A 115,343-nucleotide genomic window follows, 5' to 3' on the forward strand; every position below is an offset into this window, starting at 1 on the left:
TTCTTGAAACGCCAAGTAACACAACATCAGCCTCTAAGAAGCCGCGGGGATCTTTTCCGTCGTCATATTTAACCGCAAACTCCATGGCCTTAATTCGTTTGAAATAATTTTCGTTCAAGTGATGAAGTGCACCACGTTCGCCAGTAGGCTCTAAATGAGCGCGTCGTCCAATTTCGCTCACAACCGGATTCAACAAGTCCATCGTAAAGACGTCTTCGTTGTCACAAAATTCTTTAGCAATTTTAGATAATTTTGGATCAATCAATGTATAGATGATCATGCCGTTTTCGGCCTTAGCATCGTTTAAAGCTTTCATCAATAATTCTTCCGTGTGTACAAAGGTCCGGCGGAAGAGACAGAATTCTACGGTAGGATACTGCGCCATTGAAGCTTGTGCTAGTTTCGATGCAGTTTCTCCCGCAGAATCGGAGATGATGAAAATAGTGACTAACTCGTTTTGTTTTTCGCTATCCATAAAGAAAATCTCCCTTGCAATCAGTAATAATTTATTATACCATACACTTTATTCGGAATCATTACACTTTGAAATGAGGGATAACATGACACAAACGACGTTATTAGAAAAAGCTCTGACGAAGGTCAAAGAAAATGGCTTCAAGTATACTAAAAAACGTGAAACTCTCTTAGACTACCTGATCAAATCCAACCGCTATGTTTCCGCCCGTGAGGTTTACAATCATATGAATGGTCAATTTCCAGGATTGAGCTATGATACTGTGTATCGCAACCTAAGAGAATTTTGTGAGATTGGATTGATTGAAGATACCGAATTGCAGGGAGAGATGAAATTCCGCTTTAGCTGCAGTGAAAATTTTGAACACCATCACCATTTTATTTGTACAGTTTGCGGAGAAACGAAGGAGATTCATATGTGTCCCATGAACTTCTTTAAAGAACAGCTAGATGGCTGCGAAATCGAAGGTCATCGCTTTGAGCTCTTTGGACGCTGTGCAAAATGTCAAAAAGTTAATGGATAAATTAAGAATTTAAATTCTTCAGTACCTTGACTCAAAATAGCCCATTGGATATAATGACTTATGGACGGTCTTGTTTATTGAAAGCATATTTCAATAACAAAAACGGTTACATTTCAAGCCCGGAGGGAGGGAATTTATATGTCAAAAACAGTGGTTCGTAAAAATGAATCTCTTGACGATGCTCTTCGTCGCTTCAAACGTTCCGTTTCAAAAGCAGGGACTCTGCAAGAATCTCGCAAACGTGAATTTTATGAAAAGCCAAGCGTGAAACGTAAGAAAAAATCAGAAGCAGCTAGAAAACGTAAGAAATTCTAGTCTGTCAACGGAGTGATTCTATTGTCACTACTTACTACCTTGAATGAAGACATGAAGCAAGCGATGCGAGTAAAAGATAAAGAGACTTTGCAAGTGATCCGGATGCTTAAAGCTTCGATTCAAAATGAACAGATTAAAAAAGGTCAGGACTTAAATGACGAAGAAGAATTGACTGTCTTATCTCGCGAGATGAAACAGCGTCGAGATTCTCTAACGGAGTTTGAAAAAGCTGATCGCACCGATTTGGCTGATAAGGTCAAAAAGGAAATCGTAATTGTTGAAAAATATTTGCCGGCTCAACTTTCTGAAGATGAGATCCGTGCGATTGTTACAGAAGCAATTGCAACAACAGGAGCGACTTCACCAAAGGAATTTGGGAAAGTAATGGGTGCAGTGATGCCGAAAGTCAAAGGCAAAGCCGATGGCAATCAAGTCAACGCAATCGTCAAGGAGCTTCTGAATAAATAAGCAATAATGAAAGCCGAGAGATTTTTCTCTCGGCTTTTTTTGCGAGTTCAACTTTTCGCAGTTTGTTAAAGTACGAGATGAATGATATGGTCTCGGCTAATTAATATTACGTGAGGTTTAGTTGAATCGTATGCGTGGCAAAAATAAACTTCCATTAACTGAGCTAGCTGTCAGTCACGCTTTTCGCAGTTTATAAAAATAGGGCCGGAGCTGTAGTTACAAATTTACAGAAGTATATTGATCAAGCTGTTTAGCGTGATGATATGCGTACGAAAATAAGCTCATTTTTCCCGGTTTTTGGAAAAATGACTTCATAGATAGACAGTTAGCTATGAGTTATGCTTTAGTCCGAGCTGCTGTTAAAAATTGTGAGATTAAATAATAAGATAGGCAAAGTAGTATTGTATGCACAAGATAATCTTTAAAATAGACTCGTGATTTCATCTTAATCAAACTCAGGTATAGCTAATATTTAAGCGAAAGCTTAGACAATTTTTCTTTTATTTAGAGTGTGGTATTATAAGAAGGAATGATTTATGAAGGGATGAGCGCTTGTTGAATAGCAACGATTTTGAGTCGTTAGAAATAAAGCTTGATGGAAAAGATGACATCAGTATGCTTTTAGGTACCCACGATAAACATGTTAAATTTTTAGAAGAAAATACAGAGACGACCATCAATACTCGCGGCGAAATGATTCAGATCATTGGACCAAAGGAAGAGGCAAAATTAGTAGGAGATATCATTCGCACCTTGCAGATTTTGATCGATCGCGGGATTAAAGTCGCGACACCAGATGTCATGACCGCATTGCGTTTAGGACGTGAGAATCATCTGGATGAGTTCGTTATGATGTACGAAGAGGAATTATTGAAGGACCGTAATGGGAAACCCATTCGTCCTAAAAATATTGGACAGAGCCGTTATATAGCAGCAATACGTAAATCGGATGTTGTTTTTGGTGTGGGACCAGCAGGGACTGGTAAAACTTATTTAGCAATCGTTATGGCAATTGCTGCACTGAAAAAAGGGGAAGTACAACGAATTATTTTGACCCGCCCGGCAGTAGAAGCCGGCGAAAGTCTAGGATTTTTGCCAGGTGATTTGAAGGAAAAGGTTGACCCTTACTTACGTCCGATGTATGATGCCTTGCATCAAATTTTTGGTATGGAACATACGAACCGCTTATTGGAACGCGGAGTGATTGAGATCGCCCCGCTTGCTTATATGCGTGGTCGGACGTTAGATGATGCCTTTGTCATTTTAGATGAAGCTCAGAACACGACGATTTCGCAAATGAAGATGTTTTTAACGCGCCTTGGGTTTAATTCTAAAATGATCGTCAATGGCGACACTTCTCAGGTAGATCTGCCGAAAGGGCAGGTCAGCGGTTTGATTCATGCCGAAAGAACCTTGAAGGGAATCAAAAAAATCCGCTTTGTGAACTTTGAAGCTGGTGATGTTGTAAGGCATCCTGTAGTTGCAGAAATTATCGAAGCTTATGAACAAGAGAACCTACGACACCAAGAAAAGTAGTCAGGAGGGAATTGGATGTTAAATCGACCCATCAATAACTTGCTGAAAAAGTTAGGTTCAAATTTTATACCAATCATTTTAGGCGCTTTTTCGACTATATTAGTATTAACGATGCTTACGAGCGTCATTCAAAAAAGTGTAGATTATAAAGAAGGTCAAGTGGCTACAGAAAGTATTCGAGCTAATAAAACCATTGAAAATAAAGCCGAAACGGACCAAAAGCGTCAATTGGCCGCTGAAGCAGTCACGCCAGAATATACATATCAAGCTGACTTGGCGCAAACACAGCATGATCGTATCAATCAATTAATCTCATTGATTCAAAAGGCGAATACTGAATTAGATAAAAATTATCAGACGAAGGTTTCACAAGCTAAAGATGGAGAAAAAGTTCCCCAACCGACAGTGGATGAGCGTGTAGCAGCGGTAAAAAAGAATTTTGAAGGTTTAGATCAGGATACAGTCACTTTCTATCAACAGCTGCCAGAAGAATTTTATCAAGCCGTTGTCCAACTAAGTGCTGCTGATTTGACGAAAGTTGGAACAGAAAGTCTGAAACTGTTAGATGAACAAATGACAAAACGCATTCGTCAAAGCGATCTTGCTGAATACAAACAGCAGGCCATTGATAAGATCCAAAGTTTAGGATTGTCAGAAGAATCTAATCAAGCAATGCGTTACTTATTAGAAGCAGGGATTGTTATCAATGATTCCTTAAATCAAAAGCGGACGGATGAATTGAAAGAGCAAGCCAGTGATTCAGTTCAACCTGTAATGATTTATCAAGGTGAAGTCATTGTTCGTGAAGGCAGTCAAATTGATGCAAATGCGATTAATAAGTTGAAACTATTAGGCTTGACTAGCTCCAGTACATCTATTTTCCCATTGATTGCAATGGTTTTATCCGCAATATTACAAGGTGTTTTGTTATGGTTTTATAGCCGTCAGTTTGAAGTTGAGTTTCAACGTGTCCGCTTCATTTTATTCTATAGCGCGACGATGACGATTGGCGTTTTTATCATGAAGATACTGCAATCTTTTCAAGGAGGCACTTCGAATAATCTAGCGTTGTTCTTCCCAGCAGCCTTCATTCCACTGATTCTGACGGTCTTTGTTAATCGACGAGCAGGGGCTTTGTCCGCAGTTTTTCAGACCGTTTTTGCACTGTTTATTTACTACAATGCCATCGGTACGAATATGCTGCCCGTCATTTTAATGACGTACCTTTTCTCAGGTACATTGGCTGTTATGGTAAAACAAAGACGCTTATCTGATCAAGTGAAGCAAGCAATGCTTTGGATCGTGGCCTTTCCAGTTGCCTGGTCGATCATTTTAAGTATCTATCAAGGAATGTCCTTTACTGATTCGCAAACCTGGGGACTGCTGCTAGGTGCTTTTGCCGCCAGCATTTTATCCTTTATTATGGGAATGGGACTTCAACCGTATATCGAAATCTTAGTGACAGATAGCGGTGTAATTACCTTAAATGAATTAAGTAATCCGAACCATCCGTTGCTAAAAGAACTGCTGGAGAAGGCTCCCGGAACCTATCATCACTCAATGATGGTGGCTAATCTGAGTGCTAATGCTGTGGCAGAAATCGGCGGTCGTTCGTTGTTGACGCGAGTAGCCTGCTACTATCACGATATTGGTAAAATTCGTCATGCAAATTTCTTTGTAGAAAATTTACCGACTGGGGCAGAGAATCCGCATAACTTCCTGCTGCCGGAAGATAGCAAACAAATTATTTTCGGTCATGTGATTGAAGGGGCGAAAATTCTGAAGGAATATAAGATGCCGCAAATGGTGATTGATATTTGTAATCAGCATCATGGAACAACCTTGATGAAATTCTTCTATTTTAAAGCCAAGGAGCGCAACCCTGAAGTAACAGAAGCAGACTTCCGTTATCCAGGACCTAGGCCACAGACTCGCGAAGCTGGGGTTGTAAACATCGCGGATAGCTGTGAGGCGGCGGTCAGAGCGATGGATCATCCTTCGATTGATAAGATTACGGAGTTTGTGCATAATCTGATTGAGGAACGAATCAATGATGGTCAGCTAGACGATTCCGGATTGACGTTGAAAGAGATTCGTATCGTTGAAAAATCATTGATTAGCGGTTTAAGCTCAACCTTCCATTCACGCATCAAATATCCGAGAATGCAATCAGAGGCGGAGAAAATGAAAGAAGAGCAAGAGAAAAAAGGGGAAGAGTAATGGATATTACGTTTATTGACGAAACAGAGCAGGTCTCTGAAGAAAAAATTCAAGAAATCGATGGCGTATTACAGTTTGCGGCTGACTATTTGAAGCTGCCGAAGGATACGGAAATGTCTGTTACTTTTATGGATAATGCAGCGATCCAAGTCATCAATCGTGATTATCGCGGCAAGGACGCACCGACTGACGTCATCAGCTTTGCGCTGGAAGAAGAAGGTGAAGATGAGATTCCGATCATCATGGACGAGGAAGATCCGATGCCGCGGAATTTAGGCGACATCATGATTTCTACGGAACGTGCCACAGAACAGGCAGAGGAGTATGGGCATAGCTTTGATCGCGAACTGGGATTTCTAGCTGTACATGGTTTTTTGCATATCAATGGGTACGACCATATGACTCCTGAGGACGAAAAAGAGATGTTTGGTCTGCAGAAAGAGATATTAGATGCCTATGGACTTAAAAGATAAAACAGAGAAAAACAAACATTTTATCACCTCGTTAGAATTTGCGATTCAAGGGATCAAGACAGTCTTTCAAGAGGAACGCAATATGCGTGCTCACGTGGTTTTTGGCCTGATGGCGATTCTGGTAGCATTTTTATTAGGAGTCTCTGTGCTAGAATGGCTTTGGATTTTTTTAGCCGTCTTTCTCGTTTGGATTGTGGAGATTATCAACACGGTTTTTGAGAATGTGGTAGACATGGTAACCGATTGCCATTTTCATCCAATCGGCAAGAAAATCAAAGATATGGCTGCCGGAGCTGTTTTAGTGACGTCAGTGTTTGCCATAATCGTTGGTGTGATTATCTTTTTACCAAAAATTATTGAGCTTTTTCTTTCGGGAAATTGAGTATTTAAGGTTCAGAAAGGAACTTTTACATGTCAGAACATAAATCAGGGTTTGTGGCGATTGTTGGTCGACCAAATGTTGGTAAATCAACATTACTAAATCGCATCGTAGGTCAAAAAATCGCGATTATGAGCGATAAGGCACAAACCACTAGAAATAAAATTCAAGGTGTTTATACAACACCGGAAGCACAAATAGTTTTTATCGATACGCCAGGTATTCATAAACCGAAGCATCGCTTAGGCGATTACATGGTAGAGATGGCCTATAGCGCTTTGCGTGAAGTGGATGCCATCATTTTCATGGTTAGTGCAGATCAAAAACGTGGACGCGGTGATGACTTCATTTTGGAACGATTAAGCAAACAGGAAGTGCCTGTTTACTTGGTCATCAATAAAATTGATACGATCCATCCAGACGAGTTATTGACGATCATTGATGACTATCGGACAATCATGGAGTTTAAAGAAATCATCCCTATTTCGGCGACAGAAGGCAACAATGTCGAGCATTTGCTAGATGTTTTAGTCGATCAAATGGATGAAGGTCCACAATATTTCCCAGACGATCAAATTACCGATCACCCAGAATATTTTATCGTTTCTGAACTGATTCGTGAAAAAGTATTGAGCTTAACGCGTGATGAAGTTCCGCATTCAGTGGCTGTCGTGACGGAATCAATGAAACGGGATGAGAATGACAAGGTTCATATCCAAGCGACGATCATTGTCGAACGGACAAGCCAAAAGGGTATCATTATCGGAAAAGGCGGGAAGATGCTGAAAAATATCGGTACACAAGCCCGCAAGGATATTGAGACGCTTTTAGCTGACAAGGTATACTTAGAGCTTTGGGTTAAAGTCCAAAAGGATTGGCGCGATAAACAAACTTATCTCCAAGACTACGGTTACCGTAAAGACGACTATTAATAAACAAAGCTTCACGATTTCTTCGTGGAGCTTTTGTTAGCTCTGCTTTTCGCAGGATGTTTAGATAGACTTTTGTTAAACTGAGTTAGATGTTATCGAAGAGAGGTGCGTATGGATGGCGCAGGTTGGTGAAACCAAAGGCATCATTTTATTTAGTCGGGATTATAAAGAAAAAGACAAGCTAATCAAGATCTTCACGGAATCGGCTGGGAAGGTCATGTTTTTTGCAAAGGGAATTCATCGTGCGAACAACCCCTTGCAAACAGCGGTTCAGCCTTTTACTGAAGCGGTATTTATCGGGAATTTGAAAACGGATGGCCTTTCTTTCTTAAATAGTGCCAAAGATATCCATCCTATGCGAAAGCTTCAAGAGGATATTTTTTTGAATGCTTATGGTTCCTATATCTTAGGTTTAACGGATGCAGCGATTGAAGATCATGTGTATGATCCGGCTTTGTACGGGTTCACTCGAGAAGCATTGCAGCGAATGGATGAAGGTGCAGATGGTGAGACGATCATGAATATTTTTGAAGTTCAAATCATGCAGCGCTTCGGAGTTTCGCTTAATTGGCAGGCTTGTGGAGTGTGCGGAAAGAAAACCGGCGCCTTCGATTTCTCCTCGAAGTACAATGGGATTCTTTGCCAAGATCACTGGCATTTAGATCAGCATCGTTATCATGCTGACCCACGAGCAATCTATTTTATCCGCTTGTTTAACAGTGTAACCTATGAAAATATCAATACGATCAATCTAAAGCCGGAGACAAAAAAAGCGATCCGCCAAACACTGGATCAATTATACGAAGAATATATTGGCCTGCATTTGAAGAGTAAAAAGTTTATTGATCAAATGGGCGAATGGCAAGATGTATTAATACCTAAAGACGCAGAATAAGCTGTAGAACCTATTCAGGACTACGGCTTATTTTTTTGTCTTTAACTGTTTACAGAAGAACAGCCAAATCAGACTGCCGGTGAAGGACAAGAAAAGATAAAGAAAAATCATCTGTCCATTTGGTTGGTTCTGATAAATGATTACCGAAGCAAATGTACCGATGAACAGAAAGTAAACGAAATAAAAGAAAGTCCGGATTTTATCAGATAAAGAGGTTCTGGTTTCAATGAAGTAGGAAGCGATTAAGAATAAGGTAACAGTGAGTATGTTAAATAAGGGTTTAATAGACCAGCCATTTGTATACAGCTCATGTGACCAATCGGATAACAGTCCACCTACGAGCAAAACGAGAAATACGAAATACAAATTCGTTTTTCTTGATTTTCGGGTATTACTCATCATTAGAAATCTCCAGATCATTTTTATGCTCACCTAGTTTTCCCACATTTTTCATTCCTTTAGTTTTCTAACTTTCTCGTTAAGAAAAGTATATCAGAAAAGTTTGCTGAAAAAATCAAATCTTTTATTTCTTACTCTGCAAAATGTTCGCTCATTCACAGATTACCATTGCTAATTTATGGCAAAACGATTAATATTGTTAGAAAACACTAAGGATATATCAGATAAACTAAGAATACGTGTCGAGCTGGTATGCGAGATGAAAATCAACTTCATTTTTTATGAACTTGAAAAAATGATTACATAAATTGACTTAGGATGCCAGTTCAGCTTTTCGCAGAGTGTGGCATCTGGTCTGAATACAACAAAGTAGGGCAAAATAAAGCTCGAACTGTTTAGCTGAATGGTATACGGTAGGAAAATCAAACTTAATTTTCTGCAAAGAAAATTAAATACATAAAAATGACTTAGGAGTGATAAGTGTGGAAGAATTATGGGAAGTATTAAGACCCGAAGAGCAAATCGAATTGAAATTAAGAAAGTTATATACTCAGCATCATTTTCAACCTTATCACTTAAACAACTTTGAAGAATATGGTGACTATCAGCAAAATTACAATTTTTTGCGAAATTCCTCCATCATTACTTTTACTGGAAACGACGGTCGGACAATGGCATTGAAGCCGGATGTGACGTTGTCAATTGCTAAAAATACACCAGATGGCGAAGCACGAAAGGTCTATTATGTAGAAGATGTCTATCGCCATGATCGTCAGGCAGGCGAGTACCAGAAAATTTATCAGATCGGTCTAGAAATCATTGATGAAATTACTTGGGATGATCAGCTGGAAATGTTAAAGCTTGCTTGGGAAAGTTTGGCACAAGTTGGTGAAGGAACACTAGATCTTTCACATATGGGAATCATCAATGGGATTTGTGATCGTTTTTCAATTGAGGATCGCCAAAAGGTCTTGGATTGCCTGCGAGATAAAAGTTCTCATGGCATGGATGAATTGACAACCAAAGCAGGATTATCAAAAGAAGAAGCGGACAACTTAGCCAAATTGGTTCGTTTATCAGGAGATTTTGAAACAAAATATCAGCGTGCCAAAGTTTTGTTGGCGTCTTATCCTGAAGCGCAGGCTGGATTAGAAGAATTGAAACAATTATACAAAGCATTGCAGAAAGAAGACTTATCAGAGAAAATTCGTCTGCGATTAGATTTTTCGATCATGAATGATGCGGATTATTATAGTGGATTGTTGTTCCAAGGCTTCATTAAAGAAGCGCGGGAAACAATTTTATATGGCGGACGTTACGACCGTTTAATGAGTCGTCAAGGAAAGCGTCAAGGTGCGATTGGCTTTGGATTAAAGCTGAATCATGTCGGGCAAAAACTACCATCGGATAATCAAAGTTCAGAGTACTTGAATGTAGCTCTGCCTAAGGGGCGAATGGGAGATGCGGTGTATGATCTGTTCACCAAGGCCGGAGTGGCAGCTGAAGGTGTCTTTGAAGACAATCGCAAACTGATTTTTTGTGATGAGGTTAATAAATTACGTTTCTTTTTAGTGAAGCCTAGTGACGTAGCAATCTATGTGGAGCACGGAGCAGCGGACATCGGCGTGGTAGGAAAAGATATTCTATTAGAAAACAAAGCAGACGTTATTGAATTTTTGGATTTACATATGGGTGTCTGCCGATTAGCGGTTGCTGCGCATAATGATTTCGAAGAAGATTTTTCACGTCCGTTACGTGTATCAACAAAATATCCGACCATCACTCGTGAGTATTATGAAGGGATTGGGCGGTCTGTAGAATTGATTCATTTACACGGTTCGATCGAATTAGCTCCATTATTAGGGTTATCCGACGTGATTGTCGATATTGTCGAAACAGGCACGACCTTAAAAGAAAATGATTTGAAGGTGATTCAAGACATTGCGCCATCTTCTGCTCGGTTGATCATTAACAACGCGACATGGCGCTTTAAGCAAGAACGAATCCAAAAAGTGATCGAGAAGGTGAGGAAGCAACTATGAGAGTGTATTCAACTCAAACGGATCAATTAGCCGATATCTTAGCACGAAAGTATTCTGAGACTGCGGATGTATCTGAGGTGGTCAAAAAAATTATAGAACGCGTACAACAAGATGGAGATCAAGCCCTTTATCAATTAATCAAAGAAATCGATCATGTCACTTTGGATACATTAGCAGTCAGTGAAAGCGAGATCGAAGCAGCCTTAAAGGGAGTATCGCCAGAATTATTAAAGGTGATGGAGCAGGCGAAAGAAAATATTCTATCCTTCCATCAAAAACAAGTACGACAAGGATTTGTTTCAACAGAACCAAATGGTGTTGTGATGGGGCAGCGGATCATTCCTTTAGCACGTGTCGGAGTCTATGTACCTGGTGGAACGGCGGCTTATCCCAGTACCGTCTTGATGGATGTCCTACCGGCTAAGATCGCTGGTGTGAAGAAAATTGTCACGATGACCCCAACAGATAGTGAAGGAAATGTTCCAGCAGCTATCTTAGCGGCTGCTTCTATTGCTGGAGTAGATGAAATTTACAAAGTAGGTGGAGCACATGGTGTAGCGGCACTTGCGTATGGCACAGAGACGATTCCGAAGGTAGATAAGATTGTGGGACCGGGAAATATTTATGTTGCCACGGCCAAGCGCATGGTTTATGGCGAAGTTGATATTGATATGATCGCCGGACCGAGTGACGTGTTGATCGTTGCTGATCATAGCGCAAATCCTCGCTGGATTGCAGCCGATCTTTTAGCGCAGGCGGAGCATGATACACTAGCACAAGCAATTCTGGTAACGACAGAAGAGACACTGATTGAAAAAGTTCAATCAGAATTAGAGCAGCAATTAGCGGTATTGCCGCGTAAAGAAATCGCTGGAGCAGCTATCGAGAATACAGGGAAAATTATTTTAGTAAAAGATTTGGAAGAAGCGATCTCTATCGCTAACCAAATCGCGCCGGAGCATTTGGAACTATCTGTATCAGAGCCGTTTGCTTTGTTAGGAAGGGTTGAAAATGCCGGAAGCGTCTTTTTAGGTCATCACACTCCAGAGGTTTTAGGGGATTACTTTGCGGGACCGAACCATACCTTACCGACAGAAGGAACAGCTCGGTTTTATTCGCCATTATCGGTGGATGATTTTATAAAGAAGAGCAGCTACCTGTATTATACCGAAGAGGCTATGAAAGAAGCAGCCTCTGCAGTTGAACTATTCGCGGAGACTGAAGATTTAATCGGCCATGCGCGATCCATGAAAGTGCGAAGAGGTGAATAGGCATGACATTTTTAAATCAAAAATATCAGGATCTTACTCCATATACACCAGGAGAACAAGTAAACGAGGGAGAATTCATTAAATTAAACACAAATGAAAGTCCTTATCCGCCGGCCCCCAGCGTGGAATCAGCAGTTGCTGAGGTGTCACAAAGCTTAAACCGTTACTCAAATATTACCGTCGAAGCTGTAGCAAAACCGTTAGCACAGCATTTAGGTGTGAAGCAGGAGCAGCTTTTCCTTGGTAATGGTAGTGATGAGGTGCTCTCGTATATTTTTCAAGGCTTCACTGAAGAAGGCATCGCTTTTCCAGATGTGACCTATGGTTTTTATCAGGTATATAGCGCTCTTTATAAAGTTGATTCAACCGTTGTTCCGTTGAATAATGATTTCACGCTAGAGCTCAAGGAATACGATGCGTTGGCCGGCACAGTGATTTTTGCCAATCCCAATGCGCCAACAGGCATCTATTTGTCACAAGCAGAAATCTGCGCCTTTTTAGAGCGTCATCCAGATCGCTTAGTTGTTGTGGATGAGGCGTATATTGATTTTAGCGGAGCTTCAATGGTGACTTTGATTGAAAAATATCAGAATTTATTTGTGGTAGGAACCTTCTCAAAATCCCGTCAATTGGCGGGAGCACGTTTAGGCTTTGGCGTTGGGAATACGGATTTGATAGCAGATATGAATCGCTTACGTTTCAGTTTAAATCCTTACAATATCAATAGCTTAACTCAAGCAGCTGGCGGCGCAGTTTTACAGGAGCAGGAATACGTAGATCAAAAAATTCAAGAAACAATTCAGGTTCGAGAATGGAGCAAGCAGGCGCTGACAAAGCTTGGCTTTGAACAAACAGATAGTCAGGGAAACTTCTTGTTTGCAAAACATCCGCAAATTACTGGAGAAAAATTATTCGAGGCTTTGCGAGAAAAGAAAATTTTAGTGCGCTGGTTTAATCAGCCGCGTACAAAGGATTATTTAAGGATCACTGTGGGAACCCAGGAGCAAATGGAGCAGCTAGTTAAAGTATTATCAACAATACTAGAAGAGGTGAAAGCATGAGAAAAGCAGAAGTGACACGTAATACATCTGAAACAAAGATTCAACTGGCTCTGACGGTTGATGGTACAGGACAACAAACGATCAAAACAGGTGTGGGCTTTTTAGATCATATGTTGGAATTATTTGTTCGCCATGGACGCTTTGATCTGGAACTGGTATGTGATGGTGATATTGAGGTTGATGCTCACCACACGACTGAGGATGTGGCGATCGCGATAGGTCGAGCTTTTTCTGAAAGTCTTGGCGAACGTCGAGGCATCAAACGTTATGGCAGTATGCTATTACCGATGGATGAAGCTTTAGTGATGTCAGCGATTGATATCAGCGGACGTGGGATGGCTGTGGTCGAGCTGGATATTCCCAGCGAAAAAATCGGTTCGCAATTTGATACTGAGTTAGTTGAGGAATTCTTTATCGCTTTTGCCCGAGAACTAGGTGCGACGATTCATCTGCACCAAATTGCTGGTAAGAATAGCCACCACATCGTGGAAGCCTGTTTCAAAGGTTTTGGAAGAGCGTTAGGTGATGCGGTAGCAATCAATCAATTAGCACCAGATGAGATTCCATCAACAAAAGGAACGATCAATTAAGGGGGAAGCCTATGCTAGCAATTATTGATTATGGTGTCGGCAATCTCTTTAGTTTGTCGCGCTCATTGGAGTATTTGGGAGTAGAATGTCAGATTACACGTTCATTAAATGAATTGAAAGCGGCTGATCGAATCATTTTACCGGGGGTTGGAGCATTTGGCGATGCACGAAAAAAACTAGAAGAATTGTCTTTAGTTGAGCCGATTCAGGAGCTGGCAGCTTCTGGCAAGCCATTTCTTGGGATTTGCTTAGGGATGCAGCTCTTATTTGATAAAAGTGAAGAGTTTGGAGAGCATCCTGGTTTAGGCTTGATTCCTGGGCGAATTGTCTCAATGCGTGAAGCATTTGATCAAATGGATATCGATCTAAAAGTTCCACAGATTGGTTGGAACAAGCTAGATATACGAAATACAGAGTGTCCGTTGGTTAAATCATTGGGTGCTAATGATTTTGTCTATTATGTTCATAGCTACTTTGCAACGGATTGTCAAGAGCATCTGATCGCCGACAGCGAATACGGACTCTCTATCCCAGGGATCGTACAAAATAAAAATGTCTTCGGTACCCAATTCCACCCAGAAAAAAGTGGAGGAGTCGGCTTGAATATTCTAAAGGCATTTACGGAGGTACCGGTATGAAAATTTTCCCAGCAATTGATCTTTTGGATGAGAAAGTTGTGCGCTTATATCAAGGTGATTATCAGCAAAAAGAGGTATTTGGCGATGATCCAGTGGCTTTTGCTCAATCTTTTGAAAAAGCGGGTGCTAAGTATCTGCATCTTGTTGATTTGGACGGCGCTAAGGCCGGAAAGCTGCACTATTTTGGAATCGCTAAAAAAATCGTTGAAAACACAAATTTATTTGTAGAAGTTGGTGGAGGAATCCGTGACGAGGAAACTATTGAGCATTGTTTGTCCGCAGGTGTCAACCGAGTGATTCTTGGTACGATCGCGCAAAAGGACCCCGATTTCACTCAAGAGATGCTGAAAAAGTACGGAAGTAAAATCGCGATCGGTGTCGATGCGAAAGATGAAAAGGTCGCAGTCGAAGGCTGGCTGGAAAAAACGGAGACAGATGCGTTTGAATTTTGTCAGCAACTTGTTGAATGGGGCGCTGAAACGATTATCTTTACTGAAATCTCTCGTGATGGTACTGGTGAGGGAATCAATCTGCCATTATATGAAAAGCTCAATCAGTTGAATATCGAAATTGTGGCTTCTGGCGGTGTCGCATCACTAAAGGATATTGAAGGCTTGAAGCAGTTGGGAATTTCCAGTGCGATTGTCGGAAAATCACTATACAATGGTAGCTTAAAGCTAGAGGATGTTTTAGCAGTCGGTGAGGAGGATGACCAATGATCGCAAAGAGAATCGTACCATGTTTAGATGTTCGAGATGGGCGTGTGGTTAAAGGTGTGAATTTTGCTGGTTTGCAAGATGTCAATGATCCCGTGACTTTAGCTCGTTTTTACAATGAACAAGGAGCAGATGAGCTGGTTTTTTATGATATTACAGCTTCAGCAGAGGAACGCGGCTTGTTCACTGATATTTTAAAAGGTGTCGCTTCAGAAGTTTTTATCCCTCTAACTGTTGGCGGTGGAATTAATGAGGTATCTGACTTTGAACGGGTCTTGAATTGCGGCGCGGATAAGGTCAGCGTTAATTCAGGCGCGATTCGACGTCCGCAGCTGATTGAAGAAGGTGCAAAACGCTACGGCAGTCAGTGCGTCGTCTTATCTGTGGATATTCGACGCGTTGGCGATCAATGGCATATTTTTGCTAAGGGCGGTCGAGAAGATACGGGATTAGAGGCCTTAGACTGGATTCGTCAGGGTGAGCAGTTAGGCGCGGGGGAATTAGTCATCAACAGTATGGATACCGATGGTGTGAAGCAGGGATTTGATTTGGAGTTGTTGCAAGCCGTTAGTGAAATCACAGCATTACCAATCGTGGCTTCTGGTGGTGCCGGAAAAAGTGAAGATTTTATTGAGTTATTTCAGTTGCCAAAAATTGAGGCGGGGCTTGCTGCATCGATTTTCCATTATGGCGAAGTAAAAATTCCAGATTTGAAAAAACAATTGATGGCGGCAGATATTCCTGTCCGGATCGTTTAGGGGGCATATGATGACTGAACTAAAATTTGACGAAAAAGGGTTAATCCCTGTGATCGTGCAAGATGCTGAAACCAATGAGGTATTGACTTTGGCGTATATGAATCAAGAAAGCTATGAATTAACATTAAAGGATCAGCTTATGACCTTTTATTCTCGCAGTCGTAAAGAATTATGGCGTAAAGGCGAGACCAGCGGCAATTATCAGCATTTGGTTTCATTGAAGCTGGATTGCGATCAGGATGCGCTGGTTGCGAAGGTCAAAAAAGATGGTCCGGCTTGTCACACTGGTGCAGAAAGCTGCTTCAATGAAGTATTATACGGTGAAGATACGCAGGCAACGATAGATACGTTGTACGAATTGATTAAAGGACGTAAAGAGATACCACAGGAAGGCAGTTATACGAGTTACCTGTTTGAAAAAGGTATCGAGAAGATTCTGAAAAAAGTTGGAGAAGAATCAACGGAAGTCGTGATCGGCGCCATGAAGGAAGATTATAATGAAACTGTTTTTGAAATCTCTGATTTGGTGTATCATGTTCTTGTATTAATGGTGGAGATGGGAATCGATTTGTCACAAGTACGCCAAGAGCTGGAAAATCGCCACGTTGTTGATAAAAAAGTCAAACAGGAACGGATGCAGTAAAATCCGAAATTTAGGAGGTTCAGCGATGTTCTATTCAAATGCGCACACTCACAGTACGTGGTGCGATGGCAAAGATAGTTTAGAAGATATGGCACAAGCCGCAATTGAATTAGGTTTTACGGATCTGGGATTTACTTGTCACTCACCGGCCCTGTTTGATCCTAGCTGTCTTGGGGTACAGAATGAAGTGACGTATCAAACTGCTTTGCGCAATCTCAAGAAAACATTAGCGGGAAAGCTAAATATCAGTTTAGGCTTGGAATGGGATTATTACAGTGCCGATCCAATTGATGGCTATGATTATACGGTTGGCTCCGTACATTATTTTCCACCACGTCAAGGGATTTTTCGCAGCGTGGATGAAAGTCCGGAAAGTTTGATGAAAACCTTAAATGAGTGGTATCGAGGTGATCAGATGCAGATGGTGCATGACTATTATGATACGGTGGTAAGACATATTGATCAGAATCATTCGGAAATCGTGGGTCATTTTGATTTGATTACGAAATTTAATGAAAAGCAGCCTTGGCTGGATGAAGACAGTGTGGAATATCAGGCGATTGCTTCGAAGGCTCTGAATGATGTGATTGACATTATTCAAAGCTATGATGGAATGGTGGAGATCAATACGGGGGCAATTTCTCGGAATTGGCGTACGACGCCTTATCCCAATCCTTTCCTGCTGAAGCTTTTAAAGAAAAGAGACTGTCCGATTATTATCACCAGCGATAGTCATGAAACATCGACCTTGACGTGTCATTTTCCTGAAACGGTTGAATTATTAAAAACGATCGGTTTCACAGAAACGATGCAATTAAAGGATGGGATTTTTCAAGCGATTCCTTTTGACTAGCCATTTTAAGGAATTCATTTTCGATTGGAACTGAATTTGCTAACCAATGTACACAGAAAGATTTGACAAAAGGGGTCTGGTGTCGCTATTATAGAACCAAGTTGAATAGGTGCGAGGATCAAATTTAAAAATTTGTGGAAAACACAGCGAGTCAGGGATAGTGGAAGCCTGAAAGGGAAACAAATTTTGTTGGCGTTTGTGAGCACATTTAGTGAAAGCTGCCAAGCAACTGCTTGGAAGTAGGGTGGAACCGCGTTGATACGTCCCTATGTCGATTATTTCGGCATAGGGACGTTTTTTTGCGAGTTGCCAGTTGCACTTTTCGCAGTTTATATGGTGAAAGAAGAAAACAATGGTTTTGAACAAATTTGTGATCAAGGTTATTAGTGCAATGGTATGCGTACGAAAATAAGCTCATTTTTCCTGTTTTTGGAAAAATGAATTTCCTTCAAATGAGCTAGCCACCCTGCAAGCTAAAAGACAATAAACTTCAATAAATAAAAATAGGAGGAAACAAAATGAGCAAATTAACGGTGCAAGAAATGATTTTATCGTTACAAAAGTTTTGGTCAGACAATGGCTGTATGCTGATGCAGGCCTACGATACAGAAAAGGGAGCGGGAACGATGAGTCCCTACACCTTCTTACGGGCGATCGGACCTGAACCATGGCGTGCGGCATATGTAGAGCCTTCACGTCGTCCAGCTGATGGACGTTACGGCGAAAATCCCAATCGTTTATATCAGCATCACCAATTCCAAGTAGTAATGAAGCCTTCTCCCAAAAATATCCAAGAGTTGTATTTAGACAGCTTACGTTTATTGGGAATTGACCCGTTAGAGCACGATATCCGTTTTGTAGAAGACAACTGGGAAAATCCTTCAATGGGTTGTGCTGGTGTTGGTTGGGAAGTCTGGCTTGATGGAATGGAAATTACTCAGTTCACGTATTTCCAACAAGTTGGCGGTTTGCAGGTCAACCCAGTGACTTCTGAATTGACTTATGGTTTGGAACGTTTAGCTTCTTATATTCAAGAAGTCGACAGTGTGTATGATTTAGAATGGAGCGACGGCGTTAAATACGGCGAAATCTTTAAGCAACCAGAATATGAGCATTCAAAATATTCATTTGAAGAAAGTAATCAAGATATGCTTTTAGAGAATTTTGAAAAATTTGAAAAAGAAGCGACACGCTGTATTGATGAAAATCTAGTGCACCCAGCTTATGATTACATTTTGAAATGCAGCCATACCTTTAACCTGTTGGATGCACGCGGGGCTGTTTCAGTCACTGAACGTGCGGGCTACTTGGCTCGTATCCGTAACATGGCTCGCTCTGTTGCGAAGATATTCGTGGCTGAACGGGAAAAACTAGGCTTCCCATTATTGAATCAGGAGGGCAAATAAGATGGCGAAAAATCTACTATTAGAAATCGGTTTAGAAGAAATGCCAGCCCACGTGGTTTGGCCAAGTATCAAACAACTAGAAGAAAAAGTTTCGAAGTTTTTAGCAGAGAACAGCTTGACCTTCGAATCCATTGAAACCTTTTCAACTCCTCGTCGTTTGGCGATCCGAGTAACCAATATTCCTGATCGTCAAGAAGACGTGCAAGAAGAAGTCAAAGGTCCAGCAAAGAAAATCGCGTTAGATGCGGAAGGAAATTGGAGCAAAGCAGCAGAAGGATTTGTCCGCGGACAAGGTCTAACAACTGATGCAATCACTTTCCGTGAAGTCAATGGTGTGGAATATGTCTATGTGACAAAATATATTCATGGAAAAGAAAGTAAAGAAGTTTTGACTGGCTTATTAGATGTTGTGAAGAGCATGAATTTCCCAACCATGATGCATTGGGGCGATACGATGTTTGAATACGTTCGTCCGATTCATTGGATCATCGCATTGTTGGATGAAGAAGTAATTCCATTTGAATTACTGGATGTTCAAACAGGTCGCATAACAGAAGGTCATCGTTTCTTAGGTGATCAAGTTGCATTAGCCAATCCAAGCGAATACGAAGCAAAATTAGAAGAACAATTTGTGATTGCAGATGCTCACAAGCGTCAACAGATGATCGTAAACCAAATTGAAGAAATCGCTGAGAAAAATAAATGGGTGATCAATCTTGATCCTGATTTATTAGAAGAAGTAACGAACTTAGTGGAATATCCAACCGCATTTGTTGGCGATTTCGAAGAGCGTTTCCTATCGGTTCCTGAAGAAGTGCTGGTTACCTCCATGAAGGAACACCAACGTTACTTTGAAATTCGCAACCAAGCGGGAATGCTATTGCCGCACTTCATTTCTGTTCGTAACGGAAACAGTGTGAAACTAGATAACGTCATCAAAGGAAATCAAAAAGTCTTGGCTGCACGTTTGGAAGACGGTGAATTTTTCTTTGAAGAAGATAAGAAATTATCGATTGAAGACTGCGTTGAAAAATTGAAGAACGTAACCTTCCACGAAAAAATCGGTAGCATGTATAAAAAAATGCAGCGTGTCGGTTTAATCAGTCAAGTCATTGGAAAGCGTGTTGGCTTGAGCGAGGAAGAATTAACTGATTTGAAGCGGGCGTCAGAAATCTATAAATTCGATTTAGTGACGAATATGGTGAATGAATTCCCAGAATTACAAGGGATCATGGGTGAAAAATATGCCTTGCTGAAAGGGGAAAAACCTGCCGTTGCCACCGCGATTCGTGAGCATTACATGCCGATTTCTTCAGAAGGTGATTTGCCAAAAACAGCGATTGGTGCAGTTTTAGCGATCGCTGACAAGATTGACAGCGTACTAGGCTTCTTCGCTGTAGGAATGATTCCAAGCGGCTCAAATGATCCTTACGCATTGCGTCGTCAAACATACGGAATTGTCCGGATTGTCGAAGCACAAGGCTGGACCTTCCCGTTCACCGATATGCAAGGGGCGATCGTCGACGCTGTCAACGAGGATGTTTTGGATTATGGAATCCATTTCAACCGCGATCAAAAAGAATTCATTGAGTTCTTTAAGGGACGTATCCGTCAACGGCTGCAAATCTACAATGTCCGGCATGATATTATCGATGCGGTATTGGATTCACACCAAGATGATTTAGTCCAAGTTTTCAAGACAGCTCAAATCTTTGATGAGCATTTGACCGATGAGCACTTTAAAGAAGCGATGGAAGCTTTGACACGTGTAATTAACCTAACGAAGAAAATGGAACCAGATGTTATTACCTACAAGGTCGATCCTAAGCTGTTTGAAAATGATACCGAAAAAGAATTGTACGAGGCGGTGAAAGAGGCCGAAGATCAATTCGCAAACCAAAGCATGGCTGAAAACTATCAAACCTTGACGAATTTGCGCCCAGTAATTGAACGATATTTCAATGAAACCATGATTATGGTAGAAGATGAAAAAGTACGCGATAATCGCTTGAATCAATTAGCGATCATCACTCGTATGACAAATGCGTTAGCAAGTATCGATAAAATTATTACGAAATAATAGAAAGCCTTCGAGTTTGCGCTCGAAGGCTTTTATAGTATCAATTTTAATAATAATGGAATATACGCGAGATATAATAGCACTGAATAACCCAATGAAGAAGCCGCGAACTTCTGATCGGCACCATAGGAACGTGCCAGAATGGGGACAGAGTTTTGAACCGGCATCGCAGCTTGAATGATAAAGACAGAGAGCATCAAAGGCGGTACACTGATCCATTGTCCTAATAACCATACAATTAACGGAGAGATAACATATCGACCAACGATGACACCAATAATGTCTTTATTTAAAGTCAGATTTTTGATTCCCACATTATAGACGATGATCCCGATGACAAACATTGATAAGGGTGTCGTTAAATTAGCCAGATAGCTTAAAAAGGTTGCAATGGAATCTGGAACAGTAATGTTAACCAAGACTGCACACAACCCAAGCAAAAAACCTAACAGTGCTGGAGAGAAAATCTTTTTCAAAATTGGTATTAGATGAAAATTGACTGTGGCCTGTTCAATTTGAGGATTGTCGCGGGCAATAAAATAAATACCCAAGGTCCAAAAGATCGTTGTATTGACGATGTAATAGAGCAGGACATAAGGAACTGCTTGTTCACCGAAGATTGCCAAATTAATCGGCAATCCAATAAAAATCGTATTGGAGCAAGTGAACATTGTAGAAAAAATTCCTTTACGAGCAGGAGTAATCCGAAAGATGCGACAATAGGCAAAGCTCACAACAAATGTTAGCAGCATAGAAATTAGCGGGATGATCATCCCACTGACAAGATGCAGAAATTCTGATCGAGAAAAATTTTTCGTGATTGTCAAAAACATATTACAGGGCAGTGCAATCTGTAAGACCAGCTTTGAAAAAGCATCGCCGATTTGATTAGAGAACCACTGCTTGTATGTCAGCACATAGCCGATAAACATTAAAACAAAAATAAAAAAGATATTAATATATGCGGAAACCATTTTTTCACCTCGCATCTACTATACAGAAAAAAGCGGGTGTCATCAATTGTTGATGACACCCGCTTTATCTTTCTATTTCAGCAAGTTTAGAAAATAATTTATTAACAGTAAGCTAGTTGTCGTTATGTTCTTGATAATTCAACAACCCAGATAGATTTTCGATCTGTTCTTCCAAACTATCGCCGACTGTCGTATCTTTGATCAGGATGCGTTTCAGATCTCTGTCGATCACCCGTTTCAAGGAAGTTTCATCGGCCTGCTTGGCTAATAGGCTTTCGACGGATTCAAATGGATCATGAGTAACCAGCTGGAAGCCGTAGGAATTATTCAGTAACGAATAACCAGCGATTCCCGTGGTCTTCTGATACGCTTTAGAAAGTCCGCCGTCAATTACAAAGAGCATCCCTTCACCCTTAATTGGTGATTCGCCATCTTGAACCTTAACTGGTGTATGACCGTTGATAATTCGTGAATTTGGCGAATATAGAGCAAATTCCTCTAGAATCATTTGACAGGTCTCATGGGTATCACGAAATTTATAATAAGGGTTTTTGATTTCCTTATGAGTTTTTTTGTCGGCGATGAAATAACGCTCGAACGTCGTCATGGCACTCTTGCCAAACTGGGGCGAAATCTTGCCGGTCCAGCAATTCCAGATCCAATCAGCATCTGGACTATCCGTTTGCTGACTTTGACATCCAGTACGAATTTGCTCTTCAAAGAAATTTAAAAGGTCTTTGCCGGCATAATCTTTTCCATCGACAGTCAATGGTAGGAAGCTGCCGTCGGCTTTTAGCGGCAGACAACCATGAAAGAGCAGATGTTGATTGTATACAAGATACATTGAGCCCTTATTCAAGAGCAGCTGCATGTGCTCTTGCATTTTGGTCGATTGCTGGAAGGAAGCCAGCAGCATATCTACCACATAATCTTCTTGCTTAGTCAAAGCATGGACATCCTCTTGCAAGGTTTGGAAGCAGCTGCCCTGCAGCGGATAGTCCTTTCCAGCTAAATGAACTGTATTTTTATCGAAATCAATCTTTTCAAACAACAACCGATCATCCATTTGAAATTCAGGATGACGTTTGATCAATTGGCCTTCCAATTTAAATTGCAGGATCGACAAGGCTTGATGGACTTTCTCTAAGCTGTCTAAGCTTTCAATCGAATAACTTTCACTGCTGTTTTTTTCCTTCGGTGTGAAAATCGGATTCTTTTCGTAATGCTCCTCTGCATACATGAAAAGCGGCCGCAGATTCAGCGCATATGCCTGTTCGATTTCATATAGATAATTATAACGCGCAGCAATTCGCAATAAAGTCATTAAACAAGCGCGAGAGCCCGCGTAAGCCCCCATCCAGAGAATATCATGATTTCCCCACTGAATATCGACAGAAGGATGCTGACACAGCTTATCCATGATCTTATCCGCCTCTGGTCCTCGATCATAGATATCACCAACGACATGGAGATGATCGACTACTAGACGTTGGATGCTCTGACATAGGGCGATAATAAATGTCCGACCTTGTTCTAAATCTAAAAGGTGGGCAAGAATCTGATCGAAGTAGGCTGCCTTGTCAGAGTAATTCGTATCGGTGTACATCAATTCTTCAATGATATAGGCATAACGCTTAGGAAGTGCCTTTCTTACTTTTGAGCGCGTATACTTGGTCGAACAAAAGGCCAGCAGTTCTAATAGCTGACGGATTTTTTTTCGATACCAAGAGCGATCTCGATACGCATAAAACTCTTTATCATCTAATGCTTCACGTGGATAGGCCACTAAAATTGTTAGCTTATCTTTTTCGTGCTCCGTCAGACGATCTCCAAAGAGCAGGCTGATTTTTTCTTTGATGTTGCCGGCACCAGTGCGCAGGATATGATCAAAGGCGGTAAACTCCCCATGAATATCACTGATGTAAAGTTCGGTTCCTTTGGGCAAATGCATGATGGCTTCTAAGTTGATGAGTTCAGTCATGATTGCCTCCTTGGTACTAAATTCTTTTTCCAACATTTGATAATATTTTTCACGGGTTGATAGCATAACGTGCTCCCCTTTTATAAGCGATTATCCAAATGCTCACAAATCAATGTCGCTGATTCTTCAATCGATTTGTTAGTAACATCCAGAGTAAAGGCACCCAGTTCATCATATACACTCAAAGCGTAATCTACTTCTTCTTTGATCCGATTGATATCTGAATAGCGTGAATTTTCAGCTAAGCCTAAGGAGTTCAAACGGCTCATACGGATTTTCTTCTGAACTTCTGGTTCGATCATCAAACCAACAATTTTCTCTTTCGGAACGTGTTTGATTTGTTCAGGTAGAGGAACTTCCGGTATTAAAGGAAGGTTCGCCACCTTCAAACGATTATTCGCTAAATACATGCTTAACGGAGTCTTCGAGGTCCGTGAAATACCCAGCAAAACAAGATCAGCCTCCAAAAAGCCCTTCGCATCTTTTCCATCATCATATTTCACCGCGAATTCGATTGCTGCGACACGGTCGAAATACTCTTGATTCAGTTTGTGAACAACGCCGGCTTTTTGCAACGGAGCCACACCGGTTTTTTGATGAACGATATCCATGAATTGGCTCATCAAATTAATGTATTGCAGACCTGTCCGTTCACCGAAATCTTCGACAATTTTAGTCAAATTTTCGCTGACTAAGGTTGTTACCACAACGGCACTGTCTTTCAAGGCATCGCCTAAAATACTTTTCAATTCTTCTTCATCTTTTGTAAACGGAAAACGATAAGACAAATCAAAATTGACTGTAGGGAACTGAGCTGCTGCGGCATTAACTATTTTCAGCGAAGTCTCGCCGACTGAATCAGAGATCATGTATAATGGTACACTTGTTTTCATTGTTTTCGCTCCTATCGATTGGTTTCAGTTTGTTTTGCTTGCTGCATGATATAATTAAAAATACGTGATTTCGTAATTTTTCCGATCACTTTTTTCGGATCGTCTTCACTGACTACAGGCAGTGAATCAACTTGATAATCAAGTAAGACTGCGCCAGCTTCTAAGATCGTGTAATCCTTCGTGCATGTTTGCAGATGCGGTGCACGTGTCATAACGACCGCCACTGGTGTATTTTGCAGATTGCTGTTCAATGATGCACGCAATAAATCTTTGCGCGACAATAACCCGACAAGATGCTGTTCTTTGTCGGTCACATAAATCGAGCCAACGTCATACATAAACATATTAGTGATCGCATCATGAATCGAAGTGTCTTGTGGCGTTAGCAGAGGTGACAGCATGATCTCTTCAACTTTGACAGAAAAGATTTTGTCGAACAGAAATTGTTCGATGCCCACACCTGTGTAGGTGTAACCAACTTTTGGGCTTGCTTCCAAAATTCCTGCCATCGTTAAGAAGGAGAGATCTGTACGTAAAGTAGCATGCGAGATTCCTAAGTGATCGGCGATTTTTTCGCCACTTAGCGGTTGATCGCGTTTGACGATCTCAATAATTTTCTCTTGCCTTTGTGATAGATTCATAGGTCCTCCTAGTAATGCATTCGTTCTTCTGTGAGAAAAAATGAATTGGTTTTTTCTTTTAATTGTCATTGAGAAGATGCTCCAAAAATTCAATGACTTGAATACACACCCTATTATACACGTAATAACTATATAAACAACATGATTGATTAAATAAACACATATTTAAAAATTTCAGAAATAAAAGGGGTATTGCTTTCTAAAAAAAGAGTTTAGCAGTATAATTCTTTTTGTTGATATGAAATAACCCGTTAGTCAAGGGGTCAAGACGCCGCGTTCTCAGCGCGGAGGCACGGGTTCAAATCCCGTACGGGTTATACCTAGAGTTGATATCCAGTTGGGTGTCAACTCTTTTTTTGTTCATTTTTCTAGTGCATGTGAAAGAATTTGTACTATATACTATAGGTAGTAAAACATAACTAGGCGAGGAGGAACAACATGGAAGCTGCGAGTATAAAACGACTGTTAGAGCAAAAATCCAAAGCAGAATTGGGCTTTTATCCGACACCCTTTTATCGGTTAACTAATTTGTCTAAAAAGCTAGGAGTCAATTTGTTTATCAAGCGAGAAGATTTTTCTGGGCAGAGTCTATTTGGCGGCAACAAAATCAGAAAGCTCGAGTATCTGATCGGAGATGCTAAAGAAAAAGGCGCAGAATATGTTTTTACTTTTGGGGCGACTCAGTCGAATCATGCGATGCAGACGGTTGAAGCTTGTCGCAAAGAGGGCTTGACGCCGATCTTGTATTTGGTTGCTTATGTTGAACCTGATGAGCAGGATCTTCGCAGTAATTTATTGCTGGATCGAATTTTAGGAGCAGAGGTACATGTCATTTTGAAAAATCCTGGTGAGACAGAGGCGGAAATGAGTGCTCGTTCTGTCAAACTAGCACGAGAGCATATGGATAAATTAGCAAAAGAAGGTCATAACTGTTACGAGATTTCGATGGGCGGCGCTAGTTCGATCGGTTCAGTCGGTTTTATCGATGGATTTGTAGAACTTGCAGAGCAAGCCGCAGATACGGGAGTAGAATTTGATTACTTGGTTCATGCAACTGGATCAGGAGGAACGATGGCAGGATTAGTCGCCGGAAAGAAATTATTGAATCATCCCATACGGATTTTCTCTTTTGATGTGATCGGTCATGATTCCAGTTATTTAGACAGTTCAGCGAAATTAGGAAACGAAAGCTTAGTGTGGCTAGGAGCAAAGGCTTGCTTAACAGCTGAAGACTTTGAGCATGACAATCAGTATTTTCTTCCTGGCTATGAAATGCCAAGTGAGGCAGGAAATGATGCGATTCGACTATTAGCAAGAGAAGAGGGACTGTTTCTAGACCCTGTTTACTCTGGCAAGGCCTTTGCGGGCATGTTGGATTATATTGAAAAAGGCAAGATTCCGCAAGGTAGCAACGTGATTTTTCTGCATACAGGTGGAGCCACAGCACTATTTGCAGAAAAAGAAATTTTGGGGAATTTATTGGATAAATAATTATTCGATTGGGGGAATAGGAAATGAGTAAAAAGGTGGTTTGGATCTGGTCGACAAATGCGAATTAAGGTACCAGAGGATTTGCGACTACATTTGGCATGTTAGTCAGACCTTATAAATTTCAAAAAGAAGTTCGAGAAGCTTTAGCACCAGAGTGGGAAGTTGAGTTTATCAGCGATGATATTTCGGAAGATGAAATACCTAAAGGTGATGCTACTATTTGCAGTCGAGCCATGGATATCTATCTAGACAAAGACAGATATCACAACCTTGTGGTGATCCCTGAGCTGGAGCTTATGCAGTATGATTATTCAGCGATTAAGGAGAGGATCGCTGAGTATCTGTAGAAGTTATTTTCTTTCTATATAAAAATAATTTTATATTGATTATTGAACCATTCACAAAAGGGATGGTTCTTTTTTTGTAAAGATATCTTTACTTATTTGTGAGAAAGGAGTATTCTCTATGTAAAGATATCTTTACAAAAAAGATCGAGAGGATAAAAATGAACGTTCATAATAAAATCAGAGCAATCCGTGAATCAAAAAAAATTCCTCAAAAGAAAATGGCTGAGGAGTTAAATGTTTCCCGTCAAACAATGACTGCGATTGAAACGATGAAGTACAATCCCAGTTTGGAATTAACACTAAAGATTGCTCAGTATTTTGAAATGCCAGTAGAAGAAATTTTTCAGTTGAAGGAGGAAGAAAAATGAAACTTTTTACAGTAGCCATCATAAATCTCATTGGATTTCCACTATTATTTTTTGGTTTTATCTCCTTTATTCCATTTTGTTTTTCAGTGAAAAATATTGTAACTGGACGTATAACTAATGAACAGAATAAGAAAATGGTTGCTGAAGCATCGTTGGTTAGTATCGGAACTATTTTATTGTTAATTATTATTCATTGGAAGTTGCCTGAGTTATTGCCAAAAGATTTGCGACAATTTCTTTTACCAGGGAATCAATATTTTATTGCAATAATCGGTAATATGACTTTGGATATTCACAGTATTCTCTTTTATTCAGCGGTAATAGGATTCGTTTATAAACTTAAAGAAGTTCAGTATGGAATAATATCCAAGAATTTCTTTTTTAGAAAGAAATTCTTACCAGTGATCGCTGTGTCAATGCTGTGCACTTTTTTACCAAATCTTATTGATTTATTAATGAAAGCATAAATTATTATTATCCCACTTTTTGTAGAAATAGACATTTTGTGGAAGAAGGACTTTAAAAAATTATATAGAGGAGATTTGATAATGATTAGAATGACTATGGCTGTTATCTTTTGTGTGGTAAGTGTTTATTCATTTATTGGTATTTTTACATTATTTAGAGTTTTAGTTAGATTTAAGCAGTATGATGAGTTAGAAAGGAAAGCTATTATCGAGACGTTAGCAATGAGCATGGTAATTATTTTAGTTGTGAATTTTGGACAATTGATTCTATCATTTATAACTCCTTACGATTGGGCACCTTTTATTTTTTCTGGAAGCTCTTTGGCTTTGATCGGTAATACTCCTTTGCATTTTGATAGTTTCTTTTTTGACTGTTCAATACTTGGCATTAGTTATATGGTTAGACGCCATCATTTTGGATTAATAAAAGTGAAAAACATCTTGATTCCAATTATTATTATTCTAATTTTTATTCTTATGCCTCTGATGCTTCATTAACAAAATAGATACCATCACTATCGGCAATATTTTTTCTTTTCACGCGTTCAAGACAAAATAATCTATTTTTAAGATCATTCTTCAAAATCGGGTGAAATTAATAGTATAATGAAAATAACTTTTTGTAATGTTCGCTTAGGGTTGTCGCAACATTTACACAAATAGTTAAAAATTGTTAAGTTGGAGTGATTAGATGGAAAAGCATTTGAAGAAAGCAAAAACATGGAACATGGTATTGATTATTTTAGGGTTGATTTCGGTGGTATCATCGGTGGTTGGGTTACCCAAATCGTTAAATCCGAAGCTGAGTGATTACGAAATGATGGGATCAATGGCTCAGGAGATGTTCGATTATGCAAATAATCCGCTAATAAAAGGAATCTCGGTGTTGTCTCTAGTAATTTCGATCGTTTTGTTGGTTTTCTATTTCATCGCGAATAAGAAGTTAGCAGATGAGATTATCCCAGCAAAATTTCCATACTATATTAAAATTGGTTGGAGTCTTTTAAGTTCAGCGATTGGTTTCATGATGCAGCCAAAAATACAAATGGAAGGGATGGATTTCTCTTTTATGACGACTGTTATTGGGATAGTCTTCCAGATTGTTTTCCTAATACCGGCAATCTTAGTCATTGTTCATCTATTTAAAGCAGAACCAGAGGAGTAGCAGAATGAGAAAGAAAAAATTGACGAAAAAGCAAAAGATCCGTTGGAGTATTCTAGCCGGAGTGCTTGCGCTAGTGCTATTTATTGGTGCATTTGTTTACTCTCAAACAAAAAATTCAACTGTTAAAGATAACAAATACAAAGCAGTTACACTGAAAAAATCTGATCCCTTGACCTTCAATGGGATTGTGGAAGCAACGCATACACAGGATTATTACTTTGACCAAACGTTAGGCAAGATTTCTGAGATCAATGTTCAGGATGGACAGGAGGTAGAGCAAGGTGCTACGTTGCTGAGCTATACGAATACTGAATATCAGGAACAAGCGGACGAGCAGAGTACGAATCTAGACAAGCTCTATCTCGCTGTTTCAAATGCGCAAGAAAGTCTGGCAATCGCACAGGACAAGCAGGCAAAAGAGCAGCAGAAATTAAACGACGCAACGGCAAACTATAATAACACCAATGAAAATAGTGAAGAAGGAGCCGCCAAAAAAGAGCAATACAAGCAAGAAATGACACAATATGAAAGCAGTGTTGATGCTGCGGCTGATGCCGTTGTTCAAGCGAGACAAGCACTAGAAAGTGCCAATGTTGAGCTGAATTCAGCATCACAAAGCGTAACGAAAATGCAAGGGAAAGTTAGCTCCACCGTTGCTAGTGCGACAAAGGGAACAGCCTATATCAATGAAAAGGGCAAGAATGATCCTTCTGTTCCAGTTGTGAAGGTGGTTAGTAATGAGGTCACGATCGAAGCAAAGGCTTCTGAATATGATTATCCGCAGGTCCATCAAGACGCGTCAGTGACCATAAAACCAATCACAACAAATCAAGAGATCGCCGGAACTATTACGCATGTAAATAAGCTGCCGGATCAAGCAGAAGTGACTAGTCAGGCTGGAACAGCTGGCGGCAGTTCAACTAGCTCAGTCTCTAACTATAGCTTCATCGTAAAGCCAACTGAAGAACTACAGTATGGCTACAATGTTCAAGTGGTTCTTCCGCTGAATGAGATTCGTCTGCCTAAAAAAGCAGTGAAGAAAACAGGTGATACCAAATATGTTTTTGCTTACCGCAACGGAAAAGTTCATGAGGTTACGATTCAAGCAGAGGATAAGGGCGATTACTTCATTTTGAAGGATGGTCTAAAAGATGGCGATCGTATCATTTCAAATCCTGACAAATCATTACGTGACGGTCAGGAATTGGCGGTGGATTAAATGATCGAACTAAAAAATATCAACAAGTATTATCGCAACGATGAGGAGTCGCTGCACGTTTTAAAGGACATCAATCTAAAAGCGGATGCCGGTGAAATGATCGCAATCATGGGACCTTCTGGCTCAGGGAAATCAACCTTGATCAATTTGCTGGGCTTTATTGATACGAAATTTGAGGGTCAGTATTTATTCGAAGAAGAGAATCTAGTCGCTACGACCGATGATCGCTTATCTAAAACCCGCAATCAAATGGTTGGTTTTGTTTTCCAAAATTTTAGTTTGATCGAGAACTATACCGTTTATGAAAATGTGGAGCTGCCATTGCTTTATAATGGTCATGGTTTTCATCAGACTAAGGAAAAAGTGATGTCGGTTTTAGAGAAGGTCGGAATTGCGGATAAGGCTGAAAAGCGCCCGCGCCAACTTTCAGGTGGTCAACAGCAACGGGTGGCGATTGCTCGGGCACTGATTAATCAGCCAAAGTTCATTATTGCAGATGAACCGACCGGCGCGTTGGATACTCATACTTCAAATGAAATAATGGAGCTTTTTAAAGAACTGAATCGTCGCGATCATGCGACAATCTTTCTGGTTACCCACGATCCAGAGGTAGTACCATATTGTACACGCTTAGTTAAAATCAGAGATGGTGCAATCACTGAAGACAAGGCGGTGATCGAAGAATGAAATTTTATGTAAATTGGCGTTCTTCTCTTGGTTCGATCTTTAAGAATAAGAAACGTAGCGCACTGACGATGTTCGGGATCGTGATCGGGATTGCAGCAGTGATTGCTATTCTATCTATCGGTCGCGGCTTTGAGCGAGACACTATCGCCAGTTTAACTGACGATGAATCGGATCAATTGAAGGTTGATATTAATTTTATCCCGGGTAATGACGCGTTGTACTACTCAAATGTCGATATGATTCAAGCTTCTGATTTGAGCATCTTGAGAGATGTCGAGGGCGTAGAATCTGCTGACTATCCAAAAAATGATTTAACCTATATCTACAAGGAAGTTAAGATAAAGGATAAAACAAAGAACTATCGGATCGGCGTTGTCTCGAATAGCGGTGATTCTGTCAGCTATGGTCGTGCCATCAGTGCTTACGATAATCAAACCCAGAATAAAGTTGTGACGATTGACGCCAGCTTAGCTAAAGAGATTTTCGGATCAGCCCGTAGCGCAGTCGGCCGTGGTTTCGAATTGGATAATCAAGTTTTTACGATTGTCGGTGTTTTTCCAGCAGGTGCTGAAGAAACGATGTTTTCAGAAGGAACTACCAAAATTTTATTGCCGCGTCAAACTTACATCCACTTTTTTGGAAATGAGCAGGATACGAGTGCGGTGGTTCTGACCTTAGCCGACGGGAGTCAGCTGAATAAAGTTGCTGATCGTGCCATTAAGAAGCTAGAATCAGCTGGTGCGATGCGACAGCAAGGCGAATACCATGTTTCTAATATGGCGATGATGACAGATGGTATCAGTGAGGTGTTAAGCAGCATTACACTCTTCATTAGTGCTGTTGCAGGAATTTCACTGTTCATCGCGGGAGTCGGTGTCATGAATATGATGTACATCTCTGTGTCAGAGCGAACAAAAGAAATCGGGATTCGCCGAGCTTTGGGCGCCACGCGCGGCGCGATCCGACTGCAATTCTTATTAGAAGGAATGACGTTGACTTTAGTTGGGGGGATTATTGGCTATCTATTGGGAATGATCGTTGCTTATGCGATTGGTAATGTAATGGATATTTCAGTGTCTGTTGATCTATTTACCGTTGCTTTAGCAGTTGGTGTTTCAAGTGGTATCGGGTTAATATTCTCTGTAATGCCGGCCTCAGAAGCAGCTAAGAAAGATTTGATCGATATTTTGAGATAAAGGATGCTTTGATTTTCTTAATTAAGTTGCTATTAATGGAAATCAACTCATAAGTGTTCAGCGTCAAGAAATAAGAAGGACGTTCCGAAATTTACCGAGAAACCCAGTAACATAGGAACTGATGATAAATAGATTTACTCAGTAATTCTCAAATTTTTATGAATGATCAGCTTATTTTTCGCCGATATTACGTGTGAGCTGCTGTTTATTCGCGAATAGGATCTTCCCCAAAAGTCTTTTAGATTTTTGGGGAAGATCCCTTTTTTTCAAAATAAGAAATCTAGCGAACCCTAGACTTGTAGTTTTTCTTTAAGTGCTTCAGTTAATGTAGCAGAAAAGTTAATATCAGCTTTATTGCTCAAATCATTGAAATTATTAGTGTCTTCTTAAGTAATTTATTCTCAAATTTCTTGTGGTGAAATGCTAGATCCATTTTAATCAGGATCAACAGATCATCAGATGCTAATGAAATGCTATAGTGAACAGAGGGAGTAGGAAAATCGTCTTATCATCCTCAGTATCAATGAGTCAACTGGCAAGTAAATCTTTTGCCGTATAGAGAGCTTCATGCATGTCTTGACCGAATGTAGTGGCGTTATTTAAGTCTGGAAATATGACGTTAATACCAGCATCTGCAAAATTGAATACAGCGTAATAAATCATCATGTGGATCAAGCCTTTCTAAATTTTGGATGTTGCATCTTATTTAAGTCCGCTTGCTTAAAGATATTGGTTAGCGTTCCGACTGAAATATCTTTATGAACATGAAATGAAACGAAGAAAAACCATCGCCTCAAGCGATGGTTTTATCTGTATATGTTATTTACGTTGTTGTTTGCCGGCATTTCGTCCATTGCCGTTCTTATTGTTTTTATTCTTAGGTTGACTAACTTGTTTTGGTTTAATTGGTTCAGCCTTTTTGATGGGCTTTGTTACTACTTGTTTTGGTGGGTTTTTCTTCAATTCCTCTTGAATTTGTGCTTTGATACGAGGACGCATCAAGACATTGGTGATAAAGGTTTGAATACAACTAAAGACACCACCAACTACCCAATAAAGCGCCACTCCGGCAGGTGATGTGAAGGACATGAAGACAATCATCAATGGTGAAGCAATCATCATACTACGCATTGTCTTCTTCTGTTCCTCAGGCACACCGATTAGCGAAATGTAGCCTTGCAACAAGTAAGCGACCCCTACGAAAACAACGAGGAGATAGCTTGGTTTTGCCAAATCGATTCCGATGAACGTCGAGTGCTGGATACCTTCTGAGAAGCGAGCTGTGTAATAGAGTGCTGAGAAAATCGGCATTTGGATCAGTAGAGGCAGACAGCCCATACCGCCCATCATGCTGACATTATTCTCTTTGTAAACAGCTTGCATTTCCCGCTGTGCTTCCATTTGTTCTTCTTGTGTTGTTGCTTGTTTTACCTTTTCTTGAGCCGCGTCAATCTGAGGTTTGATCGATTGCATTTTTTCAGATTGGATCAGAGATTTCTTTGATTGGTTAATTCCTAATGGCATAATGATTAGGCGAACAATAATCGTCAAAACGATGATTGCCAGACCGTATGACCAATCGAAGCTGGTTACCATCCAATTAAGGAAATTCTCCAATGGGACAACAAGCATTCGATAGACAAGACCAGATGTATCTGGAGTCCCGTCACTATTTTGACGGACACAGCCCGATAATAGTAAAAGAACGCCCAATAGGCCGGAGCCTAAAAGCCAATTTTTAAATTTATTCATTTAATTCTTCCTCTGCTAATAAAAATTTATACAGGAAATACTATACTAGATAACACAGGCCTTTTCAATCAAATTCGAAAAAAGTCAGGGAACCTTGTCCTTTTTTTAATACACCACATTAAACTGCGTGTAGTCCTTAATGGTAGGATCTTCGTATTGTTCAATATGGGAAACTTTGGCAAAAGGATTTTGCGGTATTTTGAGCTTTTCCAAGAATTGATCCAATTGCTCTTTTGTTCCAACTGCTTCAATGGTGACACTGCCGTCATCTTCATTTTTCACTGTACCAGTCAGTCCAATCTCAATTGCCAGTTGATAGGTTGTATAACGAAAGCCGACACCTTGCACGCGTCCAGTCACATTTATATACTTCTTCATAAGAAAGCCTCCTATTAATTTATTTCTTATTCTCTATGATAGCGAGTTTTGCTGGTTGTTACAAGAATTCGCGTGCTATAATGACAAACGAAACGATAAATGAGTGAGGGGAACATGTTGAAAGAAATCCTATCAAGTAAAAATACATTAATCAAAGAAACAAAAAAATTGCAGCAAAAGAAATATCGTCAGCAAACACAAAGCTACCTATTAGAAGGCTTTCATTTAATCCAAGAAGCAAAGGCAGCCGATGTCATCCTGAAGGAAGTGTTCATCAGCCAACGTGGGTTAAGGGAGTGGTCTGAATGGATCGAAGAAAAGCTCACGGATTACTCTTTGGTTTCTGATGAGGTCTTAAAAACATTAGCAAGTCAACCAACTCCGCAAGGGATAATTGCAGTTGCTGAGATGCCGCAAGAAGAGAAAGAAGATTATGCTGGTGCGTGGTTATTATTGGACAATGTTCAGGACCCGGGGAATGTTGGTACCATGATTCGGACTGCGGATGCGGCTGGCTTTACTGGTGTCATTTTAGGCAAAGGCAGTGCTGATCTATATAATCCTAAAACGCTTCGCAGCACACAAGGCAGCCTTTATCATTTGTCTGTCAGAGTTGGCGATTTAACAGAAGTAATTCCACAGTTTCAGCAAGCTGGAAGTTTAGTATTAGGAACAGCATTAGACAAAGAAGCGAAGGATTATTTAAACGTTGAGAAAATGTCTGACTTTGCTCTTGTGATGGGAAATGAAGGTCAAGGGATGTCAGCAGAATTATTAGCGTTGACCGATCAAAATCTTTACATTCCAATCAAAGGGCAGGCAGAGTCTTTGAATGTTGCGATCGCCGCAGGAGTCCTAATGTTCCATTTACTTAAATAAGTCTTCACATTTTCGTAACTGTTATTAAGGAACCCTTAAACTTTTTTCACAAACTCATGGAAGCCTATTCAATGTTCGTGAGCCGTGATATAATGAGCGACAGAACGAAGAGAAGAAAAGGGGCTTTTTTATCCATGACAGAAAATTGGCGTGACGACGAAGAATACGTTTCTTATATTGAGGATTTACTAGCTACCGATGAAGTACAAAGATTAGCAGATTATACCCAACATATGAATTCAACACGATTGGAGCACTCTATCAGTGTTTCTTACAATAGCTACAAATTAGCAAAACAATTCAATGGCGATGCAAGAGCGACTGCTCGTGCTGGCTTACTACACGATTTGTTTTACTATGACTGGCGGACAACGAAATTCGATGAAGGCTCACATGCCTACATGCATCCACGTATCGCCGTGAAGAATGCAGAAAAAATCACCGAATTGTCTGACCTTGAACGTGATATTATTATTAAGCATATGTGGGGAGCAACAATCACTCCTCCAAAATATAAGGAAAGCTACATCGTAACGATGGTCGATAAATACTGCGCCATTAGAGAAGCCGCCGTTCCTTTAGTAGATAGATTTAATTCCTACAAAGCACGACTAAGAAAAGAATGGAACTAATAAAACAATTTTAGGCACCAAACAAAAACTTGTTTGGTGCCTTTTTTGTCAGTCACGCTTTTTGCAGTTTATTAGTGTTAATGCAGACGTTACTTAGTATAAGATATCTTGATTGAATAGGTTTAGCGTGATGATATGCGTACGAAGATAAATTTATTTTACACGGTTTTGTCAAAGGATTTACTTAGTAAGAGTTAGGCCGCAATCGCCTATATGAAGCTATTATTAAGGTTAGTAAAACAGTTTACTTGTTACGAGAATAGAAAGTGAGGACGAGGCTTATCAAACCAAATATCACCAAACAGTTATTTTTTGCTGTAATAGGAACATTTATTGCAGCAGTCGGTATCCGTTTGATCGTTGTTAGCGGATTAGGAGCAGATGCGATCAGTACTTTAGTCTTAGGCATTTTACAGCATGTGCCATTGAAATTCGGAACGGTTAGCATGCTTTTCAATGGGATAATTTTAGTCATGGTTTTTTTCTATGACCGAAAGATGATCGGAATAGGAAGTATTATCAATAGCTTCGGGATAGGTTTTTGCTTGAATTTATTGGATTGGACAGGGATTTTGCATACAATTCCGGATGGAACGAGCTACTTGGTAATCATCATTGGTTCAATCGTATTTGGTTTCGGCACTGGTATTTATTTGTTAGCGGATTCAGGGTCGGCGGCTTATGAATCCTTGATGATTTTATTGAAGCGAATGCTAAAGAGTTCAGTCAAGGTTGCTCGAATTGTACTAGACGCTATTTTCTTTTTGACTGGGTTCCTTTTAGGCGGACATATTGGCTTAGGGACATTGATTGTTCTTTTATTAATGGGACCATCGTTGGAATTTACTTTGAACCAATTGCCAAAGCTAAAATTTTTCCGTGTGCAGGAAGCAAAATAATTGCTTTGAATTGTTTTTGATAGATCAGATGATTTTTTCCTAGTAACTACAAGGGTTATTTGCTACAATGAATAAGGTTCATTTTATGGTAGATTTGGATCAGAATAACGATCCATCGAGTTTTCATAGTAGAGAATTCGAACATATAAAATAGGAATAGGAGTGCTTATTAATGATTTCAGCAAGCGATTTACGTGCTGGTATGACTTTTGTTCAAGACGGAAAGTTGATCAAAGTATTAGATGCTAGCCACCACAAACCTGGTAAAGGAAATACAGTTATGCGTATGAAATTACGTGACGTGCGTTCTGGTTCAACGTATGATACGACATTCCGTCCAGAAGAGAAATTTGAAAAAGCGATGATCGAAACAAAACCAGTACAATACTTATACAGCCAAGACGATGTAGCGATTTTCATGGATTTAGAAACCTACGAACAATATGAAATTCCTGTAGGCACGATTGAAGAAGAAATGAAATACATTCTTGAAAATATGGAAGTTAAAATTCAATTCTTTGGTGACGAAGTGATTGGTATTACGTTGCCAACATCAGTTGTTCTGAAAGTCGTTGAAACACAACCATCAATCAAAGGAGCGACAGTTACTGGTTCTGGTAAACCTGCGACAATGGAAACAGGTTTAGTCGTGAATGTTCCTGACTTTATTGAAGAAGGCGAAATGCTTGAAATCAATACACAAGAAGGCACGTACCAAAAACGCGCGAATAAATAGTTAAGCAAACACCACGATTTTAAAAGATCGTGGTGTTTTTTCGTTCTCTAGGTACAATCTGAGAATATTTAGATTAAAATCGGAATATAGGACTCCAAAAAAGACTAATTACACCTTCAGAAGAGGGAAATTAGTCTTTTGTATTATCATTTATCACTATGTACAACTTCACATATGCATCCATTTCAAATAAAACATAAAAAGCGGATTTACTTCTATCAGTAAAAAGAAAAATTGGCTTATTTGTTATGCAGAAGAGAACTGTGATAATAGGTATCTTAAAGTTAGACATAATTTCAAATCTATGAAGGAAATTAATCAGCACTTTTTCTCATATTAAAAAACTAATAGGAGTAAACTCGGTTTATTAGAATGATTATGTTTTTTTGTATAACGGAAAATTATGATATGTGTTTCTTTTTTTGCTGAAAAAATAAATTAAGTTATTAATCACTTTAAAATTAGTGTAAACTGTAACTAGGGTTGAAAAAGTTATCAAAATTTATAGTGAGGAGAATATAGGATGAAAAAGAAAATATTTAAGGCTATTGTTGTTGGTTTTGCTTTTGTTAGCTTAGCTGCTTGTTCTAAAAATGAATCAGCTAATACTTCTAAAACAGTAGAGAAAGAAGCTTCTTCAGAAACGAGGAAAGTGGTCGAGAAATCTTCTGCTTCTTCTTCAGAAGTAATACTTACTGAAGAAACAGCAAGTTCAGAAGAAGGTAACTCTAAGCTTTTTGAATTTATGATCGAAGCGGCACAGTCTCAACTTCCTGCGATGAAAGAGCAATTAGGAGCAGCTTATTCAAACATTGAAATTGCTGCGGGTGAAAATCACACAATTATTTATCGGTATACTCTGCCTGAAGATCCAGGCTTTGAAATGGATAGTGCATCATTAAAGCCTGTGATGGTTGAGGCAATGAAACCAATCATGGATTCAATCAAAGGGATGGTTCCTGATGCGAAAATTCAAGTGATCTATTTAAGACCCGATCAAACTGAGGTGGGAAATATCTTGATCACACAAGAAGATACGGATGCCATACAAGGAAATTCTGATCCCGTGTAAAGCACCTAGCAAAATAATAATTAGGTAACTTCGTATAACCCATTTGTTTTGTTTGGAAATCGCGTCATCTAAAACTAGGATGTTTGGAGAATATAGGATGAAAAAATGGATTGTTTTAGTAGTAATGATTGCAGCTTTAGCTGGATGCGGCTCAGGTGGAGCAAAGGAAAACAGTAAATCAGAGAAAAATAGCGGATCAGTATCCACGACAGAAGTTTCAACTTCAAAAACAGAAACATCTTCTTCAGAAAAGAAAATAGAAATGAAGGATGTTGATTTTCAAGTTGAAGGAACGAATTATAAAATGAAGATTTTAGATAACTGGAAAGTTCTTGAAGACGACGAATTCTCTTTTAGTGCCGAGAATGATAATAACGTTGAAGGAGTAATGGTTTCAGGAGTAAAGAAGACCGATGTCGATGATTTCGTTGCTTTAAAGAGTGCGATGAAAGAACAAATGAAATCTGATGATGAAGTTCGAATAAAAGAAGACACGATTAAGGAAGAGCCATATCAAACACCCCATTATACAGGAGAACTTTATAGCTTTATAGGAGTTGCTGATGGAGCAAATACAGAAATCCGCTTCTATTTTTTAGAAACAGAGACGGAGTATATTATTCTTAACTTTGTAGGACTGCCTTCATTCTTTGAAAGAAATGGTGAGCTTGTTACAGAGGTGGTACGCTCATTCGTAGCAGGATAAGCTGAGATAGTCAAGAAGCTTAAACTTTTCACGTTTAAGCTTCTTCTTTATCTAAAAAGAAGGCTATTATTTGGTTTGCGAGGATTCTCTGTTTAAGGAAATTAGCCCCTACCGTGCTGAATGGCTCAGATTCTCCGCCAATTCTTCTAACGCCTGGATATCACAAATCCGGTAATAGCTTTTCTGCTTTTCCAAAATCTGGGCATCGCGGAAATTGGTGATTGTTCGTAAAAGGTGGCGATAGCTGACGTTTAAGATTGAAGCGCAGGTAGTCAGGCGAAATGAAAATTTTCCTTGCTTCTGATGGGCTAGAATAAATTTCGCCAGTCGTGTTTCTACCGGTTCAATTAATGAGTTTGCGAGGTTGATGCCGGAATTTAACCGATAGCTTAGCAGTTGGCAAATATTCTGTAAGAAACGAACATCTTGCTGCAGGGTGTTGCGGTATTGATTCAAGGGAATCGAAACACAAATACAATCAGTAACAGCCTTGACACTGCTTTTAGGCAGAAGGCCCCATAATGATGACGCTTCCCCCAGTGGCGTAGCGATTGTGACAAAATCAATGCAAATATTTTGGGTATCAGAGGGGTAGGAATAAACCATCATACTGCCCTCCACCAGAAAATACAGGTAATCAGAAGTGGTTCCGGTACGAATCAAATGTTCTTCCTTTTGAAAGGACTGCAAAGAAGCCATTGTTAAAATGTCAGCATCCATATAATTTTGAAGATCGTGTTGCTTCACGTAAGCAGCCAGCAGCTGAGAATCGTGAATTTTCTTCATAAGAAACCACTCCTAAAGCGTTCATTTTTTTCATTATAGCTTAGAATAGATTGGGACTCAACACGAACAATTATTCTGTTTGTTTGTAAATTGTATGTAAAAATCGTGTAAAAGATGACACGTGTCACTTCATTATTTTGATGAACTTGCTATGATTTAGAGGTAATAGAAATTATTTCCAACAGGGGGAGAAAAAATGCAATTCAAACAGTTAGCAAAAGGTTTCATAGGTGTGATGTTACTAACAGCATTGACAGGTTGTGGTAGTTCGGGAAATACCAGCGATAGCTCAAAGGATACCAGCAAGGAAAAATTAGTTGTCCAATTTGTGCCAACTAATAACGATGGCAGCATGGAAGCCAAAGCAAAACCTTTTGCAGACTATTTATCGAAAAAACTAGATCGTGATGTCGAGGTAACCTTAGCAACCGATTATTCAACAATTGTTGAAGCCATGTCTTCAGGACAGGTTGATGTAGGAATTATGCCGCCCGCAGCATATGTACAGGCAAAAGACATGGACGCTGCAGAAGCTATTTTAACGTCTCAGCTAGGCGATTATGATCAAGAGTCTGGTCTGCCGCTAAAAGACAAACTGACTAATACCTTCAAAGGAGAAGTTCTAGTAAAAGCAGACAGCGATATGACAAAGTTAACAGATTTAAAAGGAAAAAATATTGCGACGTTGAGTCCTAATTCTGCCAGCGGTTATATTTATCCAGTAGCGGAGTTAAAGGATGCCGGAGTTGATCCAACAGCGGATGCGAAAATGACCACGGTGAATGATATTCCAAGTGAAATTACTGCTGTTTTAAATGGTCAAATGGATGCAGCATTCGTCTTTGAAGGTGCGCGTAATGTCTTTGCTTCAAAATTTTCTGATAATGACCTGATGAAGGATTTGAAAGTATTGTATTTAACAGAAGGGGATATCCCTAATGATGCAATTGCTGTTCAGCCTGATATGGACAAAGAATTGAAAGCAAAAATCAAAAAAGTTTTCTTAGGCATGAAAGACGATAAAGAAGGAAAAGAAGCGATGGCCTTATGGAGTCACCAAGGCTACGAAAAAGCTGCCGATTCAGCCTATGATACGATTCGAGAATATACTAAAAAAGCTGCAGAATAAAACACGAGCGATTGTCGACCAATGTGTCGGCGATCGCTTAAAAATGGAGAACGAGCATGATTATTTTTGAGAATGTTTCAAAGGTTTATCCCAATGGAGTGGTGGGCCTAAAGGATATCAATTTGACTATTGAAGATGGGGAATTTGTCTCGATCATTGGACTAAGTGGTGCAGGTAAAAGTACGCTATTGCGAGCCATCAATCGATTGGTTCCAATTACAGATGGCAACATTCAAATTAACGGTACATCCATAACTAAGGCCAATAAGCGTGAGCTGCGACTGATTCGCCGTCAGATTGGATTGATTTCCCAAAGTTTTAATCTGGTGAAGCGCAGTACTGTTCAGAAAAATGTTCTATCGGGCCGACTAGGCTACTATTCCACCTGGAAGAGTATCTTTGGGCTGTTTACGCAGGAAGATTATCAACGAACCAAAGAAGCCTTGGAAACAGTAGGCTTATCTGACAAGTTGCAAACCCGCAGTGATGAACTGAGCGGTGGTCAGCAGCAGCGGGTTTCGATTGCTCGTGCGCTCGTTCAGCAAGCACCGATTATTTTAGCAGATGAACCGGTGGCTTCCTTAGATCCTATCACCACCCAAAAGGTGATGGAGGATTTGAAAAAGATTAATCAAACAATGGCTAAAACCGTGATTGTCAATCTTCATTCGGTACCTTTAGCTCGGGAGTTTTCTACGCGAGTGATTGCTTTAAAAGCTGGACAGGTGGTTTTTGATGGCTCGCCGGATGCTTTGACCGACGAACAACTGACTCAAATTTACGGCAAAGCCATTTTTGAAGAAAAGGCAGGGGATCGCGATGAAATTGCAAGAAACTGTCCACTTTAAATGGTACAAGCACCTGTTGATTCTGATAGTTTTAGTGCTTTGTTTTCAAGCGAGTGTGGGTCTGACTTCGGCTGATTTTGCGATGGTGTTTGCCAACTCTGGGCAAATGACAGACTTTTTGTCGCGGCTTATTCATCCGGATTTTAGTTATTTGTCGAAGCTGGTCACTCCAATGGTTAAAACGCTGCAAATGTCGTTAGTCGGAACGGTGATTGGTGTGGCTTTTGCGATTCCTATCAGCTTTCTGGCAACGACGGTCGTGACAGAAAACCGCTGGCTATCCACTATTTTTCGGTTTTTGTTGGGCTTGGTTCGGACAATTCCTAACCTGCTATTAGCCGCTCTTTTTGTCGCTATTTTTGGCATAGGAGAAGCTACTGGGGTGCTGACGATTGCTGTTTTTACCTTTGGAATGATTTCTCAGTTGATGTTTCAAGCAATTGAAACAATTGACTATGGTCCAATCGAAGCGGCGGCTGCAGTAGGAGCTACCAAGTTGCAAATTGCTGTCTGGTCAATTGCTCCTCAAGTGTTGAGTCAATTTGTCAGCTATATGTTTTATGCGTTTGAAGTGAATGTACGGGCTTCAACAGTGCTGGGTTATGTTGGTGCTGGCGGGATTGGCGTTATTTTGAATTCCTCACTGGCTTTATTAAATTATGAACGGGTATCAATAATTATTTTAACGATTTTAGTCACGGTGGCCTTGGTAGATAAACTAAGTGAACGTGTGAGGAGGTCACTGTTATGATGATTCGCGACATGAGTAGACGAACATTGCTCTTTCTTACAGTTGTGGCGCTGCTGGTGATTTGGTCAGCCTTCAGTTTGGATTATTCAGGTTTAAGTACTTTTTCTCTTTCGATGGGAATGGATGTATTTAAAGGACTGGCGCAGCCAGATTGGGCATTTCTTTATGATGGCAGTGGAGAGGATTTAGTAAGTTTGCTGCTGTTGACGATTGGCATTGCTTTTTTAGGAACGATGATTGCGACAATTTTGGCGATTCCGTTAACCTTGCTGAGTGCTGTTAATCTCTGGAAGGCACATCCGTTAGTTACAAAAATTGGGAAGTTCGTCTGCAATGTATTGCGAGCCTTTCCAGAATTAGTTTTTGCGATTATTTTTGTGAAAGTTGTCGGTCCAGGTCCATTTGCTGGAGTGATGGCGATTGGTGTTCATCAAATCGGTATGTTAGGGAAGCTGTTTACCGAGGAAATGGAAGCGATGGATGAACGCTTAACCGAAGAGATGGAAGCGGTTGGAGCTAATTTTTGGCAAACGATTTTCTTTGTTCGAGTGCCTTATTTGTTGCCAATTTACAGCTCATTGGCATTGAATCATTTTGAAATTGCTGTTAGAAGTGCAGCTACACTAGGATTAGTAGGTGCTGGCGGGATCGGGGCACCATTGATTTTTGCGATCCAAACACGGTCATGGAGCAAGGTCAGTATTATTTTAATCGGGGTTGTTATTACCGTATTTATTTTGGACCAAATAACCGGAATTATAAGAAAGAAATTGAGATAGCACATGAATATATTGCATATATCAGACATACATTTTCGCAGAGAATATGAAACAAGCGAAGGCGGCTATAAAGGCATGTTAGCCAAGATGCAAAGTCCGCTTATTCCGTTGGAGAAGTATCTGCATCAGCTGCAACAACGGACAACACTTGATTTGGTAATCATCAGCGGTGATCTGACTGAAGATGGCGAGGTAGAAGATTATCGCTATCTGAAGAACTGGCTGCAGGAAGCTTTGGGCGAAACAGAGATGATTGTCACACTTGGTAACCATGATATTAAGGAGAACTTTTGGGCTGGCTGGTTTGGAGAAAAGGCTTCTGAAAAACCTTACAATCAGGTTGTGATGTATCCAGAATTTACGGTCATCTCCTTTGATAATTCCAGCTATGGCTATGCAGATGGAATTGTAGATGAGCAGCAGCTTCAGTGGCTAGCGGAGGTGCTGGAAGAATATAAAGAGCAACCGATTATATTGGTAACCCACCACCATTTACTGTCACAGCAAAGCAATATGCCAAAATGGCCTGGCACAGAACGCTTTTTAGCGTTAATTGAACCATATGATATTCGTTGTATTTTAAACGGACACACGCATCACTTCTTTATGGATGAAATCAATGGTATTCCTTATTTTACTGTGGCTAGTATGTCCTTTGTCGGAGAAAATGTAGGCGACGGCTTGGTCCGCTTTGAAGAACGCTACGGCTATAATCTTTATTGTGTGGAGCAGGGAAGAATCACCCATCAAACGACAGAAAATTTTATTTCAGGGCATGTGTTGAAGACTCTGGACATGCGTTAATAAACTAATAAAAGTACTGAAGAGACCGAACTGCTTTTTGTGCTTCGGTCTTTTTCGTCTAATCAATGAAGGAGCGATACGATTGAAGATAACCTTTCTCGAAACCAGTGACATGCATGGCTATGTTTACCCAACTGATTATGCTGGAAAACACGATCTAGCCCTTGGTGCGGCTAAAGTCGCAACAAAATTAAAGAAATTACGGGAAAAAGCTGAAGGTGTTGTTGTGACGATTGAAAATGGCGACTTTATTCAGGGCTCACCGTTAAGTTATTATATTGCTCAAGGAAAGTATTCGGTTGGTACGTTAACCAAAGCAATTAATCAAATGAACTATGACGTTCAAGTTATTGGCAATCATGAGTTCAACTATGGCTTGGAGTATTTACAAGCAGCTATCGACAGCTATCAAGCACCTGTTCTGGCAGCGAACATCTTGAATGAAGCAGGAGACCCCTACTTTGGAAAAGCCTATACGATTATTGAAAAAGCAGGATTAAAAATTGCTGTTCTTGGACTGGTTACACAATATATTCCACATTGGGAAAAGCCCGTCACTCTTAAAGGCATTACATTTGAAAGCATTGTTGAGACTGCTAAAAAATATATACCAATCTTAAGGCAGCAAGCAGATGTCGTAGTGGTCAGTTATCATGGCGGCTTCGAAAGGAACTTAATGACAGGAGAACCAACTGAGGCTCTGACTGGCGAGAATGAAGGCTATCAGTTGCTGCAGGAGGTTTCAGGGATTGATGCGCTGTTTACTGGACATCAGCATCGGGTAATTGCTGACATTGTCAATGGTGTGCCTGTTGTTCAGCCAGGGTATCGTGGAAATCACATCGGAGAAATCCAGCTGACAGTTGAGAAAATAGAAGGAAAAGTAGTAGTGACAGATAGCCAAGCCGGGGTGCATTCTTTAGAAGATGTGGCTGCTGATCCGAAAATTCTTGCAGCCGTTGAAACGGCAGAAACGGATTTAGACGATTGGCTGGACCGAACATTGGGACGAGTTAAAGGTGACATGGCGATTAACGATCCGATGGAAGCGCGTTTAGTGGAGCATCCCTATGTAGAATTTATTAATCGCGTGCAAATGAAAGCTAGTAAGGCAAAAATTTCTGGAACGGCTCTGTTCAATAACGAAGGAACAGGATTTGGTTCAACGATCACTATGCGGGACGTCATCACAAACTATATCTATCCTAATACACTAGCTGTGATCAAAGTCAGCGGAGTCGACTTGCGTGCGGCATTAGAGCAATCTGCGAGTTATCTGGCGGTTGAAAAGGGGAAGGTTGTTTTCAATCCTGCCTTTATCAAACCTAAGCCGCAATACTACAATTATGATATGTATGAAGGGATCGACTATACTATTGACATGAATCAACCTGTTGGCCAACGAATCACTCACCTGACCTTCCAAAATCAAGCAATCCTGCCAGAGCAAGAACTGGAAATAGTCACCAATCATTACCGAGCAATTGGTGGAGGAAATTATGAGATGTTCGGAGCGGAGAAAATCGTGCGAGAAATTCAGGTAGATATGACAGAATTAATTGCGGATTACTTGAAGCAGCATCCAATAATTCAAGCAAAGACGAACCAAAACTTTCAGGTGGTTTTGTAGATGAAAAGATAAACAGAGGTTGTGATAGAAGTGGTCAGCTTCAAGAAATAAGAAGGAATTTCCGAAAATTGTTTCTCAAATTTTTGTGAAATTTCGGCTTATTTCCGAATGCTAGTTCTGCTTAGTGAAACTTAGCAGTAACTGTATGCGGAGCTTGCGTAGAAGAAGCTACTTCTGGAACACCGTTTATTCGGGAAAAGAAGCTATGACAAGTCTTTTGTCACAGCTCCATGTTTATCTATTTTCTTGCCACAGAGTCCGTCAAAATCAATTCAGTGGGTACGATGACCTTTTTTGGTAAATCTTTCTCTCCGTTAATCAGCTTGAAAAGTAGCTCTGTTGCTTTTGTACCCAAAATATTTGTAGGAACATTGATTCCTGAAAGACGAGGGGTGAAAAAGGCAGAGTAGGACTCATCATTAAATGCAATCAAAGAAAAGTTATCAGGGATTTTATACCCTTCTTTTTCAATAATTTGAAAGAGACTAAGAGCTTTTAGAGCATCTGTTGCAAAGATAGCAGTAGGTAATTGTTTACCACTAAATAATTTTTTAGCCGCCTGAATAGATTCCTCTAGCACATAGCCCCCATCGACAATCCATTCATTTTTTATATCTAGATAATTATCAAATAAAGCTTTACGATAGCCATTTACTCGGTCTGCTGATACATGAATATTCAGAGGAGCATGCAGACAGGCTATTTCCTTATGTCCCAGATCAATCAAAGTTTGAATCATTTGGTAACTATCACTATAGTTGTCTGTATCCACCGAATAAATATATTCATATTCCTTTTCCAGTTTTCCAATAATTACGATTGGAATTTTTAGCGCATCAAGTTCCTCTAGATATTGTTCATCTTGAGAAGCACTTAAGATGATTATCCCCCGTATCAATTTTTCATTGAGTTTATTTCTTATTTTTTGCGCTTCTTCCTGATTGTTTTTAGATGTTTGCAAAATCAAATCAAAATCATTTTTCTCTGATACAGCTGAAATAGACTGGATAACATCAGAAAAGAAAGGATTGCCGCTTGTTGAACGAACCGATCGATGTGAAAGAGCCAATATTGCATCAAATCCGTTACCAGTAAGACCACGTGCTAACTTACTCGGCATATAATTCAATTCTTTAATTGCTGCTAAAACTTTTTCTTTGGCCTCTGGTGAAATATTATCTTGATTGTTCAATACACGAGAAACTGTGGATTTAGAGACTCCAGATTTGTTCGCAATATCATAAATTGTTGGTTTCAAAAAAAGTCCTCCTAACGCTGGTAGCGGTACCATCACAGCTAGAATATTACTGGATTATCGATGATTTGTCCATAAAGGTGGTTAATTATTTAAAAAAACAATTGACAGAAACCGCTTACTATAATATTATCTTGGTGTGAGGTGGGAGCGCTCCCACAAGAAAGGAGTTTTCTATTTGATCGAAGAAATCATTTCTGCAATTTATCCGCATCAAGATGAAGCAATGTTTCTAAAAGAAGCAATATCTGAAAGAATCAAGGGATATAAAAATAAGAATATCCGACCTAGAAAAGGACAATGGGATCAAGATGATGTGTTTTTGATTACTTATGGCGATCAGTTTTATGAGGATGGAGAAACTAAATTAACCACCTTCAATAAAATGTATCAGCAGTTTTTTTCAGATACATTTCCAATTGTACATTTCCTACCGTTTTTTCCTTACAGCTCAGATGATGGATTTTCGGTGATTGATTATGAACAGGTAAATCCCGAAATCGGTGATTGGGCAGATGTTCAGGTAATGAATCGTAATGCTCGTTTGATGTTCGATTTCGTTTGCAATCATATGTCTGCAAAAAGTAATTGGTTTCAAGGTTACTTGAATAATCGCACTAGCTATAAGGAATTTTTTATCGAAAGTGATCCTTCGATTGATCTAAGTATGGTTACAAGACCGAGAACGTCACCGTTGTTATCAGAGTTTGTCGATTTAGATGGGAAGATACGCAATATTTGGACGACTTTTAGTGATGATCAGGTAGATTTGAATTTTGCTAATCCGAAGGTCTTATTAAGAATGATTGATGTGCTGCTGTTTTATGTAGATCAAGGAGCAGATTTTATTCGTCTAGATGCAGTAGGATTTTTATGGAAGAAAGCTGGAACCAGCAGTATCCATCTTCCAGAAACCCACAAGATCATTCAGCTTTTTAGAAGCATTGTGGAAGAGGTAGCTCCAGGAACGATTTTGATTACAGAGACGAACGTGCCTCATCAAGATAATATCAGTTACTTTGGGGACGGGACTAATGAAGCGCAAATGGTTTATCAATTTCCGTTACCTCCATTAGTATTGCATGCGATTCGAACAGGGAATACTAGCTATTTGCAAAAATGGGCAAATGAAATCTATCTACCAACGGAAGGAGTATCCTTCTTCAATTTTTTAGCATCTCATGATGGAATTGGTCTAAATCCGATTCGAGGAATTATTGATGAAACAGAAATTCTTGATTTAGTTGCTAGTATAGAAAAAGAGGGAGCACTAGTAAATTATAAACAAAATCCAGATGGTTCTTTCAGTCCTTACGAGATTAATACAACCTATATTGACGCTTTAAGTAACCAATCAGATGAAGATGAGCTGCGTCTGAAGCGTTTCATGGTGGCTCACTCTATTTTATTGACGATTATTGGGATACCGGCAGTTTATGTGCAAAGTATTTTAGGCGGACGCAACTACTATGAAGGTGTTGAAAAGACAGGCGCGAATCGAACAATTAATCGCCAGAAATATAAAGCTTCAGAAATTTGTGACAGCTTACTGAAAAGTGGGTCATTTAGAAACCAAGTATACCGTGAACTTCAAGAGCTGATTCAACTGCGGAGAAGTGAGGAAGCTTTCCATCCTAATTGTGCTATGCGAGTTCTGGAAACGAATCATGCAACATTTGGAATTGTTAGAGATGAAAAGGTTTACGTATTGCATAATATGAGCGATCAAGCCCAAACGATTTCACTTGATGCTGGAACCTATATTAATTTATTAACAAAAAAAGAATGCGATATCCAACAGGAAGTAATTTTGGAACCTTACCAATTTGTTTGGTTGGAAAAAATTTAGAACTATCAAGAAGGAGACAGTGGAATGAAAGCAAAGAAAATGATTTTTGGTACGGCATTGGCAGTGTTGGCTCTGACTTTGGGAGCATGTGGAGGAGGAAGTGCGAAGGATGATGAGAAAACGACAATTGAGTTCATGCATTCTTCTGTTGAACAAGATCGACTGAAAGTAATTGATAAGCTGGTTGCCGATTTTGAAAAAGAAAATCCTGATATTAAAGTGAAACAAATGCCCGTTGAAGAAGATGCGTATAACACAAAAGTTGTTACGTTGGCCCGTTCAAATAAGCTTCCCGGTGTTATTGAGGTTAGCCAAGACTTCGCGAAGGTAATGGATAAGGATGAACTGATTGATCAAAAAGCTGTTGGCAGTGTCATGAAAAATGTTGGTGAAGACAATTATTACGATGGCGCCAAAAAATTGGTTCGTACAGAAGATGGTTCAGGATATATTGCAGCACCGATAAGCGGTTGGGTTCAAGGTATTTGGTATAACAAAAAGACGCTGAGCGATGCTGGATTCTCAGAACCAACAACTTGGGACTCAGTTTTAGAGATCGCGAAGCATTTTAATGATGCAGGCAATAAGAAATATGGCATTGCAATGCCGACCGCCGACAGTACAATGACTGAGCAAGCCTTTTCACAGTTTGCACTTTCGAATAATGCAAATGTGCTGGATGATAAAGGAAAAGTGACGATTAATACGCCGGAAATGAAGCAGGCTTTAGAATATTATAAAGAATTATCGCAATACACCATGCCAGGTTCAAATGACGTAACGGAGATTAAAGATGCTTTCATGAATGGTTCAACCCCAATGGCGATTTATTCAACGTACATTTTGCCGTCTGTTTTTGAAGAAGGAAAGTCAGAAGATATTGGTTTTGCGATTCCAACCAACAAACAAGAGGCCGTTTATGGAACAGTTTCGGGATTAACGATTTCTGCTGGATTAGATAAAGAACAAAAAGCAGCTTCTGAAAAATTTGTTGAGTACTTATCAGAAGCCAAAAATATGGAAAAATGGGTCTTAATGTCACCTGGCGGAGCACAACCAGTAAACAAAAAAGTTGTCGATAGCTCTTCTTACCAATCAAATGAAGTAATCAGTGCTTTTGGCGAGCTTCCGAAAGAAATTGCCAGCTCATTTGATAAGGTCCAAGTATTTGGTTTAGTTGGCGATAAAAACTTTACAAAAATGGGAGATATTACTAGCTCTGGTGCTATTTCAAAAGCGGTAAATGGCGTAACTGTTGGTAAGGAAGATCCTGAGAAAGCATTAAAAACGGCTCAAGAATCAATTGAGGAGTAGGAGCGGGTTATGAAAAATATAGCAAACAAAACAGATACAAAATTTGCTATTGCCTTATTAGCACCAAGCATGATTTTATTGGCAGTATTGGTTTTCTTTCCAATGCTGTCAAATATCCAAATTAGTTTTTTAGATTTGCCGTTGAATGCGAATCTAAAGTCTACTTTTGTTGGATTGAACAATTATCTAGATATTTTAAAGGACCCAGCTTTTTATAAATCATTAGGTTTGACGATCGCTTATACAGCGTTAGTCGTTTTGGGAAGCACCGCTTTAGGCTTAGCAGTGGCGATTGCGTTTAACCGTGAATTTAAATACCGCGGATTGGTTCGTTCTTTGATTATTCTGAGCTATGTCACACCTTCTATTTCTTTAATTTTTGCTTGGAAATATATGTTCAATAATGGCTATGGTATTATCAATAATTTTTTAGTCGATAAATTACATCTTTTCAGCGAAGCACCATTATGGTTTGATAATCCAGGTTCAAGTTTTGCTTTAGTCGTAATCTTTGCAATCTGGCGCTACTATCCTTATGCCTTCATCTCTTTATTGGCAATTTTGCAAACGGTCGATAAAAGCTTGTATGAAGCGGCGGATATCGATGGCGCAAATTTCTGGCAGAAATTCAAGATCGTTACATTGCCTGCGATCAAGCCGGTCCTCGCCACAGTTATTGTTTTGCGATCTATTTGGATGTTTTATATGTTTACTGATGTCTATTTACTGACAAATAAAGTGGATATATTAGGTGTCTATCTTTATAAAACAGCCTTTGCCTTCAATGACTTAGGTAAAGCTTCGGCTATTTCAGTGATTTTATTCGTTATTATTGCTGTCGTGATTCTAATTTCAAGAAAGCGGGTGGATCTAAACAATGGCTAAAAATAAAAAAGTCAAAAAAATCTTCTTTTATGCCATGGTTATTTGCTTTTTAGCAATTAACCTGTTCCCTTTTTGGATCATGCTAATGACATCTTTTAAAGGCAGCAGTGAAGCGATTTCGACTACGCCGAGTATTTTACCGCGTCAATTCACGACAGAACATTTTGTCGATATTTTTAATCCAGAGATTTTTCCATTTGTCGACTATTTTAAGAATAGCTTTGTTATTTCGTTGTTTGCATCTGTTATCGCTGTGATTATTGGAATTGGTGGCGCTTATGCATTAGCACGTCTAAACTTTAAGGGACGTAATAAAATCAATGCGAGTTTCTATACGGTGTATATGTTCTCAGGTATTTTGATTGTCGTTCCGCTATTCAAAATTATCTCTTCATTGGGTTTGTATGACACTAGAACTTCTTTAGTCATAACAATGGTGGTTCAAACATTACCGACAGCAATTTTTATGTTGCGCAGTTACTTTGAAACAATCCCTAAAGATATTGAAGAGGCGGCGATGATCGACGGTTTGAGCCGTTTTCAGATCATCATTCAAATCATGATACCTCTAGCATTTTCGGGGATTATTTCAGTTTTTGTGTATTGTTTTATGGTTTCTTGGAATGATTTTCTGTTTGCATCGATCTTCCTTTCATCAACCGATAAGTTTACATTGCCAATCGGACTGAACACGTTATTTAGTACCCCAGACTATGTTTGGGGCAGGATGATGGCAGCTTCACTGATTACTGCTTTACCAGTAGTCATCATGTACTCACTTTCAGAACGTTTTATTAAAGGCGGAGCCATTGAAGGCGGCGTCAAAGGATAATTTAAAAAAAGAGGATGAAAATCGTGAAAAAATTAGTAGCACTTGAACCACGGGTAGCAGGTTTAAAAGAGTATGAAGAAAGAACTATTTTAGAAGACGAAGTACTGATTAAGGTGAAGTTTGCTTCTCCTAAGCCTGGAACAGAAGTCGTTGATTTTAGAGGGATCAGTCCATTTATCGATGATGAGTTTTCTTCAGAATGGAATATGTTTATGCCACGTGAGGCAGGAAGCCCTCGCGGTATTGAGTTCGGCGATCTGCCATTAGGAAATATGGTGGTTGGAGAAGTAGTGGAAATAGGCAGTGAGGTTACCGAATATCAAATCGGAGAGATTGTTTGTACTTATGGCCCCATTCGAGAAACAGTGGTCGCCAAAGGTGTAGACAACTATAAACTACGGAAAATGGCAAGCTTGGATAGTTGGAAAAATGCAGTATGTTACGATCCAGCACAATTTGCGATGGGTGGTACCCGCGTAGCCAATGTACGCGCTGGTGATTTTGTTGCAATTTTTGGTCTTGGCGCGATTGGTTTAATCGCAGTACAAATTGCAGTTAATGCTGGTGCAAAGGTCATCGCCATTGATCCAATCAAAGAACGTCGAACATTAGCGGAAAAATTTGGTGCGATTCATAGTCTAGATCCAATAACTGAAGATGTCGGTTTAAAAATGAAGGAGTTTACCAACAAAATAGGGGTCGATTCTGTCATTGAAACCAGTGGGGCTGCTAGTGCTTTACAAGCTTCCTTGAGAGGCATTGCTTATGGCGGAATTATTTCCTATGTTGCTTTTGCTAAACCATTCCCAGAAGGATTAAATTTTGGTCGTGAAGCCCATTTTAATAATGCGAAGATTATTTTTGCTCGGGCTTCAAGTGAGCCGAATCCCGAATATCCGCGTTGGAATCGCAAACGAATTGAAGATACTTGCTGGGAACTGCTAATGAGCGGTTACTTAGATTGTTCAGAGATTGTTGCACCAATTGTTCCGTTAGCTGAAAGTGCGGAAGCCTATATGCGCTACATTGACCAAGACCCTTCATTAAGCGTGAAAATGGGTGTAGAGCTTTAAACTAAAAGGATTGAACGAAGACAAATAAGGAGATTATATCATGAGATTTGGCACGCAAGATCAAGCATTTTTCCCAACAGACATAAAAGAAAAATTTCAATTTATCAAAGAGTTAGGGTTTGAAACCTACGAAATAGATGGCAATCTGTTAGTCGAACACGTAGAAGAAGTCAAGGAAGCAATGAAAGAAACGGGGATTTTAGTAGAAACTGCCTGTAATGGTTACGATGGGTGGATCGGTGATTTTATTGAAGAACGTCGTTTACGAGGGATTGAACAGATTTCTGATATTTTAAGAGCGTTAGCTGAAGTAGGCGGGAAAGGCATCGTTGTTCCTGCGGCTTGGGGCATGTTTACCTATCGTTTACCACCGATGGTTTCTCCAAGAAGTCAAGCTGGAGATTTTAAAGCAGTTAGTGACTCTTTGATTCAGTTAGAGAAGATAGCCGCTGAAACGGGAACCAAAATATATTTAGAGCCATTGAATCGGTATCAAGATCATATGATCAACTTATTAGCTGATGCTCGGAAATACATTGATGAAAATCAATTGGTGCATGTTGAAATTACCGCTGATTTTTACCATATGAATATCGAAGAAGATAGTATTTCAAAAGCGTTGATCGAGCAAAAGGATTATGTGGGACACATACATTTAGCGGATAATCATCGGTATCAGCCGGGGTCCGGAGCCATCAATTTTGTTGAACATTTCAAGACAATCAAAGAGATCAATTATGACGGTTGTTTAGTATACGAGTGCCGATTACGTGGAGAAGATCTTCCTAAAATTTATCAAAATTCTATCAACTTCTTAAAGGAATGTATGAGAAAAGCATAGTTGAACGCTCAACTATGCTTTTCTTGAAAGGAACGAGTAATGAAAAAAATAGCGATTATCGGTGCTGGCCAAGTAGCAGAAAAAGTCCATGCAGCCTATTATTTAACAAAACCAGAAACGTTTCAATTAGTAGCAGTGGTTGATCCTAATTTAGCAAGGGCCGAGCTTTTTTGTCAAAGAAATCAATTTAAGCAGGCATACACATCAACTACAGAAATGTTGATAGAGGAACAACCAGATATCGTAAGTGTTTGTACACCCAATCGCTTTCATTATGACAGTGTAATGAGTGCATTAGCGGCAGGGTGTTCAGTATTCTGCGAAAAACCGCCAGCCATGACGAGCCTTGAAGCAGAAAATATGTGGAAGCTGGCAGAAAAAAAATCTGTTTGTTTAGCTTATGATTTTCAACATCGTTATTCACCGGAAGCGCAGATGTTGAAGGAAAACATTGCCTTATTGGGGGATATTTATTATAGCGAAGCAAATGCCTTAAGACGTTCAGGGGTTCCTGGCTGGGGAAATTTTATTGATAAAACACTTCAAGGCGGCGGTCCGCTGATTGATTATGGAATACATATGTTGGATACGGCGTTATATCTATTGGATTTTCCAAAAATCAAGGCAGTTTCGGGTTATCAATATCAAAAAATCGGTCCTCGTAAGAACCAAGGTTCATTTGGATTTTGGGACCCAGAAAAATACACAGTAGAGGATTCCTTGTTTGGAACATTAGAATTTGAAAATGGCGGGATTCTTCGGATCAATACATCTTTCGCGTTAAATATACAAGCGGATAAGGTTTTAGATGTTCAGCTTTGCGGTGACGAAGCAGGTGCAAATCTCTATCCTGGTAAAATTTATACAGATCAAGCTGGGGAACTTAAAGTTATTAAACAAATCGAAAGTAAGGAAACGAATAATCATTTTACCAGTATAGATCATTTTTGTCGTAAAGTTGCTGGAGATCCACAAGCAATAATTGCTGATGGCAGACAAGGCTATATTGTTCAAAAAGTGATTGCAGCATTATATCAATCGGCTGAAATAGGTGAAAAAGTAGAACTATGAAAATAGAATTTAATCAATTTGAGGAAGAAACACTAAATAAAGAAGCAACTCTAATGACGACGGGAAACGGCTATTTAGGAGTTCGTGCAGTACATGAGGAAAAGTATCGAAATCAGGATAGAGGTTTTTTTGTCCGGGGCATTTTTGATCGAACGATCGGTACAGAGGCAGCTGAATTAGTCAATCTGCCTGATATCACTGAACAAGAGTTAAGAATAAATGGCGAGATTTTTTCCTTAAATAGTCCGCAAGTGAGAGATTATCAGCGTTCGCTAGATTTATCAACAGGAGAATTGAATCGTTCATTAAAATGGCAAACGGAACAAGGCGATTGGTTCAAAATTACAAATAAACGGATTGTTAGTCAAAAAAATAAGGAACAAATTGCTTTTCAACTGATCGTAGAGCCATTGAGTGGTTCAGCTGAAATTTCCATCAAAACGGGGATTGATGGACAAGTTTCTAACGGTGGCAACCAGCATTTAATCGAACGTGATATACGTGTGTATGATGAACGCCTATTGGTAGCTGAATATGAGACGATTGAGAGTCATTTGACAGTAGGTCTGGCTATGCGTCTAAATAAATCAGGAATTATTTCAGCGAAAAATAGAAAAATTCAAACAAACATTCAAGAGAGCTGTCAGAAAAATGATTCATTCGTTTTTGAAAAAGTGGCTTATATATATTCCAGCTTAGAAGCTGATGATCCATTGGAGTCTGCTAAAAAGGCCGCAGCCCAGGAAATATCTTATGAAAAAATTGCGAAGGAAACAAAAAAATCTTGGCATGATTTTTGGTCAGAACATCGGGTAGTAGTCAATAGTCAAAATGCCTTTGACCAATTGGCTTTAGATTTTGCATGCTATCATCTGCAAATTATGACCCCCGATGATTCACAATTCAGTGTGGCAGCAAAAGGGTTAACAGGCGAAGGCTACAAAGGTCATGTATTTTGGGATACAGAAATATTCATCCTTCCTTTTTTCTTGCATAATGAGCCCGATACTGCAAAAAAATTATTGAAATATCGATTTTTTAGATTGGCTGGAGCAAAAGAAAAAGCGCGACAGAATAACTATCGAGGTGCTTTATTTCCTTGGGAAAGCGCCTTAACAGGGTATGAAGAGACACCAAAATACGCAGCGATAAATATTCGTACTGGGAAACGGCAAATTATATCATCGGCTGTAGCAGAGCATCATATTGTTGCGGATATCGCTTATGCTGTGATGGATCTTTATCAAGCGACGGCTGACCAGGAATTTATGGATAATTATGGGAAAGAACTATTAAAGGAAACAGCTCTTTTTTGGTTGAGCCGCGGTGTCGAGATAAATGGTCGGATTGAAATTCATGATGTGATTGGTCCGGATGAATATACGGAACACGTCAATAACAATGCGTATACCAATTATTTAGCCGCCTATAATGTACGATCTGCTTTGGAGCAGCAGGTCGGTGATGAGCAGTTGCAAGAACAATTTAGACAATTTTTAGACAAACTCTATTTACCAGATAAAAATACTGATGGCTTAATTCCACAAGACGATACATTCTTGGAAAAACCAGTAATTGACTTATCAAAGTATAAGGAACAGGCAGGGAATCAATTAATTCTGACCGAGTATTCTCGACAAGAAGTCATTGATCGGCAGATTCTAAAGCAAGCAGACTTAGTCATGCTGTTTTATTTACAGCCAGATCTATTTAGCTTTGAAACAATCAAACAAAATCTCTATTATTATGAAGATCGAACAATTCATGATTCATCATTAAGTAAAGCGATTCACGCGATTGTTGCAGCTAGAATTCATGAAGCAGAGTGGGCTTATGAGATGTTTCAAGCAGCTTGTCGAATTGATTTGAATGATCAGCCCCATACAAGCGATGAAGGGATTCACGGTGCAGCATTGGGGGCGGTTTGGCTGACGGTAATTTTTGGCTTTGCAGGTATTAAAAAAGGTGATGTGCTAGAAATTAATCCACAGCTTCCGAATGCATGGAAGCAGCTCACGTTCAACTTTTATTGGAGAAATGAAAAGATTACTGTTCAGATGACCCAAGACTCTGTTTTATTAAAAAAAGAATCTACCAAGCAGCTGCCAATCATGATTGAAGGTCAGAACTATTTATTAGCAGATAAATTAGAATGGAGCAGAAGGTAATACGATGAAAATTTTAATGATGCCAGATTCTTTCAAAGGTAGTCTTTCTGCTAAAAAAGCAGCAACTATCCTAGGAGAAAGTTTCCAACAAGTTTTTCCATCTGCAACGATTGAACTTTTACCAGTAGGTGATGGTGGTGAAGGAACATTGGATGCTTTATCGCAAACTATTTCGATGGAAGAAAGATGGGAGACAGTTAGCGGCTGGAATGGTGAGCCATTCTCCATGCGATACATGCATTTTCAAGATCAAGCTTTTTTTGAAATGGCAGATTTAGTTGGTTTGCCGATGTTTTCTGAGGAACAACGCCGACCGTTGGATATCCTTACGATTGGTCTTGGAGAATTAATCATTCGTCTTCAAGAAAAAGGGATGAAGAAAATTTATATCGGTGTTGGCGGAAGTGCAACCGTTGATGGAGGAATCGGACTTGCTGCAGGCTTAGGCTATAGATTTTATGACAAAGAAGGAAATCTATTGCAACCGAATGGGCGAAGTTTGTCAAAAATTGTCAGAATAGATGACACAGATGTACAAGAATTGACGGCAGAAATCTATGCGGTGACAGATGTAATGAATGTTTTATGTGGTGCATCTGGCGCTAGTTTTATTTTTGGACCGCAGAAAGGCCTAAAAATTGAAGAGATATCAAAAACGGATGAAGCATTGAAACAAGTTTATCAATTAATCAATCAAACGTTAATTGATACCCCCGGAAGTGGTGCAGGCGGTGGTTTGGCTGCTGGAATCGCAGGGTTCGCTAAGGGCAAAATCATTCATGGAATCGATTTTGTTTTAGATGTACTAGATTTTGATCAGCGAGCACAAGATGCAGATTTCATTATTGTTGGCGAAGGTAGAATGGATCAGCAGAGTATGGCGGGGAAAGCTCCAGTAGGAATAGCTAAGCGAGCTCCTGCTAAAACAACTGTATTAGCAATCAGCGGCAGCGTTGACCAAGAGTTCAGTGATTATGAAGCTTATGGGATTAGCGCGTGTTTCTCGATTATTGGACAGCCTGAAAGTTTAAGTGAAGCATTGGATAATGCTGAGGTAAACTTAAGACGAACCAGCTTATCGATTGCTAGATTAATAAAGAATGTAAGGAGTAACTGTATTGACTGAGTATTTAGGTGCTATTTTTGATCTTGACGGTGTGTTGGTTGATACTGCAAAGTATCACTTTTTAGCATGGAAAAAACTAGCAGATCAATTAGACATTCCATTTACAGAAGAAGACAATGAACGCTTAAAGGGTGTTTCCAGAATAAAGTCGTTGGATATCCTGCTATCATTAGGAAATAAAAGCTATTCAGAAGATGAACGTAACAAATTTATGGAACAAAAAAATAAAGAGTATGTTCGCTATATTAGCCAGATGGATGAACGAGAAATTTTACCTGGTGTAATTGAATTGCTGAATCAGCTAAAGGATAGAAAATTAAAAATTGCTCTCGGCTCTGCGAGTAAAAATTCAGGACTGATTTTGAAAAATACAAAATTACAGGATTATTTTGATGTGATTGTTGATGGTAACGATGTTTCAAAAGCGAAACCTGATCCAGAAGTATTTTTATTGGGGGCTAAAAGAATAGGTATTCCTGCAAGTCAGTGCATCGTTTTTGAAGACGCCTATGCGGGGATTGAAGCGGCTAAAAAAGCTGGAATGTTGGCTATCGGCGTAGGAAACCGAAAAAGCTTAGCACATGCAGATGTGCATGTTGAAACCTTAGAGAATCTTGATTTATCGGTATTAAAAAGTAAGAAGGATGGGGATATTAAATGACGCAGCTCACACTAAAACATATTCATAAGAAATATGACAATGCAGAAAAATATTCAGTTACTGATTTCAATTTAGAGATTGATGATAAAGAGTTTATCGTTTTCGTTGGTCCTTCAGGTTGTGGCAAATCAACGACTTTGCGAATGATAGCAGGATTGGAAGAGATAACAGAGGGTGAACTGAAAATAGGTGATCAAGTCATGAACGAAGTAGCACCCAAAGATCGGGATATTGCCATGGTTTTTCAAAACTATGCGTTGTATCCGCATATGACCGTTTTTGACAATATGGCTTTCGGTCTAAAACTAAGAAAATATGATCCTGCTGAAATCAAACAACGAGTGGAAAATGCTGCAGACATTTTAGGACTGACTGAATACCTTAAAAGAAAACCAGCAGCACTTTCTGGCGGACAAAGACAACGGGTAGCATTAGGACGTGCGATCGTCAGAGATGCTCAAGTCTTTTTGATGGACGAACCTTTATCCAACTTAGATGCCAAATTAAGAGTATCCATGCGAGCTGAAATTGCTAAGCTGCATCAACGTTTAGGAACTACAACAATTTATGTTACCCATGACCAGACGGAAGCTATGACAATGGCCGATCGAATTGTCATCATGAAAGATGGCGTGATTCAACAGGTTGGAACGCCACAACAAGTTTATGACACTCCGAAAAATGTCTTTGTTGCTGGTTTTATTGGTTCGCCTGCAATGAATTTCTTTGAAGTAACATTAAAGGATGGCTTCATAAAAGACGGTTATGGTTTAAGCTTGAAAATTCCTGAGGGTGAAAAGAACACATTGGTTCGCAAGGGCTATGAAGGAAAAACACTTACTTTCGGTATTCGTCCAGAAGATATCCATAGCGAGCAGATCGCAATTGATTCTTCAGACGGAGCAGTTGTGCAAGCGGAAGTGATGGTTTCTGAGTTATTAGGTGCAGAAACACTCTTATACACTAAAGTCGGTGAAACGGAGTTTGTTTCCAAGGTTGATGCACGTGATTTTCATAAACCAGGCGCACAAGTAGAATTAGCTTTCAACTTAGGAAAAGCACATTTCTTCGACAAGGAATCAGGAGAAGTCATTAAGTTACTATAATTAAACTAAAGGAATAGGCTTAGAATAGTTGTCATAGAAATAGCCAATCGAACGAACCTTACTTGCTAGCAGTTCGTTCGATTGGCTATTACATTTTTCGAATTTTCTAAGTAATTAGTAATCGCCTACTTTATTTAAAATCAACATGAATTAAGTCACATGATAGATCCCATAGCTGCGATGAGACCTTTGCATTTAATGCCTGTTTTGCAGGTTTGATCAGCTTAGGATAGCCATATATTTCCATCATTCTTGCTGAACCATAAAAGTCACCACTTTTTACTTCTGGGGATGTCGCTGCAAGTAAAGAGGCGCGGGCTCCTTGACTAGGTGTTTGAAGGGTATGATAGATTAACCTCGTATAGAGATTTTTGCCAGGACCATTATCCATTAAATCTGTCGCAACGCCACCAGGATGAACACCGATGCTAGAAATTCCCCAATTTGAAGCAATGCTGCGCTTATGAAGCTCTAAAGCAAACATTAAACAAGCCAATTTTGATTGCGAATAAGCGACATTCGGATCGTAGTTCTGTTCTAATTGCAAATCATCAAAATGAATTTCTCCAGAACGATGAGCCATGCTGCTAACCGTTACGACACGAGCATTTGGTGTTTTGCGAAGAAGAGGAAGAAGCTGAGCAGTTAATGCAAAATGACCTAGATAATTTGTTCCAAGCTGTAGTTCGAAGTGATCCTTTGTCACTCTCCGCTCAGGAGTTGCCATAACGCCTGCATTATTGATTAGAATATCCAATTTTTCAAATGTTGATTGTATAATTTTCCCGAAATTTTCTATTGAGGCTAAATCAGCCAGATCAAGTTTTTGAAAATTAATTGTTGCGTGAGGATACTCGTTTTTGATTGCTTGAACGGCTTTTGCTCCTTTATTGGCATTGCGTCCGGCGATGATGACGTTCGCCCCTGCGCCTGCCAAAGATATTGCTGCTTCATAACCCAATCCTCCGGTACCAGTAATAATGACATTTTTACCAACCTGAGAGCCCAGTTCTTTTTCTGTCCATCTTTTTTTACTATTTCTATTTTCATTCATACTTATCATTTCCCTTCCTTTTGACGTTACGATTGAAACGTCTTGGTGATTGCAGTATAGTAATCTAAATAAGATGTTTCAAGGGCAAAAGCATGAAACGTTACAGATTGGGGGATATTGTAATGGCAAACAAGCTGAATAGTTATAGAAATGCAATCACAAAAGAAAGCATCTTCATTGCACTGATGCTTTTAATGAAGACAAAAGAGTTTCATAAAATCTCAATTACAGAGGTAACGACAAAAGCGGGCGTCTCTAGAATGGCCTTTTATAGGAATTACGAGGTATTGGAAGATGTTATAACGGATTATTTAGATACTTTTTTTGCGAAGTATGAAAAGAAAGTATCTGATATCGGATTAGACAATACCTATGACATCGTTTTAATGTTCTTTTCTAGTTTTAAAACAGAAAAGACGCTTATGATGAACTTGATAGACTCCAATTTGTCTTATTTGCTGCTTGATAAAAGTAATTCATTTTTAGAAGAGATATGCAAAGAATTCGTCTGTGATAAATTTTATTCTCCCGAAAAAGAAAAATATACAATCAAATTCTTATGTGGTGGTTTCTTTAACATGTTAGTAGAGTGGGTTTTAAGTGACTTCAAAGAGGATGAAGAATATATGGCAGAGTTGTTTTGTGAGTATTGTAAGTGAAGGGTTAACAAAAAAACACTCAAAATGGATTACCTGCGATACAGCGGTCCTTCCATCTTGAGTGTTTTGTAATGATCTGTCTGAATCAATGAAAGTTCTCAATAACTTCTTTTATATCCATACGGATTCGCCTCATATGGATAAACTTCTTTCCCTGATCTGTTACACTGGCGAGAGCAAATCTCACGACTACTTTGGTTAAACATTCCTTCGAGCAGCAATAAACTGCGTTCTCCCACTTTTTTCGATCAAACCTGATGAAGTTGTTTGCAAGATTCAAGTTGTTGGGATGATAGCTGTAGATATAATCCCCCAGTTCTTCAAGGAATGCGTGTTTACAACCAGGACAAAGGTGCCATTGCCCATCCTGATAATTACTTGGTACGATATGTTTTTCCTTGATTCGAAGTCGTCGGATGGGGTAATGGCTTTTTGTAGGAAAATAATGATTTAAATGGAGTAATCGTTCGATTGCCTGCCGTTCAAAAAATGAGTTGTATTTTGGCGCAGATAAGATTTTAGTTTGGATCATTTTATCCCCTCATTTCTATTAATTATCAACTCCACGATCAAAAATTACGGGTGTCATCATTCAGAATACATTTCGTCATAGGGTTCCTTTATTCAATCGATCTTGCAGAACCTTTACACAATCAGATTCTGGGCTGATCATGCCATCTGCAATTGTCCCCATCCTTTGCTGCAAGGCAAGGCAGGTGATAGGGCCAAAATTTCCATCTGACGACACACGTAATAAGATCTGGAGTGCACGGATCACATTTGATCCGCCGTAACCAAACCGAACAGAAGGAATGAACTGATTGGCACGGTTTACAATCTGACCGCTGATGATCCCGTCTTTAATTGAACAGTTCAACATTTCCTGTAGGCGTCTAGTAGTCGCTGGTCCCCAAGAACCATCGATTGATAAGATTCGCTGCTGACTGCTATTTTCACATGGACCGCTAACACTGGTATTTTTCACCCGAAAATAGCGTACAGGCAAGCCTGAATAATCACCCATCCAGCCGATCGCTTTCGTCACTGCAATGTTTTGACAGCCTTTGGAATACGTACAGTGCAAGGCGTCTCCATAGATATCTTTTAAGAACCAGCCAGTGTGTCCCGCTGATCCTAGTGAGGCACCTGCATACCCAGCCACCCATAAGTCACCCCGACGAACATCATTGCGATTAATTTCCTTCAGTAAAGTTCCATTTAATCCAAAGAGTGTCTCCGTGTTGCCGATAAAAGCATTTTTCGGAAGAAAGCCAGCAGCAATCAGCGAGCGGAATACGAAGCTGGAGCAATCCATCGAACGTTCACCAAGTCTGTATGACATGAAATAGCAAATCTTTCCACGTAAAACCAACCCGTATTGCAAAGCTGTTTCAGTGTTAGGTAATAAGTCCACCTCCTTATTGAACATTATTTTCCTGATCATCTTTATCAGGATAGTCATCGACTTTGCTTTCAAAGATCTGCAGCCACTTTTGGAGCCAAGTGATCTTCAGACCAAAGTCATGGGCATTTTCCAAGATGGAGCCGATTTCATAGATGATCAATAAAACCGTCCAGATCAGTGCCACATTGACGGGTAAGGTAATACCGACAATCGGTGCGATCTTATCTAATGCAGCGGCACAAATAATCGTTGAAAAGGTGATGAATTTGGTAAATAGGCCATAAAGATTAATGGAGGATGCCCATGTATGACTTTTCAGTGCTTTGCCATATCCCGTTAGAAGGTCCAAACCAGTCATAGACAAAAAGATACCAATGATTGGGACGCTTCCTCCGAATAGATAATCAAGAAGGGTTCCTCCAGCTGAAAATACGATAAGTTTCATTTAAAATACCTGCTCTTTCTTCAAATATACCCCCTAGGATCGTGATCGTAGGGGGTGCTAGTCCTTCCTACGCATGATTAACAGGATTTAGTTGTGAAAAAGCTTATTCTCGTTGATTGCTGGCAGGGTCTTCTTTGTTTTTACCCCTTCTTCCGAAGATACGCTGAAACAGTCCTTTATCTTTTTTTGTGTTAGGATTTTCCGCTTTGGGGATACGATTTGTATCAGACTCCTGTTTTTGACCGCCGTTATCAATAGTTTCCACCTGATGATGTTTATTTGATGGTGGAAGTGCATCCTTTTTTACTTTTATTGAGACTTCTGTAGTTTCTAGCGGTTGAACCTGCGTCAATTGTTCATAATGACGCCCACGTGGTTGGTCTAATGCTAAATTCGAGATAGACGCAATAAAAGGTGTCCGAGAATTCATTACATTGAATGGAAGGTTTTCTTTTGTTTTTTCTGATGTATCGCTGACTTCAAAATAGCGTTCCTCTGCACAATTTGGTTCGTTGGACTGTGGCTCGTCAGGCGCGCAATCATTTTCTGGATCAAAGATTAGACGTTCTCTATGAGTTAAGACTTTTGCTGTAACCACTGAATCAAATAGTTTTACGCCATCTTGTTCAAAAATATCTAGTGTCGTTAATAGTTCGCAAGCTTCTTTGATTTCTGGCGTTGACAGGTTAGGGTTTAACCCTTTATAGGTCCAGTTGTGTTCTTTGCCGTTGCTTTTTCCAAATGTTACTACTAAATCCTGGTTCATCTTTTTCGTTTCCTTTCTTTATTTTTTATTTACGTAGGTGGTTATCATGACTCTGTAGTTTCTTCTGGTCGGACAGTTGAAATGAGTGATCGAACAATTGACTGGACCTTCTCGCCAAAGTTTCTTAATGGAAAGACTTTTAAGCGTAATCGTTTCCACTCAGAATCCATGAAGTAATCCTGAAAATAATAGAAGAACCGCTTCATAGTACGTGTGGCTTTGGTATTCATGAAAAGATAGCGAACAAGATCCTGCAAAATGTGAGCAAACTCCTGCGCACCTAACTGGCATCTCACGCGTAAAGCTAAGATATATTTGATCGTTAAACTACTGTTTTGTGTTTCTTGGTAATAATCCATGATACGTTTTTCTAACGTTTGCGGTTTAAGTGAAAAGATCTGCTGATGCGACAAAAGCTGCTCATTCATATTTTTTCCTCCTTTTAATAGAGAAGTGCGGCAGCGCTACCGCACTTCTCAAATTCCTATTACTTAGAAAATAACTTTCTCAGTTGTTTCGACATATTTCGCGCTTTCGACCGAGTCGAAGAGAACCGCGCCATCTTTGTGAAATAATTTTACGTGAGTCAGACGTTGCAGCAAGCTTTTGACCTCTGCGTTTGTCTTTTTTTGATCTGGATTCAAGAAGCTCCAGGTATGACTCTTTCCTAGACTGTTTTTAAAAACTGCGACGATTTTTACCATGTTTTTTCCTCCTTCTATTATTTGGTATAACGTGATTGACTTGTTAGGATCACGCCATCTAGATTGCTGCCTTCGGGTGAAAGCTCTGTTAAGATATTTCCCAGTTCAAGAACGTCTTCCTCGGTGGGTTCATCGATTACATTTTGAAAAGTCATTTTCTTTGGTTTGTCTTCGCCTGCATCAATTTGAACTTGTAATTTGTTGCCAATTTTTTGGATCATTTTTCTTCCTCCATTTCGATAAATGATTTTTGTTCCGGCCGGTGACTAAAAGATAATCAATTTTTCGAAAATATGCGAATCGCAAAATAACCGCTACCCCCCTCAATTTGACTCGTTTCGAGGTAAAAACCCCCTATTTTTGCCCAAAACAGGTCAAATTGAGGGGGGTAAGTGTCAAATTGCGATTTGAAATCGATTTCTATTTGGTTTATAATAAAGAGTTTTACTAAAAAGAGATCGCTGATTTGAAGTAAATACTTTCTATTTTTCTGCGTATTTTAGAGTAAGAGGACTTTGATAGCGGTTGTTTTGCCATGCGATAATGTAGGCGAGAAAACCTGTTGTCTGGAAGGCAGGAAAAAGAGATGCAAGTGTATTTACCAACCAACGATCTATTATTCAAAAAATTATTAACTACGGAGGATTCCCAGCATATTCTAAAAGTGTTCGTCAAAGAGTTATTAGACTTAGAATTCGGGAGACTGACGCCCCTGACTATATCAAAGAAGCGAAAAAGAAGACAGATTTCTTAATATTGGAAGAGGAGGAAAAGGAAATGATCATGAAAATCGATAAAGCCAAAGCAATAGCAGAGGCAGAGTTGGAGTACGCTAGGGATGAAGGCATAGCAAAGGGAAAGAAAATCGGCCGAGAAGAAGAGCGAAAAAGGAATCGGGAAGAAAAACGAATGCGATTCTAAACTTAATGCAAACCTCTCTCTCATTGAAAGGGATATAAGAGACAAGCGGCATAGATATTGAGACGCTGAGAAAGTGGAAGTCAGAGACGGAATAGGCTATCTAGTGTTACTTTAGACTCGAATGTTTAATATTTAGTCTCATCAAATAAAAAGGCGTGGTTAGAAAGACTGAAAAAACATGCTGATGTCCATTCTAGTCATCAGCATGTTTTTTCAATATCAACTCACAGCCAGTCAATCCCATCGATATCTCGAGGATCATCAATCAGCTCTTCACAGTGATAAAGAGAATAAGTTCTGTTATAAAGATGGTTAAGCTCACCTAAAGCGGTTCGAAACTTCTTTAATTTTGATTGAGCACGAAGAGTGTCCGCAAATGCAGTATTGGGAAAGTACAAATAATCTAGTGGCATATATCCAGGAATGACAAAGTGAAAAAAGCCACGGCGCATAGTAGCTAAAATAAGACAAGCAAGCTCTGCTCTAGAAATAACTCGTCTTCGTTGGACAGGAAGGATCAGATGAAGTCCGTTAGTCATTTCTGCGTAGTGCTGTCCCTGACGTTTGAAAATAGAAGAGATTTTATAGGGATTAATCCAGGTCGTTTGGTCTTTTCCCTCTAATGGGAACAAGCAAAAGTAAGGGCAGACCCAAGGAAATTTGTATTTTCCAAAGCAGCCTGTTTCTTTTAAACAAAGCGAAAGTACTCGATACTCGGGAAAAGAATGTTTTAAAGAAAAACGGTGAAGTGTTGCTATTGCGCTGACTTTACTAAAATAGATATGATCATCTGTAAAAATCAGGACACCTGTTTTTTGGGGAATTGGTATAATACAGTTTATTTCATGAGCCAGTGAAGGATCAAAAGCCAATGCATTTGCCAAGTAACGTTCCCATAACGGTGACCACTGTTTGTCATCCAGATACTCAAAATTATCCATAATACTCCTCCTCAAAAACGTTAGAATTATTCTTTGCATGTAGAATATATAACAAAGTTGAAAAAGTAGAAATAATACTTTCACGATTTTTTATTAAACAGCAAAAAAGAAGTATTTAAAGACATAATTATGTTTTGTGTAGGGACTCATAGATAGAGTGAGTACCGAAAAGTAATGCCATAGAACAGCCGACCCCTTTCGTGGATCGGTTGTTTTTTCCTATTATTTAGGCTCTGGCAGAAGCTTTTCTTGGAATTCTTTATTTGTTAGAAACCGCTCAAATTCCAATGCAGCTGAGGTCAGCAATGCATCTTTCTTTTTCGCGAGATAGACACAGCGGGATTGCGACTCCTCCAATTGTAAAACTTTGACATCATGAAATTCTAGTAAATTATTAAAGGGTAAAATAGCCACCCCGATATCGATGGAAACGAGTCCGGCCAATGCCTGATCCTCTTCTACGCGGCAGGAGATTTTCAGGGGCAGCTGCTGCTTTTCAAAGAGCTTTTCCATGTAGTAGGTTTTATCTAGGGATAAGATCATGGAGTATTCTGATAGTTCCTTTAGTGAAACAGTTTCTTTTGACGCAAGAGGATTACTATTAGCAACGATAGCTACCAACGGCTGATCTAATATGTGGATAAACTCGATTTCAGGTTCGTCCTTCAAAAAAGAGCATAAGGCAAAATCACAGGTCTCATTCTTTACATTTTCAATCAGCCTTGGACTATTTCCCTGCCAGAATTTAAACTTGAAATTCCTGCGATGGCTATCACTGCGGAATTGCTGCAGCAGCTGTGGAATAATCTCTGGACCTAGGGTAAAGATAAAGCCTAGATCAATACTTCCTGAATACGGATCGACTAAATCGCGAACAGATTTCGTCCCGGCAGCAATTTTTTCGAGCCCCTGTTGGACACTTTCATAGTAAATTTTCCCGATCTTGGTTAAATGGATGTTCCGTCCATGATGTCTGAATAGGACAACCCCAAGCTCTTCTTCTATACGTTTAATCGTACGACTAAGCGTCGGTTGAGCGATCCCTAGTTCATCGGCTGTTTTTCCATAATGCTCTAACTCTGCCAAACGACAGAAGGCTTCTAGATTTTTGATATTCAATCGGTTCCCCTCCAAGATTTCTTTTTATAATTGTATCATTTTTCACAGATTGATATATAACTTTTTTGTTATGAATAATGCGGAGAATTGAGATTGTTTCTATCATGGATTCGTTTTATAGTGGTTTTGGAAAGAAAAGCGCTTTTTTATCCATAACTATTACTGACAGTTTTGTTATGTAAACGATTAATTTTATATCTTATTGTGAAAACTAACACAATATTGGAGGTAGAAAATGAAGAATAAGTATTTTTTGACTGCTGTCTGCATGTATTTGAACTATATAGTGATCGGCGTAAGTGTCATTATCCTTTCAATGAATATGGATGCCTTGATGAAGCAGTTTGGAACGGATAGAACTGGCTTTGGTTTAGTTGTTTCCGGTATCGGTATCGGGAAATTTATTGTTTTATTTATCTCAGGAGTGCTTTCTGATAAGTTTGGACGAAAGCCGTTCATTCTCATTGGTATGGTGGGTTTTATCGTTTATTTTATGGGGATTTTGCTCAGTCCGAATGTGCCGATTGCGTTGTTTTTCGCTGTGCTGGCAGGAATGTGTAACTCCTTTATTGATGCGGGGACCTATCCTGCGCTGATGGAAATTTTTCCGACATCAGCAGGAACAGCGAATCTAGCAATCAAGTTCTTTTCGGCAGCCGGGCAGTTTATCATGCCGTTCATATTTAGTTTTATTATTCAAAAAAATCTGAATTACAGCCTGTCCTTTTATATTGTGATTGGCTATCTTGTTTTGAATATTGTCTTTATGTTTACTCGTGGCTTTCCTGCATTGTCTACCCAATCTGGTGCAGCAGAAAAAGAAGTCAAACGAACTTTTTATGAAAAACCGAAGATGGCAATCGAGGGAGTCTGCCTTATTTTAATGGGCTTCACCTCGACGACGATTTTTACAGTCGTGCAGGTCTGGATGGCGAAAGTGGCTGAGGAATATGCGGGAATGAGTGTTGCTGCCGCATCTAAAATGTTGACTTATTTCAGCTTGGGTGTCGTTATTGGTGTCTTCGTTACGGGCTATCTAGTAAGAGATCGTGTTCGCCCGATCGTTATCTGTTTGATCTATCCATTGATCACGATGGTTTGTTTGATCGCGTTAACGATTGCTCCATTACCGCTCTTGTGTTTTATCACCGTGATGGTGACCGGCTTTACCAGCGGCATGTTGCAATTAGGATTGACCACAATGGCTGAGCTTTTCCCAGGAAGCAAAGGGAAGATCACCGGCATGGTCTATAGTCTGAATTCGATTGCCGTATTTTCAGCACCTGTTATTACCGGCTGGCTGGCTAATACGAATACGATGAATACGATGGTTTATAACGCGGCGGTATCTGGGTTGGCCTTTGTTCTAGCGTTAATCGTATTTGTCAGATATAAAAAAGTTTTTGGTCCAGAAGCTTTTATCAGTATGAAGGAAATCACTAATTTAGCAGAAGCAAGTAAATAATTCGAGTTGAGGAGAATGAATAGATGAAAAAAGTAAGAGCAGCGATTATCGGCGCAGGATTTGCGGGAAATTTCCATACAAATGCCTACACAAGAGTGAGTGGTGTGGACTTCAAAATCAAATATGTTTATGACGTGGTTGAAGAAAAAGCAGTTGCGTTATGTAAAAAATGGGACATTATTGAACAGGTCGCTAAAACCTATGAAGAAATCCTTGAAGATCCGGAAATTGATGTGATCGATATTATCACACCGCCAGTGACTCATTTAGAGCTTGCCTATCAAGCGTTGGAGGCTGGAAAGCATGTCATTTGTGAAAAACCATTGACTGGTTATTTCGGTGAAGAGGACGAGGAAGAGCCGATTGGTTTAACTGTTCCAAAAGCAAAAATGTACGAGAGTCTTTTAAAGGATATCGATGAGTGTCGGGCAAAATTTGAAGCCTCAGATGTTTTGTTCATGTATGCGGAGAATTATGTGTATTCACCAAATATTTTACGCTCAGCTGAAATCATTGAAGCGAAGAAAAGCAAGATTATGTATATGAAGGGGGAAGAAAGCATTCGTTCATCCACTTCTCCAGCTTCTGCTCATTGGTCATTAGCAGGCGGAGGTTCCCTGATTCGTCTAGGCAGTCATCCAATCGGCGGCATGCTGTTCTTAAAAGAACGAGAAGCGAGAGCACGTGGGGAAGAAATTGGGATTCAAAGTGTAACAGCAGAGACCGCAAGATTAGCGCCAAACTTGAACGAGCATGACAAACGCTATTTCCCAGCGAAGTCAGTCGATACGGAAGATTTCGCGACGATCATTATTACGTTTACTGATGGGACAAAGGCTATCTCTATTTCTAACGACAATACACTGGGCGGCGTGAAAAACTACGTGGAAGTGTACACGAATGATAGCGCCTTAGTTAATACGATTACACCTGCGGACAACTTATCGACCTATTTCCTTGATGAGGATGGCTTAGAGGATGTCTATATCTCGGAACAGCTGCAGGAGAAGCTTGGCTGGAACAAGGTCTTTGTTTCAGAAGAAACCTTAAGAGGTTATTTGAACCAGTTCCAAGATTTTGTTGATGCGGTTGCAGAAAATCGCGAACCGTTGTCTGGTCTGGATCTAGCTTATGATACGATTAAAGTAATCTATGCAGCGTATTTGTCAGCAGAAGAAGGCCGCAGAGTCGATTTCTGATCGATCGATTACGATGTATTCAAATAAATAAGTGGCTGACGAGGAATTGGGCAAAATAACTGATTATTTTGTGCCGATTCCAGTCAGTTCAAGAAGTGTCTGAGTAAAGGGTCTGGGGAGTGATTCAGGCTTTTAGGAGTAAGGGGGAGAATGATGTCTTTTATAAGTGGATTGATTTTAGTGCTGTCATTTGTCGGGTTGGTCGTGTATTCGATTAAAGGGCACAATTTAATGATCGGCTTTATTTTGATGGCGACGTTATGGACGATTGTTCCAATCATCAATCAACTGGCAACAGGAAGCAGTGCATCAGTTGCTGTCGATATGCTGCAAGCGGTCTATCAGCGAGCACCGGAGAGTTGGGGTGGTGTCTTAGTCAATATCTTTTTTGGGGCTTGGTTTGGCCGAGTACTTTTGGATACTGAGATTGCCTCGACGATCATCCGAAAATCCGTCGAGCTTGGAGGAGATAATTCTGCACTCATTCTTGTTTTGGTAAGCTTAATCACTGGAATCATTTTTACTTCTCTGACAGGTGCCGGTCCTGTCATATCTATTGCTGTTGTGGTGTTGCCAATATTGTTTTCTATTGGTATACCAAAGGGGATCGCCTTGTTTTCTTATACGGGCTCAGTTGCTGCGGGAATTTTCCTGAATCCAATCAATTTCACACAATATCGGGCTTTTTTTAACACGGGGGAGGCTGACTATACATACTCAGATTATTTTCCGTTTGGAATTACAGCATTTGCTGTCATGCTGGTGATCATAGCAATATTTTCACTGATCTATATGAAACGGGAAGCGAAGTTCTTTAACTGGGAAGCGACAGTAGCAGCTCCGACAGTTAAAAACGCGCCGAATTTAGCGTTAGTTACACCATTTTTACCAGTGATTGGGGTGATTCTTTTAAGATTGCCGATGATCCTGTGCTTTATTCTTAGCGGCTTATTTGCTTTAGTTGTTTGCCAGGAGCTGGGCGCTGATTTTCGTTCGATCAGTCGGATGTTGACAAAGCAATATGCGGATGCGGTCAAGGATACAGCTTCGCTGGTGGGTTTCTGGTTATGTCTTGCCATGTTCAATGCGGCTGCATCCTTTGCTGGTCCTTATTTTCAAGCAATGCTTGGTGGAGTCATTCCTCAATCGACATTGTTACTGTGTCTACTATTTATTTTCCTATCACCGTTTACTTGGTTTCGTGGACCGATGAATCTAGTTGGCAGCGGGGCAGCGATCCTTGCTGTCGTCAGTCAGCAAAACGCCGACTGGTCTGTTGAATTTCTTTATCCGCTATTTATATCGATCCTGATCGGTATGGGACATTTCGATATCACTACCTCATGGGTGTCATGGGGACTAGGGTATGCTCAGATCGAAAGTAAAAGCTATATGAAAATGGCTTTTATTCCAGGAATCGTTATTTGTATCGTATTGGAGCTGCTGACCTATTTCTGGTTCGGCTAAGAAGGTGAGGAAGACATGGAGAAAAGAAAAATTCGAGTAGGCATCGACGTTGGTGGTACACATACCAAGGCAGTGGCAATCGATAATCAAACAAAACAAATCATCGGAAAATCTTCTGTAAAAACGACACATGATGCACAAGCGGGGGTTGCAGAGGGCGTCGTTGCTTCTTTTCTAAAATGTTTAGAAGAACATGATATTTCAGCAGATGAGGTTGTTTTTGTCGCACACAGTACCACACAGGCGACCAATGCACTTTTGGAAGGTGATGTGGCGAAGGTGGGAGTTATTGCGACAGCTGGAGGCAGCTTTGAAGCTTTTTTGACAAAACGTCAGACCAGCTTGAACCGTTTGGAATTGGGAACTGGGCGTGAGATTCAAATCAGCAGCCGTTTCATTCATAAAAAGAAGCTTAGTGAGGAAAGGATTGCTCAGGCAATTGATGAGCTTTGTGCAGAAGGATGTCAGGTGTTTGTCACGAGCGGCGCATTTGGTGTTGATGATTTGGCTTCAGAGCGGCAGATCAATGATGTCTTGCATGCAAAAGGGTTGAAGGTCACGATGGCTTCGGAAATCACCAAGCTTTATGGATTATCTCGCAGGACGCGGACAGCGGTCATCAATGGATCTATTTTACCGAAAATGTTGGAAACAGCTGATTCTACCGAAACAGGCGTGAAGGGGACAGGCGTTGATGTTCCTTTGATGATCATGCGAGGTGACGGCGGTGTGATGGATGTTAAGGAAATGAAGAAGCGGCCAGTATTGACCATGCTTTCTGGGCCCGCCGCGAGTGTGATGGGAGCCTTGATTTATTTGAGAGCCTCGAACGGGATTTACTTTGAAGTTGGTGGAACTTCGACCAATATCGGTGTGATCAAGGATGGTCGTCCAGTGATTGATTATTCTCAGATTAATGGACGCAGTACCTACATCAGTTCGCTGGATGTGCGAGTGTTGGGCGTTGCTGGAGGCAGTATGGTTCGTGCTGGACAGCATAAGCTGATTGACGTGGGTCCACGCAGTGCTCATATCGGAGGGATGGACTATGCCGTGTTTACTCCAGAGGAAGAAATTATTGATCCGCAGCTAGAATTCTTTGCACCGAGGGCAGGAGATTCCGCTGATTATGTGGCGATTCGACTGAGAAATGGCAAGCGCGTAACATTGACAAATACCTGCGCGGCAAATGTGCTTGGTTTAGTGAAAAAGGAGCATTTTTCTTACGGAAATGTAAAAGCAGCTCGCAAGGCGATGGCTCCATTAGCTGAGTATTTAAACTTGAGTATTGAGGAGACTGCTACGGCTATTCTCGAAAAGGCTTTTGAGAAAATCGAACCAGTAATCATGGGACTTGCTCGTAAGTACAAACTGGAGAAGGAACAATTGTCGTTAGTGGGTGTTGGCGGCGGTGCCTCCTCTTTATTAAGCTACTGTGCGGAAAAGATGGAACTGAACTATAGCATCCCTGAAAATGCAGAGGTGATCTCTTCGATTGGCGTTGCGCTCTCGATGGTACAGGATGTGGTTGAACGAATTATCCCTAATCCGTCGAAGCAGGAGATTCAACAAATTCGCAACGAAGCGTTGAATAAGGCCATCGAAAGTGGTGCCGTTAAGGAAACTGTCGAGGTGCATATCAATATTGATTCTCAAACACAGAAGGTCACAGCGATGGCAACCGGCTCTACCGAGGTACAGACCTGTGATTTATCGAAGCAGTGTACCCTGGAGGAAGCGCGCGACATTGCTGAAAATGATTTTAGAAGAACAGAGGAAAGTGTCGAGTTATTAGCGGAAAATAGACATTTTTATATTTTTGGGAAAAAGGAAGCTACTGGAAATGCTATCCGGGTGATCGACAATAAAGGCTTTATTAAGGTGCAACGTGGGAATGCTCAAATCATCAAGACCTCTATTCAAAATTACCTAGAAGCCTTACGCACCTTATGGGAGGATATGGCGAATTATAAATCAGACTTGATCGTTCGACCGGATTTTTATATTTGTGCCGGTGCTAGATTGATGGATTTTGCGACACAGGATTTTTCACAGCTGATGATGCTGGTGGATTTGGACATGGCGAGTATTCAGACAGACGAGGAGTTGTTGATCATTGCATGTAATCAGCAGTATTGATGCCATAAAGCTGAAAACAGATGATCGGTTTTTAGCATACCTGGAATTGCGTAAGGATACCTTTTTTCATAAAATCCCTACAGAAAAGATCCGCTACTATATTGATGGTGCGCTTGCATATGGGAAGCAGCTGGCTGTAACAGCTGATTTTGTAGATCCAAGCGAACTGTGCGACCGCTTAGGTGTCATGGTAATAAAGGAGATAACTGGCAAGACAGAGACAGTTCGCGGGACCTTGGAGCTTGCTAAAAACAAGAAGACCATTCGAATGTATCAGCAGCCATTGAGGCAGATAGCTCATGACCATAACATAACGTTGGCGCAGCTAGAGGAAGCAGTTTTGCTGCATGAGTTGTTTCATCTGTTAGAAGAACAGACTCGATCTACGACAGAGCAATTGGAACGAGTCGAAACGATGCAGTTTTTAGGCTTTAAAAGAACGGCAGCAGTGCGACAGACACGAGAAATAGCGGCTCATGCCTTTGTTAAGGAACGAATGCAGCTTCCCTTCCTGCCGAATTACTGGGATTATTCGTGGGATGTGGAGGATACACGTGAGAGCTTGTTAGCGATAGAAGAATTTCGCTCTGTTATGGAGAAGTCAGTTGCAGGTTTGGAATAGAAAGAGAGTGAAGGAGAGATCGTATGAACGAGAAATATAAAAAAATTTTTGAGCCGCTGACAATCAAGCGGATGACAGTGAAAAACAGAGTCGTGATGCCGCCGATGGGCACAAATTTTGCGAATATGGATGGTACCTTCTGTATTCCTCATTTAGCGTATTATGAACAACGAGCTAAGGGTGGTGTCGGACTAATTACTCTAGAAAATGCCTGCATCGATTATCCGATGGGCACGAATGGCGCCCGTCAGTTGCGGATGGACAACGACCAGTATATTTCTGGCTTGTGGAACTTTAATGAACGGATGCATGCTTATGGCGCGGCGACTTCTGTACAGCTTAATCATGCTGGTGCTTCTGCTTATGGCCTGCGTTTGGAAGGAAATCAGCCAGTTTCGGCTTCGAATGTTCCTAGTAAAAAGGGTAATCCAGTACCGCGTCCTCTGACTACAGAAGAAGTTTATGCCATTATCGATAAGTATGCTGAAGCGGCAGATCGTGCACAGCGTTCAGGCTTTGACTGTGTTGAAATCCATGCAGGGCATTCCTATTTGCTTAGTCAATTCCTATCGCCGATTTACAATAAGCGTACGGATGAGTTTGGCGGTTCTCCTGAAAATCGTGCCCGGCTGACTTGTTTGGTTCTGGATGCGGTGCGGAAACGTGTCGGACCGCAATTTCCGATTGCTTTGCGTTTCAGTGCGGATGAACTGTTACCGGGAGGCAATTCTGTTCAAGATACCTTGGAGATATTGGATTATTTTGTGGATAAAGTTGATATCTTGAATGTGTCAGCGGCTTTGAATGACAGCCTGCAATACCAAATTGATAAGATGAATCTGGCAGACGGTTGGCGGAGCTTTATGGCGAAGGAAGTTAAAGAGCGTTATCCAGAGAAGGTGGTCATGACTTCAGGAAATATTCGTGACCCGAAACAAGCAACGGCAATTCTTGAAAAAGGGGAAGCTGATCTATTGGCGATGGGTCGTGGATTGATTGCAGAACCAAATTGGGTCAATAAGGTGGCTTCAGGTAAGGAAGGATTACTAAGAAAGTGTATATCCTGTAATATCGGCTGTGCCGACCATCGTATCGTCAAAGCACGACCTATTCGCTGTACGGTAAATCCAGATTTACATTATGAGGATCAATACAAGCTGCGGCCAGTAAAAAATCCAACTAAAATGGTAGTGATTGGCGGCGGAACAGCAGGATTGGAAGCTGCTGCAACGGCAGCCGAAGTTGGTGTTATGGTTGAGCTGTTTGAAGCAAAGGATTACTTAGGCGGACTGGGGCAGGAGATTTCTCGCTTACCGGATAAAAAAAGAATCAATGATTTTATCAGCTATCAAATCAATCGTTGTCAAGAATTGCCGAATCTGAAAATTCACAAGAATCGACCATTCAATCCAGCGGCTCTGGAATCTATTAAGCCGGATATTATTGTTAACGCCACTGGAGCAAAACCATTGCTACCTCCAATCAATGGCTTACATGAAGAGCTGGCAAAAGCGGATCGCAAAGTGTTTTCAATTTTTGATCTCCTGAATGGAATGGATAATTTTCAAGAGTTCAAGGGTAAGGAAATTGTCGTGATTGGTGGCGGGGCAGTTGGACTGGATGTTGTGGAATATTATGCAGAACGCGGTGCCGCGAAGGTCAGTATCGTTGAAATGCAACGAGAATTAGGAAAAGATCTGGATCTGATCACGAAGCTGGCAATGATGGAAATTGTTGAAAAGTATAAGGTAAATGTTTATACTTCTACAAAACTAACACAGGTTAACAAGTCTGACTTTCTGGTTGAAGATGAGAACGGTTGTATGATAAATTTGAATTTTGATTTGGGTTTTATCTGTCTTGGAATGCGTGCTGATGCACCGTTGCTGCCAGAATTACAGGCGTATGCACTAGCAGAGTAAACATAGGAGATAGTAAGGTCGCACGAAGAATCATCGAAGGAACTCGAGAAGCCAGAGATATCTTAAAGACGATTGAACTTCTGGAGGATAAGAGAACAAAACAAACGTTGTTGCAACAGCAGACCGTAACGGCTGTTTATCAGTAGGATAGAATGAATGTTGAGATTAGGAGAGATGTGAATGAAAACTGTAACGATTGATACGGTCACATTAGGTGAAGGAAAACCGAAAATCATTGTACCTCTAGTAGGTAGAACAAAAGAAGAAATCATTCAGGAAGCAGAATTTGTTGCGACGGTCGATTGCGATATCGTTGAGTGGCGGATTGATTTCTATGAGGACATCTTGGATTTTTCCGCTGCGGCTCAATTTTCAAAGCAGGTTAAGAAAATTTTGAATAAGCCGTTATTAGTAACATTTAGAACAAAGCAAGAGGGCGGTGAGCTGGCTCTTTCGGATGAGAAGTATTTTGAGATGTATCGTGTATTATTAAATGAAGGCAGCTTTGACCTATTGGATGTGGAATTATTCATGCCAGCGGTAGGTGTAGGCCAAACAATTGAACTAGCTCATGAAAAAAATAAAAAAATCATTATGTGCAACCATGACTTCGATAAGACACCAGCAAAAGAAGTAATAATTGAGCGTCTATGCAAAATGCAGGAGCTGGGTGCAGATATCTGTAAGATCGCAGTGATGCCGCAAACAACTGCCGATGTGATCACCCTGCTGGATGCGACACAGGAAATGTATCATAAACATGCTGACCGTCCGCTAATTACCATGTCTATGGGAAGTTTAGGAGTAGTCAGTCGCGTATCCGGTGCAACGTTTGGCTCATCAGCAACATTCGGCGCAGCGAAAAAGGCCTCAGCTCCAGGGCAGGTATCTGTTGATGAGCTACGTTCGATTTTGGAAGTGTTATAAAAGAAATCGATGATGGAAATCGCGAGTAAACTAGTAGAAAGCGAGATTGCTCCTTTTTCTAACTCTTTTTCTTATAGAAGGTTTTACTGTTAACTATCAAAAATACTGCAAATAAACACGGAGCTGATCTGAAAGTCTTTTAGTCTTTCGGATCAGCTCCTATTTACGAGTAAATGGCGGCATATCAGTAGCGACTAGGGAAATAAGCCATAAAAATTTGAGAAGCGCCGACCAGGACCATCCGACATCAGTTCCTATGTCACTGATTTTCTTGGCAAGTTTCGGAATTTCCTTCTTATTCTTGAAATTGACGGGCCTCTTGAAATGAGCAACAAAGTGCTACAGCGCACTTGCATGCCTCATCAACTCAGGATAATATTCGAATTCTTCAAATAGCTTCGGATCGTAATCTACAAAGCGTTTGACCCAATTTTTTGCTTCAAAGAAATCAAGTAGCACTTGATCGGCAGGCTGGTAGGGAATATTCAAGAAAGCGGTCAATTGGCTAAGATCTGTTTCCAGCATAAAGACATTTCTCGGATCGTAAAGTCGGTAAAAAGGCAACATCTCATTGGCGGTAATTAGCTTCTTTTGTAGGAAAAGTGATTCAAAGGTTCGAAGAGTGACCCCATATTGTCCAGCACGTAGGATTTCCAGAATACCGTTACTACGCTTGACCAATTTTAGATATTCACTATAGGGTAGGTAACCGGCTTGTTCATTACCGCGATTAGGCAGAATATGATAGAAGGTAGAAAGGCCTAGTGATTCGAAGCGATTCTTAAGCTCCATTGCTTGCTGCTTTCGGCCATTATCATTGGCACCAAAAAAGATATCATAATCCGTTTCATTAAGCGGCTCGCCAACAGACTGAGTGTAAAAGGAACTATTATGCTTCAAGCCTAGATCTCGTGCCTCTAATGGATCGAAATGATAAATTTCATTGATCGCAGGTTCTTTTTGTGAGGCATTCAATTTGCGATAATGCTCCAATTTGAAGTGATTCCAGAAAAATAGAACAATCTTAGCTTTTGTGAAAGGACGAATCTTGGCGGCCATTTCTGGTTCAAAACCGTAATCTAAAAATATAATTAGTTGAAAGTCTTTCAAGTATTGGCGTAAATATTCGTTATTTGCTGCAAGTAACTCTTTCCCCGAGCAAACACTCATCTCAGAGATGGCGGGGAAAAAGTACAGTGAGCGGTCTTTAGGGACAATTAAAACGTCAGATTTTTTCATTTTTCTCCCAGCTTTCTTATTAAATTTTTCTCATCATAGCGCTTTATATAACGTTTTACGATTTTTATGCTTGGGAAATATAACACAAAAATAGAGACTGTCTATGGGATAAGACAGTCTCTAAAGGATTATATGCTGTGAATTGTATAACTACTTTCACATAAACGTAATCATTTGTAAAGAATTAGTGTGCACGATTGAATCGAGCAATCCATTGTTTATAGGGTAATACGCCACCTAAGAAATAGGTAATAACCGCTTGAATAGGAATCCAAATTGCTGTTTTGATTAAGCGTGGTGCCCAGATTAACCAGCTATTCAATGGGACATGATACATCATGGCTAACCATAAAGGTGTTAATATCAGGTTAATCACGATCGTTGTTACCAGCACTGACTGAATCGAGTTTTTCCAAGTAATCTCTTTCTTGTAGAAAAAGTATCCATAGATGGCTCCTTCTAGAAAGGCGTTGATGGTAAAACCGATGAAAAAGGGTGCTTTTGCAAATAGCGACATTCCTACAAAATCAGCGATTACAGAACCAATGCCTGTCCAAAATGGACCAAAGAGCATTCCCATAATAATCTCTGGGATGAAGGTAAAGCTGACCTTAAGAAATTGCGTCTCGATTCCTAATATTCGAGACAGGGTGACCATCATGGCAATCAGTAGTGCCATAGTTGTGATGCTTCTAGCATCAAGGTGTTTTTTCATTTCTAGCATCTCCTTATAGAGCTGCTACATCTGCATGCAGCGAATGCGAAAATAAAACCGCAGACAAAGTCTTTCGTCCAGAGGACAACATCCCATCCCTCCAGCACTTAACGCTTTATTTTCTACTCTGATTTATTTGGGGAAGTCCCCGCAAAAATACTAGCACAGATTTGAGAAGGAAACAATCTTTTCATTTCATCGGGAAAAGAATTCTAGATCTTTTTTTTTATAAATAATCTTGGGTAAAATTCTGCTTCATTTAGAGGTATCATTATAGAGTAAAAAATTCTAAGCGAAAGTGAGAGAAGAGAATGGCAGTGAAAGCTTTAAATGAACGTCAGTTGTTTAGAATGAAGCGTGTGAATCTTGAAAAAAGAATCCAGCAATACTATTCTAAGACACAAGATTCAGAATCAGTGATCGAATATGGTATGGCGATTTTAGTTTTTAATGCGATTACGATGACCAATTATTCCTTTGTCTGCAAAGATTTAATCCAGGAAATTTTCTTAACAAAAGAACCAACAGATAAAATGCGTGAGTTTTGTCTATATTTTTATGATTTCTTTGATTATAATGAGTGGGAAAATGTGCGGGATCGATTGTTCAAAAGTCGCGCCGAATTCTCCGAGAGGACACGAAGGATTAGACCTGAAACGAAGTATGTTCGAGCAGCATCTGCCCCTACAAATAAAAAACGGGATTGGCTTTATGAGAACTACTGGGTTGACGATGAAAAAAATCGTCCTGAGAAGGAGCGATATGGTTATGAGTACCATACGGTTTTCAGAGACGAACATGGTAAAAAACACAAGCTAAAATTTCAAAATGCAGATATCAGTATACCGAGAAAGAAACTCTTGGTGCTGTTAGAAATATTGACAAAGCTGACAATCTTTGAAGAAAATGGTGTTCGCAAGTTTGCTGAAGTGGTATTTCCTGAATGCCGCGGTACAAGAAAGACTACTTACTATGTGGATGAAGCTGACGATGCGGCTTTTCTTCAACGTATGCGTCATGAGATCGAAAAATTGTAGTATTTTGTAAACAGAAAGGGGAATGAACGTGCAGCCGTTACAGGAACGACAATTGTTTCAAATGAAAAGAGAATCTTTAGAAACGAGAATTCGTCAGTACTACGAAGAAACGCAAAATGCAGATGTGGTGATTGAGTATGGAATGGCGCTTCTGGTGCGCAATGCGATGATGATGGAGGATTATTCCCTCATGTGTAAGGATTTGATTCGCCAGATTTTTTTAACCTGTAGGCCAAGTGAAAGAATGCGTGAATTTTGTCTATATTTTTACGATTACTTTGAATACGAGGAATGGGAGATTGTACGAAGTCGTTTATTTAAGAGTCGAGCGGAATTTTCTGAGATGACGCGTTTGGTTCGTCCGGATATGAAGTATTTTCGCGTTGCCTCAACTCCTACATTTGATAAATTTGACGAAGTATTGGCCTATGCGATAAAAAGTTGGTCTGAAAAATCCCGTGAGAAGGCATTTGAGGAAAAGGAGGATTTTTATTTTTCCTTCAAAGCAGTTTTTGAAGATGACAATGGCAAGAAGCACAAGCTGACCTTTAGCAAAAATGCGGACATCTGCAAGTCGTGCGAGGAACTTTTTACATTGATGGAAATTTTAACGAGATTAACGATTTTTCAAAAGAACGGGGTTCGCCGTTTTCGAGACATCGTTGAGACTGAGTGTGAATCAATCGTTAGCCAAGAGATTATCAATCATTCGAAGCGGAAGAAGAGGGGACAGGAATTAAGAAAAAGCTTGATTAAATAGTATGTACAAAGAAAATAAAGGCAGCAGGAAGCTGTGACAAAAGTCTTGTCGTAGCTTCCTGCTGCCTTTTCGTTTGTTGCAAAAAAATTGTTTTACCAAATACTAACTCGTTTTTCAGGAGCCAAGTACATCGCATCGTTAGGCTGGATATCGAAGGTTTGGTAGAAGTCTGCCAGATTTTTCACTTGGACATTGGCTCGCAATTTGTTTGGCGCATGGACATCAATCGATAGGAGTAATTGGGTATATTCCTTTCGAGCCTTCATCCGCCAAATCGTTGCCCAGTTGATGAAGAAGCCTTCAAGATCCACATTATTGTCTTTCTTTGCGGCTTCTAAAGCACAGCTTAGACCACCTGCATCAGCAATGTTTTCTGAGACTGTCAGCTTACCGTTGACTTTTCCGCCAGCGATTTCTAGACCGTCGAACTCAGCGATCATTTGATCCGCTAACGCTTGGAAATGCTTTTGATCTTCTTCGGTCCACCAATTGTTTAGATTTCCATACTCATCAAAGAGTGAACCATTGTTATCAAAGGCATGGGAGATTTCATGGGCGATCACAGCCCCGATACCGCCAAAGTTCTCACTGCTGGATTGTTTCAAGCTGTAAAATGGCGCCTGCAAAATCGCAGCTGGGAAGACGATGATATTGCGGAATGGATGATAATAAGCATTGACCGTATCTGCGCTCATTTCCCATTCATCACGTTCGACTGGCTGGTTCCATTTTTTGAAATCCTCTTTACGTTTCAAATGACTGAAGTGCAAGGCATTACTTAACAGTGTTCCGCCTTCTTCTGCTGTCGTTACTTTGAAATGCGTATAAATTGCTGGGATTTTTTCTGGATAACCTACATGAATCCCTAGAGTATTCAATTTAATGATGGCCTTCTCACGAGTTGCTTCACTGAGCCAGGTGTTGCTGCTCAAGCGATCTTGATAAATGCCTACCATGCGTTGGACCATTTGTTCAACATCTCTCTTGGCTTGTTCACCGAAGTATTTCTTTCCATAATAATCGCCAATAATTTGATCAAAACGACCTGATGCTAGATAGAAGGCGGCTTTTTCCTGTGGACGAGCTTCGGGCGCACCAGAAAGCGCACGACTGTATATGCCGCCGACTTGACGAAATTCTTCGCTGAGATAGGCGGTTAATGCATTAAGAGTCATGACCAGCATCCAGCTTTTCATTTGCTGGAAGGTTTTTGTATTGACTAACTCATCAAGTTTTTCGAAAAATGCCGGCTCGGTCACAATAATCTTTTCTGGAACTTCGCCGATTAAGCCGATTAATAAGTTTTTCAAATCAAGGTGTTGGCTATGCTGGATAAATTTTTCGCCGCTTTCAGGGTTATACATTTTGCTGTAGTCGGCATTTTCTTCAGCACTTTTTACGTGAGGCGCCAACAATTTATCGTATTGAAGAGCTTCGTCCGTGATTTTTTCGGCTACAGCAGCATCATAACCAGCCAAGTCGAATAATTTCAGCGTCATTTCCTTAAAGATCGCCAAAAGCTGCGGCGCTTGCGGATGATCTGCTTCGTAATAGGTTTTATCTGGTAGGATCAAGCTAGGCGCACCAGCAAATAAAGCATTGATCTTAGTATTTTTCATATCAGCGTCTACATCTACGCCAAAGGGTAAAGGCAGTCCATCAAGAACCCAGTTAGTTAATTGCTCTGCTAAGTCATTCAAATCTTTTAACGCTTCTACTTGTCGAAGTAGGGGCAGCATAGGTGCCGCACCGTCCTGATCGCGTTTTTGATAATCATTGGCTAGATTGAAATAAGCGATGTATTCCTTCATTAAATCATTGGGAATCAAGGAAGGATTCTCGCTCATTTTCTTTGTATCAGTGATTAATAGATCATCGATGCCATCCACAAGATCCTGAAAACCGCCCGTTGCCGGTTTGTCTGCGGGGATTGTCGCTTTTTCAATCCATTCACCATTGACTGCTTCATATAAATCTTCTTTGATTTTTGTTTTGTCCAAAATAGTGTCCTCCATCTTTTTTCTAGTTCTTTCCGTTATAATCCATTATGATATATCTTGAGAAGATACACAAAAGAAAATGATTTGGCGGTGAAAAAAATGAATTATCCAATCAATCAGTGGATCGAGTTAGAGAGCTTTGAGATTTATCGTGACTGGAAGACACCGCGAGGATTTCTATGCGGCACCTATGCTAGTAGTGTATTGCTGGCTTATTGGCAGGATCAGCTGGATGAGAATTGCTTGCCAAATGGTCTACGAGAAAAGAACAGTCCTCAGAACGAAGAGCTCGTTCATGCACTGCAGCCTTTATTACAGCCGATTGATTTTCCCACAGTTCCGCTACAGATTTCTTTGGGCTTGAATCGTTTCTTTCGCTGTTATCGGATTCCTTATCGAGCAAGAGGCACCGTCGCGGGGTCTTGGCAGCGGGTGACTAAACGAATCTTAGCTGGAGAGCCGGTCATGATCGGTCTTTTGCAACTGCTGGGCAGCAGTTATAAAAATCATTGGGTCGTCGTTCATGGCTTTATGGAGAATTCAGCTGGACAAAGATTTTACAAGATTCATGATAATTGGGGAAAGAGTGAGGCTGTGATTCCGGCGGAGTGGGGAAATGGCACGATTTCATTGGTCTCTCAGATAAAATAGTAATGACGTTCTGCTCAAAATCCGAACAATCAGTTGTTCCCCTCGTATTGAAAAAGTAAAATCTACAGCAAATAACTCAAAATATGTTAAACTGGTGGTACAAAAATACTTGGAGGGACACCATGTCAGAAGAAAGTAAGGATAAGTTTAAAATTTTTAGTCTTAATGGGAACAGACCGTTGGCTGAAAAAATCGCCGATGTCTGTGGCGTACCGTTAGGAAAAAGTACGGTCAAACAGTTCAGTGATGGAGAAATCTCGATTAATTTAGAGGAGACCGTTCGGGGATATGACGTTTATTTAGTCCAATCCACCAATGAGCCAGTAAATGATTATTATTTAGAATTATTAATCATGATCGATGCTTTGAAGCGAGCGAGTGCAAAAACGATCAATGTTGTATTGCCGTATTATGGCTATGCTAGACAAGATCGTACAGCTAAACCTCACGAGCCGATCACAGCAAAATTGATTGCGAATTTACTTTCAGACGCAGGTGCAACAAGAGTATTGACCCTTGATTTACACACTGTGCAAGTCCAAGGCTTCTTTGATATTCCAGTTGACAATTTATTTACGATGCCATTGTTTGCGCATTATTATCGTCGTCGTGGAATGGTGGGAGATGACTATGTTGTAGTTTCTCCCAAAAACAGCGGTGTGCAACGCGCCCGTAGTTTGGCAGAGTATTTAGATACAGCAATCGCGATCGTGGATGTCGCCGAAGAAGGCAATCCAGATTCTGGATATGTGATCGGAGATGTAGAAGGTCGCTGTTGTATCATGGTAGACGACATTTTGAACACTGGAGAAGTTTTCTCCAACGCTTCGAAAACGTTAAGGAAGGCAGGCGCGAAGGAAGTAGTCGCTTGTGCTTCTCATGGTTTGTTATCACCTCCAGCAAAAGAAAATTTAGATGCTGCTGACATCAAAGACATTTGTATTACAGATTCTGTTCTAACTGGGCCTGAGCGCCACCCTAAAAAATTGTCGATTATCAGTTGTTCAGATTTGATGGGTGAAGCAGTGAAACGAATTCATGAAAATGAATCTGTCAGCCCATTATTTACGATGGAACAAAAAGATTTTAAGTAAAAGGGCAGCATTGCCCTTTTCTTTTTTTCGATTAAAATAAACTTCGCAGAGGGAAAGGTTCGAAAGTTTGTGGAAAATATATATTTAGATCATGCGGCAACGAGCCCCATGCATCCAGAAGTAGTCGCAACAATGACGGAAATCCTTACAGAAACATTCGGTAATCCATCAAGTGTTCATTTATTTGGTCGGCAAGCTGCTGGGAAATTGGAAATGGCGAGGGAAGTCATCGGTAAAAGTCTTGGCGTAAAATATCATGAGATCATCTTTAATAGTGGCGGGACAGAAGGTGATAATACCGCGATTTTGGAAACAGCCTTTTCTCGCCAGCAGGAAGGCCGTCACTTGATTACGACGCAGATTGAACATCCAGCGGTGATCAATACGATGAAATATTTAGAAACACAAGGTTTTGAAGTAACGTATTTGCCGGTAGATCGCAAAGGAAATATTTCTTTAGAGGATTTAGATGCAAGCTTGCGTCCAGATACAATCTTAGTTTCAATTATGTACGGCAATAATGAAATCGGTAATTTAATGCCCATCAAAGAGATTGGAGAACGCTTGAAGGATCATCCGGCATATTTCCACACCGATGCGGTTCAAGCTTATGGAAATCAATTTATTCGACCTCATGAGCTAGGCATTGATTTTCTAAGCATTTCAGCTCACAAGATCAATGGACCAAAAGGTGTCGGCTTTTTGTTCAAAAGCGATAAAGCCCAATTAGCGCCATTGCTTCATGGCGGCGAGCAAGAAGAAAAACGCCGTGCGGGAACGGAGAATTTAGCCGGTATTTGCGGAATGGCAAAGGCTGTTGAATTGTTAACAGAAGAAGAACGGGAAAAACGACGTGAGTTGTATGAACAGTTTACCCAGAAAGTGTTAACGACATTGGATCAAGCAGACATTGATTATCAGGTGAATGGCGATTTGAATAATAAATTGCCGCATGTTTTGAATTTGCGCTTTACTGGAATCAATAATGATTTGTTGCTGATGAAGTTAGACCTGCAAGGTATCGCAGTTTCCACTGGATCTGCTTGTACAGCAGGAACGATTGATCCATCCCACGTTTTAGAAGCGATGTACGGAAAAAAAGCTCCAGAAATAAAAGAATCTGTACGGGTAAGCTTTGGCTATGGCAATACGATGGAGCAAGTCGAGTATTTCGCAGAACAGCTAGTGACCAGTTTGCAGGAACTGACTAAGAAGAGATAATCTGGATTGAAATGCTTGATACTTATCTTTATAATTAATAGTGAAAGAAAAAGATGAGGTGAGTATATGGCATTTACAAAGACAGCAACGATTAAGGGTTCAAAATATCAATATGCATTAGCGCCTACTGCTAAAAAGTATACATTGCGTGACAACGGCTTTACAGAAACAAGCTCTGGCAATTTCCAATTAATTCGTCCATTGCAAGCAACTCCCCAAAGTAAAGAAGGCTTTAAGCTGAAAATTACGGTGGCAAAAGATATCAGTACCTTGAAGATGTCAGTGACAACAGCGAATGGACTAAAAGCTGTAGATATTTTCAAAGATGCAAAACAAGAAATGGTCCAAGAAAAATTTTACTTTCTGATGGATGGTATGATTGATCGCGGATTGTTTGTTAAAGAAGAAATTTAATCATAGAGAGAGGTTGTGACAGAAGCTATTTCTGGAACACCGTTTGTACGAAAGAGGAAGCTGTGACAAGATTTTTGTCACAGCTTCTTCTTTTTTCTATTTAAGTAGAAGAAAAGCGTTGGTCGCTAAAAGGATTTTAAAAGAAATAGAAGCATCAGTTATTTAATCATTAAAAATAATGATATTATTTTTAGGTAACGCTTAATTCGAAGGGGCATCAATTATAATCTGACTTCTAATTTAGTATATTTACCTTTTTTTCTGAATCTTTTTAACGCTAAGGAGCTTCAAATTAAAAAGATTATGGTACACTGATAGTAAGAATATTGTTGGAAATGAAGGTGAGAAGTTGGTTCACAAGATACAAACAATCGAGCATCACAAAATTATTTCTGATTTCCGTCTCTTGTCGGGGCTGACCGTCTCAATTGAAGACTGTGCCAACCTGACAAAAGAGTTAAAAAAATACGGTGTCGAAGATTACTATATCAGTGATTATGAAGGGAATAGTTATCTAACTCGCTATGTAGACTACTTTATCGATGGGATTCCTTGTTTGAAATATAAGAAAAAATATTTGATTCCTCTGATTTTTCGTGACATGCCCGACACACAAAAGATGTTCCGCGATAGCTATCGCTGGGAAGCTTTTTTTATTCTGTTAGATTGGTACCTAAAATATAATCCTGAAAAGGTTATCATTCAATGTAAAAAGAAAAAAAGAAAAATGGAAGTGGTCGATACAGCTTTTTTGATCTTCCGTTTGTGGGAAATTTGTGATGGAGCAGCGTTTCCGATTGCAAATCTCAATAATCTTTCTGAATTTGAACGTTGGAACCAGATCTTTCATTTGATTGATACAGGAAAATCCTTTAAACGAACAAGAGAATTCGATGCGACCAAAGTAGAAGATCTGACACAACTTGAGGCGGTCATCACAATTATTAAAATGAAATATCAAGCAATTTTACAAAAACAAGGCTACCAGGTATAAACTGGCAGCCTCAGACTGTAGACAAAAGCTGTTCCAAACTCGTAACTCGAGCTTGGAACAGCTTTTTATCTACTTCGTTTCGAATTTTTGAACAAAAAAATAAAGGCTCCTTGCCTTTCCATAGCCAGGTGGCTAATTTCTTTAAATTCATTGCAGCAAACACTAGCATCGTATGCGTCGCGACTTTTTCCAAGCCTCGATACTTGGTCCAACGCATCCCATGCTTTTCTTTTGCATCTGCAAATATTCGTTCAATCGTTTGTTTCCGTTTTTTGTAAATTGATTTATTCAGATCCGTTAGGCGAAGATGTTCCACTTCATCCATCAGATCTCCCCAAACATGTCTCGTGATGACTCGTTGATGATTTTTACTTTTGGTACATTGGTTTAGCAGAGGACAGTTCACACATTCTTTTGGATTAGATTTGTATTCTCGGTACCCTTCTCGAGTAACCGTTGAAAAAGCGAGCATTTGATCTTGCGGACAAATGTAACAATCATAATACTCGTCATAGAGAAACTCGTTTTTTGATAATAGCCCCTTTTTCCCTTTGGGCCTTGAATAAGGCAAACAAGGTCGAAGATTCAAATGAGTCAAAAAGTGAACAAACTTAGGTGTCTTGTACCCAGCATCAGCGACAACACAGTTGATTTCAGGAAAAAGTCTCTTCGATTGTTTGACGAGCTGAAAGGCGACTTGACTGTCATGAATATTTCCAGGAGTGATGATTGTGCTAAGAATAAATCCGTTGTCGTCACATGAAGTATGGGCAGAATAAGCAAATTGTTTTTCTCGTTCGCCTTTGACGTAGTAGCCGCTTTCCGGATCAGCCTTACTTATTTTTCTTTCTTTCAGCTTCACTTCCTTTTCTAAGTCCAAAGTAAAAGGGCGTTTTCCGGCCTCTATTCGTTGACGATTGATCTCATCTTCTAATTCATCCTGATAGGCTTTCGCTTCATCGTGGGTCATTTCCTTCGTAAACTTATGTTTATTGGCGTTAGCTTTGATGTGGGTAGAATCAAGATACAAATTATCCTCTGTTACAAAACCTGCTTTAACTGCTTGTTCTAAAATATAGGCAAAAATATCCTCAAACACCGTCGTTTCTCTAAATCGGCGGACATAATTCTTTCCAAAAGTTGAGAAATGGGGGATTTTCTCCTCGAAGGAATAGCCTAAAAACCAGCGGTAAGCGACATTGGTATCGACTTCCTTAATGGTTTGCCGCATGGAACGGATACCGAATAAATACTGAATAAACACCAATTTGATAAGAATCACTGGATCGATACTTGGGCGACCTAAATCGGAGTAAGTGGCTTCGACGATTGGATAAATAAATTCAAAATCAAGCGCGGCATCAATCTTTCGAACGAGATGATCTTGAGGAACCAGATCATCAATCGTGAGCATCGCAAATTGATTTCTACCGTTCGTATTGTTTTTAGACATCATAACTATCACTCCTTGCATTCGTTTTCATAAATCTATTATAAAAGAAAAGACTGTAGACATCATCCATAAAACGGACTTTGTCTACAGTCTGAGGCTACCAGGTATAAACTGGCAGCCTTGTTTTTGTGAGTCCAACTTTTTGCAGTTTGCTTTGTTCGAGAAAAATAAAGATTATTTGATAAGGTAAGTTACGTGAACTTTAGTTGGATCGTATGCGAAGCGACAATGAAGGATTTTTTCTGCTTTTTGGAAAAATTATTCTTTAGAAGGAGTTAGCTGTCAGTCGCACTTTTTGCAGTTTGTATTAGTTGGAAAGTAAAATAATGGACTTAGCATAAATTATTTCTCAAGATGTTTAGTGCGATGATAGGCGTGATGAGAATAGAATTAACTTTTTTGCTTTTTGAAAAAGTTAATCCCATTGTTCGAGTTAGCTGTGAGTCCAACTTTTCGCAATTTACTTTGTTCGAAAAAAACAGATGAGCCTGTTAGCTGTCAGTTTTATTCCCTGCCTTTTTCTCAAGCAGCGCTTTTTTTTAGCAGAGATGGTAAAATAAAGATATGAATTAGAATTCGTTTTGTAGGTGATTAGAATGAAATATTTTATATCAGATACCCATTATTTTCACGAAAATCTTTTAGGCGATAATGACTTTGCGCCGCGCCTATTTGATTCTGTCGAAGAAATGAATCAGCAAATGATTACTGCTTGGAACAATGTTGTCAACGAGAAGGACACAGTCTATCATTTAGGTGATGTTGCAATGCACCCATTATATGAAAAGGGTTTTAAGGATATTTTAGAGCAATTAGTGCAGTTAACGGGAAAAATTGTATTTATCAAAGGGAATCATGATTCACGGACCTTTTTTAGATATTTAGCTGCCCATGATCCTAAACTTGCAAATGGAGAGAACAAATTTGAGTTCCATGATGTTGGGGCGATCGTTAAATTTAATCATCATCAATATTATTTGACTCATTATCCGATGCTTCTTGGAAAGACTTTAAACATCCGCAACCTTCATGGTCACATTCATAACTATAGTATGCCGATTGCTGAAGATATTAATGTTGGGGTCGATGCACCGGAACGCGGCTTTTTGAAAAATCCATTGCCTTTCGGGACACCAATCTCAGAGAATCTAATCGATGAGATCGCGGATTACAAAGAAGCAGAGATAAAAAAATTAAAATAAGCCTAGGCATCGAGAAATCGATGTCTTTTTTTAACGACTATGCTGATAGTGAACAAATGCATAAAAAGGCAACGTGCTGTTTTCATGACGGAGCTGCTATGGTAAATTAAATATAAAGATCATACGAGATATTTAAATAAGGGAGGAAAAAAGTGAAGGTTAAAGAAATTGCGAAAACGGTTCTTTTATATGTTGTTATGATAGGTGCGGTAATCGCGTTACGGCATTACGTATTTTCACCTGTAGAGGCGATTGGAGATTCAATGAAGCCTAACCTGAATGATGGTGAGCGGATGTTTGGATTGAAACATGCGGAGATCAATCGTTTTGATGTGGTAACTTTTCCAGCACCGGATGACCCGGGAACCGATTATGTGAAACGTGTGATTGGCTTACCTGGAGATACCGTCGCTTACAAAGACGACCAGCTTTACATTAATGGAAAGAAATATGATGAGCCATATTTAGAAGAGTATAAAGGCAAATTGACGGACGGTCAGCCATTGACCTTTGATTTCGATCTGCAAGGTTTGTTTGGCTACGAAAAAGTTCCTGATGGACAATTATTTGTTCTGGGAGATAACCGACGTATCTCAAAAGATGGACGAATCATCGGGATGATCGATCAAAAGGATATTTTGACTAATGTAAAATTTGTTTTCTGGCCAATCAATCGGATTGGCGTCGTTGAATAAAAAAATGATCCCACTTCATGCAATTGGAGTGGGATCAGTTTTTATTTATTGATGGTTCTTCACTTCTTGATAGAGCTGTTTGGTAGCAGTAGGATCTGTGTTGGTATAATAGTAATCTCGATTTTCTGTCTGAATTTGTAAAATTGGTTTTGATTGATAGTCCACGAAAAGAGAGGCGGATTTTCCAGCAACTTTAAAGCTGCCGATGGCGTAATTCTCCGTTGCCAGTCCGTTCACTTTCATACCAACACGTGGTAAGCGTTCAATCAGAGCCATTTTTTCTATATCCTTGTAGGGAATTTTTCGTTCCCGGTAGAATGGGCCATCCAAAATAACACTTTCCTGCTTTATTTCATAGGTTAATGGATCGGGATGATAGTCTAAAATGTATAAAGGAACAACGGTGATCACCATAGCACCTATCAGAACTATAGGCAGCAAGCCGATAAAAATTTTTCCACCAATTCGTGCTAAATTCACCGTGATATTCAAACCGATACGGTCAGGAACCATTAATCGACGATCGTCAGGGTTGTAGTAAATCCCATAGCGCCAATAATAATCATCGCCTGTATAGCGAAAGCTGGGTGCTTGAGTCAATAACTGATCCTGTTTGTTACGCAAACGGATCAGCCACCACAGGGTAAAGCCGCAGAAAAGGAAAATCGCCAAGAACTCAATAATCGTCAATAGGTTAAAGAGGCGTGGACTAGATTCCAAAGTAATCAAAGGCAGATAAATAATCAACAGAACAAAGAAGCTTGTACCTGCAATAAATGCTGACCAGTAAAATTTCGTCAGATCGTTATATTTCCGATTGATTTTTGAATCATTGGTCAAAGCTCGCACAGGCAGTCGACTGATTGCCCACCAACCTGCCAGAAACAAAAGTAAAACAAATATGTTTGTGCCGAAGAGAATCCAAGTCAGACTTCCCATTTCTCGCTGTTGAAGAAGTACTGTCAATAAAATCAGGAGTACAAATGAAAGAACAAACCACCAAGGAGAAACAAGCTTTTGGTTTTTCTCAAGTACAAGCTTGGTATCGACTTGTATTGGCTGCTGGGTTAATTGCCAGTTATTCTCTACAATCAATTGATGCCCTTTACGGATATAACGAATTTGCAAGAAGTATCCAGCACCGATTGTGATATAAAGAAGAATGAAAAACAGCAGCATAAAAATAGAATCCTTCATAGGGATCAACAAGCTTAAGTCTAAGATAGTCAATAGAAATGCCAGTTGAAATTGATGCTTTCGATAATTTTGTCTGAAAGCTAGTACTAGCGGATCATTGATTTTATCAGCAGGAAAGGTGTTTTCCACGATAACATAATTGTGGGGCTTAGCGGCTAAAGAATTTGTAAACGCCATGATAAAGTTACAAGAAATCAATATGACTAAAATAATAGGAGATAACATCAGCGCTCATCCTTTCCGAAACTCGTCAAAATCTGTTGAACTTTTTCTTGGATTGCTTTTTCATCAGGTTCAGCTAAATAAAGTTCTGCTAACAGTAATGTTAAATTTTCTTCGTTAGTTTTTTTAGCGGCAACCGGCAAAGGAGCGACCAATGTTCCTTTACGACGATCAGTGATCAGGTAGCCTTCTTCTCGCAGTTGCTGATAGCCTTTTGAAACAGTCATTGTATTTACTCCTAGTTCATCCGCAAATTGACGGACTGTCGGTAACTGTTCATTTGGCTGCAATTCACCTTGAGCGATGCCGATAATGATTTGTTTACGTAGTTGTAAATAAATGGGTTCTTCAGAACGATGATCAATTTCTAAGATCATATGCTCACTCCCTTTTGTATTGTATATATTAATACAAACAATACAAAAAGACAAATAAAATTTTTCTGAAGAATTATCTATCGAAAATTTAAGATTTATGTTGTATAATTCGTCATACTGAAAAGTTGCGACCTTCAAATCGTAGAGTTTTCGGAAATCTATTTTGAAATGATGGTGATACTGTGTCTAACAGCAACACAAGAGTCGTCGTAGGAATGAGCGGCGGCGTCGATTCATCCGTAACTGCTTTGTTGTTAAAGGAGCAAGGGTACGATGTAGTCGGCATTTTTATGAAAAATTGGGACGACACTGATGAAAATGGTGTTTGTACCGCGACAGAAGATTATAAGGACGTGGCGAAAGTCGCTGCCCAAATCGGGATTCCTTATTACTCTGTCAACTTCGAAAAGGAATATTGGGACCGAGTCTTTGAATATTTCTTAGCGGAATACCGTGCAGGCCGCACACCGAACCCAGATGTGATGTGTAACAAGGAAATCAAATTCAAAGCTTTCTTGGATTACGCAATGGAACTAGGTGCGGATTATGTGGCAACCGGACATTACGCTCAAGTCGAAAAAGACGAAAACGGTGTGGTTCACATGCTACGTGGTGTGGACAACAACAAGGATCAAACCTATTTCTTGAGTCAACTTTCGCAAGAACAATTAGCAAAAACTATGTTTCCTTTAGGCGGTATGCAAAAACCAGAAGTTCGCGCAATCGCTGAACGAGCTGGCTTAGCTACTGCCAAGAAAAAAGATTCAACCGGTGTTTGCTTCATCGGGGAAAAGAACTTCAAACAATTCTTAAGCAATTACTTGCCAGCTAAAAAGGGCAAGATGGTGACTTTAGATGGGGAAGAAAAAGGTACACACGATGGATTGATGTACTACACAATCGGCCAACGTCAAGGTTTAGGTATCGGTGGCGGCGGAAAAACCAATGATCCATGGTTCGTCGTCGGCAAGGATTTATCTACCAATACATTGTATGTTGGTCAAGGTTTCCATCATGAAGCACTATATGCGACAAGCTTGGATGCCAGTGAAATCCACTTCACAACGAATGAAGATCGGCCAAAGGAATTTAAATGCACAGCGAAATTCCGTTACCGTCAGCAAGATGTACCCGTAACGGTTCGTTTATTGGATGGTGATCGTGCGGAAGTAATTTTTGATGATCCTGTTCGTGCAATTACTCCAGGCCAAGCGGTTGTATTCTACGATGGTATGGAATGTCTCGGCGGCGGGTTGATTGATCATGCCTATCAAGAAACAAAAGAATTACAATATATTTAATGTATAGAACTGTAACCATTTTGTTATATGAGATTATCAAGCGATTAAACTTAGGTGACAAATAGCACAAAAAAAACTAAAAGGGAGGGGAACCTTCCTTTTAGTTTTTTTGTGCTATTTCTGAATTTTGAAAAAGACCGAAATTTTGATGGTGATTTTTTTCTATGCCAGACTCTGAGCGAAATGTGCCATTGCAACTTTAACTTCATTCAGTTTTTCAGGTTTGATCAAAGGAAAGAGCTTTTCCTGTAGCTGTTTAAATTCTTCTAAGCTTAAAGCATTGGTTTCTTGATCCGCAAAGCTTTTAACCAAGATTTCCTTTGCTTGCTCTTCTTTTCCTTCAATTGTATTGTTCAGGAAAAAGTCGAGAAATTTTAGTTGTCCCTCAAGCATGTTCTTCACTTCTTTCATTCATATTCTTTCTTAGTATAGAAAACTACTCAAAAAGTTGCCATTAATAAGTCTCGAAGTCTCGGAAATTAATGCGTTTGATGACTTTGATGCAGCTTCTCGCTGATTTCTTTTGTATTGCGATGTACCAATAGATAGTTGGTCAACACAAGAGCTGAGGTTGAGATAAAGACCCCTCGATATCCAAAGATCGAAGAAACGCTAGAACCGATCATCGGTCCAACAACATTCCCGGCAGCTTGGAAGGATTGATTGTAACTGAATATTCTTCCAGCAGCTTCTTGCGGCGAATACTTCGTGATCAGGGCCTGTACAGCAGGCAGAAGACAAGCGTCAGAGATTCCAACTAAGAATCGCAAAAAGGCCAATTGCCAAACATTTGTAACGATAGACATTGGCAAGAAAACCAGCATTGCAAAGATTAAACCGATACCTAGAATTTTTTCGCTGCCGATTTTATCCCCCAAGCGACCAAAACGCGGTGCTGCAATCAAAGTAGCGATTCCCGGGATTGAAGCAATAATTCCGCTGACGAGTGTGACGTTTCCATGATTGTGCATCAATTGTCTAATATAAAGACTAATAATTGGACTAATCGAATTATTTGAAGCTTGAATAATCAGGGTTGTAACGAACATACCGATTACAACGTGGGGATATTTCAAACTATGAAAGATCTCTTTTGCAGGAAGCATATCGTTTTTCTCAACTGGGGTGAATTCTTCATGAACGAAGAAGAGACTAAGCAAGAAGACTAAAAACAAAATACTTCCGGTGATAAAGAAGGTCAGACGATAGCCGAAAATTGAGGCAGTAACACCGCCTACTAATGGACCGAGTAAGTTGCCGGTGACAGCACCAGTTGCTAAAGTTCCGAGGACTTGTCCGCTTTTTTCTCGTGGAGTTCCAGTTGCGACTAAGGCTGTGGCGTTACTGATATAACCAGAAAAGACACCTTGAAGTAAACGCAAACCAATCAACTGATAGACATTTCCCACAGTTCCCATCAAGCTAATCACAATTGCCATACCAAGAGAAGCACGCAATAGCATCAATTTACGTCCTTTTTGGTCAGCTAAGCGTCCCCATAAAGGTGATACAATCGCGGTGATCAAAAAAGTTGAAGAAAAGGTAATTCCACTCCAGAAGTTTAATTGCTGGTTGCTGTAACTTCCTAATGAGTCAATATATAAGGACATAAAGGGCATGACCAAACTAAATCCAATGCCGGCCATAAATGTGCCAAACCATAAAACGATCAAATTCTTTTGCCAAGTGGGTCGAGGTTGAAATAACGAATTTTTGATTTTACTCAAACTAAAAAGGCCTTCTTTCAATTTTATAAAACTTGCGGTTATTTATGAACTACAGAATAAATTCTTTTGATGTAAAAATTCAAAAAGCTCCGTAGCCGGCCATTTTGCTAATCTCTAGAAAGCAAAAAATAGCACCTGCGAAAAACAGAGCAAATAAATCCAATTTACATTATAACTCTCTTAAGGACCATGTAAAATCCCGCCGCTTTGTGTTACGATAGAATTAAGAAAAAAGCAATATTTTTCTGAAAAAGGATCGTAGAAAACGAACTTTTTCAAGATCCTGTATCAGCTGGAAACATTTTTCTTGAATTTTTATTTCATGATACTTATGATTGAGATGGAAAGAAGGGTAACGGGATGTATCAAGTAATAACAATGTATGGAGATAATGAACCTTGGTGGTTCTTTGAAGAATGGCAAGAAGATATTCAAGAAACCGCGACTTTTGAAGATTTTGACGCGGCTGTAGCATATTATGAACATCGTTGGAGCGAGCTCCAAAAAACCAATACATATAGTAATGCGAAACATAATTTTTTAAGTGCATTTTGGAAAGACCAAGACGAACGCTGGTGTGAAGAGTGTGATGATTATTTGCAGCAGTATTGGGGTCTTGCGTTATTAAAAGACGAGCAGCCGTTGACGGTTGACAGCAGAAAGGAATTTTATGAAACAGCTAATTATAGCGGAAAAGCCAAGCGTTGCAAGAGACTTGAGCAAGGTGCTTAATGCCAACCAAAAGAATAAAAATTACTTTGAAGGACCCAATGTTGTCGTGACTTGGGCCCTTGGTCATTTATTGAGCCTGAAAATGCCAGAGGATTTAAATAAGGAATGGCAAAGCTGGCAGATGGAAACATTGCCGATGATTCCCAAATATATTGGGATCAAACCTCTACCAAAAACACGTGGACAACTGAAATCAATCCAGCAGCTGGCAAAACGAAAAGATATCTCAGAGGCAGTTATTGCCACTGATGCTGGACGTGAAGGGGAGCTGGTTGCACGTTGGATCTTAGAGTATGTGCGGTTTGAAAAACCAGTCAAACGATTATGGATTTCCTCACAAACGACTAAAGCGATCAAGGATGGCTTCAAAAATCTAAAGCCGGCGAAAGAGTATGACAATTTGTATTACTCTGCTTTAGCACGAGCAAAAGCAGATTGGCTTGTGGGTTTGAATGTTACACGAGCGTTGACTGTAAAATATGAAGATAATCTTTCAGCGGGTCGGGTACAAACGCCGACACTTGCGATGGTTCGACAGCAAGAAAAGAAGATTGAAAAATTCCGTCCCCAAAATTATTTTGTCATTTCATTAGAGGTGGATGGACAAAAAACTAAACTCAATCAAAAGAATCCGTATGGCATTACGGAACGTGAAGCAGCAGAAAAATTAGTCAAAGAGCTGTCACAGCAAAAAGGGACAGTCACTGACATTACAGAAAAAGAAAAAACAGAACCAGCACCGTTACCATATGATCTAACTGAAATTCAGCGAGAAGCCAATGCCCGCTATCAGTTTTCAGCAAAGAAAACCTTGTCGCTAGTTCAAAGCTTATATGAGACGCACAAAATCGTGACCTATCCACGGACAGACAGCAAGTATCTAACCAATGATATGAAAGCAACAATGAAGGAACGTTTACAAGCAGTCAGTGATTTTGCGCCAGAGGTTAAAACTTACATTAAAAACGGAGCACAAGTGAAGCAGAAACGTGTGTTCCAGGATAACAAGGTGACAGATCATCATGCACTGATTCCAACTGAACAGCGTCCACGCTTTGAGAAGTTAACCACTGATGAGCAACGAATTTACAATATGATCGTGACGCGATTTTTAGGATTATTCGCCGACGCCCATAAGGAGAGTCAGCAAAAAGTAACGGTAACTTTCCAGAAGGAGACATTCACCTTCCGTCACAGCAAGATCTTGGTAGCTGGTTGGAAACCTACAGAAGAAGTCAAAAAAGCTGTTCAATGGACAGCTGGTATGAAGATAGTACCGAATTTTACGATCGAAAAAGCTTTAACTACACCGCCAAAACCTTTGAATGAAGGAACATTGCTGGCTCAAATGGAAAAGCATAGTTTAGGAACGCCAGCAACTCGCGCGGAAATCATTGAAAAACTGATTAAATCGGAATTGATGGAACGGACCAACACAGGCCTATTAGTTTCACCAAAAGGCAAGCAGTTGCTGGAATTAGTAAATCCCTCGCTAGTGACTCCGGAGCTGACAGAAAAGTGGGAAAAGCAATTAGAGTCAATCGCTAATGGGAAATATAGCAGCAAACAATTTCTACAAGAAATCGAAGCAGACACGAAGAAGCTAGTCAGTGAAGTGAAGCACAGCGATAAAAAATATCAGGATTTCTCCATTACGGCGAAGAAATGTCCAGAATGTGGTTCGCCACTACGAGAAAAGAATACTCGAGATGGAAAAATTTACATTTGTACCAATCCAGAGTGTAATTATCGCCGCCGTAAAGATCCAAAGGTATCAAATCATCGCTGCCCGCAATGTCACCGCAAGATGGAGATCATTGATGGAAAGAACGGTTCTTACTTCCGTTGTAAATACGATGGAACGACAGAAAAAATGCTAGATAAGAAGGAACGTTCGAAGAAAATGACGAAGCATGAAGAACGTCGTTTATTGAAAAAAATCAATGATCAAGAGGAACCACAAGAAAGTCCATTAGCTGCAGCATTAAAGGCAGCAATGGAAAATAAGGATTAGGCATAAACCGCGAAGACGGAGCAGTCTTCGTGGTTTATTTAGTTTTAAAATAAATAAAATCGCTGACTTTTTCTTTACCTAAATGAATAAGTTAAGGTATTTTATTGAATAAAAAAACCGTAGATTACTATTTTCATTTTTTCGTCTTAAAAATCAACATCTGTTGATTAATCAACTCGTGTGCACTATAATAAGAAGACTATTCAAAAGTTTCACGCACCAAAATTTATATTTATGATTAAATGAACAATAGTTAATGAATGATCGGAGTATAATAATGGATCGGCGAAAACGAAAAACACAAACGACAATTACAGCAGTTTTCTACCAACTTTTAACGAAAAAAAGCTATGAAGAAATATCGGTCAGTCAAATTTGTCAGGTAGCTGATATTAATCGTGGAACGTTCTATCTCCATTTTATCGACAAAGACGATTTACTTGAAAAAAGCATCGCTTATGAAATGCAGAAATTAGTCGAATACTGTGAGGATAACGGTGAAACGAATAGTCAGCGTAAGTTAGGAAAGACTTTTGAATATATCACGGATCATCGTGAACAATTGAAGCGGCTAGTTCATGCAGATAAACAGGGATTTTTTGCTCAGTATCAAATTGACTATTTAATGGAGCAGCTGACTGATCAATCTCAGTTGACGAGTGTTTTCTTTGCTCATGGAATTATTGGATTGATGGAACATTACTTAATGAATGATATTTCTGAAAAGGAAATCGCTCAGGAATTGGATAAAATTACCAAATTATTTCATTAGATGGAACTGATTTTTCAAAGATAATTAGTAGATATTCAAAAAGAAAAGGTTTACAATATAAATGGTTTATACCACTTTCGGGAGGGATTTTTTTGAAATCGAGAAAAGATGAAGTACTAGAAGCATTGAGAGCAAATCCTAACGAACAGACAGCACAAGAATTGGCAGATCAAATGGGGGTTGACCGTACAAATGTCAGCCGTTATCTAAATGAACTAACTAAAGACGGAACAGTTAAAAAAATTGATGGACGTCCAGTGAAATTCCAAATCGCAACGGTTTCTACCGAGCAACATATTAATTTTGATAATTTAATCGGGCGTGAAGATTCTTTAAAGAGTCAGATTCAAAAATCAAAGGCGGCTATTTTATACCCACCTCGGGGGTTGCATACGATTATTTTTGGCGAGACTGGAACGGGTAAGACAATGTTTGCGGAATGTATGTATCGTTTTGCTGTTTCAGCTAAGGTCTTAGATGAAAATGCGCCATTTATTACTTTCAATTGTGCAGACTATGCGCAAAACCCACAGCTGCTTTATGGTCACATTTTCGGTGTGAAGCGGGGAGCCTTCACCGGTGCAGAAGAAACAAGAGTTGGGCTAATGGAACAAGCTAACGGTGGTATTTTATTTTTGGATGAAATTCATCGCTTGCCTCCAGAAGGACAAGAAATGCTTTTTACCTTCATTGATAAGGGAACTTTCCGTTCATTAGGCGATGGCGAAGAAAAACAAGCCTCTGTACAAATTATCGGAGCAACAACAGAAACCAGCTCAATGTTCCTATCTACCTTCAACAGACGTATCCCAATGCAAATTGAGTTGCCCTCTTTAGCGGAGCGCTCTTTAGATGAACGCTTGGCAATCATTAAGGAATTTCTTCAACAAGAAGCCAATCGATTAATGCAGGAGATTGCGATTGATAAGCGGAGTCTGTTAGCGTTTCTTCTATACAATGCAGAAGGAAATATCGGCCAGCTAAAACGTGACTTAAAATTAGTCTGCGCCAAAGCCTTCCTCCACTACCAAACCAATAGTGAATCAGAAAAATTAATGATCGTAGAAGAAGACTTGCCGCTGGTCGTACAAAAAGGCTTGTTGCGTATGAATGAGGTTCAAGACAAGCTGATGCCATTTATGGATAAGCGAAACCTCTATTTGACTTTGAAGCCAGGCACTGAAGAAGTTGTTTGGGGTCAAGACCCTAATAAAGACATGGAAGTTTATCATTCAATTACCTATAAATTGGAAAAACTTGGTCGTGAAAACCTATCAGAGATTGATTTAGAAGAATTGATTTCCAATGATGTTGATCAATATTTTGAAACCTATGTCGAAGAGCTTTCTCATAGCAATGCTTATCGGGAAATTATTTCTGATGATCTATGGAAATTAGTGAATGATCTCTATGATTTTGCGTCAGTACAAATGAATCGTGAGTACGATGAAAAGGTTCGCTTTGCTTTTGCTTTGCACATCAATTCAACGATTGAACGAATTCGCGGCAATCAATTTATTTCACATCCTAATTTAAATGGCATTCGCCGCAACTATTCCAAAGAATTTCAATTGGCGATCGAAATTTCCAATCGTATTGAGGAAGCCTACAGTATCATGATTCCGCTGGATGAAATCGGATTTATCACGATGTTTTTAACGATGGATAATCAAGAGACACAAAAGGTTGACGAACGACAAGTAGCAGTATTAGTTGTCATGCATGGTAAATCAACTGCTTCCAGTATGCTGGAGACGGTGCAGGAGCTTTTGGGAACCTCCAATGGTATTGCCTTTAATATGCCGCTGACTTTACGAACAGAGGCAATGTATGGTCAGATCAAAAATTATATTCAAGGAAAACAAGAGGAGTTTTCAGAGGGTATCATTTTATTGACAGATATGGGATCGCCGAATAATTTTGGAAATCTGATCTTTCATGAGATGGGTATCCGAACTCGAGTAATTTCTATGGCAAGTACAATGCTGGTGCTGGAAAGCTTGCGTTTAGCAACATTAGGTCGTTCGTTAGAAGAAATTTACACAAGTGTCATTTCTATGTTCCAAACAATGGTTCGTCTTGAAGAACCTACGCAAAAGGATGAAAAGAAAGTGATCATCGTCGCCTGCTTTACTGGTGAGGGTGTTTCTAAGCGATTAAATGAGGTTGTTTCGCAAATCGTCAATTTAGAGGAATTTGAGATCATTCAAATGCAATCCTTAGAACGAGAAAGCTTTAAGCATCGAATTGATCAGTTGATCACTCATAAAGATATCGTGGCAATCGTCGGCACCATGGAGATCCATTACCAAAAGATCCCATTTATTCCAGCGATGAATCTATTTAAACGCGATAAAATCTTAGAATTTCAAGATTTGTTAGGAAGTACCATTACCCTGCCAGAGATGGTTGATTCATTAACAAAAAACTTTTCTCCAGAACTGGATGTTAAGACATTATTCTTACTGATTGACGACGTACTACAAATGATTCGCAAAGATCAAGAGCTGATCATCGAGAATACAGCGATACAAGCACTGAGTGTGCATATTGCTTTCTTAGTAGACAAAATCAAGAAAAACGAAGAGCGGCCGCCATTTGAGAATGTAAAATATTTTCATCAACAGCATCGTTTGCGATTCAATCAAACGGCTGCTAATCTCTCCATGATCGAAAAACAGTTCGGTGTACGTTTTACAGAAGATGATATTGCCTACATTGTTAAGACGCTAGAAGATAATCGAATTGAACTAGGATTGCACAGTGTGTAATCCTAGTTTTTTTGTGTGTAAATTGAAAACCTTATCACAGCAGCTTGTGTGCGCAAAAAAAGTTGGCACGCGAATTGCTTTATATAAAGTGTACAATAAAAAAATTAGGGAGTGTCAGATATGAAAAGAATTATGTTAGTTTGTGCGGCAGGAATGAGCACTAGTTTATTAGTTACAAAAATGGAAAAAGCAGCTGAAGCTCAAGGGTTAGAATCAGATATTTTCGCAGTTTCAGCTTCGGAAGCGGATGCAAAATTAGAAGATGCAAGCAAACCAGTAGATGTTTTACTATTAGGCCCACAAGTTCGTTTTATGAAGAGCCAGTTTGAAACAAAATTAGCGGATAAAGGTATCCCTGTTGACGTTATTGATATGAAAGATTACGGCATGATGAATGGTGAGGCTGTTTTAGGTACTGCACTAAGCCTAATGAAGTAAGAAATTAAAGGGGAGCTAAGCAAATGAGCGAAACAATGAGTCAGGAACAATTAGAAGCAGTAATGGGCTTGATTATCAATGCCGGTAACGCTAAAAGCGATGCCATGGAAGCAATTCAAGCAGCTAAAGATGGTAACTTTAGTTTGGCACAGGAAAAACTTGAGGCAGCGGATCAAGCTTTAGTAGAAGCACATCATTCTCAAACAGGGCTGTTGACTGAAGAAGCTAGTGGAAATCCAATGACCGTGACACTTTTGGCTGTTCATAGTCAAGATCATTTAATGACGAGTATTACCTTTAACGACATGGCAAAAGAAGTCGTTGATCTATACAAACGTTTGGGTAACGAATAGGAAGTGATCCCGTGAAATTAGCTCGTGATCATGAATCGTTGAAAGCGATCACAGGTTTAATTGAATACGCTTTTAGGAAACAACAACCAATCATCGATGATCCGCTTTTCTTATCACGTTATGAACATGCTGATAGTTATGGCATGTATCACGATGGTGAATTAACAAGTTTGGTCATGGCGAATCATTTTGAAATTCAACTTTTTAATGAAAGAGTTAAAATGGCCGGTGTTGGTTATGTCAGCAGCTATCCAGAATATCGAGGGCAAGGCGGCGTTAGTAATATTATGCCTGAACTCTTGACGGATCTTTATGAACAAGGTGTAGCAGTATCCCAGCTTGCTCCTTTTTCTGAAAGTTTTTATCGTCAATTTGGATACGAGCCGACTAGTCGTAGAAAAATCTATCGTATTCCAGCATTAGCCTTTAATTATTTACCAAGTGAACGAAGGGGGAATGTCAAACGCGGAACCTGGCAGCAGATGAAGCTGGTGATCCAATCGATTTATCAGCGCTTATTGAAACAACAGCAGAATGGAACAGTGATACGTGAAGACTGGTGGTGGGAACGACTAGATCATTATTATTCACATCGATTTTATGCCGTTGCTTACGATGATGCTGGTGAAGCGAAAGGTTACATTATTTATCGAATGCAAGGCAGCACACTGATAGTAGATGAGCTTGCTTATGAAAACGAACTCGCACTGCGAAAATTATTAACGTACTTAAAATCCCACGTCTCATCATTTGAAGAATTTCTTTATTATGCACCTGTCCATGAACTTATTGAAAAATGTTTTCGTGAACAAGAGCAGCTTAAAATTACTCTAGAACCTTATATGATGAGTCGAATTATCGACATTAAGCAATTATTACCGAAACTTCCAATAAACCAAAAAGAAATTATTTTAGAAGTAACTGAAGATAAGGAATGTCCTTGGAATGTTGGTAGCTGGCTAGTCAGTCAGGGGACTTGTCAAAAAGTACATGAAGCAGGCGATATCAAAGCATCCATTCATGAGTGGAGCGAATTATTATTGGGAGAATTGACTTTAGCAGAAGGAGTTTTTCTTGGCAAAGTCACAGCTGCCAAAGGGTTTACGGCTGAAATTTTTCCAAAAGGTCGACAAAGTTTTTATGATTATTTTTAAATAGGGGGAAATACAAAAATGGATAAATTTATCAATTTTATGGAGAAACACTTTATCCCACATGCATCAAAGATCGGTAATCAACGTCATTTGATCGCAATTCGGGATGCCTTTACAGTAACAATGCCGTTAATGATTTTAGGGGCATTAGCGGTAATGTTAAATAACTTGTCACTAAGCATTCCAGCCTTCGGTAAGTTTATGAACGGCATTTTTGGCGGGGATTCTTGGACAGGTTTTGGTGGAGCTGTTTGGAACGGAACATTTGGTGTTCTATCAGTTTTCATCGCGTTCCTAGTTGCCTATAACTTAGCACATCATTATGGTAAAGATCCAGTAGGTGCAGGGGTCGTATCTGTTGCTTCTTTCTTTACTTTAGGTGCAGCAACTAGCGGAATGAACTCTTCTGGTTTGTTCGTAGCATTGATCGTCGGTATCGTAGTGGCAGAAGTCTTCACTCGTTTAGTCGGTAACGAAAAATTAGTTATTAAAATGCCAGAAGGCGTGCCGCCAGCAGTTGCCCGTTCATTCGCATCTCTATTTCCAGCGATGATCACTGTTTCAATCTTTGGTTTAATCGCAGCAATTATTGCCGGATTTGGTGTTAAAGATATGTTTGCTGAATTCTATGCATTGGTACAAGAACCATTCATGGGCTTAGCTAACTCTTACGGCTCAGCATTGCTAATTGCCTTCATTACGCCATTCTTGTGGTTCTTTGGATTACATGGTGCCAATATGATCGACCCATTCATGCAAGCAATCAATGCACCAGCGATTGAAGCAAACGCTAATGCGTTGGCAGCAGGAAAAGCAGCGCCTTACATTGTTAACAAACCATTCGTTGATTCATTTGTAAACATGGGTGGTACAGGGGTAACAATTGGTTTAATCATTGCTATCTATTTAGTTGGACGTAAGAACAAACCGTTCATGGTTGTAAACAACTTGGCTGCAGCACCTGGTATCTTCAACATTAATGAACCATTGATGTTCGGTCTACCATTGGTATTGAACCCAATTATGTTTATTCCATTCATCTTGACACCAATGATCTGTATTTCAACTGCGTATTTTGCAACCAGCTTTGGTTGGGTGCCAGCAGCAACAGTTATGCCACCATGGGTAACACCACCAATCATTGGCGGATTCTTGGCAACTCAAAGCTTCTCAGGTGCAATTTTAGCGGCTGTTAACTTAGTAATCTCAATTGTGATGTACGTGCCATTCGTATCATTAGCAACAAGACAAGAGCTTAAAAAAGTAGCAGAAGCACAATAATTTATTCAAAGGGGGTGCGGATCACTGGATTCCACCCCTTTTAATATTGCAAAACAACTAATTTTTAGAATGAGGTAGATATACAATGAAAACTTTCCCAAAAAATTTCTGGTGGGGTGCTGCGACATCTGGCCCACAAAGTGAAGGACGCTTTAACAAAAAACATGCAAATGTCTTCGATTATCACTTTGAAATCGAACCCGAAAAATTTCACAATCATGTTGGACCAGATGTTGCTTCCAACTTTTACAACAGCTATCAAGAAGATATCCAAATGATGCGTTCTATCGGAATGAATAGTTTACGGACAAGTATCCAATGGAGTCGTTTAATCGATGATTTAGAAACGAATACAGTTAATCAGGATGCTGTAGATTTTTACAACAATGTGATTGATGCAATGATCGCCGAAGGTATGACTCCAACAATGAATCTGCACCATTTTGACCTACCAGTAGAATTATTTGATAAATATGGTGGCTGGGAATCAAAAAAAGTCGTAGAGCTGTATGTTGGTTTTGCTGAGAAATGCTTTGAGTTATTTGGGGATCGGGTAAAATTCTGGACAACTCATAATGAACCAATGGTTGTTGTTGAAGGTGAATACTTATTCCAATTCCATTATCCAAATATCGTGGATGGAAAAAAAGCAGTACAAGTCGCTTATAATTTAAACTTGGCATCCGCAAAAGCCATTCAAGCATTTCGTAAAATGAACATTGAAGATGCGCAAATCGGAACAATTTTAAATCTTACGCCTACCTACGCAGCTTCTGATGCGCCAGAAGACCAAGAAGCGGCAAGGATTGCAGAGCTATGGAACAATAAAATGTTCCTAGAACCAGCGATTTATGGACATTTTCCAACTGAATTAGAAGAGTTATTAACGAAGGACAAGGTCCTATGGGAAACCACGGATGAAGAAAAAGAAATTTTGAAGAATAATACTGTTGATTTCTTAGGTGTGAACTTCTATCATCCAAATCGTGTGAAGGCTCCTGATGTAGCACCAAATTCGGTTGGTGCGTGGATGCCAGACCGTTATTATGATGCTTACGATATGCCTGGACGTCGTGTGAATCTAGATCGCGGGTGGGAAATTTATCCAAAAGCGCTTTATGATATTGCGGTAAATATCAAAGAAAATTATAAAAATATTCCATGGTATGTCTCTGAAAATGGCATGGGTGTCTCAAATGAGGAGCGCTTCAAAAATGCTGATGGCATGATCGAAGACGATTATCGGATTGATTTTGTCCAAGAGCATTTAGAATGGCTGCATAAAGGTATCGAAGAAGGCTCTAATTGCTTTGGATATCATATGTGGACACCAATCGATTGCTGGTCTTGGCTAAATTCTTACAAGAACCGTTATGGTTTCATTTCAAATAATATTCATACACAAATCAAAACGGTGAAGAAATCCGGTTACTGGTTCAAAGAGGTAACCGAAAGAAACGGTTTAGAAGAGTAATCAAGGAGGGGAAATTTAAGTGAAACGTGAACTAGGTATTTCAGTCTATCCTGATCATAGTGATCCGCAGACGGATCGTGACTACATTAAGAAAGCGGCGGAGCTTGGCTATACGCGAATTTTTATGAGTATGCTGGAAGTGACAGAAGGCAAAGAAAAAGTCAGCGAAAAATTTGGTAGTATCATTCATTACGCGAAGGATCTTGGTTTTGAAACAATCTTGGATATTGCGCCATCAATTTTCGATGATTTAGGCATTTCATACGATGATTTAAGCTTCTTCGCTGAGCTTGGTGCTGAAGGTATTCGTTTAGACGAAGGCTTTGACGGTAACAAAGAAGCGATGCTGAGTTATAATCCTGAAGGCTTAGCGATCGAGCTAAATATGAGTAATAATGTCGCTTATCTTGATAACATTTTATCTTATGAAGCCAACGAGCCATTCATTTATGGCTGTCATAATTTTTATCCGCAAGAGGGTTCGGCATTGCCATATGACTTCTTCATCAGCTGTAGTGAACGCTTCAAAGGTCATGGGATCAAGACAGCCGCTTTTATCACAAGTCATGAAGCGAAATATGGACCATGGGACGTGAATGATGGACTGCCGACATTGGAGATGCATCGTCATTTGCCGATCGATCTACAGGCGCGTCATATGTTCGCGACAGGACTGATTGATACCGTGATTATCGGAAATGCCTACGCTTCTGATGAGGAACTAGAAAAAGTAGCCGCAGTTAATCGTTATAAAGTAAGCTTAGGTATTGAATTTGTGCCAGCAGCAACAGAAATCGAACGTAAAATCGTAGCTGATCCGAAGCATTTCCGTCGCGGCGATATTACTTCTACTGCTGTTCGCTCAACAATGGTTCGAGTGAAGTATGCAGATGTTGCAAATCCTGTTCATGACAACACCCAAGAATTTCAAGTGGGAGATGTCGTTGTAGGAAATGATGATTTTGGCAAATACAAAAACGAATTACAAATCGTTCTAGAACCCCATAGCGATTCACGAAAAAATTTGGTTGGAAAGATTCCGCCAGAAGAACTGATTATGTTGGATTTCTTGAAGCCTTGGTCTAAATTTCAATTTGTTCCTAATAATTAAATTTGAGACAGATGATAAAAAGATGAAGGTTCGTTATTGACAAACCCTGAAAAGGCGTGTAAAGTATGACTCAACTTAATCAAACGACAATGAAAAGAAGAGTAGCAGTTCATTTGTTCTCAGAGAGTCTCTGGTAGGTGAGAAGAGGCAGCAATGTTTTGTGAACCACATCTTTGAGTCGATCAGTTGAATTTAGTAGGCTGATCCGGGAGCGCCCGTTACAGCAGAGGTCAGATTGACCAGTTGAGATCGTTCGTTGTGAGACGGCGATGAAAAAAGGTGGAACCACGTGATTACGTCCTTTAGTCCTAGCGACTAAAGGACTTTTTTATTTTCACCCGCTGGAACGGCTGACCCGTAGAGGTCCTTTTTGCGAAAAAAGGACAAAGACGAGGTGGAACCGCGTATTTAACGCCCTCTGGTAGAGATACCAGGGGGCGTTAGTTGTTTTTTGAGAAAGATTCGAAAGGCCGTGCAACTTTCGAAAAAATGGAGGGATATTGGGATGAACTATTTGATCGACGTCATGCCGCAATTATTACAAGGGGCAACGACAACACTGAAATTATTTGCTTTTACCATATTAGGCTCATTGCCGCTAGGGATTTTATTATCATTCGGGTTGGCGAGCAAGTTTAAGCCGTTGCAATGGATTTTACGTTTTTATGTTTGGATTATGCGGGGTACACCACTATTATTACAATTGATTTTTGTTTTTTATGGATTGCCGTTAGTTGGAATCATTTTTGATCGTTTTGATGCAGCGTTGTTTGCTTTTGTATTGAACTATGCTGCTTATTACGCAGAAATTTTCCGTGGTGGGATTCAATCGATTCCAGTTGGCCAATATGAAGCATCGAAGGTGATCGGATTAACACCGGTTCAAACGATTACGCGAATCATTATTCCGCAGGTCGTAAAAATTGTTTTACCGTCTGTAGGAAATGAAGTGATCAACTTAGTGAAAGATACGTCGCTTGTTTATATCCTTGGGTTATCAGACGTTATGCGCGCGGGGAAAATTGCGATGGAGCGTGACACTACCTTACTTCCGTTATTCGGTGTAGCAATCATTTACTTAGCGCTGACAGGAGTTACGTCAGTTATCTTGAAACAACTAGAAAATCGTTTGAATTATTATCGTTAGGCAGGTGGAAAAAATGATTGAATTAAAAAATGTAAACAAATCCTTTGGTAGTAAAAAAGTGATTAATAATTTGGACTTAGTCATTCCTGATGGACAAATCTTAGCCATCGTCGGTCCATCTGGAGGAGGTAAAACGACGCTGTTGAGAACCCTGGCTGGATTAGAAACAGCTGACAGCGGGACGTTTTTATTAGATGGAAGCCCCTTTGATCCAACTTCTTCGAAACAACAGGAGCAGGTCGTTGGCGTGGTTTTCCAAGATTTCCAATTATTTCCGCATTTGAGTGTGATGGATAATATTACGATCGGACCACGATTAGTCTTGAAGCAGGATAAAGAGACCTATACAAGCAAGGCGAACCATTTAGCGAAATTATTGGATATCGAAGAATTATTAAATAATTTTCCTTATCAATTATCAGGTGGGCAAAAGCAACGCTTAGCGATTGCCCGGGCGATGGCGATGAACCCCAAGGTATTGGCATACGATGAACCAACAAGTGCATTAGATCCTGCGTTACGTCAGCAAGTAGCGAGCTTGATTTTAGAATTAAAAGCAGACGGTGTGACTCAGATCGTCGTAACCCATGATTTAGATTTTGCTGAGGAAATTGGTGACAAGGTATTGAAGGTAGAACCTATCAAATAAAAACGATATTAGGAGGAGTTAGTATGAAAATGAAAAAATTGGTTTTGGGAATGGTGGCTGTTTTGACTTTAGTGAGTTTAGCCGCGTGTGGAAAGAAAGAAGCCAGCGGTGACGACAGCTGGAAAACCATTGAGAAGGATAAAAAGGTAACGATTGGTTTAGATGATACGTTTGTACCAATGGGCTTCAAGGATGAGGATGGAAAAATCGTAGGCTTTGATATTGATCTAGCAAAAGCGGTTTTTGACCAATATGACATCAAAGCTGATTTTCAGCCAATCGACTGGTCAATGAAGGAAAATGAATTGGACAACGGTACGATTGATCTAATCTGGAATGGCTATACTGTTACAAAATCAAGAGAAAAGAAAGTGCTTTTTTCTGATCCTTACGCGCAAAATGAACAAGTCTTGGTCACAAAAAAAGACAGCGGGATCACCAAAGCAGCAGATATGAAAGATAAAGTCTTAGGTGCTCAAGAAGGTTCTTCTGGCTATGAAGCCTTTAACAATGAGACAAAAACCTTGAAGGACATCGTTAAAGAAAACGATGCAACCTTGTATGCTAGCTTCAATGAAGCAATGATTGATTTGGAAAATGGTCGGATCGACGGAGTGTTGATTGATAAGGTTTATGCGGATTACTACTTGAAGAAGGCGAATAAACTAGATGAATACAACATTTTCAACGTTGGTTTCAAGAATGAAAACTTTGCAGTTGGCGCACGTAAAGGCGATAAGGAATTAGTAAGTAAAATTAATAGTGCATTCAAAGAATTACAGGACAACGGCAAATATGCTGAAATCTCTAAGAAATGGTTTGGTGAAGAATGGTCTTTACCAAAAGAGTAATCAGAACGTCCCCTTAAATTTTAATTAACCAAAAAGAAAAGGCGAGCAAAACTTTTGTTCGCCTTCTTTTTTTTGTATAATGGTACAGAATGGAAAGAGGGATAACATGGCGCAAAAAAAGCGTACAAAGAAAAAAAGAAAAACGAAAAAGCAAAAACAACTACAAGAACAGCGCCTGATCATCGGGCTTGGGCTTTTATTTATTTTATTCACAGTCTTTGCCATATTTAAATTAGGTTTCTTAGGAAATTTAATTGCAAATGTATTACGCTTGATTGGCGGCAATACCTATCAGTTTTTAGCATTGCTATTAGGCTTTTATGGAGCACTGCTGGTAGCGAAAAATACTAAGCTGCGAATAACTAAACCACGGCGTTGGATCGGTATCGGTGTTTTCTATTTAGGGATTTTATTGATTCTCCATGCCCGTTTGTTTATGAAAGTGGAGAGCCAAGATCCAAATATTTTAAAGACGACTTGGGATCTTTTAATGGTCGATTTTTTAGGAAATCAAATCACCCAAAATGTTGGCGGCGGGATGCTTGGAGCGGCACTTTATAATTTGACGCACTTTTTAGTATCACAGGTCGGTAGTTATTTGATCGCTGTTTTACTATTGATTCTTGGTATTTTCTTGTTCAGTCTCTTAGAATTTAACCAAGTAACCGATTATCTTGCCCATCTTGTTGATACCTTGCGGGAGAAATTCTCTGAATCAGACGAGAAAAAAGCGCAAAAAGCTGCTAAAAAGGAAGAGCGTCAAGCGCAAAGGGCACAAGCTAAAGCTGAAAAACAAGCAGCCGAAAAAGCAAAGATGGAAGCAGAACAAGCAGAACGTGAAAAAAACAGAGTACGTTCCTTGACCCCAGGCGAACAACTGGCAAAAGAAAGCCAAGAGCGTTTAGAGAAAGAGCCTGAGCAAATGACCTTGGTACCAATCGAAGGCTTCCAAGAAAATTTAGAGCCTTTGTCAGCAACTGCGGCACCAGTAGCAACGAAGAAAGTGGAGCTTGATGAAGAAGAAATCGATGATCCTGGTGATTTAGAATTTGAAATCAATGCAGAACCGGAAGATCATGATTATCAATTGCCGCCTTCTACGTTACTGGATTCGATTCCAGCGGCAGACCAAAGCGATGAATACAAAAAAATCGAACAAAATATCAAAGTACTAGAAAAAACCTTCAATAGCTTTGGCGTAGATGCAAAGGTTGTGAAAGCCAGCTTAGGACCATCTGTGACAAAATTCGAGGTACAACCAGCCGTTGGTGTGAAGGTCAGCAAAATCGTCAACCTAACCGATGATATTGCCTTAGCCTTAGCTGCGAAGGATGTGCGGATGGAAGCACCGATTCCAGGGAAATCACTGATCGGTATTGAGGTGCCAAACAGTACGATCAGCATGGTTTCCTTCCGTGACATCATTGAAGCCCAGCCTAATCATCCAGATAAATTATTGGAAGTACCATTAGGTCGAGATATCTCAGGGATGGTTCAGACCGCCGATCTATCTAAAATGCCTCACTTGTTAGTTGCAGGTTCGACTGGTAGTGGGAAGTCTGTTTCAATCAACGGAATTATCACCAGTATTTTGATGCGGGCGAAACCGAATGAAGTCAAATTAATGATGATTGACCCGAAAATGGTTGAGTTGAATGTCTATAACGGGATTCCTCATTTATTGACACCGGTTGTAACCAATCCGCGGAAAGCGGCACAAGCCTTACAAAAGGTTGTTCAGGAAATGGAAGAGCGCTACGAAAAATTTGCGGCAACTGGAGTGCGAAACATTTCTGGCTTCAATGAATTAGTTATTCAGAAAAATCTAGAGGATGGACAAAATCGTCCGATTTTACCATTTATAGTAGTTATCGTGGATGAGTTGGCCGATTTGATGATGGTGGCAAGTAACGAAGTTGAAGATGCTATCACTCGTTTAGCCCAAATGGCTCGTGCTGCAGGTATTCATATGATTCTTGCAACACAACGTCCAAGTGTCGATGTTATTACTGGGATCATTAAAGCCAATGTGCCATCACGAATCGCCTTCGCCGTTTCCAGCGGAACGGACTCGCGGACGATCATCGACAGTAATGGGGCGGAAAAACTATTAGGCCGTGGAGACATGCTGTTTTTACCAATGGGAGAAAACAAACCAATTCGTGTTCAAGGCGCCTTCATCTCTGATCATGAAGTAGAACGTGTAGTAGAATTTGTTTCTGATCAGCAGGAAGCTCACTACGAAGAAAAAATGATGCCAACAGAAGAAACTTCTTCTTCGCCATCAGAAACACCGCAGGATGAATTGTATGAAGAAGCAAAGGCTTTAGTTATCGACATGCAGACAGCCAGCATTTCCTTGCTGCAGCGACGCTTTCGTATCGGATATAACCGAGCTGCTCGCATCGTGGAAGAACTGGAGGAGCATGGCGTGATTGGACCTTCCACAGGCAGTAAGCCACGGGAAGTTCTCTTACAAAAAGCAGAAGAAGAGCTAGAAAATCCATTAGAGGAATAAAGGATAAGGTGTGACAAGGGGAATTGTCACACCTTATTTTTGTAGTCTTTATCCAATTAAAAAAATAGTTTTTTATAGATAGTTCAGTTTGTGAATTTTTTTCTTTTTTCCAAAGTTGATTGTTTTCTCTTTGTGAATCGGTTATAGTATGTAGCGAATGTCTGCTTACTTTTCATCTATTACAGAGCAAACGTAGTTATAAATTAATCATTGAAAAATGATTTCGTTTAAATGATTTAGGAGGAAATACCTTGGAAAAACCCTCAATTTATGGTTTAAGAAGAGAAGAATTAGTTGAATGGTTTCTAGAGCATGGCGAGAAGAAATTTCGCGCTACTCAAGTTTGGGAGTGGCTTTATCGCAGTCGTGTGAGCGAGTTTTCGGAAATGAGCAATCTGTCTAAACAAACCATCGCACTACTAGAAGAGAACTTTATCATCAATCCTTTAAAACAATTAGTTGTACAAGAAGCTAGTGATGGCACAGTCAAATATTTATTTGAATTGCCGGATCATTTAATGATTGAAACAGTCTTGATGCGTCAGGAATATGGCTTGTCTGTTTGTGTAACGACTCAAGTTGGGTGCAATATTGGTTGTACGTTTTGTGCGTCTGGTTTGTTGAAAAAGCAGCGAGATTTGACTGCTGGTGAAATCGTGGCTCAAATCATGTTGGTCCAACACTATTTTGACGAATGCGGTGAAGATGAACGTGTCTCTCACGTTGTTGTGATGGGAATTGGCGAGCCGTTTGATAATTACAATAATGTTATGAATTTCCTTCATGTCATTAATGACGATAAAGGGATGGCGATTGGCGCTCGACACATCACCGTTTCAACTAGCGGATTAGTACCGAAGATCAAGAAGTTTGCGGAAAATGGTTTACAAGTAAACCTGGCGATTTCGTTGCACGCGCCGAACAATGAAGTTCGTTCGTCGATTATGCGAATTAACCGCAGCTTTCCAATCGAAAAATTAATGGAAGCAGTGGATTATTATATAGAAGAAACAAATCGTCGAGTTACTTTCGAATACATTATGCTTTCAGGAGTGAATGATCGTCCAGATCACGCGCAACAATTGGCAGACTTAATGAAGAATAAGAAAAAATTAGTTTATGTGAATTTAATTCCTTATAATCCTGTCAGTGAGCACGATCAATATTCTCGCAGTAGTAAAGCAGATGTTCTGCGCTTTTACGATGTATTGAAAAAGAATGGGATCAATTGTGTAATCCGTAAAGAACATGGTACAGACATTGATGCTGCGTGTGGACAATTACGTAGTAAACAAATGAAAAAAGCTACAGTCAAATAAGCATCCAGACTCTCTCAATATCGGGAGAGTTTTTTTCTGTGTTTATAAAATTCATTAATAATATAAGTTTAACTATGAGATGGTCCACATGATGCCTTTAGGAGATCGTGGAAAGGAAAAATAGGCCCTTCAGTCTTAATTAGTTGTGATACACTTAAAAGAAAAGGTCTTCAAGAATGCCGGTTCTGTTTTTTTCAGGCAGCAAAGTATTAAGATAAATCTCATATTTAGAAACAATCTGAAAAGAGACTGGCAAAAAAAATACATTCATGGGAGAAAAAAATGAACGAGACAGACATCCAAACGATTTTAGAGCATCGGTATGATCAAGGCTGGGATTATTGGACGACAGAGGATAGACGCTTGGGAAAAGGAGCGCCCTTTTCGTGTTTAGAATCAGCGGAGTATTTATTAGAGTTGGGAATGAATCCGCAAGAAGAAATTCTGCAAAAAGTAGCAGAGCTTCTATGGGAGAGCTGGCGTGAACCAGGAGAATTTCGGCTTTATCCTAAAGGAGCAGTCTTCCCATGTCAAACAATTCCAGCGGCTACACTGTTGGTACGCTTAGGTCATGAAGATGATCCACGAATGAAGCAAACGCTGAAACATTTATTGACTACACGCTACGAAGATGGAGGGTG

The 115,343-nt window shown here is 39.9% G+C and carries 115 protein-coding genes, 1 tRNA gene, 1 riboswitch and 1 other annotated feature (2 of these 118 cut by a window edge); of the genes, 88 read left to right on the plus strand and 28 right to left on the minus strand.

Annotated features, from left to right (window positions below; translation table 11 throughout):
• On the minus strand, positions 1 to 475 hold the 5' portion of the coding sequence (locus OMU_RS18150; protein WP_016181315.1) for a pyruvate, water dikinase regulatory protein. Its footprint begins 380 nt before the window's first position; 475 of the gene's 855 nt are visible here — the first part of the coding sequence; its start codon is at positions 473 to 475; the stop codon falls past the left edge of the window.
• An 85-nt stretch (positions 476 to 560) separates the two neighbouring features.
• Between OMU_RS18150 and OMU_RS18155 the strand changes: the two genes are divergently transcribed.
• The 9 genes from OMU_RS18155 to recO all read left to right on the plus strand — a co-directional run bounded on the left by OMU_RS18155 (position 561) and on the right by recO (position 8,216).
• Positions 561 to 998: a Fur family transcriptional regulator gene (locus OMU_RS18155; protein ID WP_016181316.1), complete on the plus strand. Its 438-nt coding sequence runs from the start codon at positions 561 to 563 to the stop codon at positions 996 to 998.
• A gap of 138 nt (positions 999 to 1,136) precedes the next feature.
• On the plus strand, positions 1,137 to 1,313 hold the full coding sequence (rpsU, locus tag OMU_RS18160) for a 30S ribosomal protein S21 (RefSeq protein ID WP_002356740.1): 177 nt from the start codon (positions 1,137 to 1,139) through the stop codon (positions 1,311 to 1,313).
• Positions 1,314 to 1,334: 21 nt separating this feature from the next.
• Positions 1,335 to 1,781, plus strand: coding sequence for a GatB/YqeY domain-containing protein (locus OMU_RS18165; RefSeq protein WP_016181317.1), 447 nt, complete (start codon positions 1,335 to 1,337; stop codon positions 1,779 to 1,781).
• Between the two features lie 615 nt (positions 1,782 to 2,396).
• The gene (locus OMU_RS18170) at positions 2,397 to 3,317 is read left to right on the plus strand and encodes a PhoH family protein (RefSeq protein WP_048718175.1); all 921 of its coding nucleotides are present in this window, start codon (positions 2,397 to 2,399) and stop codon (positions 3,315 to 3,317) included.
• 15 nt (positions 3,318 to 3,332) lie between these two features.
• Complete coding sequence (locus tag OMU_RS18175; RefSeq protein ID WP_016181319.1) at positions 3,333 to 5,537, plus strand: HD family phosphohydrolase; 2,205 nt, start codon at positions 3,333 to 3,335, stop codon at positions 5,535 to 5,537.
• Positions 5,537 to 6,010 carry an rRNA maturation RNase YbeY gene (ybeY, locus tag OMU_RS18180; RefSeq protein ID WP_016181320.1) on the plus strand — a complete coding sequence of 158 codons (474 nt, stop codon included), beginning with the start codon at positions 5,537 to 5,539 and terminating at the stop codon, positions 6,008 to 6,010. The genes OMU_RS18175 and ybeY overlap by 1 nt, the downstream gene beginning before the upstream one ends.
• The gene (locus tag OMU_RS18185) at positions 5,988 to 6,392 is read left to right on the plus strand and encodes a diacylglycerol kinase family protein (RefSeq protein WP_016181321.1); all 405 of its coding nucleotides are present in this window, start codon (positions 5,988 to 5,990) and stop codon (positions 6,390 to 6,392) included. Before ybeY ends, OMU_RS18185 begins: the two co-directional genes overlap by 23 nt.
• 29 nt (positions 6,393 to 6,421) lie before the next feature.
• Positions 6,422 to 7,321, plus strand: a complete 900-nt coding sequence (era, locus tag OMU_RS18190; protein ID WP_016181322.1) for a GTPase Era — start codon at positions 6,422 to 6,424, stop codon at positions 7,319 to 7,321.
• Between the two features lie 115 nt (positions 7,322 to 7,436).
• Positions 7,437 to 8,216, plus strand: a complete 780-nt coding sequence (gene recO, locus OMU_RS18195) for a DNA repair protein RecO (protein ID WP_016181323.1) — start codon at positions 7,437 to 7,439, stop codon at positions 8,214 to 8,216.
• Between the two features lie 27 nt (positions 8,217 to 8,243).
• Here the strand turns inward: recO and OMU_RS18200 are convergent, their stop codons facing one another.
• On the minus strand, positions 8,244 to 8,636 hold the full coding sequence (locus tag OMU_RS18200) for a hypothetical protein (protein WP_248620891.1): 393 nt from the start codon (positions 8,634 to 8,636) through the stop codon (positions 8,244 to 8,246).
• Between the two features lie 461 nt (positions 8,637 to 9,097).
• Between OMU_RS18200 and hisG the strand changes: the two genes are divergently transcribed.
• The 11 genes from hisG (at position 9,098) to glyS (ending at position 20,673) form a co-directional block, all read left to right on the plus strand.
• Entirely contained in the window at positions 9,098 to 10,657 is a 1,560-nt protein-coding gene (gene hisG / locus OMU_RS18205) for an ATP phosphoribosyltransferase (RefSeq protein ID WP_016181325.1), read from the plus strand.
• Positions 10,654 to 11,928 (plus strand): histidinol dehydrogenase, encoded by a 1,275-nt coding sequence (hisD, locus tag OMU_RS18210; protein ID WP_016181326.1) that lies wholly within the window; start codon positions 10,654 to 10,656, stop codon positions 11,926 to 11,928. Before hisG ends, hisD begins: the two co-directional genes overlap by 4 nt.
• 2 nt (positions 11,929 to 11,930) lie before the next feature.
• On the plus strand, positions 11,931 to 12,989 hold the full coding sequence (hisC, locus tag OMU_RS18215; RefSeq protein WP_016181327.1) for a histidinol-phosphate transaminase: 1,059 nt from the start codon (positions 11,931 to 11,933) through the stop codon (positions 12,987 to 12,989).
• Positions 12,986 to 13,579, plus strand: a complete 594-nt coding sequence (gene hisB, locus OMU_RS18220; protein WP_016181328.1) for an imidazoleglycerol-phosphate dehydratase HisB — start codon at positions 12,986 to 12,988, stop codon at positions 13,577 to 13,579. The genes hisC and hisB overlap by 4 nt, the downstream gene beginning before the upstream one ends.
• An 11-nt stretch (positions 13,580 to 13,590) precedes the next feature.
• Positions 13,591 to 14,217 (plus strand): imidazole glycerol phosphate synthase subunit HisH, encoded by a 627-nt coding sequence (gene hisH / locus OMU_RS18225; RefSeq protein ID WP_016181329.1) that lies wholly within the window; start codon positions 13,591 to 13,593, stop codon positions 14,215 to 14,217.
• Positions 14,214 to 14,936: a 1-(5-phosphoribosyl)-5-[(5-phosphoribosylamino)methylideneamino]imidazole-4-carboxamide isomerase gene (gene hisA, locus OMU_RS18230; protein ID WP_016181330.1), complete on the plus strand. Its 723-nt coding sequence runs from the start codon at positions 14,214 to 14,216 to the stop codon at positions 14,934 to 14,936. The genes hisH and hisA overlap by 4 nt, the downstream gene beginning before the upstream one ends.
• The gene (gene hisF / locus OMU_RS18235) at positions 14,933 to 15,691 is read left to right on the plus strand and encodes an imidazole glycerol phosphate synthase subunit HisF (protein ID WP_016181331.1); all 759 of its coding nucleotides are present in this window, start codon (positions 14,933 to 14,935) and stop codon (positions 15,689 to 15,691) included. The genes hisA and hisF overlap by 4 nt, the downstream gene beginning before the upstream one ends.
• Before the next feature lie 10 nt (positions 15,692 to 15,701).
• Positions 15,702 to 16,334, plus strand: a complete 633-nt coding sequence (hisIE, locus tag OMU_RS18240; RefSeq protein ID WP_016181332.1) for a bifunctional phosphoribosyl-AMP cyclohydrolase/phosphoribosyl-ATP diphosphatase HisIE — start codon at positions 15,702 to 15,704, stop codon at positions 16,332 to 16,334.
• Between the two features lie 25 nt (positions 16,335 to 16,359).
• Positions 16,360 to 17,187 (plus strand): histidinol-phosphatase, encoded by an 828-nt coding sequence (locus tag OMU_RS18245; RefSeq protein WP_016181333.1) that lies wholly within the window; start codon positions 16,360 to 16,362, stop codon positions 17,185 to 17,187.
• Positions 17,188 to 17,705: 518 nt separating this feature from the next.
• Positions 17,706 to 18,593, plus strand: coding sequence for a glycine--tRNA ligase subunit alpha (gene glyQ, locus OMU_RS18250; RefSeq protein WP_016181334.1), 888 nt, complete (start codon positions 17,706 to 17,708; stop codon positions 18,591 to 18,593).
• A gap of 1 nt (position 18,594) precedes the next feature.
• Positions 18,595 to 20,673: a glycine--tRNA ligase subunit beta gene (gene glyS / locus OMU_RS18255; protein WP_016181335.1), complete on the plus strand. Its 2,079-nt coding sequence runs from the start codon at positions 18,595 to 18,597 to the stop codon at positions 20,671 to 20,673.
• A gap of 32 nt (positions 20,674 to 20,705) precedes the next feature.
• Here glyS and OMU_RS18260 read toward each other — a convergent pair whose 3' ends face one another.
• From OMU_RS18260 to OMU_RS18275, 4 genes are all read right to left on the minus strand, one after another.
• Positions 20,706 to 21,647 carry an AEC family transporter gene (locus tag OMU_RS18260; RefSeq protein ID WP_016181336.1) on the minus strand — a complete coding sequence of 314 codons (942 nt, stop codon included), beginning with the start codon at positions 21,645 to 21,647 and terminating at the stop codon, positions 20,706 to 20,708.
• A gap of 112 nt (positions 21,648 to 21,759) precedes the next feature.
• A complete protein-coding gene (locus OMU_RS18265; RefSeq protein ID WP_016181337.1) occupies positions 21,760 to 23,694 on the minus strand; it encodes a fructose-bisphosphatase class III in 1,935 nt (644 codons plus the stop codon).
• Positions 23,695 to 23,708: 14 nt separating this feature from the next.
• Positions 23,709 to 24,521 carry a pyruvate, water dikinase regulatory protein gene (locus OMU_RS18270; RefSeq protein WP_016181338.1) on the minus strand — a complete coding sequence of 271 codons (813 nt, stop codon included), beginning with the start codon at positions 24,519 to 24,521 and terminating at the stop codon, positions 23,709 to 23,711.
• Between the two features lie 11 nt (positions 24,522 to 24,532).
• The gene (locus OMU_RS18275) at positions 24,533 to 25,162 is read right to left on the minus strand and encodes a helix-turn-helix transcriptional regulator (protein ID WP_016181339.1); all 630 of its coding nucleotides are present in this window, start codon (positions 25,160 to 25,162) and stop codon (positions 24,533 to 24,535) included.
• A 245-nt stretch (positions 25,163 to 25,407) separates the two neighbouring features.
• On the opposite strand from OMU_RS18275, the gene OMU_RS18280 reads away from it, so the two are divergent.
• The 10 genes from OMU_RS18280 to OMU_RS18325 all read left to right on the plus strand — a co-directional run bounded on the left by OMU_RS18280 (position 25,408) and on the right by OMU_RS18325 (position 32,102).
• Positions 25,408 to 25,479 (plus strand) — tRNA-Glu (locus OMU_RS18280).
• A gap of 121 nt (positions 25,480 to 25,600) precedes the next feature.
• On the plus strand, positions 25,601 to 26,653 hold the full coding sequence (locus OMU_RS18285) for a 1-aminocyclopropane-1-carboxylate deaminase/D-cysteine desulfhydrase (protein WP_016181340.1): 1,053 nt from the start codon (positions 25,601 to 25,603) through the stop codon (positions 26,651 to 26,653).
• Between the two features lie 98 nt (positions 26,654 to 26,751).
• Entirely contained in the window at positions 26,752 to 27,000 is a 249-nt protein-coding gene (locus tag OMU_RS18290) for a hypothetical protein (protein ID WP_016181341.1), read from the plus strand.
• Positions 27,001 to 27,158: 158 nt separating this feature from the next.
• The gene (locus tag OMU_RS18295; protein WP_016181342.1) at positions 27,159 to 27,368 is read left to right on the plus strand and encodes a helix-turn-helix transcriptional regulator; all 210 of its coding nucleotides are present in this window, start codon (positions 27,159 to 27,161) and stop codon (positions 27,366 to 27,368) included.
• The gene (locus tag OMU_RS18300) at positions 27,365 to 27,835 is read left to right on the plus strand and encodes a hypothetical protein (protein WP_016181343.1); all 471 of its coding nucleotides are present in this window, start codon (positions 27,365 to 27,367) and stop codon (positions 27,833 to 27,835) included. Before OMU_RS18295 ends, OMU_RS18300 begins: the two co-directional genes overlap by 4 nt.
• Before the next feature lie 81 nt (positions 27,836 to 27,916).
• Positions 27,917 to 28,333 carry a hypothetical protein gene (locus OMU_RS18305; RefSeq protein ID WP_016181344.1) on the plus strand — a complete coding sequence of 139 codons (417 nt, stop codon included), beginning with the start codon at positions 27,917 to 27,919 and terminating at the stop codon, positions 28,331 to 28,333.
• 193 nt (positions 28,334 to 28,526) lie between these two features.
• The gene (locus tag OMU_RS18310) at positions 28,527 to 29,000 is read left to right on the plus strand and encodes a hypothetical protein (protein WP_016181345.1); all 474 of its coding nucleotides are present in this window, start codon (positions 28,527 to 28,529) and stop codon (positions 28,998 to 29,000) included.
• A gap of 4 nt (positions 29,001 to 29,004) precedes the next feature.
• On the plus strand, positions 29,005 to 30,219 hold the full coding sequence (locus OMU_RS18315) for an efflux RND transporter periplasmic adaptor subunit (protein ID WP_016181346.1): 1,215 nt from the start codon (positions 29,005 to 29,007) through the stop codon (positions 30,217 to 30,219).
• Complete coding sequence (locus OMU_RS18320) at positions 30,220 to 30,906, plus strand: ABC transporter ATP-binding protein (RefSeq protein ID WP_016181347.1); 687 nt, start codon at positions 30,220 to 30,222, stop codon at positions 30,904 to 30,906. It begins immediately after the preceding gene.
• Positions 30,903 to 32,102, plus strand: coding sequence for an ABC transporter permease (locus OMU_RS18325; protein ID WP_016181348.1), 1,200 nt, complete (start codon positions 30,903 to 30,905; stop codon positions 32,100 to 32,102). The genes OMU_RS18320 and OMU_RS18325 overlap by 4 nt, the downstream gene beginning before the upstream one ends.
• Before the next feature lie 819 nt (positions 32,103 to 32,921).
• On the opposite strand, the gene yidC is transcribed toward OMU_RS18325, so the two are convergent.
• Both yidC and OMU_RS18335 read right to left on the minus strand, forming a co-directional pair.
• Positions 32,922 to 33,854: a membrane protein insertase YidC gene (gene yidC, locus OMU_RS18330; RefSeq protein WP_016181350.1), complete on the minus strand. Its 933-nt coding sequence runs from the start codon at positions 33,852 to 33,854 to the stop codon at positions 32,922 to 32,924.
• Positions 33,855 to 33,959: 105 nt separating this feature from the next.
• Positions 33,960 to 34,232, minus strand: coding sequence for an acylphosphatase (locus OMU_RS18335; protein WP_016181351.1), 273 nt, complete (start codon positions 34,230 to 34,232; stop codon positions 33,960 to 33,962).
• A gap of 117 nt (positions 34,233 to 34,349) precedes the next feature.
• Between OMU_RS18335 and OMU_RS18340 the strand changes: the two genes are divergently transcribed.
• The 6 genes from OMU_RS18340 to OMU_RS18365 all read left to right on the plus strand — a co-directional run bounded on the left by OMU_RS18340 (position 34,350) and on the right by OMU_RS18365 (position 39,156).
• Complete coding sequence (locus tag OMU_RS18340) at positions 34,350 to 35,111, plus strand: TrmH family RNA methyltransferase (RefSeq protein WP_034876884.1); 762 nt, start codon at positions 34,350 to 34,352, stop codon at positions 35,109 to 35,111.
• 134 nt (positions 35,112 to 35,245) lie between these two features.
• Positions 35,246 to 35,743: an HD domain-containing protein gene (locus OMU_RS18345; RefSeq protein ID WP_034876793.1), complete on the plus strand. Its 498-nt coding sequence runs from the start codon at positions 35,246 to 35,248 to the stop codon at positions 35,741 to 35,743.
• A gap of 266 nt (positions 35,744 to 36,009) precedes the next feature.
• Positions 36,010 to 36,642 carry a YczE/YyaS/YitT family protein gene (locus OMU_RS18350; protein ID WP_016181354.1) on the plus strand — a complete coding sequence of 211 codons (633 nt, stop codon included), beginning with the start codon at positions 36,010 to 36,012 and terminating at the stop codon, positions 36,640 to 36,642.
• A 172-nt stretch (positions 36,643 to 36,814) separates the two neighbouring features.
• Positions 36,815 to 37,378, plus strand: coding sequence for an elongation factor P (efp, locus tag OMU_RS18355; RefSeq protein ID WP_016181355.1), 564 nt, complete (start codon positions 36,815 to 36,817; stop codon positions 37,376 to 37,378).
• A 523-nt stretch (positions 37,379 to 37,901) separates the two neighbouring features.
• On the plus strand, positions 37,902 to 38,450 hold the full coding sequence (locus OMU_RS18360; protein ID WP_016181356.1) for a hypothetical protein: 549 nt from the start codon (positions 37,902 to 37,904) through the stop codon (positions 38,448 to 38,450).
• A 97-nt stretch (positions 38,451 to 38,547) separates the two neighbouring features.
• The gene (locus tag OMU_RS18365; protein WP_016181357.1) at positions 38,548 to 39,156 is read left to right on the plus strand and encodes a hypothetical protein; all 609 of its coding nucleotides are present in this window, start codon (positions 38,548 to 38,550) and stop codon (positions 39,154 to 39,156) included.
• A gap of 108 nt (positions 39,157 to 39,264) precedes the next feature.
• Here OMU_RS18365 and OMU_RS18370 read toward each other — a convergent pair whose 3' ends face one another.
• Positions 39,265 to 39,942 carry a cyclic nucleotide-binding domain-containing protein gene (locus OMU_RS18370; RefSeq protein ID WP_016181358.1) on the minus strand — a complete coding sequence of 226 codons (678 nt, stop codon included), beginning with the start codon at positions 39,940 to 39,942 and terminating at the stop codon, positions 39,265 to 39,267.
• Between the two features lie 196 nt (positions 39,943 to 40,138).
• Here OMU_RS18370 and OMU_RS18375 point away from each other — a divergent pair, with 196 nt between their 5' ends.
• The 6 genes from OMU_RS18375 to OMU_RS18400 all read left to right on the plus strand — a co-directional run bounded on the left by OMU_RS18375 (position 40,139) and on the right by OMU_RS18400 (position 45,883).
• Positions 40,139 to 41,071, plus strand: a complete 933-nt coding sequence (locus OMU_RS18375) for a phosphate/phosphite/phosphonate ABC transporter substrate-binding protein (RefSeq protein ID WP_016181359.1) — start codon at positions 40,139 to 40,141, stop codon at positions 41,069 to 41,071.
• 56 nt (positions 41,072 to 41,127) lie between these two features.
• Positions 41,128 to 41,919: a phosphonate ABC transporter ATP-binding protein gene (gene phnC, locus OMU_RS18380; RefSeq protein ID WP_016181360.1), complete on the plus strand. Its 792-nt coding sequence runs from the start codon at positions 41,128 to 41,130 to the stop codon at positions 41,917 to 41,919.
• Positions 41,891 to 42,670 (plus strand): phosphonate ABC transporter, permease protein PhnE, encoded by a 780-nt coding sequence (gene phnE, locus OMU_RS18385; RefSeq protein ID WP_016181361.1) that lies wholly within the window; start codon positions 41,891 to 41,893, stop codon positions 42,668 to 42,670. Before phnC ends, phnE (OMU_RS18385) begins: the two co-directional genes overlap by 29 nt.
• The gene (phnE, locus tag OMU_RS18390) at positions 42,667 to 43,449 is read left to right on the plus strand and encodes a phosphonate ABC transporter, permease protein PhnE (protein WP_016181362.1); all 783 of its coding nucleotides are present in this window, start codon (positions 42,667 to 42,669) and stop codon (positions 43,447 to 43,449) included. Before phnE (OMU_RS18385) ends, phnE (OMU_RS18390) begins: the two co-directional genes overlap by 4 nt.
• Before the next feature lie 3 nt (positions 43,450 to 43,452).
• Positions 43,453 to 44,253, plus strand: coding sequence for a metallophosphoesterase family protein (locus OMU_RS18395; protein WP_016181363.1), 801 nt, complete (start codon positions 43,453 to 43,455; stop codon positions 44,251 to 44,253).
• A gap of 82 nt (positions 44,254 to 44,335) precedes the next feature.
• The gene (locus OMU_RS18400) at positions 44,336 to 45,883 is read left to right on the plus strand and encodes a bifunctional metallophosphatase/5'-nucleotidase (protein WP_016181364.1); all 1,548 of its coding nucleotides are present in this window, start codon (positions 44,336 to 44,338) and stop codon (positions 45,881 to 45,883) included.
• Positions 45,884 to 46,121: 238 nt separating this feature from the next.
• Here OMU_RS18400 and OMU_RS18405 read toward each other — a convergent pair whose 3' ends face one another.
• Positions 46,122 to 47,141, minus strand: coding sequence for a LacI family DNA-binding transcriptional regulator (locus OMU_RS18405; protein ID WP_016181365.1), 1,020 nt, complete (start codon positions 47,139 to 47,141; stop codon positions 46,122 to 46,124).
• A gap of 175 nt (positions 47,142 to 47,316) precedes the next feature.
• On the opposite strand from OMU_RS18405, the gene OMU_RS18410 reads away from it, so the two are divergent.
• From OMU_RS18410 to OMU_RS18460, 11 genes are read left to right on the plus strand one after another with little or no spacing between them, the layout of a single operon-like run.
• On the plus strand, positions 47,317 to 48,987 hold the full coding sequence (locus tag OMU_RS18410) for an alpha-amylase family glycosyl hydrolase (RefSeq protein WP_016181366.1): 1,671 nt from the start codon (positions 47,317 to 47,319) through the stop codon (positions 48,985 to 48,987).
• 24 nt (positions 48,988 to 49,011) lie between these two features.
• Entirely contained in the window at positions 49,012 to 50,301 is a 1,290-nt protein-coding gene (locus tag OMU_RS18415; protein WP_016181367.1) for an ABC transporter substrate-binding protein, read from the plus strand.
• 9 nt (positions 50,302 to 50,310) lie between these two features.
• Positions 50,311 to 51,186, plus strand: coding sequence for a carbohydrate ABC transporter permease (locus OMU_RS18420; RefSeq protein ID WP_016181368.1), 876 nt, complete (start codon positions 50,311 to 50,313; stop codon positions 51,184 to 51,186).
• On the plus strand, positions 51,179 to 52,018 hold the full coding sequence (locus tag OMU_RS18425; protein WP_016181369.1) for a carbohydrate ABC transporter permease: 840 nt from the start codon (positions 51,179 to 51,181) through the stop codon (positions 52,016 to 52,018). The genes OMU_RS18420 and OMU_RS18425 overlap by 8 nt, the downstream gene beginning before the upstream one ends.
• A 23-nt stretch (positions 52,019 to 52,041) precedes the next feature.
• Positions 52,042 to 53,091 (plus strand): zinc-binding dehydrogenase, encoded by a 1,050-nt coding sequence (locus OMU_RS18430; RefSeq protein ID WP_016181370.1) that lies wholly within the window; start codon positions 52,042 to 52,044, stop codon positions 53,089 to 53,091.
• A gap of 40 nt (positions 53,092 to 53,131) precedes the next feature.
• Positions 53,132 to 53,932, plus strand: coding sequence for a sugar phosphate isomerase/epimerase family protein (locus OMU_RS18435; RefSeq protein WP_016181371.1), 801 nt, complete (start codon positions 53,132 to 53,134; stop codon positions 53,930 to 53,932).
• 39 nt (positions 53,933 to 53,971) lie between these two features.
• Positions 53,972 to 55,003, plus strand: a complete 1,032-nt coding sequence (locus tag OMU_RS18440; protein WP_016181372.1) for a Gfo/Idh/MocA family protein — start codon at positions 53,972 to 53,974, stop codon at positions 55,001 to 55,003.
• The gene (locus tag OMU_RS18445; RefSeq protein ID WP_016181373.1) at positions 55,000 to 57,171 is read left to right on the plus strand and encodes a glycoside hydrolase family 65 protein; all 2,172 of its coding nucleotides are present in this window, start codon (positions 55,000 to 55,002) and stop codon (positions 57,169 to 57,171) included. The genes OMU_RS18440 and OMU_RS18445 overlap by 4 nt, the downstream gene beginning before the upstream one ends.
• 4 nt (positions 57,172 to 57,175) lie before the next feature.
• Positions 57,176 to 58,297, plus strand: coding sequence for a glycerate kinase (locus tag OMU_RS18450; protein ID WP_016181374.1), 1,122 nt, complete (start codon positions 57,176 to 57,178; stop codon positions 58,295 to 58,297).
• Entirely contained in the window at positions 58,290 to 58,958 is a 669-nt protein-coding gene (pgmB, locus tag OMU_RS18455) for a beta-phosphoglucomutase (protein ID WP_016181375.1), read from the plus strand. The genes OMU_RS18450 and pgmB overlap by 8 nt, the downstream gene beginning before the upstream one ends.
• Positions 58,955 to 60,064 carry an ABC transporter ATP-binding protein gene (locus OMU_RS18460; RefSeq protein ID WP_016181376.1) on the plus strand — a complete coding sequence of 370 codons (1,110 nt, stop codon included), beginning with the start codon at positions 58,955 to 58,957 and terminating at the stop codon, positions 60,062 to 60,064. Before pgmB ends, OMU_RS18460 begins: the two co-directional genes overlap by 4 nt.
• Before the next feature lie 130 nt (positions 60,065 to 60,194).
• On the opposite strand, the gene OMU_RS18465 is transcribed toward OMU_RS18460, so the two are convergent.
• Positions 60,195 to 61,118: an oxidoreductase gene (locus tag OMU_RS18465; protein WP_227132129.1), complete on the minus strand. Its 924-nt coding sequence runs from the start codon at positions 61,116 to 61,118 to the stop codon at positions 60,195 to 60,197.
• Positions 61,119 to 61,240: 122 nt separating this feature from the next.
• On the opposite strand from OMU_RS18465, the gene OMU_RS18470 reads away from it, so the two are divergent.
• On the plus strand, positions 61,241 to 61,777 hold the full coding sequence (locus tag OMU_RS18470; RefSeq protein ID WP_034876787.1) for a TetR/AcrR family transcriptional regulator: 537 nt from the start codon (positions 61,241 to 61,243) through the stop codon (positions 61,775 to 61,777).
• Between the two features lie 85 nt (positions 61,778 to 61,862).
• Here OMU_RS18470 and OMU_RS18475 read toward each other — a convergent pair whose 3' ends face one another.
• The 7 genes from OMU_RS18475 to OMU_RS18505 form a co-directional block, all read right to left on the minus strand.
• The gene (locus OMU_RS18475) at positions 61,863 to 62,309 is read right to left on the minus strand and encodes a hypothetical protein (RefSeq protein ID WP_016181379.1); all 447 of its coding nucleotides are present in this window, start codon (positions 62,307 to 62,309) and stop codon (positions 61,863 to 61,865) included.
• A 75-nt stretch (positions 62,310 to 62,384) separates the two neighbouring features.
• On the minus strand, positions 62,385 to 63,206 hold the full coding sequence (locus OMU_RS18480; protein WP_016181380.1) for a peptidoglycan amidohydrolase family protein: 822 nt from the start codon (positions 63,204 to 63,206) through the stop codon (positions 62,385 to 62,387).
• Positions 63,196 to 63,627 (minus strand): phage holin family protein, encoded by a 432-nt coding sequence (locus OMU_RS18485; protein ID WP_016181381.1) that lies wholly within the window; start codon positions 63,625 to 63,627, stop codon positions 63,196 to 63,198. The genes OMU_RS18480 and OMU_RS18485 overlap by 11 nt, the downstream gene beginning before the upstream one ends.
• A gap of 103 nt (positions 63,628 to 63,730) precedes the next feature.
• Positions 63,731 to 64,393 (minus strand): DUF2922 family protein, encoded by a 663-nt coding sequence (locus OMU_RS18490; RefSeq protein WP_016181382.1) that lies wholly within the window; start codon positions 64,391 to 64,393, stop codon positions 63,731 to 63,733.
• A gap of 44 nt (positions 64,394 to 64,437) precedes the next feature.
• Positions 64,438 to 64,821 (minus strand): hypothetical protein, encoded by a 384-nt coding sequence (locus OMU_RS18495; RefSeq protein ID WP_016181383.1) that lies wholly within the window; start codon positions 64,819 to 64,821, stop codon positions 64,438 to 64,440.
• Between the two features lie 63 nt (positions 64,822 to 64,884).
• Positions 64,885 to 65,097, minus strand: coding sequence for a DUF2922 family protein (locus OMU_RS18500; RefSeq protein WP_016181384.1), 213 nt, complete (start codon positions 65,095 to 65,097; stop codon positions 64,885 to 64,887).
• A 17-nt stretch (positions 65,098 to 65,114) separates the two neighbouring features.
• Positions 65,115 to 65,318, minus strand: a complete 204-nt coding sequence (locus OMU_RS18505; protein ID WP_016181385.1) for a DUF1659 domain-containing protein — start codon at positions 65,316 to 65,318, stop codon at positions 65,115 to 65,117.
• 556 nt (positions 65,319 to 65,874) lie between these two features.
• Between OMU_RS18505 and OMU_RS23490 the strand changes: the two genes are divergently transcribed.
• The gene (locus OMU_RS23490) at positions 65,875 to 66,018 is read left to right on the plus strand and encodes a hypothetical protein (RefSeq protein ID WP_016181387.1); all 144 of its coding nucleotides are present in this window, start codon (positions 65,875 to 65,877) and stop codon (positions 66,016 to 66,018) included.
• A gap of 224 nt (positions 66,019 to 66,242) precedes the next feature.
• Here the strand turns inward: OMU_RS23490 and OMU_RS18510 are convergent, their stop codons facing one another.
• Together OMU_RS18510 and OMU_RS18515 are read right to left on the minus strand one after the other, a co-directional pair.
• Positions 66,243 to 66,959 (minus strand): hypothetical protein, encoded by a 717-nt coding sequence (locus OMU_RS18510; protein WP_016181388.1) that lies wholly within the window; start codon positions 66,957 to 66,959, stop codon positions 66,243 to 66,245.
• A 222-nt stretch (positions 66,960 to 67,181) separates the two neighbouring features.
• A complete protein-coding gene (locus OMU_RS18515) occupies positions 67,182 to 68,078 on the minus strand; it encodes a LysR family transcriptional regulator (RefSeq protein WP_016181389.1) in 897 nt (298 codons plus the stop codon).
• 235 nt (positions 68,079 to 68,313) lie between these two features.
• Here OMU_RS18515 and OMU_RS18520 point away from each other — a divergent pair, with 235 nt between their 5' ends.
• From OMU_RS18520 to aroD, 7 genes are all read left to right on the plus strand, one after another.
• Entirely contained in the window at positions 68,314 to 69,543 is a 1,230-nt protein-coding gene (locus tag OMU_RS18520; protein WP_016181390.1) for an MFS transporter, read from the plus strand.
• Between the two features lie 23 nt (positions 69,544 to 69,566).
• Positions 69,567 to 70,742 (plus strand): Gfo/Idh/MocA family protein, encoded by a 1,176-nt coding sequence (locus OMU_RS18525; protein ID WP_016181391.1) that lies wholly within the window; start codon positions 69,567 to 69,569, stop codon positions 70,740 to 70,742.
• 153 nt (positions 70,743 to 70,895) lie between these two features.
• A complete protein-coding gene (locus OMU_RS18530) occupies positions 70,896 to 72,209 on the plus strand; it encodes a hypothetical protein (protein WP_016181392.1) in 1,314 nt (437 codons plus the stop codon).
• Positions 72,210 to 72,224: 15 nt separating this feature from the next.
• Entirely contained in the window at positions 72,225 to 74,348 is a 2,124-nt protein-coding gene (locus OMU_RS18535) for a hydantoinase/oxoprolinase family protein (protein ID WP_016181393.1), read from the plus strand.
• Entirely contained in the window at positions 74,326 to 74,970 is a 645-nt protein-coding gene (locus OMU_RS18540; protein ID WP_016181394.1) for a hypothetical protein, read from the plus strand. Before OMU_RS18535 ends, OMU_RS18540 begins: the two co-directional genes overlap by 23 nt.
• Before the next feature lie 23 nt (positions 74,971 to 74,993).
• On the plus strand, positions 74,994 to 76,892 hold the full coding sequence (locus OMU_RS18545) for an oxidoreductase (RefSeq protein WP_016181395.1): 1,899 nt from the start codon (positions 74,994 to 74,996) through the stop codon (positions 76,890 to 76,892).
• A 180-nt stretch (positions 76,893 to 77,072) separates the two neighbouring features.
• Positions 77,073 to 77,819 (plus strand): type I 3-dehydroquinate dehydratase, encoded by a 747-nt coding sequence (gene aroD, locus OMU_RS18550; RefSeq protein WP_016181396.1) that lies wholly within the window; start codon positions 77,073 to 77,075, stop codon positions 77,817 to 77,819.
• 339 nt (positions 77,820 to 78,158) lie between these two features.
• On the opposite strand, the gene OMU_RS18555 is transcribed toward aroD, so the two are convergent.
• Together OMU_RS18555 and OMU_RS18560 are read right to left on the minus strand one after the other, a co-directional pair.
• On the minus strand, positions 78,159 to 79,058 hold the full coding sequence (locus OMU_RS18555; RefSeq protein WP_016181397.1) for a WaaS/CpsH family glycosyltransferase: 900 nt from the start codon (positions 79,056 to 79,058) through the stop codon (positions 78,159 to 78,161).
• A 184-nt stretch (positions 79,059 to 79,242) separates the two neighbouring features.
• Positions 79,243 to 79,782, minus strand: coding sequence for a folate family ECF transporter S component (locus OMU_RS18560; RefSeq protein WP_465038459.1), 540 nt, complete (start codon positions 79,780 to 79,782; stop codon positions 79,243 to 79,245).
• Positions 79,783 to 79,808: 26 nt separating this feature from the next.
• Positions 79,809 to 79,905: riboswitch (THF riboswitch) on the minus strand.
• A 179-nt stretch (positions 79,906 to 80,084) separates the two neighbouring features.
• On the opposite strand from OMU_RS18560, the gene OMU_RS18565 reads away from it, so the two are divergent.
• A complete protein-coding gene (locus tag OMU_RS18565; protein WP_016181399.1) occupies positions 80,085 to 80,810 on the plus strand; it encodes a hypothetical protein in 726 nt (241 codons plus the stop codon).
• Between the two features lie 22 nt (positions 80,811 to 80,832).
• On the plus strand, positions 80,833 to 81,570 hold the full coding sequence (locus tag OMU_RS18570) for a hypothetical protein (RefSeq protein WP_218064590.1): 738 nt from the start codon (positions 80,833 to 80,835) through the stop codon (positions 81,568 to 81,570).
• A 92-nt stretch (positions 81,571 to 81,662) separates the two neighbouring features.
• Here the strand turns inward: OMU_RS18570 and OMU_RS18575 are convergent, their stop codons facing one another.
• On the minus strand, positions 81,663 to 83,570 hold the full coding sequence (locus tag OMU_RS18575) for a M13 family metallopeptidase (protein ID WP_016181401.1): 1,908 nt from the start codon (positions 83,568 to 83,570) through the stop codon (positions 81,663 to 81,665).
• 99 nt (positions 83,571 to 83,669) lie between these two features.
• On the opposite strand from OMU_RS18575, the gene OMU_RS18580 reads away from it, so the two are divergent.
• The 5 genes from OMU_RS18580 to OMU_RS18600 all read left to right on the plus strand — a co-directional run bounded on the left by OMU_RS18580 (position 83,670) and on the right by OMU_RS18600 (position 87,944).
• On the plus strand, positions 83,670 to 84,221 hold the full coding sequence (locus tag OMU_RS18580) for a hypothetical protein (RefSeq protein WP_016181402.1): 552 nt from the start codon (positions 83,670 to 83,672) through the stop codon (positions 84,219 to 84,221).
• 122 nt (positions 84,222 to 84,343) lie between these two features.
• Positions 84,344 to 85,315 (plus strand): ribose-phosphate diphosphokinase, encoded by a 972-nt coding sequence (locus OMU_RS18585; protein WP_016181403.1) that lies wholly within the window; start codon positions 84,344 to 84,346, stop codon positions 85,313 to 85,315.
• Positions 85,316 to 85,384: 69 nt separating this feature from the next.
• Positions 85,385 to 86,536, plus strand: a complete 1,152-nt coding sequence (locus OMU_RS18590; RefSeq protein ID WP_016181404.1) for a cysteine desulfurase family protein — start codon at positions 85,385 to 85,387, stop codon at positions 86,534 to 86,536.
• Positions 86,537 to 86,602: 66 nt separating this feature from the next.
• Positions 86,603 to 86,950 (plus strand): DUF1831 domain-containing protein, encoded by a 348-nt coding sequence (locus tag OMU_RS18595; protein WP_016181405.1) that lies wholly within the window; start codon positions 86,603 to 86,605, stop codon positions 86,948 to 86,950.
• Positions 86,951 to 87,299: 349 nt separating this feature from the next.
• Positions 87,300 to 87,944 (plus strand): hypothetical protein, encoded by a 645-nt coding sequence (locus OMU_RS18600; RefSeq protein ID WP_016181406.1) that lies wholly within the window; start codon positions 87,300 to 87,302, stop codon positions 87,942 to 87,944.
• A gap of 10 nt (positions 87,945 to 87,954) precedes the next feature.
• Here the strand turns inward: OMU_RS18600 and OMU_RS18605 are convergent, their stop codons facing one another.
• Positions 87,955 to 89,400 (minus strand): IS1182-like element ISEfa7 family transposase, encoded by a 1,446-nt coding sequence (locus OMU_RS18605; RefSeq protein ID WP_016181407.1) that lies wholly within the window; start codon positions 89,398 to 89,400, stop codon positions 87,955 to 87,957.
• Between the two features lie 593 nt (positions 89,401 to 89,993).
• Between OMU_RS18605 and OMU_RS18610 the strand changes: the two genes are divergently transcribed.
• Together OMU_RS18610 and lepB are read left to right on the plus strand one after the other, a co-directional pair.
• Entirely contained in the window at positions 89,994 to 90,599 is a 606-nt protein-coding gene (locus OMU_RS18610) for a metallophosphoesterase (RefSeq protein WP_016181408.1), read from the plus strand.
• 152 nt (positions 90,600 to 90,751) lie between these two features.
• Positions 90,752 to 91,294 carry a signal peptidase I gene (gene lepB / locus OMU_RS18615; protein WP_016181409.1) on the plus strand — a complete coding sequence of 181 codons (543 nt, stop codon included), beginning with the start codon at positions 90,752 to 90,754 and terminating at the stop codon, positions 91,292 to 91,294.
• A gap of 45 nt (positions 91,295 to 91,339) precedes the next feature.
• Here lepB and OMU_RS18620 read toward each other — a convergent pair whose 3' ends face one another.
• Both OMU_RS18620 and OMU_RS18625 read right to left on the minus strand, forming a co-directional pair.
• The gene (locus OMU_RS18620; RefSeq protein ID WP_016181410.1) at positions 91,340 to 92,716 is read right to left on the minus strand and encodes a PH domain-containing protein; all 1,377 of its coding nucleotides are present in this window, start codon (positions 92,714 to 92,716) and stop codon (positions 91,340 to 91,342) included.
• Positions 92,716 to 93,090, minus strand: a complete 375-nt coding sequence (locus tag OMU_RS18625) for a GntR family transcriptional regulator (RefSeq protein ID WP_016181411.1) — start codon at positions 93,088 to 93,090, stop codon at positions 92,716 to 92,718. Before OMU_RS18625 ends, OMU_RS18620 begins: the two co-directional genes overlap by 1 nt.
• A gap of 182 nt (positions 93,091 to 93,272) precedes the next feature.
• Here OMU_RS18625 and mnmA point away from each other — a divergent pair, with 182 nt between their 5' ends.
• The gene (mnmA, locus tag OMU_RS18630) at positions 93,273 to 94,391 is read left to right on the plus strand and encodes a tRNA 2-thiouridine(34) synthase MnmA (RefSeq protein ID WP_034876776.1); all 1,119 of its coding nucleotides are present in this window, start codon (positions 93,273 to 93,275) and stop codon (positions 94,389 to 94,391) included.
• 162 nt (positions 94,392 to 94,553) lie between these two features.
• Here mnmA and OMU_RS18635 read toward each other — a convergent pair whose 3' ends face one another.
• The gene (locus OMU_RS18635) at positions 94,554 to 94,802 is read right to left on the minus strand and encodes a hypothetical protein (protein ID WP_225844329.1); all 249 of its coding nucleotides are present in this window, start codon (positions 94,800 to 94,802) and stop codon (positions 94,554 to 94,556) included.
• A gap of 68 nt (positions 94,803 to 94,870) precedes the next feature.
• Positions 94,871 to 96,118: a multidrug efflux MFS transporter gene (locus tag OMU_RS18640; RefSeq protein WP_016181414.1), complete on the minus strand. Its 1,248-nt coding sequence runs from the start codon at positions 96,116 to 96,118 to the stop codon at positions 94,871 to 94,873.
• A 360-nt stretch (positions 96,119 to 96,478) separates the two neighbouring features.
• Between OMU_RS18640 and OMU_RS18645 the strand changes: the two genes are divergently transcribed.
• The 16 genes from OMU_RS18645 to OMU_RS18720 all read left to right on the plus strand — a co-directional run.
• Complete coding sequence (locus tag OMU_RS18645) at positions 96,479 to 96,850, plus strand: DUF1033 family protein (protein ID WP_016181415.1); 372 nt, start codon at positions 96,479 to 96,481, stop codon at positions 96,848 to 96,850.
• Complete coding sequence (locus OMU_RS18650) at positions 96,789 to 98,864, plus strand: DNA topoisomerase III (protein ID WP_016181416.1); 2,076 nt, start codon at positions 96,789 to 96,791, stop codon at positions 98,862 to 98,864. The genes OMU_RS18645 and OMU_RS18650 overlap by 62 nt, the downstream gene beginning before the upstream one ends.
• Before the next feature lie 277 nt (positions 98,865 to 99,141).
• On the plus strand, positions 99,142 to 99,636 hold the full coding sequence (locus tag OMU_RS18655) for a TetR/AcrR family transcriptional regulator (protein WP_016181417.1): 495 nt from the start codon (positions 99,142 to 99,144) through the stop codon (positions 99,634 to 99,636).
• 92 nt (positions 99,637 to 99,728) lie between these two features.
• Positions 99,729 to 102,407, plus strand: a complete 2,679-nt coding sequence (locus OMU_RS18660; protein ID WP_016181418.1) for a sigma-54-dependent transcriptional regulator — start codon at positions 99,729 to 99,731, stop codon at positions 102,405 to 102,407.
• 120 nt (positions 102,408 to 102,527) lie between these two features.
• On the plus strand, positions 102,528 to 102,845 hold the full coding sequence (locus tag OMU_RS18665) for a PTS sugar transporter subunit IIB (RefSeq protein WP_016181419.1): 318 nt from the start codon (positions 102,528 to 102,530) through the stop codon (positions 102,843 to 102,845).
• A gap of 23 nt (positions 102,846 to 102,868) precedes the next feature.
• Positions 102,869 to 103,198, plus strand: a complete 330-nt coding sequence (locus OMU_RS18670; RefSeq protein ID WP_016181420.1) for a PTS lactose/cellobiose transporter subunit IIA — start codon at positions 102,869 to 102,871, stop codon at positions 103,196 to 103,198.
• 11 nt (positions 103,199 to 103,209) lie between these two features.
• Positions 103,210 to 104,352 (plus strand): GNAT family N-acetyltransferase, encoded by a 1,143-nt coding sequence (locus OMU_RS18675; RefSeq protein WP_016181421.1) that lies wholly within the window; start codon positions 103,210 to 103,212, stop codon positions 104,350 to 104,352.
• Positions 104,353 to 104,370: 18 nt separating this feature from the next.
• Positions 104,371 to 105,633 (plus strand): PTS sugar transporter subunit IIC, encoded by a 1,263-nt coding sequence (locus OMU_RS18680; protein WP_016181422.1) that lies wholly within the window; start codon positions 104,371 to 104,373, stop codon positions 105,631 to 105,633.
• Between the two features lie 85 nt (positions 105,634 to 105,718).
• The gene (locus OMU_RS18685) at positions 105,719 to 107,107 is read left to right on the plus strand and encodes a glycoside hydrolase family 1 protein (protein WP_016181423.1); all 1,389 of its coding nucleotides are present in this window, start codon (positions 105,719 to 105,721) and stop codon (positions 107,105 to 107,107) included.
• A gap of 19 nt (positions 107,108 to 107,126) precedes the next feature.
• Positions 107,127 to 108,218: a DUF871 domain-containing protein gene (locus OMU_RS18690; RefSeq protein WP_016181424.1), complete on the plus strand. Its 1,092-nt coding sequence runs from the start codon at positions 107,127 to 107,129 to the stop codon at positions 108,216 to 108,218.
• An 80-nt stretch (positions 108,219 to 108,298) separates the two neighbouring features.
• Positions 108,299 to 108,524 (plus strand) — a binding site (T-box leader).
• 199 nt (positions 108,525 to 108,723) lie between these two features.
• A complete protein-coding gene (locus OMU_RS18695) occupies positions 108,724 to 109,365 on the plus strand; it encodes an amino acid ABC transporter permease (protein WP_016181425.1) in 642 nt (213 codons plus the stop codon).
• Between the two features lie 13 nt (positions 109,366 to 109,378).
• Positions 109,379 to 110,014, plus strand: coding sequence for an amino acid ABC transporter ATP-binding protein (locus OMU_RS18700; protein WP_016181426.1), 636 nt, complete (start codon positions 109,379 to 109,381; stop codon positions 110,012 to 110,014).
• 23 nt (positions 110,015 to 110,037) lie between these two features.
• Positions 110,038 to 110,865 (plus strand): transporter substrate-binding domain-containing protein, encoded by an 828-nt coding sequence (locus OMU_RS18705; RefSeq protein ID WP_016181427.1) that lies wholly within the window; start codon positions 110,038 to 110,040, stop codon positions 110,863 to 110,865.
• Positions 110,866 to 110,971: 106 nt separating this feature from the next.
• Entirely contained in the window at positions 110,972 to 113,383 is a 2,412-nt protein-coding gene (locus OMU_RS18710) for a DNA translocase FtsK (RefSeq protein WP_016181428.1), read from the plus strand.
• 251 nt (positions 113,384 to 113,634) lie between these two features.
• Positions 113,635 to 114,702 carry a dual-specificity RNA methyltransferase RlmN gene (gene rlmN, locus OMU_RS18715; protein WP_016181429.1) on the plus strand — a complete coding sequence of 356 codons (1,068 nt, stop codon included), beginning with the start codon at positions 113,635 to 113,637 and terminating at the stop codon, positions 114,700 to 114,702.
• Between the two features lie 282 nt (positions 114,703 to 114,984).
• On the plus strand, positions 114,985 to 115,343 hold the 5' portion of the coding sequence (locus OMU_RS18720) for a hypothetical protein (protein WP_016181430.1). It continues 457 nt past the right edge of the window; only the first 359 of its 816 coding nucleotides appear in the window; it begins with the start codon at positions 114,985 to 114,987; its stop codon lies beyond the right edge, outside the window.

Origin of the sequence: Enterococcus avium ATCC 14025 (assembly GCF_000406965.1) — a bacterium.
In the GTDB taxonomy this organism is placed as follows: domain Bacteria; phylum Bacillota; class Bacilli; order Lactobacillales; family Enterococcaceae; genus Enterococcus_A; species Enterococcus_A avium.

Excerpts from the sequence above, each read along its gene's own strand:
- OMU_RS18155 (WP_016181316.1), top strand. The coding sequence starts at position 561 with ATGACACAAACGACGTTATTAGAAAAAGCTCTGACGAAGGTCAAAGAA.
- rpsU (WP_002356740.1), top strand. The coding sequence starts at position 1,137 with ATGTCAAAAACAGTGGTTCGTAAAAATGAATCTCTTGACGATGCTCTT.
- OMU_RS18170 (WP_048718175.1), top strand. The coding sequence starts at position 2,397 with ATGCTTTTAGGTACCCACGATAAACATGTTAAATTTTTAGAAGAAAAT.
- OMU_RS18175 (WP_016181319.1), top strand. The coding sequence starts at position 3,333 with ATGTTAAATCGACCCATCAATAACTTGCTGAAAAAGTTAGGTTCAAAT.
- ybeY (WP_016181320.1), top strand. The coding sequence starts at position 5,537 with ATGGATATTACGTTTATTGACGAAACAGAGCAGGTCTCTGAAGAAAAA.
- OMU_RS18185 (WP_016181321.1), top strand. The coding sequence starts at position 5,988 with ATGCCTATGGACTTAAAAGATAAAACAGAGAAAAACAAACATTTTATC.
- era (WP_016181322.1), top strand. The coding sequence starts at position 6,422 with ATGTCAGAACATAAATCAGGGTTTGTGGCGATTGTTGGTCGACCAAAT.
- recO (WP_016181323.1), top strand. The coding sequence starts at position 7,437 with ATGGCGCAGGTTGGTGAAACCAAAGGCATCATTTTATTTAGTCGGGAT.
- OMU_RS18200 (WP_248620891.1), bottom strand. The coding sequence starts at position 8,636 with ATGATCTGGAGATTTCTAATGATGAGTAATACCCGAAAATCAAGAAAA.
- hisD (WP_016181326.1), top strand. The coding sequence starts at position 10,654 with ATGAGAGTGTATTCAACTCAAACGGATCAATTAGCCGATATCTTAGCA.
- hisC (WP_016181327.1), top strand. The coding sequence starts at position 11,931 with ATGACATTTTTAAATCAAAAATATCAGGATCTTACTCCATATACACCA.
- hisB (WP_016181328.1), top strand. The coding sequence starts at position 12,986 with ATGAGAAAAGCAGAAGTGACACGTAATACATCTGAAACAAAGATTCAA.
- hisH (WP_016181329.1), top strand. The coding sequence starts at position 13,591 with ATGCTAGCAATTATTGATTATGGTGTCGGCAATCTCTTTAGTTTGTCG.
- hisA (WP_016181330.1), top strand. The coding sequence starts at position 14,214 with ATGAAAATTTTCCCAGCAATTGATCTTTTGGATGAGAAAGTTGTGCGC.
- hisF (WP_016181331.1), top strand. The coding sequence starts at position 14,933 with ATGATCGCAAAGAGAATCGTACCATGTTTAGATGTTCGAGATGGGCGT.
- hisIE (WP_016181332.1), top strand. The coding sequence starts at position 15,702 with ATGACTGAACTAAAATTTGACGAAAAAGGGTTAATCCCTGTGATCGTG.
- OMU_RS18245 (WP_016181333.1), top strand. The coding sequence starts at position 16,360 with ATGTTCTATTCAAATGCGCACACTCACAGTACGTGGTGCGATGGCAAA.
- glyQ (WP_016181334.1), top strand. The coding sequence starts at position 17,706 with ATGAGCAAATTAACGGTGCAAGAAATGATTTTATCGTTACAAAAGTTT.
- glyS (WP_016181335.1), top strand. The coding sequence starts at position 18,595 with ATGGCGAAAAATCTACTATTAGAAATCGGTTTAGAAGAAATGCCAGCC.
- OMU_RS18260 (WP_016181336.1), bottom strand. The coding sequence starts at position 21,647 with ATGGTTTCCGCATATATTAATATCTTTTTTATTTTTGTTTTAATGTTT.
- OMU_RS18265 (WP_016181337.1), bottom strand. The coding sequence starts at position 23,694 with ATGCTATCAACCCGTGAAAAATATTATCAAATGTTGGAAAAAGAATTT.
- OMU_RS18270 (WP_016181338.1), bottom strand. The coding sequence starts at position 24,521 with ATGAAAACAAGTGTACCATTATACATGATCTCTGATTCAGTCGGCGAG.
- OMU_RS18275 (WP_016181339.1), bottom strand. The coding sequence starts at position 25,162 with ATGAATCTATCACAAAGGCAAGAGAAAATTATTGAGATCGTCAAACGC.
- OMU_RS18285 (WP_016181340.1), top strand. The coding sequence starts at position 25,601 with ATGGAAGCTGCGAGTATAAAACGACTGTTAGAGCAAAAATCCAAAGCA.
- OMU_RS18290 (WP_016181341.1), top strand. The coding sequence starts at position 26,752 with ATGTTAGTCAGACCTTATAAATTTCAAAAAGAAGTTCGAGAAGCTTTA.
- OMU_RS18295 (WP_016181342.1), top strand. The coding sequence starts at position 27,159 with ATGAACGTTCATAATAAAATCAGAGCAATCCGTGAATCAAAAAAAATT.
- OMU_RS18300 (WP_016181343.1), top strand. The coding sequence starts at position 27,365 with ATGAAACTTTTTACAGTAGCCATCATAAATCTCATTGGATTTCCACTA.
- OMU_RS18305 (WP_016181344.1), top strand. The coding sequence starts at position 27,917 with ATGATTAGAATGACTATGGCTGTTATCTTTTGTGTGGTAAGTGTTTAT.
- OMU_RS18310 (WP_016181345.1), top strand. The coding sequence starts at position 28,527 with ATGGAAAAGCATTTGAAGAAAGCAAAAACATGGAACATGGTATTGATT.
- OMU_RS18315 (WP_016181346.1), top strand. The coding sequence starts at position 29,005 with ATGAGAAAGAAAAAATTGACGAAAAAGCAAAAGATCCGTTGGAGTATT.
- OMU_RS18320 (WP_016181347.1), top strand. The coding sequence starts at position 30,220 with ATGATCGAACTAAAAAATATCAACAAGTATTATCGCAACGATGAGGAG.
- OMU_RS18325 (WP_016181348.1), top strand. The coding sequence starts at position 30,903 with ATGAAATTTTATGTAAATTGGCGTTCTTCTCTTGGTTCGATCTTTAAG.
- yidC (WP_016181350.1), bottom strand. The coding sequence starts at position 33,854 with ATGAATAAATTTAAAAATTGGCTTTTAGGCTCCGGCCTATTGGGCGTT.
- OMU_RS18335 (WP_016181351.1), bottom strand. The coding sequence starts at position 34,232 with ATGAAGAAGTATATAAATGTGACTGGACGCGTGCAAGGTGTCGGCTTT.
- OMU_RS18345 (WP_034876793.1), top strand. The coding sequence starts at position 35,246 with ATGACAGAAAATTGGCGTGACGACGAAGAATACGTTTCTTATATTGAG.
- efp (WP_016181355.1), top strand. The coding sequence starts at position 36,815 with ATGATTTCAGCAAGCGATTTACGTGCTGGTATGACTTTTGTTCAAGAC.
- OMU_RS18360 (WP_016181356.1), top strand. The coding sequence starts at position 37,902 with ATGAAAAAGAAAATATTTAAGGCTATTGTTGTTGGTTTTGCTTTTGTT.
- OMU_RS18365 (WP_016181357.1), top strand. The coding sequence starts at position 38,548 with ATGAAAAAATGGATTGTTTTAGTAGTAATGATTGCAGCTTTAGCTGGA.
- OMU_RS18370 (WP_016181358.1), bottom strand. The coding sequence starts at position 39,942 with ATGAAGAAAATTCACGATTCTCAGCTGCTGGCTGCTTACGTGAAGCAA.
- OMU_RS18375 (WP_016181359.1), top strand. The coding sequence starts at position 40,139 with ATGCAATTCAAACAGTTAGCAAAAGGTTTCATAGGTGTGATGTTACTA.
- phnC (WP_016181360.1), top strand. The coding sequence starts at position 41,128 with ATGATTATTTTTGAGAATGTTTCAAAGGTTTATCCCAATGGAGTGGTG.
- phnE (WP_016181361.1), top strand. The coding sequence starts at position 41,891 with ATGAAATTGCAAGAAACTGTCCACTTTAAATGGTACAAGCACCTGTTG.
- phnE (WP_016181362.1), top strand. The coding sequence starts at position 42,667 with ATGATGATTCGCGACATGAGTAGACGAACATTGCTCTTTCTTACAGTT.
- OMU_RS18395 (WP_016181363.1), top strand. The coding sequence starts at position 43,453 with ATGAATATATTGCATATATCAGACATACATTTTCGCAGAGAATATGAA.
- OMU_RS18415 (WP_016181367.1), top strand. The coding sequence starts at position 49,012 with ATGAAAGCAAAGAAAATGATTTTTGGTACGGCATTGGCAGTGTTGGCT.
- OMU_RS18420 (WP_016181368.1), top strand. The coding sequence starts at position 50,311 with ATGAAAAATATAGCAAACAAAACAGATACAAAATTTGCTATTGCCTTA.
- OMU_RS18425 (WP_016181369.1), top strand. The coding sequence starts at position 51,179 with ATGGCTAAAAATAAAAAAGTCAAAAAAATCTTCTTTTATGCCATGGTT.
- OMU_RS18435 (WP_016181371.1), top strand. The coding sequence starts at position 53,132 with ATGAGATTTGGCACGCAAGATCAAGCATTTTTCCCAACAGACATAAAA.
- OMU_RS18440 (WP_016181372.1), top strand. The coding sequence starts at position 53,972 with ATGAAAAAAATAGCGATTATCGGTGCTGGCCAAGTAGCAGAAAAAGTC.
- OMU_RS18445 (WP_016181373.1), top strand. The coding sequence starts at position 55,000 with ATGAAAATAGAATTTAATCAATTTGAGGAAGAAACACTAAATAAAGAA.
- OMU_RS18450 (WP_016181374.1), top strand. The coding sequence starts at position 57,176 with ATGAAAATTTTAATGATGCCAGATTCTTTCAAAGGTAGTCTTTCTGCT.
- OMU_RS18460 (WP_016181376.1), top strand. The coding sequence starts at position 58,955 with ATGACGCAGCTCACACTAAAACATATTCATAAGAAATATGACAATGCA.
- OMU_RS18465 (WP_227132129.1), bottom strand. The coding sequence starts at position 61,118 with ATGAATGAAAATAGAAATAGTAAAAAAAGATGGACAGAAAAAGAACTG.
- OMU_RS18470 (WP_034876787.1), top strand. The coding sequence starts at position 61,241 with ATGGCAAACAAGCTGAATAGTTATAGAAATGCAATCACAAAAGAAAGC.
- OMU_RS18475 (WP_016181379.1), bottom strand. The coding sequence starts at position 62,309 with ATGATCCAAACTAAAATCTTATCTGCGCCAAAATACAACTCATTTTTT.
- OMU_RS18480 (WP_016181380.1), bottom strand. The coding sequence starts at position 63,206 with ATGTTCAATAAGGAGGTGGACTTATTACCTAACACTGAAACAGCTTTG.
- OMU_RS18485 (WP_016181381.1), bottom strand. The coding sequence starts at position 63,627 with ATGAAACTTATCGTATTTTCAGCTGGAGGAACCCTTCTTGATTATCTA.
- OMU_RS18490 (WP_016181382.1), bottom strand. The coding sequence starts at position 64,393 with ATGAACCAGGATTTAGTAGTAACATTTGGAAAAAGCAACGGCAAAGAA.
- OMU_RS18495 (WP_016181383.1), bottom strand. The coding sequence starts at position 64,821 with ATGAATGAGCAGCTTTTGTCGCATCAGCAGATCTTTTCACTTAAACCG.
- OMU_RS18500 (WP_016181384.1), bottom strand. The coding sequence starts at position 65,097 with ATGGTAAAAATCGTCGCAGTTTTTAAAAACAGTCTAGGAAAGAGTCAT.
- OMU_RS18505 (WP_016181385.1), bottom strand. The coding sequence starts at position 65,318 with ATGATCCAAAAAATTGGCAACAAATTACAAGTTCAAATTGATGCAGGC.
- OMU_RS23490 (WP_016181387.1), top strand. The coding sequence starts at position 65,875 with ATGATCATGAAAATCGATAAAGCCAAAGCAATAGCAGAGGCAGAGTTG.
- OMU_RS18510 (WP_016181388.1), bottom strand. The coding sequence starts at position 66,959 with ATGGATAATTTTGAGTATCTGGATGACAAACAGTGGTCACCGTTATGG.
- OMU_RS18520 (WP_016181390.1), top strand. The coding sequence starts at position 68,314 with ATGAAGAATAAGTATTTTTTGACTGCTGTCTGCATGTATTTGAACTAT.
- OMU_RS18525 (WP_016181391.1), top strand. The coding sequence starts at position 69,567 with ATGAAAAAAGTAAGAGCAGCGATTATCGGCGCAGGATTTGCGGGAAAT.
- OMU_RS18530 (WP_016181392.1), top strand. The coding sequence starts at position 70,896 with ATGTCTTTTATAAGTGGATTGATTTTAGTGCTGTCATTTGTCGGGTTG.
- OMU_RS18535 (WP_016181393.1), top strand. The coding sequence starts at position 72,225 with ATGGAGAAAAGAAAAATTCGAGTAGGCATCGACGTTGGTGGTACACAT.
- OMU_RS18545 (WP_016181395.1), top strand. The coding sequence starts at position 74,994 with ATGAACGAGAAATATAAAAAAATTTTTGAGCCGCTGACAATCAAGCGG.
- aroD (WP_016181396.1), top strand. The coding sequence starts at position 77,073 with ATGAAAACTGTAACGATTGATACGGTCACATTAGGTGAAGGAAAACCG.
- OMU_RS18555 (WP_016181397.1), bottom strand. The coding sequence starts at position 79,058 with ATGAAAAAATCTGACGTTTTAATTGTCCCTAAAGACCGCTCACTGTAC.
- OMU_RS18560 (WP_465038459.1), bottom strand. The coding sequence starts at position 79,782 with ATGCTAGAAATGAAAAAACACCTTGATGCTAGAAGCATCACAACTATG.
- OMU_RS18565 (WP_016181399.1), top strand. The coding sequence starts at position 80,085 with ATGGCAGTGAAAGCTTTAAATGAACGTCAGTTGTTTAGAATGAAGCGT.
- OMU_RS18570 (WP_218064590.1), top strand. The coding sequence starts at position 80,833 with ATGAACGTGCAGCCGTTACAGGAACGACAATTGTTTCAAATGAAAAGA.
- OMU_RS18580 (WP_016181402.1), top strand. The coding sequence starts at position 83,670 with ATGAATTATCCAATCAATCAGTGGATCGAGTTAGAGAGCTTTGAGATT.
- OMU_RS18585 (WP_016181403.1), top strand. The coding sequence starts at position 84,344 with ATGTCAGAAGAAAGTAAGGATAAGTTTAAAATTTTTAGTCTTAATGGG.
- OMU_RS18595 (WP_016181405.1), top strand. The coding sequence starts at position 86,603 with ATGGCATTTACAAAGACAGCAACGATTAAGGGTTCAAAATATCAATAT.
- OMU_RS18605 (WP_016181407.1), bottom strand. The coding sequence starts at position 89,400 with ATGATGTCTAAAAACAATACGAACGGTAGAAATCAATTTGCGATGCTC.
- OMU_RS18610 (WP_016181408.1), top strand. The coding sequence starts at position 89,994 with ATGAAATATTTTATATCAGATACCCATTATTTTCACGAAAATCTTTTA.
- OMU_RS18620 (WP_016181410.1), bottom strand. The coding sequence starts at position 92,716 with ATGTTATCTCCTATTATTTTAGTCATATTGATTTCTTGTAACTTTATC.
- OMU_RS18625 (WP_016181411.1), bottom strand. The coding sequence starts at position 93,090 with ATGATCTTAGAAATTGATCATCGTTCTGAAGAACCCATTTATTTACAA.
- OMU_RS18635 (WP_225844329.1), bottom strand. The coding sequence starts at position 94,802 with ATGAAAGAAGTGAAGAACATGCTTGAGGGACAACTAAAATTTCTCGAC.
- OMU_RS18645 (WP_016181415.1), top strand. The coding sequence starts at position 96,479 with ATGTATCAAGTAATAACAATGTATGGAGATAATGAACCTTGGTGGTTC.
- OMU_RS18650 (WP_016181416.1), top strand. The coding sequence starts at position 96,789 with ATGAAACAGCTAATTATAGCGGAAAAGCCAAGCGTTGCAAGAGACTTG.
- OMU_RS18655 (WP_016181417.1), top strand. The coding sequence starts at position 99,142 with ATGGATCGGCGAAAACGAAAAACACAAACGACAATTACAGCAGTTTTC.
- OMU_RS18665 (WP_016181419.1), top strand. The coding sequence starts at position 102,528 with ATGAAAAGAATTATGTTAGTTTGTGCGGCAGGAATGAGCACTAGTTTA.
- OMU_RS18670 (WP_016181420.1), top strand. The coding sequence starts at position 102,869 with ATGAGCGAAACAATGAGTCAGGAACAATTAGAAGCAGTAATGGGCTTG.
- OMU_RS18680 (WP_016181422.1), top strand. The coding sequence starts at position 104,371 with ATGGATAAATTTATCAATTTTATGGAGAAACACTTTATCCCACATGCA.
- OMU_RS18685 (WP_016181423.1), top strand. The coding sequence starts at position 105,719 with ATGAAAACTTTCCCAAAAAATTTCTGGTGGGGTGCTGCGACATCTGGC.
- OMU_RS18695 (WP_016181425.1), top strand. The coding sequence starts at position 108,724 with ATGAACTATTTGATCGACGTCATGCCGCAATTATTACAAGGGGCAACG.
- OMU_RS18700 (WP_016181426.1), top strand. The coding sequence starts at position 109,379 with ATGATTGAATTAAAAAATGTAAACAAATCCTTTGGTAGTAAAAAAGTG.
- OMU_RS18705 (WP_016181427.1), top strand. The coding sequence starts at position 110,038 with ATGAAAATGAAAAAATTGGTTTTGGGAATGGTGGCTGTTTTGACTTTA.
- OMU_RS18710 (WP_016181428.1), top strand. The coding sequence starts at position 110,972 with ATGGCGCAAAAAAAGCGTACAAAGAAAAAAAGAAAAACGAAAAAGCAA.